Source organism: Rubrivivax benzoatilyticus JA2 = ATCC BAA-35 (assembly GCF_000190375.1).
GTDB lineage: Bacteria > Pseudomonadota > Gammaproteobacteria > Burkholderiales > Burkholderiaceae_C > Rubrivivax > Rubrivivax benzoatilyticus.
This window is the reverse complement of sequence record NZ_AEWG01000027.1, coordinates 1-88780: the sequence shown is the minus strand read 5'-3', so window position 1 is coordinate 88780 and position 88780 is coordinate 1. Positions and strand designations below refer to the sequence as shown.

Annotated in this window: 79 protein-coding genes, 2 tRNA genes, 1 pseudogene and 2 riboswitches; of the genes and pseudogenes, 40 read left to right on the top strand and 42 right to left on the bottom strand. The window is 72.4% G+C overall.

Annotated features, from left to right (window positions below):
- Positions 1–214: 214 nt before the first annotated feature.
- Positions 215–1279 (bottom strand): aminoglycoside phosphotransferase family protein, encoded by a 1065-nt coding sequence (locus tag RBXJA2T_RS02870; RefSeq protein ID WP_009855814.1) that lies wholly within the window; start codon positions 1277–1279, stop codon positions 215–217.
- 18 nt (positions 1280–1297) lie between these two features.
- Between RBXJA2T_RS02870 and RBXJA2T_RS02865 the strand changes: the two genes are divergently transcribed.
- The 3 genes from RBXJA2T_RS02865 to rsmA are packed head-to-tail and all read left to right on the top strand — an operon-like array spanning position 1298 to position 5752.
- Complete coding sequence (locus RBXJA2T_RS02865) at positions 1298–3673, top strand: LPS-assembly protein LptD (protein ID WP_009855813.1); 2376 nt, start codon at positions 1298–1300, stop codon at positions 3671–3673.
- Positions 3670–4980 (top strand): peptidylprolyl isomerase, encoded by a 1311-nt coding sequence (locus tag RBXJA2T_RS02860; protein WP_009855812.1) that lies wholly within the window; start codon positions 3670–3672, stop codon positions 4978–4980. The genes RBXJA2T_RS02865 and RBXJA2T_RS02860 overlap by 4 nt, the downstream gene beginning before the upstream one ends.
- A 7-nt stretch (positions 4981–4987) precedes the next feature.
- A complete protein-coding gene (rsmA, locus tag RBXJA2T_RS02855) occupies positions 4988–5752 on the top strand; it encodes a 16S rRNA (adenine(1518)-N(6)/adenine(1519)-N(6))-dimethyltransferase RsmA (protein WP_009855811.1) in 765 nt (254 codons plus the stop codon).
- 16 nt (positions 5753–5768) lie between these two features.
- Here rsmA and RBXJA2T_RS20020 read toward each other — a convergent pair whose 3' ends face one another.
- From RBXJA2T_RS20020 to RBXJA2T_RS02840, 4 genes are all read right to left on the bottom strand, one after another.
- Positions 5769–5966 (bottom strand): hypothetical protein, encoded by a 198-nt coding sequence (locus tag RBXJA2T_RS20020; protein ID WP_138938762.1) that lies wholly within the window; start codon positions 5964–5966, stop codon positions 5769–5771.
- The gene (locus RBXJA2T_RS02850; protein ID WP_009855810.1) at positions 5945–6340 is read right to left on the bottom strand and encodes a barstar family protein; all 396 of its coding nucleotides are present in this window, start codon (positions 6338–6340) and stop codon (positions 5945–5947) included. Before RBXJA2T_RS02850 ends, RBXJA2T_RS20020 begins: the two co-directional genes overlap by 22 nt.
- Positions 6341–6375: 35 nt before the next feature.
- Entirely contained in the window at positions 6376–6744 is a 369-nt protein-coding gene (locus tag RBXJA2T_RS02845; protein WP_009855809.1) for a guanyl-specific ribonuclease, read from the bottom strand.
- A gap of 237 nt (positions 6745–6981) precedes the next feature.
- A complete protein-coding gene (locus RBXJA2T_RS02840) occupies positions 6982–9276 on the bottom strand; it encodes an NADP-dependent malic enzyme (RefSeq protein WP_009855808.1) in 2295 nt (764 codons plus the stop codon).
- 133 nt (positions 9277–9409) lie between these two features.
- On the opposite strand from RBXJA2T_RS02840, the gene RBXJA2T_RS02835 reads away from it, so the two are divergent.
- The 6 genes from RBXJA2T_RS02835 to RBXJA2T_RS02810 are packed head-to-tail and all read left to right on the top strand — an operon-like array spanning position 9410 to position 15004.
- The gene (locus RBXJA2T_RS02835; RefSeq protein ID WP_009855807.1) at positions 9410–11470 is read left to right on the top strand and encodes a sensor histidine kinase; all 2061 of its coding nucleotides are present in this window, start codon (positions 9410–9412) and stop codon (positions 11468–11470) included.
- A 19-nt stretch (positions 11471–11489) separates the two neighbouring features.
- Positions 11490–12137, top strand: coding sequence for a response regulator transcription factor (locus tag RBXJA2T_RS02830; RefSeq protein WP_009855806.1), 648 nt, complete (start codon positions 11490–11492; stop codon positions 12135–12137).
- Between the two features lie 43 nt (positions 12138–12180).
- Complete coding sequence (gene thiL / locus RBXJA2T_RS02825; RefSeq protein WP_009855805.1) at positions 12181–13131, top strand: thiamine-phosphate kinase; 951 nt, start codon at positions 12181–12183, stop codon at positions 13129–13131.
- A gap of 9 nt (positions 13132–13140) precedes the next feature.
- Positions 13141–13662: a phosphatidylglycerophosphatase A family protein gene (locus RBXJA2T_RS02820; RefSeq protein ID WP_009855804.1), complete on the top strand. Its 522-nt coding sequence runs from the start codon at positions 13141–13143 to the stop codon at positions 13660–13662.
- Positions 13653–14141, top strand: coding sequence for a CinA family protein (locus RBXJA2T_RS02815; protein ID WP_009855803.1), 489 nt, complete (start codon positions 13653–13655; stop codon positions 14139–14141). Before RBXJA2T_RS02820 ends, RBXJA2T_RS02815 begins: the two co-directional genes overlap by 10 nt.
- Entirely contained in the window at positions 14138–15004 is an 867-nt protein-coding gene (locus RBXJA2T_RS02810; protein ID WP_009855802.1) for a 2-hydroxyacid dehydrogenase, read from the top strand. The genes RBXJA2T_RS02815 and RBXJA2T_RS02810 overlap by 4 nt, the downstream gene beginning before the upstream one ends.
- Before the next feature lies 1 nt (position 15005).
- Here the strand turns inward: RBXJA2T_RS02810 and holA are convergent, their stop codons facing one another.
- From holA to RBXJA2T_RS02775, 7 genes are read right to left on the bottom strand one after another with little or no spacing between them, the layout of a single operon-like run.
- Positions 15006–16106, bottom strand: a complete 1101-nt coding sequence (gene holA / locus RBXJA2T_RS02805; RefSeq protein WP_009855801.1) for a DNA polymerase III subunit delta — start codon at positions 16104–16106, stop codon at positions 15006–15008.
- A gap of 2 nt (positions 16107–16108) precedes the next feature.
- Positions 16109–16609, bottom strand: coding sequence for an LPS-assembly lipoprotein LptE (locus RBXJA2T_RS02800; RefSeq protein ID WP_009855800.1), 501 nt, complete (start codon positions 16607–16609; stop codon positions 16109–16111).
- A complete protein-coding gene (gene leuS / locus RBXJA2T_RS02795) occupies positions 16596–19220 on the bottom strand; it encodes a leucine--tRNA ligase (protein WP_009855799.1) in 2625 nt (874 codons plus the stop codon). The genes RBXJA2T_RS02800 and leuS overlap by 14 nt, the downstream gene beginning before the upstream one ends.
- Before the next feature lie 18 nt (positions 19221–19238).
- Entirely contained in the window at positions 19239–19661 is a 423-nt protein-coding gene (locus RBXJA2T_RS02790; RefSeq protein WP_009855798.1) for an ExbD/TolR family protein, read from the bottom strand.
- A gap of 11 nt (positions 19662–19672) precedes the next feature.
- Positions 19673–20326, bottom strand: a complete 654-nt coding sequence (locus RBXJA2T_RS02785; protein ID WP_009855797.1) for a MotA/TolQ/ExbB proton channel family protein — start codon at positions 20324–20326, stop codon at positions 19673–19675.
- A gap of 10 nt (positions 20327–20336) precedes the next feature.
- Entirely contained in the window at positions 20337–21140 is an 804-nt protein-coding gene (gene dapB / locus RBXJA2T_RS02780; RefSeq protein WP_009855796.1) for a 4-hydroxy-tetrahydrodipicolinate reductase, read from the bottom strand.
- Positions 21137–21670, bottom strand: coding sequence for an outer membrane protein assembly factor BamE (locus RBXJA2T_RS02775; RefSeq protein WP_009855795.1), 534 nt, complete (start codon positions 21668–21670; stop codon positions 21137–21139). The genes dapB and RBXJA2T_RS02775 overlap by 4 nt, the downstream gene beginning before the upstream one ends.
- 103 nt (positions 21671–21773) lie before the next feature.
- Here RBXJA2T_RS02775 and fur point away from each other — a divergent pair, with 103 nt between their 5' ends.
- Entirely contained in the window at positions 21774–22205 is a 432-nt protein-coding gene (gene fur / locus RBXJA2T_RS02770; protein ID WP_009855794.1) for a ferric iron uptake transcriptional regulator, read from the top strand.
- A gap of 31 nt (positions 22206–22236) precedes the next feature.
- Here fur and hprK read toward each other — a convergent pair whose 3' ends face one another.
- The 5 genes from hprK to RBXJA2T_RS02745 all read right to left on the bottom strand — a co-directional run bounded on the left by hprK (position 22237) and on the right by RBXJA2T_RS02745 (position 27735).
- Entirely contained in the window at positions 22237–23190 is a 954-nt protein-coding gene (hprK, locus tag RBXJA2T_RS02765) for an HPr(Ser) kinase/phosphatase (RefSeq protein WP_009855793.1), read from the bottom strand.
- A gap of 13 nt (positions 23191–23203) precedes the next feature.
- Positions 23204–23674: a PTS sugar transporter subunit IIA gene (locus tag RBXJA2T_RS02760; RefSeq protein WP_009855792.1), complete on the bottom strand. Its 471-nt coding sequence runs from the start codon at positions 23672–23674 to the stop codon at positions 23204–23206.
- Between the two features lie 248 nt (positions 23675–23922).
- The gene (gene hpf, locus RBXJA2T_RS02755; protein WP_009855791.1) at positions 23923–24264 is read right to left on the bottom strand and encodes a ribosome hibernation-promoting factor, HPF/YfiA family; all 342 of its coding nucleotides are present in this window, start codon (positions 24262–24264) and stop codon (positions 23923–23925) included.
- Positions 24265–24554: 290 nt separating this feature from the next.
- Positions 24555–26990, bottom strand: coding sequence for an ATP-binding protein (locus RBXJA2T_RS02750; RefSeq protein ID WP_009855790.1), 2436 nt, complete (start codon positions 26988–26990; stop codon positions 24555–24557).
- Positions 26991–27036: 46 nt separating this feature from the next.
- Positions 27037–27735: an HD-GYP domain-containing protein gene (locus tag RBXJA2T_RS02745; RefSeq protein ID WP_009855789.1), complete on the bottom strand. Its 699-nt coding sequence runs from the start codon at positions 27733–27735 to the stop codon at positions 27037–27039.
- Positions 27736–27919: 184 nt separating this feature from the next.
- Between RBXJA2T_RS02745 and RBXJA2T_RS02740 the strand changes: the two genes are divergently transcribed.
- On the top strand, positions 27920–28543 hold the full coding sequence (locus tag RBXJA2T_RS02740) for a response regulator (protein WP_009855788.1): 624 nt from the start codon (positions 27920–27922) through the stop codon (positions 28541–28543).
- Complete coding sequence (locus RBXJA2T_RS02735) at positions 28540–29268, top strand: response regulator (protein WP_009855787.1); 729 nt, start codon at positions 28540–28542, stop codon at positions 29266–29268. The genes RBXJA2T_RS02740 and RBXJA2T_RS02735 overlap by 4 nt, the downstream gene beginning before the upstream one ends.
- A gap of 48 nt (positions 29269–29316) precedes the next feature.
- Here RBXJA2T_RS02735 and RBXJA2T_RS02730 read toward each other — a convergent pair whose 3' ends face one another.
- A complete protein-coding gene (locus tag RBXJA2T_RS02730; RefSeq protein ID WP_009855786.1) occupies positions 29317–31485 on the bottom strand; it encodes a prolyl oligopeptidase family serine peptidase in 2169 nt (722 codons plus the stop codon).
- A gap of 163 nt (positions 31486–31648) precedes the next feature.
- Between RBXJA2T_RS02730 and RBXJA2T_RS02725 the strand changes: the two genes are divergently transcribed.
- The 5 genes from RBXJA2T_RS02725 to RBXJA2T_RS02705 all read left to right on the top strand — a co-directional run bounded on the left by RBXJA2T_RS02725 (position 31649) and on the right by RBXJA2T_RS02705 (position 37531).
- Positions 31649–32752: a sensor histidine kinase gene (locus tag RBXJA2T_RS02725; protein ID WP_009855785.1), complete on the top strand. Its 1104-nt coding sequence runs from the start codon at positions 31649–31651 to the stop codon at positions 32750–32752.
- A gap of 32 nt (positions 32753–32784) precedes the next feature.
- Positions 32785–33156, top strand: a complete 372-nt coding sequence (locus RBXJA2T_RS02720) for a response regulator transcription factor (protein WP_009855784.1) — start codon at positions 32785–32787, stop codon at positions 33154–33156.
- A gap of 54 nt (positions 33157–33210) precedes the next feature.
- A complete protein-coding gene (locus tag RBXJA2T_RS02715) occupies positions 33211–35781 on the top strand; it encodes a PAS domain S-box protein (RefSeq protein WP_009855783.1) in 2571 nt (856 codons plus the stop codon).
- A 165-nt stretch (positions 35782–35946) separates the two neighbouring features.
- Positions 35947–36924, top strand: a complete 978-nt coding sequence (gene corA, locus RBXJA2T_RS02710; protein WP_009855782.1) for a magnesium/cobalt transporter CorA — start codon at positions 35947–35949, stop codon at positions 36922–36924.
- A 124-nt stretch (positions 36925–37048) separates the two neighbouring features.
- Positions 37049–37531 (top strand): hypothetical protein, encoded by a 483-nt coding sequence (locus RBXJA2T_RS02705; protein WP_029718848.1) that lies wholly within the window; start codon positions 37049–37051, stop codon positions 37529–37531.
- Between the two features lie 181 nt (positions 37532–37712).
- Here RBXJA2T_RS02705 and RBXJA2T_RS02700 read toward each other — a convergent pair whose 3' ends face one another.
- The 8 genes from RBXJA2T_RS02700 to RBXJA2T_RS02665 are packed head-to-tail and all read right to left on the bottom strand — an operon-like array spanning position 37713 to position 44596.
- Positions 37713–38159 (bottom strand): nuclear transport factor 2 family protein, encoded by a 447-nt coding sequence (locus tag RBXJA2T_RS02700; protein ID WP_009855780.1) that lies wholly within the window; start codon positions 38157–38159, stop codon positions 37713–37715.
- Positions 38156–38941 carry an SDR family NAD(P)-dependent oxidoreductase gene (locus tag RBXJA2T_RS02695; protein WP_009855779.1) on the bottom strand — a complete coding sequence of 262 codons (786 nt, stop codon included), beginning with the start codon at positions 38939–38941 and terminating at the stop codon, positions 38156–38158. Before RBXJA2T_RS02695 ends, RBXJA2T_RS02700 begins: the two co-directional genes overlap by 4 nt.
- A gap of 5 nt (positions 38942–38946) precedes the next feature.
- On the bottom strand, positions 38947–39474 hold the full coding sequence (locus tag RBXJA2T_RS02690; protein WP_009855778.1) for a DUF3833 domain-containing protein: 528 nt from the start codon (positions 39472–39474) through the stop codon (positions 38947–38949).
- Positions 39471–40769 carry an MFS transporter gene (locus RBXJA2T_RS02685; protein WP_029718850.1) on the bottom strand — a complete coding sequence of 433 codons (1299 nt, stop codon included), beginning with the start codon at positions 40767–40769 and terminating at the stop codon, positions 39471–39473. The genes RBXJA2T_RS02690 and RBXJA2T_RS02685 overlap by 4 nt, the downstream gene beginning before the upstream one ends.
- Positions 40766–41305: a chalcone isomerase family protein gene (locus RBXJA2T_RS02680; protein WP_009855776.1), complete on the bottom strand. Its 540-nt coding sequence runs from the start codon at positions 41303–41305 to the stop codon at positions 40766–40768. Before RBXJA2T_RS02680 ends, RBXJA2T_RS02685 begins: the two co-directional genes overlap by 4 nt.
- Positions 41306–42529 carry an SAM-dependent methyltransferase gene (locus tag RBXJA2T_RS02675; protein WP_009855775.1) on the bottom strand — a complete coding sequence of 408 codons (1224 nt, stop codon included), beginning with the start codon at positions 42527–42529 and terminating at the stop codon, positions 41306–41308.
- Between the two features lie 13 nt (positions 42530–42542).
- The gene (locus RBXJA2T_RS02670; protein WP_009855774.1) at positions 42543–43304 is read right to left on the bottom strand and encodes a DUF1365 domain-containing protein; all 762 of its coding nucleotides are present in this window, start codon (positions 43302–43304) and stop codon (positions 42543–42545) included.
- A complete protein-coding gene (locus tag RBXJA2T_RS02665) occupies positions 43304–44596 on the bottom strand; it encodes an NAD(P)/FAD-dependent oxidoreductase (RefSeq protein WP_009855773.1) in 1293 nt (430 codons plus the stop codon). The genes RBXJA2T_RS02670 and RBXJA2T_RS02665 overlap by 1 nt, the downstream gene beginning before the upstream one ends.
- 480 nt (positions 44597–45076) lie before the next feature.
- Between RBXJA2T_RS02665 and RBXJA2T_RS02660 the strand changes: the two genes are divergently transcribed.
- The gene (locus RBXJA2T_RS02660; RefSeq protein ID WP_009855772.1) at positions 45077–46015 is read left to right on the top strand and encodes a MerR family transcriptional regulator; all 939 of its coding nucleotides are present in this window, start codon (positions 45077–45079) and stop codon (positions 46013–46015) included.
- A gap of 75 nt (positions 46016–46090) precedes the next feature.
- Entirely contained in the window at positions 46091–46930 is an 840-nt protein-coding gene (locus RBXJA2T_RS02655; RefSeq protein WP_009855771.1) for a ferritin family protein, read from the top strand.
- 30 nt (positions 46931–46960) lie between these two features.
- Here RBXJA2T_RS02655 and RBXJA2T_RS02650 read toward each other — a convergent pair whose 3' ends face one another.
- Together RBXJA2T_RS02650 and glnE are read right to left on the bottom strand one after the other, a co-directional pair.
- Positions 46961–47860, bottom strand: coding sequence for a DMT family transporter (locus tag RBXJA2T_RS02650; protein WP_009855770.1), 900 nt, complete (start codon positions 47858–47860; stop codon positions 46961–46963).
- An 8-nt stretch (positions 47861–47868) separates the two neighbouring features.
- Positions 47869–50598, bottom strand: coding sequence for a bifunctional [glutamate--ammonia ligase]-adenylyl-L-tyrosine phosphorylase/[glutamate--ammonia-ligase] adenylyltransferase (glnE, locus tag RBXJA2T_RS02645; protein ID WP_029718851.1), 2730 nt, complete (start codon positions 50596–50598; stop codon positions 47869–47871).
- Positions 50599–50722: 124 nt separating this feature from the next.
- On the opposite strand from glnE, the gene RBXJA2T_RS02640 reads away from it, so the two are divergent.
- Positions 50723–51523: a carbon-nitrogen hydrolase family protein gene (locus RBXJA2T_RS02640; protein ID WP_009855768.1), complete on the top strand. Its 801-nt coding sequence runs from the start codon at positions 50723–50725 to the stop codon at positions 51521–51523.
- Here the strand turns inward: RBXJA2T_RS02640 and RBXJA2T_RS02635 are convergent, their stop codons facing one another.
- Both RBXJA2T_RS02635 and RBXJA2T_RS02630 read right to left on the bottom strand, forming a co-directional pair.
- On the bottom strand, positions 51524–52675 hold the full coding sequence (locus RBXJA2T_RS02635; protein WP_009855767.1) for an FAD-dependent monooxygenase: 1152 nt from the start codon (positions 52673–52675) through the stop codon (positions 51524–51526).
- Positions 52676–52707: 32 nt separating this feature from the next.
- Positions 52708–53376, bottom strand: coding sequence for a histidine phosphatase family protein (locus RBXJA2T_RS02630; protein ID WP_009855766.1), 669 nt, complete (start codon positions 53374–53376; stop codon positions 52708–52710).
- A 96-nt stretch (positions 53377–53472) separates the two neighbouring features.
- Between RBXJA2T_RS02630 and RBXJA2T_RS02625 the strand changes: the two genes are divergently transcribed.
- Both RBXJA2T_RS02625 and RBXJA2T_RS02620 read left to right on the top strand, forming a co-directional pair.
- On the top strand, positions 53473–54453 hold the full coding sequence (locus RBXJA2T_RS02625) for a potassium channel beta subunit family protein (protein ID WP_009855765.1): 981 nt from the start codon (positions 53473–53475) through the stop codon (positions 54451–54453).
- A 90-nt stretch (positions 54454–54543) separates the two neighbouring features.
- Complete coding sequence (locus RBXJA2T_RS02620) at positions 54544–56733, top strand: PhoX family protein (RefSeq protein WP_009855764.1); 2190 nt, start codon at positions 54544–54546, stop codon at positions 56731–56733.
- Positions 56734–56756: 23 nt separating this feature from the next.
- Here the strand turns inward: RBXJA2T_RS02620 and murU are convergent, their stop codons facing one another.
- Positions 56757–57449, bottom strand: coding sequence for an N-acetylmuramate alpha-1-phosphate uridylyltransferase MurU (gene murU, locus RBXJA2T_RS02615; protein WP_009855763.1), 693 nt, complete (start codon positions 57447–57449; stop codon positions 56757–56759).
- Positions 57450–57527: 78 nt separating this feature from the next.
- On the opposite strand from murU, the gene tkt reads away from it, so the two are divergent.
- Both tkt and gap read left to right on the top strand, forming a co-directional pair.
- Positions 57528–59555 (top strand): transketolase, encoded by a 2028-nt coding sequence (tkt, locus tag RBXJA2T_RS02610; RefSeq protein ID WP_029718852.1) that lies wholly within the window; start codon positions 57528–57530, stop codon positions 59553–59555.
- 168 nt (positions 59556–59723) lie between these two features.
- Entirely contained in the window at positions 59724–60719 is a 996-nt protein-coding gene (gene gap / locus RBXJA2T_RS02605; RefSeq protein ID WP_009855761.1) for a type I glyceraldehyde-3-phosphate dehydrogenase, read from the top strand.
- A 190-nt stretch (positions 60720–60909) separates the two neighbouring features.
- On the opposite strand, the gene RBXJA2T_RS02600 is transcribed toward gap, so the two are convergent.
- From RBXJA2T_RS02600 to RBXJA2T_RS02590, 3 genes are read right to left on the bottom strand one after another with little or no spacing between them, the layout of a single operon-like run.
- Positions 60910–61557: a hypothetical protein gene (locus RBXJA2T_RS02600; RefSeq protein WP_009855760.1), complete on the bottom strand. Its 648-nt coding sequence runs from the start codon at positions 61555–61557 to the stop codon at positions 60910–60912.
- A complete protein-coding gene (locus RBXJA2T_RS02595; RefSeq protein WP_009855759.1) occupies positions 61551–62474 on the bottom strand; it encodes a biotin--[acetyl-CoA-carboxylase] ligase in 924 nt (307 codons plus the stop codon). Before RBXJA2T_RS02595 ends, RBXJA2T_RS02600 begins: the two co-directional genes overlap by 7 nt.
- A gap of 4 nt (positions 62475–62478) precedes the next feature.
- The gene (locus RBXJA2T_RS02590; protein WP_029718853.1) at positions 62479–62967 is read right to left on the bottom strand and encodes an SET domain-containing protein; all 489 of its coding nucleotides are present in this window, start codon (positions 62965–62967) and stop codon (positions 62479–62481) included.
- A 98-nt stretch (positions 62968–63065) separates the two neighbouring features.
- On the opposite strand from RBXJA2T_RS02590, the gene RBXJA2T_RS02585 reads away from it, so the two are divergent.
- Both RBXJA2T_RS02585 and RBXJA2T_RS02580 read left to right on the top strand, forming a co-directional pair.
- Positions 63066–65660 carry a DNA topoisomerase III gene (locus RBXJA2T_RS02585; protein WP_009855757.1) on the top strand — a complete coding sequence of 865 codons (2595 nt, stop codon included), beginning with the start codon at positions 63066–63068 and terminating at the stop codon, positions 65658–65660.
- The gene (locus RBXJA2T_RS02580; protein ID WP_009855756.1) at positions 65657–65968 is read left to right on the top strand and encodes a DUF167 domain-containing protein; all 312 of its coding nucleotides are present in this window, start codon (positions 65657–65659) and stop codon (positions 65966–65968) included. Before RBXJA2T_RS02585 ends, RBXJA2T_RS02580 begins: the two co-directional genes overlap by 4 nt.
- 1 nt (position 65969) lies before the next feature.
- Here the strand turns inward: RBXJA2T_RS02580 and RBXJA2T_RS02575 are convergent, their stop codons facing one another.
- Entirely contained in the window at positions 65970–66587 is a 618-nt protein-coding gene (locus tag RBXJA2T_RS02575; RefSeq protein ID WP_009855755.1) for a LysE/ArgO family amino acid transporter, read from the bottom strand.
- A 92-nt stretch (positions 66588–66679) separates the two neighbouring features.
- Here RBXJA2T_RS02575 and RBXJA2T_RS02570 point away from each other — a divergent pair, with 92 nt between their 5' ends.
- The 3 genes from RBXJA2T_RS02570 to RBXJA2T_RS02560 all read left to right on the top strand — a co-directional run bounded on the left by RBXJA2T_RS02570 (position 66680) and on the right by RBXJA2T_RS02560 (position 69159).
- Entirely contained in the window at positions 66680–67147 is a 468-nt protein-coding gene (locus RBXJA2T_RS02570) for an Lrp/AsnC family transcriptional regulator (protein WP_029718854.1), read from the top strand.
- 178 nt (positions 67148–67325) lie between these two features.
- On the top strand, positions 67326–68609 hold the full coding sequence (locus RBXJA2T_RS02565) for a glutamate-5-semialdehyde dehydrogenase (RefSeq protein WP_009855753.1): 1284 nt from the start codon (positions 67326–67328) through the stop codon (positions 68607–68609).
- Positions 68610–68613: 4 nt separating this feature from the next.
- Entirely contained in the window at positions 68614–69159 is a 546-nt protein-coding gene (locus RBXJA2T_RS02560) for a LemA family protein (RefSeq protein WP_009855752.1), read from the top strand.
- 1 nt (position 69160) lies between these two features.
- Here the strand turns inward: RBXJA2T_RS02560 and RBXJA2T_RS02555 are convergent, their stop codons facing one another.
- Positions 69161–69586, bottom strand: a complete 426-nt coding sequence (locus RBXJA2T_RS02555) for a BLUF domain-containing protein (protein ID WP_009855751.1) — start codon at positions 69584–69586, stop codon at positions 69161–69163.
- A gap of 10 nt (positions 69587–69596) precedes the next feature.
- Entirely contained in the window at positions 69597–70346 is a 750-nt protein-coding gene (gene folE / locus RBXJA2T_RS02550; RefSeq protein WP_009855750.1) for a GTP cyclohydrolase I, read from the bottom strand.
- Positions 70347–70437: 91 nt separating this feature from the next.
- Here folE and rsmB point away from each other — a divergent pair, with 91 nt between their 5' ends.
- The 6 genes from rsmB to RBXJA2T_RS02520 all read left to right on the top strand — a co-directional run bounded on the left by rsmB (position 70438) and on the right by RBXJA2T_RS02520 (position 75557).
- Positions 70438–71769, top strand: a complete 1332-nt coding sequence (rsmB, locus tag RBXJA2T_RS02545; protein ID WP_230764692.1) for a 16S rRNA (cytosine(967)-C(5))-methyltransferase RsmB — start codon at positions 70438–70440, stop codon at positions 71767–71769.
- A 19-nt stretch (positions 71770–71788) separates the two neighbouring features.
- Complete coding sequence (locus RBXJA2T_RS02540) at positions 71789–72367, top strand: DUF4390 domain-containing protein (RefSeq protein ID WP_009855748.1); 579 nt, start codon at positions 71789–71791, stop codon at positions 72365–72367.
- Positions 72364–74655, top strand: a complete 2292-nt coding sequence (locus RBXJA2T_RS02535) for a sensor histidine kinase (RefSeq protein WP_009855747.1) — start codon at positions 72364–72366, stop codon at positions 74653–74655. Before RBXJA2T_RS02540 ends, RBXJA2T_RS02535 begins: the two co-directional genes overlap by 4 nt.
- Positions 74656–74664: 9 nt before the next feature.
- Positions 74665–75378: a response regulator gene (locus RBXJA2T_RS02530; RefSeq protein WP_029718855.1), complete on the top strand. Its 714-nt coding sequence runs from the start codon at positions 74665–74667 to the stop codon at positions 75376–75378.
- Positions 75379–75404: 26 nt separating this feature from the next.
- Positions 75405–75480 (top strand) — tRNA-Phe (locus tag RBXJA2T_RS02525).
- Between the two features lies 1 nt (position 75481).
- A tRNA-Gly gene (locus tag RBXJA2T_RS02520) sits at positions 75482–75557 on the top strand.
- Positions 75558–75615: 58 nt separating this feature from the next.
- Here RBXJA2T_RS02520 and RBXJA2T_RS02515 read toward each other — a convergent pair.
- From RBXJA2T_RS02515 to RBXJA2T_RS02495, 5 genes are read right to left on the bottom strand one after another with little or no spacing between them, the layout of a single operon-like run.
- Positions 75616–76362: an ABC transporter ATP-binding protein gene (locus tag RBXJA2T_RS02515; RefSeq protein ID WP_029718856.1), complete on the bottom strand. Its 747-nt coding sequence runs from the start codon at positions 76360–76362 to the stop codon at positions 75616–75618.
- A gap of 2 nt (positions 76363–76364) precedes the next feature.
- Positions 76365–77339: a FecCD family ABC transporter permease gene (locus tag RBXJA2T_RS02510; RefSeq protein WP_029718857.1), complete on the bottom strand. Its 975-nt coding sequence runs from the start codon at positions 77337–77339 to the stop codon at positions 76365–76367.
- Positions 77336–78265, bottom strand: coding sequence for an ABC transporter substrate-binding protein (locus tag RBXJA2T_RS02505; RefSeq protein ID WP_009855743.1), 930 nt, complete (start codon positions 78263–78265; stop codon positions 77336–77338). Before RBXJA2T_RS02505 ends, RBXJA2T_RS02510 begins: the two co-directional genes overlap by 4 nt.
- Entirely contained in the window at positions 78259–80391 is a 2133-nt protein-coding gene (locus RBXJA2T_RS02500) for a TonB-dependent receptor (RefSeq protein ID WP_237704847.1), read from the bottom strand. Before RBXJA2T_RS02500 ends, RBXJA2T_RS02505 begins: the two co-directional genes overlap by 7 nt.
- 31 nt (positions 80392–80422) lie before the next feature.
- On the bottom strand, positions 80423–81205 hold the full coding sequence (locus tag RBXJA2T_RS02495) for a class I SAM-dependent methyltransferase (RefSeq protein WP_009855741.1): 783 nt from the start codon (positions 81203–81205) through the stop codon (positions 80423–80425).
- A gap of 66 nt (positions 81206–81271) precedes the next feature.
- Positions 81272–81497: riboswitch (cobalamin riboswitch) on the bottom strand.
- Between the two features lie 35 nt (positions 81498–81532).
- A riboswitch (cobalamin riboswitch) is annotated at positions 81533–81791 on the top strand.
- Positions 81792–81961: 170 nt separating this feature from the next.
- Between RBXJA2T_RS02495 and RBXJA2T_RS02490 the strand changes: the two genes are divergently transcribed.
- The 5 genes and pseudogenes from RBXJA2T_RS02490 to RBXJA2T_RS02470 form a co-directional block, all read left to right on the top strand.
- Positions 81962–82612: an energy-coupling factor ABC transporter permease gene (locus tag RBXJA2T_RS02490; RefSeq protein WP_009855740.1), complete on the top strand. Its 651-nt coding sequence runs from the start codon at positions 81962–81964 to the stop codon at positions 82610–82612.
- A gap of 11 nt (positions 82613–82623) precedes the next feature.
- On the top strand, positions 82624–83193 hold the full coding sequence (gene cobO / locus RBXJA2T_RS02485) for a cob(I)yrinic acid a,c-diamide adenosyltransferase (protein WP_009855739.1): 570 nt from the start codon (positions 82624–82626) through the stop codon (positions 83191–83193).
- Between the two features lie 25 nt (positions 83194–83218).
- A pseudogene (cobW, locus tag RBXJA2T_RS02480) lies at positions 83219–84244 on the top strand (cobalamin biosynthesis protein CobW); the annotation flags it as partial.
- Complete coding sequence (cobN, locus tag RBXJA2T_RS02475) at positions 84244–88023, top strand: cobaltochelatase subunit CobN (RefSeq protein WP_009855737.1); 3780 nt, start codon at positions 84244–84246, stop codon at positions 88021–88023. The pseudogene cobW and the gene cobN, both read left to right, overlap by 1 nt.
- Positions 88020–88780 (top strand): AAA family ATPase (locus RBXJA2T_RS02470; protein WP_009855736.1); only part of this gene is annotated, 761 nt, incomplete at its 3' end. The genes cobN and RBXJA2T_RS02470, both read left to right, overlap by 4 nt.

The following is an 88780-nucleotide window of genomic DNA, read 5'->3' as shown; positions in this document are numbered from 1 at the left end:
AACTGGACGGGGTGGGCTGACCCCGTCCTCTCTGTCACCCATGTCCTCGCACGGGTGTTACCCATCTCCCCGGTCCATACATCCCTCCGCGAGGGAGGCTCCGGTCAGTCCGACGGGTGGTTCTGCGCCTCTCCGGCCATGCCGAGCACCGTCATGCGCTGCCAGTTCGGCGCTATCGCCGGTGCGGGATCCGTTCTGCCGCGAGGATTCCGGGCTAGAACGTGAAGCCGGTCTCGACGCGCCGGCCCGACAGCGGCTGCAGCAGCGGCAGCAGCGGCTTCAGCGGCGCGTAGCGCATCGCGACCCGGGTCGCGTAGTCGAAGAAACGCGGCAGGTCCTCGGCGTAGCGAGGTTTGCCGTCGCGGTGCTTCAGGCGGCAGAAGATGCCCAGCACCTTCAGGTGGCGCTGCAGCCCCATCCATTCGAGCGCGCGCCAGAACTCGCCGAAGTCGTGGCCCATCGTGTCGCCCAGCGGCAGCCCGGCGCGGCGCGCCTGCTCCCACCAGCGCACCGCCCAGTCGATCTCCTGCGCCTCGTCCCAGGACAGGAAGGCGTCGCGCAGCATCGACGCCACGTCGTAGGTGATCGGGCCGCGCACCGCGTCCTGGAAGTCGAGGATGCCGGGGTTGGGCTCGGCGACCATCAGGTTGCGCGGCATCCAGTCGCGGTGCACGGCCACCTGCGGCTGCGCCAGCGCGCTGGCGACGAGCGCGTCGCAGACGCGGTTCCAGGCCGCGTGTTCCTTGTCGCCCCAGGTGATACCGAACTCGCGCTGCACGCACCACTCGGGGAACAGCGCGAGCTCGCGGCGCAGCAGCGCCTCGTCGTACTCGGGCAGCGTCGAGGCGTCGACGTGGCCCTGGAACTGCACCAGCGCGCGCAGCGCGTCGCGCATCAGCGTGTCGGCATGGCGGCCCTCGGTGTCGCGCAGCGCGTCCAGGTACAGGCTGCGGCCGAGGTCGGTGAGCAGCAGGAAACCCTGCTCGGCGTCGCACTCCAGCACCTTCGGCGCATTCAGCCCGGCGGCCTCGATCAGGCCGGCGACGTGCACGAAGGGGCGCACGTCCTCCTGCGGCGGCGGCGCGTCCATCACGATCAGGCTGCCGCGGCCGGCGGCCACGCGCAGGTAGCGGCGGAAGCTGGCGTCGGCGGAGGCGGGCGCGAGCGTGGCGCGGTCGATGCGGTGGCGCTCGGCGATGGTGTCGAGCCAGCGCTCGAAGGCGAGTCGGCGGCCCTCGTCGGGCCACGCGACGACGGCGGTGGGCAGGCTGTCGCTCATGGATAATCGATTCTACAAATGCGACTGACACCGCTGGCGCTGGCGGCGGGATTGGCGTTCGTCGGCGCGGGTGTCCGGGCGCAAGCCCCGGATGCCCCGGCCGAAAACGGGCCGCCGTCCCCGCCGCAGCTGATCCCCGACCGCAAGCTCCAGCCCGCGCCCGGCGGCGAGGCGGGCCGTCGCCTGCCGATCGTGCTGCGCGCGAACGAGATCCGCGCGCGCCCCAACCTCGACGCCGTCGCCGAAGGCGACGCCGAGTTCCGCCGCGGCGGCACCGTCATCCAGTCCGACCGCCTGAGCTACGACCAGGCCGAGGACCTGGCCGTCGCGCGCGGCCATGTGCGCATCGAGCGCGAAGGCTCGGTCTACTGGGGCCCCGAACTGCAACTGCGCGTGCAGCGCTTCGAGGGCTTCTTCCTCGAGCCCGAGTTCGAGCTGCTGCAGTTCGGCTCCGGCGGCCGTGCCGACCGCATCGACTTTCTCGACAGCTCGCGCGCTCAGCTGAAGAACGCGCTGTACACCAGCTGCCCGCGCGACGGCGGTGCCGAGCCCGCCTGGGTGCTCGAGGCGCGCGAGGTGCGCATGGACTTCGACGCCAACGAAGGTGTCGCCGAAGGCGCCGTGCTGCGTTTCCTCGGCACGCCCATCCTCGCCGGCCCGGAGATCAGCTTCCCGCTGACCGACGAGCGCAAGTCGGGCTGGCTGCCGCCGTCGATCGGCCTGGACAGCCGCAGCGGCCTCGAGCTGACGGTGCCCTACTACTGGAACATCGCGCCGAACCGCGACGCGACGATCGCCCCCTGGCTGTCCACCCGCCGCGGGCTGGGCGTGCAGAGCCAGTTCCGCTACCTCGAGCCTTCGCTCGGCGGCACGCTGGACCTGGACCTGCTGCCCAACGACCGTGTCGCCGGCCGTTCGCGCAGCGCCTGGCACTGGCAGCACGAGGGCCGCCTCGGCAGCTCGGCGACCTATGCCGCCGACCTGCGCCGCGTCTCCGACGACGGCTGGTGGAAGGACTTCCCCGACGCCCGCCGCAGCCTGACGCCGCGCCTGCTCAGCTCGGCCGCCGACGTCGAGCAGCCGCTGCGCCTGGGCGACGCCGAAGGCCTGGCCTACCTGCGCGTGCAGCGCTGGCAGGTGCTGCAGGACAGCGACCAGCGTGTGTTCTCGCCGTACCAGCGCAGCCCGCAGACCGGCGTGCGCCTGGGCGGCAGCGCCGCGGGCCTGGACTACAGCGCCGAGACCGAGTTCAACCGCTTCACGCTGCCTTCCGGCGAGGACGACGGCACGCGCCTGACCGGCGACCGCGTGCACCTGCTGGCGTCGGTGGCCCACCGCTTCGGCGATCCCGGCTGGTGGCTGGAGCCGCGGCTGGCGCTCAACGCCGCCGGCTACCGCACCGACCAGCGCATGGCCGACGGCGACCGCAGCGCCTCGCGCTCGGTGCCGACCTTCAGCCTGGACTTCGGCGTCGAGCTCGAGCGCGAGACCTCGGGCTTCGGCCGCGCCTTGCGCCAGACGCTGGAGCCGCGCCTGCTGTACGTGCGCACGCCCTACGAGAAGCAGTCCGACCTGCCGAACTTCGACTCCTTCGGCAAGGACTTCAACTTCCAGTCGATCTATTCGCCCAACGTCTTCTCGGGCGTCGACCGGGTGTCCGACGCCAACCAGCTGACCGCCGGCGTGACCTCGCGTGTCGTCGACGCCGGCAACGGCAAGGAGCTGTTCCGCCTGGGTGTCGTGCAGCGCTACCTGTTCACCGACCAGCGCGTGACCCTCCAGGCCGACGGCACGCCCGACGGCCAGACCTACGACCGCCGCTTCTCCGACGTGCTGCTGCTGGGCTCGACCTCGCTGCTGCCGTCCTGGACGCTGGACGGCACGGTGCAGTACAGCCCGGAGATCTCGCGCACCGTGCGCTCGGTGGTCGGGGCGCGCTACTCGCCCGGGCCGTTCCGCACGATCAGCACCACCTACCGCTTCGCGCGCGGGCTGAGCGAGCAGGTCGAGGTCGGCTGGCAGTGGCCGCTGTGGGGCCGCGTGCCGACCGCGGCCGACCGCGGCGCACGCTCCGGCGTCGCGGCGGCCGCCGGTGCCGGCAGCTGCAGCGGCACCTGGTACGGCGTCGGGCGCTTCAACTACAGCATGCGCGACAGCCGCATCACCGACTCGATCCTCGGCGTCGAGTACGACGCCGGCTGCTGGATCGGGCGCTTCGTCGCCGAGCGGCTGTCCACCGGGCGCAGCGAGGCCACGACCCGGCTGATGTTCCAGCTCGAGCTCGTCGGCCTGTCGCGCCTGGGCTCCAATCCGCTCGGGGTCTTGAAGGACAATATCCCGGGCTACACCCTGCTGCGCGAAGACCGCCGCGACCCCATCTCCTCCGCCGAATGACCGATTCCATCCACGTCTGGCGCCGCGCCGCGCTGGCGCTCGCGCTGTGCGCCGCGGCCCTCGGGGCCTCCGCCCAGCAGCGCGAGCGCAACGGCGACTACATCGTCGCCATCGTCAACCAGGAGGCCGTCACCGCCGCCGAGGTCGAGTCGCGTGTGCAGCGCGTGCTGCAGGCGGCCGCCCGCAGCGGCGCGCAGCCGTCGCTGGAGGTGGTGCGCAAGCGTGTGCTCGACGACCTGATCGAGGAGCGTGCGATCGTCACCTATGCGCGCGACAGCGGCATCCGTGTCGAGGATCCGGAGGTCGACCGCGCGATCCAGAGCGTCGCGGCGCAGAACCAGCTGACGGCCGACCAGCTGCGCGAGCGCCTGCGCGCCGACGGCCTGGACTACGCGCGTTTCCGCGCCAACCTGCGCGACCAGATCCTCATCGAGCGTGTGCGCGAGCGCGAGGTCTACCAGCGCATCCGCGTCACCGACGGCGAGGTCGACCGCTACCTGGCGCAGCAGAACATCGCCACCCAGGCCGACGTCGAGCTCAACATCGCGCAGATCCTGGTCATCGTGCCCGAGGGCGGCGACGAGCAGGTGCTGGCGGCGCGCAAGGCGCGCGCCGAGCAGGCGCTGGCGCGGGTGCGCGGCGGCGAGGACTTCGCCGCGGTCGCACGCGAGATCTCCGAGGACGCGAACCAGGAGCGTGGCGGCGTCATCGGCCTGCGCCCGTCGGCGCGGCTGCCGGACCTGTTCGTCGAGGCCGTGCGCGACGTGCCGGCCGGCGAGGTCAAGCCCGAGCTGGTGCGCTCCGGCGCCGGCTTCCACGTGCTGAAGGTCGTCGAGCGCAAGGAGACGATGGCCGTGCGCGTGACGCAGACGCACGCCCGGCACATCCTCGTGCGCACGTCCGAGCGGGTGTCGCCCGAGATGGCGGCGCAGCGCCTGGCGGAGTTCCGCCGCCAGATCGTCTCCGGCCAGCGCCGCTTCGAGGACGTCGCGCGCCAGTATTCCGAAGACGGCTCGGCGCCGTCGGGCGGCGACCTCGGCTGGTTCGCGCCCGGCACGATGGTGCCGGAGTTCGAGGAGGCGATGAACCGGCTGCCGATCGAGGGCGTGTCGCCGCCGGTGCGTTCACGCTTCGGCGTGCACCTGATCCAGGTGCTCGAGCGCCGCGACACGGCCGTCGAGGCGCGTCAGGTGCGCGAGCAGGCGCGCAACGTGCTGCGCGAGCGCAAGTTCGACGACGCCTACACCGAGTGGGCCAAGGACCTGCGCGACCGCTCGTACATCGAGTTCCGCGAGCCCCCGGTCTGAGCCCCGCGTGAAGCACCAGCCGCGCAAGCGTTTCGGCCAGCACTTCCTGGCCGACGACGCGATCATCGACGCCATCGTCGACGCCATCGACCCGCAGCCGGGCGAGGCGATGGTCGAGATCGGCCCGGGCCTGGGCGCGATGACGATGCCGCTGCTCGAGCGCATCGAGCGCCTCACCGTCGTCGAGCTCGACCGCGACCTGGCCGCGCGGCTGCGCCGCGTGAAAGGGCTGGAGGTCGTCGAGGCCGACGTGCTGAAGGTCGATTTCGCCGCGCTGGCGGCGGCCGCCGGGCGGCCGCTGCGTGTCGTCGGCAACCTGCCGTACAACATCTCGACGCCGATCCTGTTCCATCTGCTCGACGCGGTGGAGCACGTCGTCGACCAGCACTTCATGCTGCAGAAGGAGGTCGTCGACCGCATGGCCGCCGGCCCCGGCAGCAAGGACTACGGCCGGCTGTCGGTGATGCTGCAGTGGCGCTACGACATCGAGTCGGTGCTCGACGTCCCGCCCGAGGCCTTCGACCCGCCGCCGCGGGTCGATTCGGCGATCGTGCGCATGCTGCCGCTGCCGGCGCCCGAGGGCGTCGACGCGGCACTGCTCGGCGAGCTGGTGACGGTCGCGTTCTCGCAGCGGCGCAAGCTGCTGCGCCACACGCTCGGACGCTGGATGGAACAACGCGGCGCCGAGGTCGGGTTCGACCTCCAGCGCCGCGCCGAAGAAGTGCCGGTGGCGGACTACCTGGCGCTCGCGCGCGCGGTGGCCGCCGGCTGAACGATCGCCGCCGCCCTCAGGCGGCGTTGAGCCAGGCTGCGGTGTCGAACGCGCTGCACATCATCGGCATGTTCATGCCGAAGTTGGGGTTCTGACCGTTCTTCGAGACCGTCTTCGCGGCCGGCTTGGCCGCGGTGGTGTTCTGGGCCGTTTCAGCAGCCCGCTCCCATGACCCGTTATCTTGGGAGCGGGCTACTGAAAAGAATAGAAACACCGGAACGGTATCCGCCGTTCGCCCCAGAAGTCGGCGGCGTCGCGGAAGACGTCGAGCAGCTGCTCGCGCGCCTCACGGTCGAAACGCGGGTTGTCGGGGATCTGCTCGAGCACGACGACGAAGCCCGGCTGCGGGCCGGCCTTGTGCACCAGGTCGGTCATGCAGTCGTACAGCGCGTCGAGGTTCTTGCCGAAGTGGGCGGGGAACAGGAACGCCTCGGCGATCGCCTCCAGCACCTCCGGCTTGGATTGCGCCGCCGACAGGTTGGCGTAGAGGAAATGCTGGCCGGCGCTGCCGGCGGCCTGCATCAGGTCGTCGACACGGTAGGCCCGTATCGCCTGGACGATGTTGGATCGGACGGTCTGCAACTGCATGGTCGCGTGCCTCCTCGTGGGTTCAGAAATCGGTGTCACCGCGCGCCCGTTTCCGCGATGCGACTGAAGCTCGCGTAGTGGTCGGCGGTGTAGAAACAGGTGTCCGGCGCGGTCGGCTGCTGGCCGCCGCAGACGATGCGGCGGGCGCCTCGGTTGCGCGCGCCCGGGGTCGGCACGGTGTACTCGCGGTAGTAGCCGCGGGCCTTGGCCGGGAGCAAACGTTCGCGATTGAAGAAGACCGTGCCGTCCTTCTGGTACGGGAAGGGGCCGCCAGCGTGGATCAGGCGGTAGGTCTTCTGGGCCTGGGCCGGGAGCTCGTTCAGGGAGACGACGTCGGCCGCTTCGGCCGGGGGCGAACTCGGGCGTGCATGAACCGCTGCGCCGCACGCCAGGCTCGTGGCCACGGCGATCGCGAGAGCCCCTCTGCAAACCGCCTGTCGAAGCGCGCCACTCCTGTCGGCCAGACCGGACCAGAACACGGGTCAACCCTGAAAGAACAAACCGCGATGGTACCGCCCGGACGCGGAAAACTCAAGGTTTTGCCTCAAAAAAAGGCAAGCGGCGCGCGACGTGAGTAGGCGCCCACATGTTGTCCATCTCTCTGCCGGCGCGCCTTCAAGGCGCGCCGCAGTCAGGCAAAATCAGCGCAGGACGTTGGCGTCCGCGACGGCCAGCGCCGTCATGTTGACGATGCGCCGCACGGTCGCCGACGGCGTCAGCACGTGCACCGGCTTGGCCGCGCCGAGCAGCACCGGGCCGATCGCGATGCCGCCGCTGGCGGCCGTCTTCAGCAGGTTGTAGGCGATGTTGGCGGCGTCGATGTTGGGCAGCACCAGCAGGTTGGCGTCGCCCTGCAGCGTGCCGTGCGGCATCAGCGCGGCGCGCGCCTGGGCGTCCAGCGCGATGTCGCCGTGCATCTCGCCGTCGACCTCCAGCCAGGGCGCACGTTCACGCAGGATGGCCAGCGCGCGGCGCACCTTGACCGCGCTGGGCTGGTCGCTGGTGCCGAAGTTGGAGTGCGACAGCAGCGCCGCCTTCGGCTGGATGCCCAGGCGCAGCAGCTCGTCGCCGGCCATCGCCGCGATCTCGGCCAGCTCCTCGGCCGTCGGGTCGTAGTTGACGTGGGTGTCGACGAGATAGACCTGGCGTCCCGGCAGGATCAGCCCGTTCATGCAGGCGTAGACGCTGGCGCCCTCGCGCCGGCCGATCACCTGGTCGATGTAGTGCAGGTGGCTGGCCGTCGTGCCCCAGGTGCCGCAGAGCATCGCGTCGACGTCGCCCTTGGCCAGCAGCATCGAGCCGATCAGCGTCAGCCGCCGGCGCATCTCGATCTTGGCCACCTGCTGCGTCACGCCCTTGCGCTCGGCCATGCGGTGGTAGGTCTGCCAGAAGTCGCGGTAGCGGTCGTCGCGCTCGACGTTGACGACCTCGAAATCCAGGCCTTCCTTGATGCGCAGGCCCATCTTCTCGATGCGGCGTTCGATCACCGCCGGCCGGCCGATCAGCGTCGGCCGCGCCAGGCCCTCGTCGACGACGACCTGCACCGCGCGCAGCACGCGTTCGTCCTCGCCCTCGGCATAGGCGACGCGGCGCGCGGCGGCGCGTTTGGCGATGTTGAAGATCGGCCGCATCGTCTGGCCCGAGGCGTAGACGAAGGCCTGCAGCTTCTCGCGGTAGGCGTCGAAGTCCTCGATCGGGCGCAGCGCGACGCCGCTGGCCTGGGCCGCGGCGGCGACCGCCGGCGCGATCTTGATCATCAGCCGCGCGTCGAAGGGCTTGGGGATCAGGTACTCGGCGCCGAAGGACAGCGTCTGGCCGCCGTAGGCCGCAGCCACCGCGTCGTCCTGCTCGGCCTGGGCGAGCTCGGCGATCGCGTGCACCGCGGCGATCTCCATCTCGTCGGTCACCGTCGTCGCGCCGCAGTCCAGCGCGCCGCGGAAGATGTACGGGAAACACAGGACGTTGTTGACCTGGTTCGGGTAGTCGGTGCGGCCGGTGGCGATGACGGCGTCGTCGCGCACCGCCTTGACCTCTTCCGGCAGGATCTCCGGCGTCGGGTTGGCGAGCGCGAAGACGATCGGCCGCGGCGCCATCGCCCGCACCATGTCGGGCTTCAGCACGCCGCCGGCCGACAGGCCGAGGAACAGGTCGGCGCCTTCGATCACTTCGCGCAGCGTGCGCGCCGCGGTGTCCTGGGCGAACTGGGCCTTGTCCTCGTCCATCAGCTCGGTGCGGCCCTGGTAGACGACGCCGGCCAGGTCGGTGACCCAGACGTTCTCGCGGCGCACGCCGAGCTTGACCAGCAGCCCCAGGCAGGCCAGCGCCGCGGCGCCGGCGCCGCTGGCGACGACCTTGATCTCCTCGATGCGCTTGCCGACGACCTTCAGCGCGTTCAGCGCCGCGGCGCCGACGACGATCGCCGTGCCGTGCTGGTCGTCGTGGAAGACCGGGATCTTCATGCGCTCGCGCAGCTTGCGCTCGACGTAGAAGCAGTCCGGCGCCTTGATGTCCTCGAGGTTGATGCCGCCGAAGGTGGGCTCCAGCGCGGCGATGTGCTCGACCAGGCGGTCGAGGTTCTTCTCCTGGACCTCGAGGTCGAAGACGTCGATGCCGGCGAACTTCTTGAACAGCACCGCCTTGCCTTCCATCACCGGCTTGGCCGCCAGCGGGCCGATGTCGCCCAGGCCCAGCACCGCGGTGCCGTTGGTGACGACGGCCACCAGATTGCCGCGCGAGGTGTAGCGGAAGGCGGCCGCCGGGTCGGCGACGATCTCCTCGCAGGCGAAGGCGACACCGGGCGAGTAGGCCAGCGCCAGGTCGCGCTGGTTGACCATCTGCTTGGTCGGCGCGACGGCCAGTTTCCCGGGGGTCGGCAGTTCGTGGTACTCGAGCGCGGCGCGACGCAGCTCGGCGCGCTTGTCTTCTGGGCTGGACATCCCGGTCTCCTGTTGGCGTCGCGAGGGGCCAGGGATTCTAGGCAGCCGGGTCCGGCCCTGCCGCGATGCGCAAAACTGCGTAGTGTGCGCGCCCGCCCGGCGCCGATACTGCGCGCTCCGAATCCCTCCCGCGATGACCGACTCCGAAGATCCCGTCCGCGTGCCGCGGCTGCGGCGCTGGCTGCCGTGGATCGCGCTCGTGCTGCTGCTGCTGGTGGCGCAGTCGCTGCTCGTCTGGCTGACGCTGCGCCACGAGTCCAGCCGCGCGCAGGAGGAGTCCGACCAGATCGCCACCGAGGCCGCGGCCGAGGTCAAGCGCGACCTGCTCGCGGCGATGCGCTCGCTGCAGGCGCTGAGCTGGGGCGATCCACCGGCCGAGCGCTGGCGCGCCGACGCCGCGGCGCTGCTGCGCGGGCAGCGGCTGCTGCTGCGCATCGAGCGCCGCGACGTGCAGATGCGTGTCGACGACGCGGTCGACGGGCCGTTCGCGCTGCCGCTGTTCTCGGCGATGGCGCGTGCGTCGCTGGACGTCGAGGCCGGCATCGCCTGCACCGCGGCGCGCCACATGGCCGCGCCGGCCTTCTCGCGCAGCTACTTCGTGCCCGGCGAAGGCGGCATCGGCGAGGAGGTCGTCGACGTCTGCATCCCGCTGCAGCGTGCCGGCCGTGACGTCGGTTATCTCGTCGGCAGCATCGGCCTGCCGCAGCTGCTCGACGGTGCGCTCGGCCCGCGCCAGACGCGCCGCCACGAGCTCAGCTTCGTCGAGGGCGACGGCACGCGGCTGGCGCGGGCCGGCCTGGTGCGCGGCGCCGGCATCTACCAGGCCGAACGCCTGATCGACGTGCCCGGCACCGTGCTGCAGTTGCGCGCCGACAGCGCCGCCGGCCGCCCCAGCCTGATCCCCAACGTCGCCACCGCGCTGGTGCTCGGGCTGTCGCTGGCGTTGTTCGCCGTCGTGCTGCTGCTGGCGCGCGACGTGCGCCGGCGCGCGCGTGTCGAACGGGCGCTGGGCGAGGCGCTGGCCTTCCGCAAGGCGATGGAGGACTCGCTGGTCACCGGCCTGCGTGCGCGCGACCTGCAGGGCCGCATCACCTACGTCAACCCGGCGTTCTGCGCGATGGTCGGCTTCAGCGAGGAGGAGATGCGCCAGCCGCTGCCGCCGTACTGGCCGCCGGAGTTCGTCGAGGTCTACGCCGAGCGCCAGCGCGGCCGGCTGGTCGGCGCCGGGCGCCCGGCGCGCGAGGCGCGTGAAGGCTTCGAGACCGTCTTCATGCGCAAGAACGGCGAACGTTTCCCGGTGATGATCTACGAGGCCGCGCTGGTCGACGGCCAGGGCCGGCAGAGCGGCTGGATGAGCACCGTGCTCGACGTCAGCGCCCAGCGCCGCATCGAGGAGCTGTCGCGCCAGCAGCAGGACCGGCTGCAAGCCAGCGCCCGCCTGGCCACCGTCGGCGAGATGGCCTCGCTGCTGAGCCACGAGCTGAACCAGCCGCTGGCGGCGATCGCCAGCTACTCCAGCGGCTCGCTGAACCTGCTGGAGGACGCCGCGCGCGAAGGCACGCCGCCGGGCCCGGTCGACGCCATGCTGCGCCAGGCGCTGGAGCGCATCGCCGAGCAGGCCGAACGTGCCGGCCGCATCATCAAGAGCGTGCACCACTTCGTGCGCCGGCGCGTGCAGCAGCGCGAGACGCTGGGTGCCGACCAGCTGATCGACGCCGTGCTGCCGCTGGTGCGGCTGCAGGCGCGCAAGAGCGGCACCCGTGTCGAGGTCGACATCCCCAAACGCGCGCCGCGCCTGGAGTGCGACCGCACGATGCTCGAGCAGGTGCTGCTGAACCTGACGCGCAACGGCATCCAGGCGATGGAGAACGACACGCCGCTGGAGGAGCGGGTGCTCGCGCTGCGCGTGCGCCAGGCCTCGGCGCAGCGGGTGGAGATCGTCGTCGCCGACCGCGGCCCGGGCATCCCGGCCGAGGTCGCCGAGAAGCTGTTCACGCCGTTCTACACGACCCGCACCGAGGGCATGGGCCTGGGCCTGAGCCTGTGCCGCACGGTGGTCGAGCAGCACGGCGGCACGCTGGAGTTCGGCACCGGGGCCGACGGCCGCGGCTGCGAGTTCCGCTTCACGCTGCCGGCGGCCCGCACGCCGGCAGCGCCGGGCGGCCCGCCGCGCCAGGCCGTCGCCGGCGGCTGAGCGGCGATACTCACGCTTGATGCGTCCCGATCCCGCCCTCGGCATTCCCGTCGTCTACCTCGTCGACGACGAGGACGTCGTGCGCGACGCGCTGGCCTGGCTGCTGCGTTCGCGCCGCCTGCTGTCCGAAGGTTTCGCCAGCGCCGAGGCCTTCGAGGCCTTCCGCGCCGGCTGCCGCGCGCCCTGGCCCGACGCGCCGTCGTGCCTGCTGCTGGACGTGCGCATGCCCGGCCAGTCGGGCCTCGCGCTCTTCGAGCAGCTCGCCGACGGCGGCCTCACCGAGACGCTGCCGGTGATCTTCCTCACCGGCCACGGCGACGTGCCGACCGCGGTGGCGGCGGTCAAGCGCGGCGCCTTCGACTTCGTCGAGAAGCCGTTCTCGAACAACACGCTGGTCGACCGCGTCGAGCAGGCGCTGCTGGTCAGCGCCGAGGCGCTGGGCCGGCGGCGGGCCGCCGAGGCGGTGCAGCGCTCGCTGGCCGACCTGACCGAGCGCGAGCGCGAGGTCATGCGCCTGGTCGTCGAGGGCCGGCCGAACAAGGGCATCGCCGACCAGCTGGCGATCAGCGTGCGCACCGTCGAGGTCCACCGCGCGCGCGTGTTCGAGAAGATGAACGTCAAGTCGGCGATCGAGCTCGCGAACCTGCTGCGAGAATCCGGCGCCTGAGGCCCGCGGCCTGCCCGCCAAGGCCGCCCGCATCCTGTCGACCATGGGCGAATTCGAACTCATCGAGAAGTATTTCGGCCGCGCGCCGCGCCGGGCCGCCGTCGGCGTCGGCGACGACTGCGCGCTGCTCGACCTCGAGCCGGGCCAGCGCCTGGCCATCTCCAGCGACCTGCTGGTCGAGGGGCGGCACTTCCTGTCGACCGTGGACCCGGCACGCCTGGGCCACAAGGCGCTGGCGGTCAACCTGTCGGACCTCGCCGCCTGCGGCGCCGAGCCGCTGGCCTTCACGCTGGCGATCTCGATGCCGCGTGTCGACGAGAGTTTTCTCGCCGGCTTCTCGCGCGGGATGTTCGCGCTCGCCGAGCGCCACGGCATCGAGCTCGTCGGCGGCGACACGACCGCCGGCCCGCTGTCGATCTGCATCACCGTCTTCGGCCAGGTGCCGCCCGAGCAGGCGCTGCTGCGCAGCGGCGCACGCCCCGGCCACGACCTCTGGGTCAGCGGCCGGCTGGGCGACGCGCGCCTGGCGCTGGAGGTCTTCCGCGGCGCGGCGACGCTGCCCGGCAGCGCCTTCGAGGAGGTGCGGCGGTCGATGGAATGCCCCGAGCCGCGGGTGCCGCTGGGCATCGCGCTGCGCGGCGTCGCCACCAGCGCCATCGACCTCAGCGACGGCCTGGCCGGCGACCTGGGCCATGTGATGCGGCTGTCGGGCGTCGGCGCGACGGTCGACTACGACGCCATCCCGCGCAGCACCGTGCTGGCGATGCAGTCGGACGCGCTGCAGCGTGAATGCCTGCTCGCCGGCGGCGACGACTACGAGCTGCTGTTCACCGCACCGCCGTCGCGCCGCGACGCGGTGCTGGCCGCAGCCGCCGAGGCCCAGGTCGCGGTGAGCTGCATCGGCGCCATCGACGCCGAGGACGTGCTGCGTGTCGTCGACGGCCAGGGCCGGCCGCTGGACGTCGCGCTGCGCGGTTTCGACCACTTCGCCTGACGCCGCGCGATGGCCGCGTCCCGCGCCAGCACCGGCTTCATGCTGCGCCATCCGGCGCACTGCATCGCGCTCGGTTTCGGCAGCGGCCTGGCACCCAAGGCGCCGGGCACCTTCGGCACGCTGTGGGCCTGGGGCGCGTTCTGGCTGCTCGACCCCTGGCTGGGCACGCTGGGCTGGGCGCTCCTCATCGGCGCGGCGCTGCTCGTCGCGCCCTGGGTCTGCGCCGTCACCGCGCGCAACCTGGGGGTCGGCGACCCGTCGGCCGTCGTCTGGGACGAGGTCGTCGCGTTCTGGCTCGTGCTCTGGCTGGTGACGCCGGCCGGCTTCCTGATGCAGGCGGCGGCCTTCGCGCTGTTCCGCTTCTTCGACGCCGCCAAACCCGGCCCGGTGGGCTGGGCCGACCGGCGTTTCAAACCCCGGCCCGATGGCACGATCGCCTGGCGCGAAGGTTTCGGCATCGTCTTCGACGACCTGGTGGCCGCCGGCTGCACGCTGCTGGTCATCGCGATCGGGGTCGCGCTGTGGCGCTGACCCGTTTCGAGCCGGCGGTGCTGGCGCTGGCCGACGCGCTGCGGGCCCGCGGCTGGCGCCTCGCCTGCGCCGAGAGCTGCACCGGCGGCCTGCTGGCCGCGGCCTGCACCGCGGTCGCCGGCTCCAGCGACTGGTTCGAACGCGGCGTCGTCAGCTACAGCAACGACGCCAAGACCACGCTGCTCGGCGTGCCGGCGGCCACGATCGACGCGCACGGCGCGGTCAGCGAGGAGGTCGCCCGCGCGATGGCCGAAGGCCTGCTGGCGCGCGCGCCGGTCGAGCTGACGCTGGCCGTCACCGGCATCGCCGGCCCTGGCGGCGCGGTGCCCGGCAAGCCGGTCGGCACGGTCTGGATCGCCTGGGCCGTGGCCGGGCGCACCGAGGCGCGGCTGCTGCAGCTGGACGGCGACCGCGCCGCGGTGCGCGAGGCCACGGTCGACGCGGCGCTGGTCGCGCTCGTGGCGGCGGCACGCGCATGAAGGTCCGGCTGGCCGGCGAGATCGACGCACGCTGGCGGCACGAGCTCGCCGCCGCGCTGCCCGAAGCGCAGTGGTGCGACGACGGTGATGCCGAACTGGCCGTCGTCGCCAACGCGCCGCCCGGCGCGCTGGCCGGCATGCCGTCGCTGGCGCTGGTGCAGTCCTTGTGGGCCGGTGTCGACCGCTTGCTGGCCGATGCGACGCTGCCGCCCGGCGTGCCGGTGGCACGCATGGTCGACCCGGTGATGAACGCCGCGATGGCCGAGACCGCGCTGTGGGCCGTGCTGGCGCTGCACCGCGGCTTCTTCGATTACGCCGCGCGCCAGCGCGAAGGCCGCTGGCAGCCGCACGCGCAGCGCCGTGCCGACGAGGTCGCGGTGCGGGTGCTGGGCCGCGGCGAGATGGGCGGCACGGTCGGCGCGCGGCTGGCGGCGCTGGGTTACCGCGTCGAACACTGGCACCGCGGCTGCGAGCTGGCGCCGCTGCTGGCCGGCGCCGACATCGTCGTCAACCTGCTGCCGCTGACGCCGGCCACACGCGATCTGATCGACGCGCGTTTCCTGGCCGCCTTGCGCGCCGGCGCTTCGCTGGTGAACCTGGGCCGCGGCGCCCACGTCGTCGAAGCCGACCTGCTGGCGGCGCTGGACGCCGGAAGGCTGCAGCACGCGGTGCTCGACGTCTTCCGCCACGAGCCGCTGCCGCCGGGCCACGCGTTCTGGGCCCATCCGCGGGTCACCGTGCTGCCGCATTCGGCAGCGGCCACCGACCCGCGCAGCGCCAGCGCCGTCGTCGCCGCCAACCTGCGCGCCTGGCGCGACGGCCGGCCGGTCGCGCACCTCGTCGATCGCGGCCGCGGTTACTGAATCAAGCGTGGAGCGCGAGCGCGCGCGGCATGCTGGCGCGCGTGCCGCGCGTCGGCGTGCCGGCCGCGGCGGCGGCTTCGACGGTCATCAGCACCAGGCGGCGCAGCGCGTCCCAGGGCTCGGCCGGCCAGTCGGGGTGGCGCAGGCCCTTGACGATGCCGTCGACGATGCTCGCCGCCTGCACCAGGTGCTGCGTCTGGTGGCCGGCCAGCGCCGGCACCACGCGCTCGTAGAGCTTTTCCTTCGTGCCCCAGACCCGCGCCTCGCGCAGCGCCAGCGGCAGCGGCTTGCCGTCGTCGACGGCGGCACGCACGCGCGCCAGGCCGCGCAGGTCCTCGGCCAGCGTCCAGTGCACCAGCACCGGCGCCTCGCCTTCGGCGCGCAGGCCGTCGAGCATGCGCAGCGCACGCGCCACCTGGCCGGCGAGCACCGCCTCGCCGAGCTTGAAGACGTCGTAGCGTGCGACGTCCAGCACCGCCGCCTCGACCTGCTCGAAGCTCAGTTCGCCCGGCGGGTACAGCAGCGCGAGCTTCTGCAGCTCCTGGTGTGCCGCCAGCAGGTTGCCTTCGACGCGGTCGGCGAAGAAGGCCAGCGTCTGCTGCCCGGCCTCGCCGCTGGCCACACGCTGGCCCTGGCGGCCCAGGCGCTGCGCCAGCCAGGCCGGCAGCGCCTTGCGCTCGACCGGCTCGACCTTCAGCGTCACGCCGGCGCCGTCGAGCGCCGCGAACCAGGCCGACTTCTGCTGCTGGAAGTCGAGCTTGGGCAGCGTCACCAGCGTCAGCACGTCGGGCGAGAGCTGCTGGCAGTAGCGCTGCAGCGCCTCCGAGCCGTCCTTGCCGGGTTTGCCGTTGGGGATGCGGATCTCGATCAGCTGGCGGTCGGCAAACAGCGACAGCGCCTGCGCGGCGCCGAGCAGGCCGCTCCAGTCGAAGTGCTGGCCGACGGTGAAGACCTGGCGCTCGACGAAGCCGGCGGCGCGCGCAGCGGCGCGGATCGCATCGCCCGCTTCCTGGGCCAGCAGCGGCTCGTCGCCGTGGATCGTGTAGAGCGTGTCGAGCCCGCGCTGCAGGCGCTGCTCGAGCTGTTCCGGACGCAGTTGCATCGTTACAGACGGATCGCCGCCAGACGCCGCATGACCTGGATGACGATGTCGTTCTCCATGTCGCGGTACAGGTCGGCTTCCTCGAATTGCTTGGCCAGCGCGGCCTTCTCGCTGTAGCTGAGGTCTTCCTCGCGCAGCAGCTCGGTCGGTGCGATCAGCTCGCGGCCGTCGGGCGTGCGCGCGCTGAAGTGCAGGCGCACGCGGATCTCGAACTCGCGCACCTGCGCCGCCGAGGTCGACGCGACGACGCTCTTCTCGCGCCGGTCCTCGGTGACCTCCAGGATCACCTGGGCGGCCGCCGGCACGTCGACGACGTGCACGCCGGGCTCCAGCGCCCGCCGCAGCGCCGCGCCGACCGTCGACTTCGGCCTGAAGCCGACCAGCGCGATGCGCTCGAAGCTCGGCTGCTGCGGCCGGCGCAGCTGGAAGCCGCAGCCGCCGAGCGCGAGCGCGCCCAGCGCGGCGATCGCGCCCAGCGCGCGGCGGCGGTCAGACGACGACATTGACGAGCCGGCCGGGCACGACGATGACCTTCTTCGCCGGCTTGCCGTCGCTGAACTTGGCGAACTCGGGCGAGGCCAGCGCCACCGCCTCGATCGCCTTGCGGTCGGCGTCGGCGGGGATGCGCACGCTGCCGCGCGTCTTGCCGGCGATCTGCAGCACCAGCTCGATCTCCGAGCGCGCCAGCGCGGCTTCGTCGACCTCGGGCCACGGGGCGTCGATCAGGTCGCCCAGCGCGGCGGTGAAGCCGAGCTCGCCCCACAGCGCGTGCGTGACGTGCGGCGCCGCCGGGTACAGCGCACGCAGCAGGATGCCGACACCTTCGCGCAGCGTCGCGTCGTCGGCGGCCGCCGCGCCGTCTTCGAGCGCGTTCAGCAGCTTCATCGCGCCGGAGACGACGGTGTTGTATTGCAGCCGGTCGTAGTCGGCGCCGATCTGCTTGAGCAGCGTGTGCACCTCGTAGCGCAGCGGGTTGGTGCCCTGCGCCGCGGTGTCGACCGCGGTGATGCGCGGCGCGACCTTGACGCCGAAGCTCCACAGCCGGCGCAGGAAGCGGAACACGCCTTCGGCGCCCGAGTCCGACCACGCGGCGCTCTGGTCCGGCGGGCCGGCGAACATCGTGAAGGTGCGCGCGGTGTCGGCGCCGAACTTCGCGATGATGTCGCGCGGCTCGACGACGTTGTTCTTGCTCTTGGACATCTTCTCGATGCCGCCGAGCTGCACCGGCAGGCCGTCGGCCTTGGCCACGGCGCCCACCGGCTGGCCGCGCTCGTCGAACTTGACGTCGACTTCGCTCGGGTAGAACCAGCGCTTCTTGCCCGACGCGTCCTCGCGGTAGTAGGACTCGTTGAGCAGCATGCCCTGCGTGGACAGCTTCGTGAACGGCTCGCTGAAGCTCACCAGGCCGATGTCGCGCATCGCCTTGGTCCAGAAGCGCGCGTACAGCAGGTGCAGCACGGCGTGCTCGATGCCGCCGATGTACTGGTCCATCGGCATCCAGTACTCGTTGCGCGCGTCGACCATCGCGCCGTCGCTGTCCGGGCAGCAGTAGCGCATGTAGTACCAGGACGAGTCGACGAAGGTGTCCATCGTGTCCGTCTCGCGCCGCGCGGCGGCGCCGCAGGTCGGGCAGGCGACGTTCAGGAAGGACTCGCACTTGTTCAGCGGGTTGCCGCTGCCGTCCGGCCCCAGGTCCTCGGGCAGCACGACCGGCAGGTCCTTCTCGGGCACCGGCACGTCGCCGCAGTGCGGGCAGTGGATGATCGGGATCGGCGTGCCCCAGTAGCGCTGGCGGCTGATGCCCCAGTCGCGCAGGCGCCAGGTGGTCTTCTTCTCGCCCAGGCCCTTGGCCTGCAGCGCGGCGGCCACGGCGTCGACGGCCGGCTTGTACGGCAGGCCGCTGTAGTTGCCGGAGTTGATCGTCACGCCGCGCGTCTTGTCGGCGTACCAGTCCTGCCAGCGCTCGTAGTCGTAGTGCTCGCCGTCGACGTGCACGACCTGGACGATGCCCAGGCCGTACTTCTTGGCGAACGCGAAGTCGCGCTCGTCGTGTGCCGGCACGCCCATCACCGCGCCGTCGCCGTAGCTCATCAGCACGTAGTTGCCGACCCACACCGGCACCTGCTCGCCGGTCAGCGGGTGGGTGACGAAGAGGCCGGTCGGGCGGCCTTCCTTCTCCTTCAGCGCGAGTTCGGCCTCGGTCGTGCCGCCCTTCTTGCACTGCTCGATGAAGGCCGCCAGCTCGGGGTTGTCGCGCGCGGCGTGCTGCGCCAGCGGGTGCTCGGCGGCGACGGCGCAGAAGGTGACGCCCTTGATCGTGTCGGCGCGCGTCGTGAAGACGTACAAACGCCCGCCCTGGATCAGCTCGCCGTCGGCGCCGCGGATGTCATGGGTGAACGCGAAGCGCACGCCCTCGCTCTTGCCGATCCAGTGCTCCTGCATCAGGCGCACGCGCTCCGGCCAGCCGTCGAGGTAGTGGGCGCTGGTGCTGTCGTTGACGCCGGCCAGCAGCTCGTCGGCGTACTTCGTGATCGCCAGGTAGTAGCCGGGGATCTCGCGCTTCTCGACGATCGCGCCCGAGCGCCAGCCGCGGCCGTCGACGACCTGCTCGTTGGCCAGAACGGTCTGGTCGATCGGGTCCCAGTTGACGACCTGGGTCTTCTTGTAGGCGATGCCCTTCTCGAGCATCTTCAGGAAGAACCACTGGTTCCACTTGTAGTAGCCGGGGTCGCAGGTGGCGACCTCGCGGCTCCAGTCGAAGGCCAGGCCCAGCGGCTGCATCTGGCTCTTCATGTCGGCGATGTTGGCGCGTGTCCACTTGGCCGGCGCGACGCCGTTGTCGATGGCCGCGTTCTCCGCCGGCAGGCCGAAGGCGTCCCAGCCCATCGGCATCAGGACGTTCATGCCCTTCATGCGCAGGTAGCGCGCCATCATGTCGTTGATGGTGTAGTTGCGCACGTGCCCCATGTGCAGCTTGCCGCTGGGGTAGGGCAGCATCGAGCAGGCGTAAAACTTGGGCTTGCTCTGATCCTCGGCGACCTTGAAGGCGCCGGTGGCGTTCCAGTGCGCCTGGGCGGCGGCTTCGACTTCCGCGGGGACGTACTTTTCGTTCATCCCCCGGATTGTAGGGAGCTACCTGGGTGCCTCGGGCTCGGTGACGAAGCCGATGCGTGTCAGGCCCGCCTGCTGGGCGGCGTCGATCAGCTCGGCGACGCGGCCGTAGGGCACGGCGCGGTCGGCGCGCAGCCGCACCTCGGTCTGCGCGTCGGCCGCCGCGGCCTCGCGCAGCGCGCGCTCGACCTCCTCGCGACCGGCCGGCCGGTCGGCGAGGTACAGCGTGCCCTGGGCGTCGAGGCCGAGCGCGACGAAGCGGGCCGGCTCCGACGGCCCGGAGGCCTCGGCCTGCGGCAGGTCCAGCTTGAGGCTGGAGGCCAGCAGCGGCGCGGTGACGATGAAGATCACCAGCAGCACCAGCATGACGTCGATCAGCGGCGTCACGTTGATGTCGCTGATCGGCGGCGGCGGGGTCGAGCGTTCCAGGCGTCCGAAGGCCATCGCCACGCGCCTCAGTCGTGTGCCGCGTCCAGCACCATGCGGCGCAGGTCGTGGGCGAAGCCTTCGAGCTCGGCCTCGCAGGCGGCGACCCGCTTGCCGAGCGCGTTGTAGGCGAGCACCGCGGGCACGGCGACGGCGATGCCGGCGGCGGTCATCACCAGCGCCTCGCCGACCGGGCCGGCGACGCGCTCGATCGTCAGCGTGCCGGCGTCGCCGATGCCGGTGAGCGCGTGATGGATCGCCCAGACGGTGCCGAACAGGCCGACGAAGGGCGCGGTGCTGCCGATCGAGGCCAGGATCACCTGGCCGAACTGCAGGTGCGCCAGGCCGCGGTGCAGCGCGTCGCGCAGGCGGCGCGTGAGCCGCGCCTCCAGCGCCGCGGCGCCTTCGAGCGTGCCGCCGGCGGCCGGCGCGACGGCGGCGTCGACCAGCGGCAGCAGCACGCCTTCGCGGTCCATCGCCTGCACGCGGGCGCGGCCGTCGGCCACCGAGGCGGCGTCCCAGAAGGCCGGCACCGCACGCCGGATGTCGGCGCCGGCGCGGCGCAGCAGCAGGCTCTTCCAGACGATCAGCAGCCAGGCCGCGACCGACATCGTGAACAGCAGCAGCGCGACGATGCGGCCGACCGCGTCGGCCTCGGCCCAGAAGTGTTCGAGGCCCTGCATCGGCGGCCGGCTACAGGCCGAGCACGTCGGCCATGCCGTACAGCCCGGGGCCGTGCTCGACGAGGAAACGCGCCGCGCGCACGCTGCCGGCGGCGTAGTTGGCGCGGCTGTTGCTGCGGTGGCTGATCTCGATGCGCTCGCCGGTGCCGGCGAACAGCACCGTGTGGTCGCCGACGATGTCGCCGCCGCGGATCGTCGCGAAGCCGATCGTGCCGGGCTGGCGCTCGCCGGTGTGGCCTTCGCGCGCGAAGACGGCGTGTTCGGACAGGTCCTGGCCGAGCGCGCGCGCCACGGCCTCGCCCATCGCCAGCGCGGTGCCGCTCGGGGCGTCGACCTTGTGGCGGTGGTGGGCCTCGACGATCTCGATGTCGTAGCCGTCGGCCAGCGCCTTGGCGGCGGTTTCCAGCAGCTTGAGCACGACGTTGACGCCGACGCTCATGTTCGGCGCGAAGACGATGCCGACCTGCTGCGCGGCGGCGGCGATCTCGGCCTTCTGCTGCGGCGTGAAGCCGGTGGTGCCGATGACCATGCGCACGCCGAGTTCGCGGCACAGCGCCAGGTGCGCCAGCGTGCCTTCGGGGCGGGTGAAGTCGATCAGCACGTCGGCACCGGCGAGGCCCGCGCGCAGGTCGGCGGTGACGGCGACGCCGGTCGTGCGGCCGAGAAAGGCGCCGGCGTCCTGGCCCAGCGCGGGGCTGCCGGGCACGTCGAGCGCGCCGCTCAGGCGGCAGCCTTCGCTGCCCAGCACCGCCTCGACGAGCATGCGGCCCATGCGGCCGGACGCGCCGGCGACCGCGATCGCCACCGGGTTCAAGAGGCCTCCAGCGGCGGGTACTGGCGCGCCGGGCCCTCGGGCTCGGCTTCGGCGGCGCCGTCGTCGCGCTTGGGCGGCCGCGGCAGCGCCAGGCGCTCGGCCTCGGTCAGCTCGAGCTTGGGCACGGCCGGCTTCTCGTCGCGCTGGCGCGTGATCGACTCGACGAACTCGCGTTCGGTCTGCAGGTCGTCCGGGGCCTCGACGCCGCTCATCGCGCCGGAGGCGTCGAAGCGCACGACGACGCTGCGGCGCTGCGGTTCGGTGCCGGGGCGGCGGATCGTGAAGATGTAGTCCCAGCGATCGGCGTGGAACGGGTCGGTGACCAGCGGCGTGCCGAGCACGTTGCGCACCTGGTCGCGCGACATGCCGGGCTTCAGCGCCTGCAGCTGTTCGCGCGTGACGACGTTGCCCTGGACGATGTCGATGCGGTACGGCGTGATGAAGCCGAGGAAACTGTTGCCGGACGACGGCGTCGACGAGCATGCGCCCAGCAACAGAGAGCCGGACAGCAGGGCCAGGAGTCGAAGCATGAGGGGATTCCTGCGCGGCCGCAGAGAACGGCGCGTGAGGCTGGCTATGATGCTCGGCATTCTAGCCGGCGAGTCCGGGCGCCGGCCCTCGAGGATTTCCGACATGTCCAATGCCGAAGAACTGAAGAGCAGCGGCCTGAAGGCCACGCTGCCCCGCATCAAGATCCTGGAGGTCTTCCAGAGCGCCGAGCGCCGCCACATGACGGCCGAGGACGTTTTCAAGGCGCTGCTCAACGAAGGCGCCGACATCGGCCTGGCCACCGTCTACCGCGTGCTGATGCAGTTCGAGCAGGCGGGCCTGCTGTCGCGCAGCAACTTCGAGTCCGGCAAGTCGGTCTTCGAGCTCAACGAGGGCCAGCACCACGACCACCTGGTGTGCATGGACTGCGGCCGCGTCGAGGAGTTCTACGACCCGGAGATCGAGGTCCGCCAGCGCGCCATCGCGTCGCAGCGCGGTTTCGAGCTGCAGGACCACGCGCTGGCGCTGTACGCACGCTGCACGCGGCCGGACTGCAAGCACCGCCACGGCAAGTGAGCGGCGCGCGCGGCCGGCGCGCGTTACGTCGTCAGCCCTGGCCGCGTTCCATCGCGCGCTGGTGGCGCTCGATGAATTCCTGGTAGGTGTCGATGCCGCGCAGCTGCAGCACCGTGTTGCGCACCGCGGCCTCGACGAGCACCGCGAGGTTGCGCCCGGCGTCGACCGCGATCACCACCTTGCGCACCGGCAGGCCGAGGATCTCCTCGTACAGCGGCTCGTAGGGCAGGCGCTCGAACTCGCGCTCCATCGTCTCCTTGCGCACCAGGTGCACGATGAGGCGCAGGCGCATCTTCCGCCGCACCGCGGTCTCGCCGAAGATCGCCTTGATGTCCAGCAGGCCGATGCCGCGCACCTCGAGCAGGTTCATCAGCAGCTCGGGGCAGCGGCCCTCGAGCGCGGTCTGCGAGGTGCGGTACAGGTCGACGGCGTCGTCGGCGACGAGCCCGTGGCCGCGCGAGATCAGCTCCAGCCCGAGTTCGCTCTTGCCCAGGCCCGATTCGCCGGTGAGCAGCACGCCCAGGCCGAGGATGTCCATGAACACGCCGTGGCGCGTCGTGCGTTCGGCGAACAGGTGCGCGAGGTAGGCGCGCACGACGTCGATGACGTGGCCGGCCGATTCGCGCGTGATGAACAGCGGGATCTCGGCGCGGTCGCACATCGCCACCAGCCGGTCCGGCGGCACCTGCTCGTCGGCGACGATCAGCACCGGCGGCTCCAGCGTGACGATGCGCGCGATGCGCCGTTCCTGGTCTTCCGGCGCGCTGGCGACGAGATAGGCGATCTCGCGCCGGCCGACGATCTGCACCCGGTACGGGTGGATGTAGTTCAGGTAGCCGACGAGGTCGGCCGCGGAGCGTGCGTCGCGCACCGCGCTGTCGTCGAAGCGGCGCTCGGGGTGCGCGTGGCCGGCGATCCACTCCCAGCGCAGCGCGGTGCGATGCGCCTCGAACAGTGCCTCGGCGCTGATCGATGTCGGCTTCATCGCGCGTGCGCCGTCATGCGACGGACTTCAGCGGTTCCCAGTCGTGGATCAGCTTGTGCACCGCGGCCGCGTCGGCCTCGGTCTTGAGCTTCTCGCGCAGTTCGCGGTCGGACAGCATCTCGGCGATCTCGGAGAGGATCTCCAGATGCCGCTGCGTCGCCGCCTCGGGCACGAGCAGGAAGATCAGCAGCGACACCGGCTCGTCGTCCGGGGCGTCGAACGGGATCGGCTGCTGCACCCGCAGCACGGCGGCGAGCGGATTCTTCAGGCCCTTGATGCGGCCGTGCGGGATCGCGACGGCGTGGCCCAGACCGGTGGAGCCCAGGCGTTCGCGAGCGAACAGGTTGTCGGTGACGAGGCCGCGTGCGATCGAATGCTGGTTCTCGAACAGCAGCCCCGCCTGTTCGAAGACACGCTTCTTGCTCGTCGCTTCGACGTTCACCAGCACGTTGCTGGCAGGCAGGATGGCGGCGAGTCGGTTCATGGGGACTTCCCCTCGCGGGCCGCGTTTCTGCTGCGCTGCTGCCGCGTCGTGTTGCTAGACGATGGATGATAGCAATCGGGGTTCCGACCGGCTCGCGAGCGGGCCACCCGATGCAGGGGAACCGAGAATTCTTGCGGCTGCATCACAACAAGTGTTTGCGGCAGATGAAAAACCCTGTGCCCGCGCGCCGCGGCGGTCCATGAAAAACGGCCCCCTCGGGGCCGTCGCAGAGGCCGGGCGCGGCGGCGTCAGCCGGCGTTGGCCTCCAGGCGCTTGGCCGTGGCGTGGTGGTGATCCTGGACCTTGTCCTTGTGGCGCACGACCTGGCGGTCGAGCTTGTCCATCAGCTGGTCGATCGCCGCGTACAGATCCTCGTGGGCCTGCTCGACGAAGATGTCGCGGCCCTTCACGCGCAGCGTCACCTCGGCCTTCTGGCGGCGTTCCTTTTCCTTGAGCTTCTCGACGGTGAGCAGCACCGTGACGTCCACGACCTGGTCGAAGTGGCGCGTGACGCGATCCAGCTTGGTGAGCACGTACTCACGAAGGGCCGGCGTGACTTCGAGGTGGTGGCCGCTGATCGTCAGGTTCATCTAGACCTCCTTTGAGAGGGGTGGGAACGCGCCGTGCCCTGGTGGTGCGAGCGGGCCCGGCTGGGTGAAAAGGCGGGAGTTCGGTAGCGGTGCTGGGAGGGGGGCGGAAGGGGCTTTTCGAGGGCCGTCCGGGCCAGTGTGCACCCGTTGCAGAACGATGACAAGCGGGCTCCGGAGCGGTCGTGAGGGCGTTCCGAACGGCGGTTTCAAAGCCCTTGACGGCGCGCAGAAACACACGATCCACAACCCCCGCCGGCCGCTGCCGCGCGGCATGATGGGCAGTTGTCCGGTCAGACGACGGTATCCGCGAAGCCGCGCGCCGGCACCGCGATCGTGAAGCGGCTGCCGCCGCCGTCGGCGTTTTCGGCCTGGATGCTGCCGCCGTGCGCCTCGACGATCTTGCGGCAGATCGCCAGGCCCAGCCCGGTGCCGCCCGAGCCGTCCTTCGTCTTGCTCGACTGCACGAAGGCCTCGAAGATCTTCTCCAGCTCGCCCGGCGGGATGCCCGGGCCGTGGTCGCGCACCGCGACGACGATCTGGTTGCGGGCGTCGACGTCGCCGCGCACCGTGATCGTCTCGCCGTCGGGCGAAAAGCGAACCGCATTGGCGAGCACGTTGCGCACCACCTGCTGGAAGCGCATCGGGTCGACCTTGGCGACCAGCGGGCCTTCGCTGAGCGCCAGGTCCAGGTGCAGGCGTCGCCGCGCCAGCAGCGGGTCGATCTCGCGCGCGACCTCGCGCACCAGCGGCCGCAGGTCGGTGCGCTCGAGGTGGAAGGTGCCCACCGTGCTCTCGATCTTGGAGACGTCGAGCAGGTCGTTGACCAGCGCCAGCATGCGCTGCCCGGCGGCGTGGATGTCGCCGAACATCGACGCCAGGCGCTCGTGCGCGCGGCCGCGCACCATGCCCAGCTCGGAGAAGCCGATGATCGCCTGCAGCGGCGTGCGCAGCTCGTGGCTGATGTTGGCGATGAACTCGGACTTCGCGCGCGAGGCCTCCTCGGCGATGTCGCGCGCCTCGCGCATCGTGCGGTCGGCCTCGCGGAACTCGGTGATGTCGGTCAGCGCCGCGATCAGCCCGCGCGGGCGGCCGTCGGCGTCGGTCACGGCGGCCTTGGTCACGGCCATCGTGCGCCGCGTGCCGTCGGCCTGCGAGACCTCGGACTCGTAGCTCAGCGAGCCGCCACGCTCCAGCACCTCGCGGTTGTGGCGTTCGTGCACCTCGGCCTCGGCCGGCAGCAGGTAGTCGCTCGCCCGCTTGCCGACCAGGTCCTCGCGCGGGATGCCCGACTGCTGCTCCCAGGCCCGGTTGACCGTCACGTAGGCGGCCTCGCGGTCCATCAGCGCCACCGGCAGCGGCATCGTGTCGAGCATCAGCGCCGACAGCGCGAGCTGCTCCTGCAGCTCGCGCTGCGCCGCGCAGCGCTCGGTGACGTCGACCGCGCTGCCGGCGTGGCCGACGACCCGGCCGCCCTCGATCAGCGGCGACACGGCGAGGTCGAACAGGCGCTGCTCGGTGCCGGCGAAACTCACCTGGGCGGCGCGCGAGCCGCTGGCCGACGGCGCCAGCAGCGCCGCGACCGCCTCGCGCGACGACGGCGCCATCAGGTCGACGAGGGCCTGGCCGAGCAGCCGTTCGCCCGGCTGCCCGGTGGCGGCCAGCCAGCGCGCGTTGACGAAGGTGAGCCGGCCCTCGGCGTCGGTGCGGAAGATCAGCTCCTGCACGCTCTTGACGATGACGCTCAGCTCGCGTTCGCGCAGCGCCACCGCGAGCTGCGCGGCGTCGCGCTGGCGCCGGGCGGCCTCGCGTGCGCGCACGCTGCGTTCGGCGACGAAGGTCATCGCCGCGATCAGGGCGGCGGCCGCGGCGGCCCCGGCCGCCAGCCAAGCGACCATCCGCCGCCAGGTGGCCAGCGCGACGTCGAGGTCGCGCGTGACGAGCACCGTCAGCTCGGGCTGCGAGGCCAGCGTGCGCGCCGCGGTGACGTGCTGCGGCAGGTCGTCAACCGTGAAGCGGCCGTCTTCGCCGGCGGCGATGCGTTCGCCTGCGGCCACGACGGCCGCGGGCGTCGCGCTCAGCACCAGCCCGTCGCGCCGCACCAGCATCGCGCTGGTGCCCGGGTCCTCGAGTGCGTGGCGCTGCAAGCGCGCCAGCTCGGCGGGGTCCAGCAGGCCCACCAGCGTCAGCGGCCGGCCGTCGGCGGCGAGCACGCCGCGCAGCACCGGCACCGCCGCCCGAGCCGGCAGCACGGGCGACGCGTCGGCGAGGTAGCCGCCATAGTCCAGCTGCCCGGGCGCCGGCAGCCTGGAGATCCGCGCCAGCTCGATCGTGCGTCCGCGTGCGCCCGGCACGCTGGACGCGAGGACGAGGCCGCGGCTGTCCACCAGCACGGTGGCGGCGACCAGCGGCTGGCCGGCGGCGATCTGCGCGAACGCGGTGCCCAGCTCGGCATGGCGCTCCACCGGCATGCGGCTCGCCACGTCTGCGGCGGCGGCCAGCACCCGGCCGGCGTCTTCGAGCTCGTGCGTCGCGTGCTCTTCGACCATGCGGGCCAGCAGTTCGGCCCGGTCCAGCTGAACGTCCCGCGCTTCGCCGTACTCGTAGGCGGCGATGGCGCCCGTGACGGCCAGCAGCAGCGCGACCAGCGCCGCGCCGCCGCCGATGACGAGGCGTGCGGTCAGCGGCCGCGGGCGTCGGCGGCGAGGGTTGGCCGCCTGCGTGTTCACGGCGACAACCCGCGGCCGCTTCCGCCAGGCAGCGACGAGCCCCGGCTCATGGCGCGAGGGCTTCGGCCGGGGTCGGGCCGTCGACGAGTTCGGCGAAGCTGGGCTTGCGGCGGTTGATCGTGTCGCGCAGCCGGATCAGCTGCGGCGCATGGTCCAGGAATGCCGCGGCGATGCGCGGGTCGAAGGCGCGTCCGGCCTGCTCCCGAAGCATCTGCAGGGCCTGGGCGTCGGAGAAGGCCTTGCGGTAGCAGCGGTCCATCGTCAGCGCGTCGAAGAAGTCGACGACGGCGACGATACGCCCCGACAGCGGAATCGTGTCGCCTTTCAGCCCCGATGGATAACCCGTGCCGTCCCAGCGCTCGTGGTGCGACAGCGCGACCTCGGCCGCCAGCCGGAACAGCGGAATGCGCGACTGGCCGAGGATCTCCGCGCCGATGCGCGCGTGCTCGTTCATCGTCGCGCGCTCCTGCTCGTCGAGCACGCCGGGCTTCTGCAGCACCTTGTCCGGGATGCCGATCTTGCCGACGTCGTGCATCGGGGCGGCCTTGCGCAGCATCGCGGCCCAGCGGTCGCTGCGCCCGACGGCCAGCGCCAGCGCCTCGCACAGGAAACCCATGCGGATGATGTGCTCGCCGGTGTCGCTGTCGCGGTACTCGGCCGCCAGCGCGAGGCGAAACAGCGTCTCGTGGTGGGCGCGCGTGACCTCCTGGTACATCTCGCCGAAGTCACGCAGGAAACATTCCATCTGTGCATGCGCGGCCTCGTCGAAGCGGTTTGCTGACGCGCTCGAGTCCGGGGGGCTGGGGTGGCCTGTCGCGGCGGCCATGGGCGAAGAATCGTTCATCGGTCGTGATGGATTATCAGCAATGATGTTTTTATCACTTGCTGCCGGGCGTTCCGCGAGCCCGGAAATTCGGCAGAATTACTCGATGGCCGAGACCCCGATGCCCGACGACGTACGAGATACCTTCAGCACGCTGGAAGTCGCGCGCCTGCTCGGAATGGCCGTGCGTTCGGTCCAGATGATGGTCGACCGCGGCGAGCTCGAGGCCTGGAAGACACCCGGCGGACACCGCCGCATCTCGCGCGAATCGGTCGAACGCTGGCGCGAGGGTCGGCGCTCCGGTCCGGCGCGCCCGGCGCCCGTGGCGCGAGCCGTCCCGGCGGCGCGGCGCGTGCTGCTGATCGAAGACTCCGCGCATTACCAGAACCTGGTGTCGCTGCTCGTGCGGCAGCACCTGCCCGGCGTCGAGCTGCACGTCGCCGACGACGGCATCGCCGGCCTGGCGCTGGCCGGCCAGTTGCAGCCCGACGTGCTGATCGTCGACATCCTGCTGCCGGGCATCGACGGCGCGACGCTGATCACCAGCCTGCGCTCGCACTCGCAGTTCAGCCGCAGCCGGCTGGTCGTGGTGACCTCGCTGGACGAGGCCGGCCGCGCGCCCTATGCCTTCGCGCTGGAGGGCGTGCCCGTCGTGCACAAGCCGCAGCTCGTCGCGCAACTGCCCGGCCTGCTGAAGGCGGCACTCGAAGCCACCACGGCGGCCGCATGACGGCGGCGCCCGCCGACGACGTCACGGCGTCGTTGCCGCGGGTGCTGCTCGTCGAGGACGATCCTTCCATCCGCCGTTTCGTCCAGATCGCGCTGGAGGAACTGCCGCTGCATCTGGTCGAGGCGGCGACGCTGGCCGAGGCGCGCGCCGCGCTGTCCCGGGAGCCGGTCAGGCTGGTGATCTGCGACCTGATGCTGCCCGACGGCAACGGCGTGGACCTGCTGCACGAGCTGGCCGCCACCGGCCCCGCGCGGCCGCGGCTCGTCGCCTTCAGCGCCGGCATCTCGGCCGAGCGCCGCCACGAACTCGAGGCCCTGGGTGTCGACGAGGTCCTGTCCAAGCCGGTGCCGCTGGACGAGCTGGAATCCTGCGCCCGCCGGGCGCTGCACGATCCGGCCGCCCCGCCACCGGTGCCCGCCCCGGGCGCCGTGGCGCAGTTCTTCGCCGGCGACGCCGTGCTGTACGAGGCTTATCGCGCCAGCTGCCTGCCGCAGTTCCTGCGCGACGTGCGCCAGGGTGATGCAGCACTGGACGCCGGCGACCTGGCGGCGCTGCGCCGCCTGGCGCACAGCCTGAAGTCGGTGCTGCTGACGCTGGGTTACGCCGCCGACGCCGAACGCGCCGCGGCGCTCGACCGGGCGTCGGCTGCCGGCGACGCCGCAGCGGCGCGCGACGGCTGGACCCTGCTGCGCGGCGCGCTGCTGGCGATCGTCGAAGCCGGCTGAGACGGCACGGCAGCCGCGCCGGCCGTGCCGGCCCGCCCTCGCCGCGTGTCAGCGTGCGCTGCCGGTCGCCTGCCAGCGCAGGAAGGCGTAGATGTCGGCCGTCTCGGCGGCCTGCTGGGCGCGGGTCGCGCCACCGCCGTGGCCGCCGGCGTAGTCCAGCCGGAGCAGCACCGGCTTGCCGCTGGCCGTGGCCTGCCGCAGCCGGGCGGCCATCTTCAGGCTCTGCCAGACCTCGACGCGGGCATCGTTGACGCCGTGCGTCAGCAGCACCGCCGGATAGCGCACGCCGTCGCGCACCTGGTGGTAGCTGCTCATCGCCAGCAGCGCACGCAGTCCGTCCGCGGTGGCGACGCTGCCGAACTCGGGGATGTTGGGCGGGCCGTTGGGCTCGAGCTCGGCACGCACCATGTCGAGCGCGCCGACCGACAGCACCGCGGCCCCGAACAGGTCGGGCCGCTCGGTGATCGCGCGGCCGACGAGCACGCCGCCGGCGCTGGCGCCCCAGGCCCCCAGCCGCGCCGGCGTCGTGTAGCCCTCGGCGACGAGGTACTCGGCGGTGGCGATGAAGTCCTTCCAGCTGTTGGGTTTGGTCTCGCGCAGGCCGCCGCGGTACCAGTCCTGGCCGAAGGCGCCCGAGCCGCGCGGGTTGGCGACGGCAAAGACGCCGCCACGGTCCAGCCAGGCCAGCCGGGTGGCCGAGAACCAGGGTTCGTCGGTCATGCCGTAGCTGGCGTAGCCCCAGAGCAGTGCCGGCGCGCGGCCGTCGAGCTTCAGCCCGGCGCGGTGCACGATGGCCAGCGGCACGCGCACGCCGTCGTGGCCGGGCACCAGCACCTCGCGCACGACGTAGCGCCCGGCCGCGGGCATGCGTCCCGGGCGCAGCAGCCGGGTGTCGGTCACCGTCACCGCGCCGTCGGCGCCGGGGGCCACCGACCACAGGCGCTCGGGCTCGGTCCAGCCTTGCAGCGCGAGCATCACGCCGGGCAGGCCCGGGTCCGCGCCGGCGAACTCGAAGGCGCCGCGCAGCGGCAGCGCGACTTCCGTGGGTGCGGCGCCGCCGTCCAGCGGCAGGCGCAGCAGCGACGAGGCGCTGCCGTCGCGGCGGCGCAGGTACAGCGCGTCGGCGCCGCGCGCCAGCCCCGTCAGCACGCCTTCGCCCTCGGGCACGAGGACACGCGCGCCGGCCGGGTCCGGCGCCGCGACCGAGGTTTCCAGCAAGCGTGAGCGCGGCGCGCCGAGGTGGCTCAGCAGGAACAGCCGCTCGCCGGCGGTCTCCAGCGCCGTGACCCCGGCCTCGCGCCCGAACGCCGGGCGCCAGCGTGCGGTGCCGGCGACGGCGTCGGCCAGCGGCGCCACCCAGACCGCGAGCTCGCGGTCGGTGCCGTGGCTGACCAGCCCCAGCGCCCAGCGCGTTCCGGGCACCGGCAGCACCGACGGCGAGTCCTGGGCCTCGTCGATCGCCACGCCGGGCGACTCGAAGGACAAGGCCACCGGGGCGTGTTCGGGGTCGGCGCCCAGGCGCACGAAGACGGCGCGCGAACCGGCGTACTTGTCGGCCGGCGCGGCGTCGGCGGCCGGGGCGCGCAGCCGGGTGAAGAAGAAGCCGCTCTCGTCGTCGAGCCAGGCGACGTTGCCGTACTGGGCGCGCTCGACCGGGCCGAGCACGCGCCGGCCGCTGCGTGTGTCGACGACGTGCAGCCGGGCGTCCTCGGAGCCGCCTGCGGACAGGCCGAAGGCGACGTAGCGCCCCTGCGGCGAGGCCACGAAGTAGTCGATCGCATGCGGCGTGCCGCGCGGCCGGCCCAGCGCCTGCGGGTCCACCAGCAGGCGCTCGCGCCCGCCCTGGCGCAGGTAGAGGCGGAACTGGTCGTCGCGTGCGCCGCGCTTCTCGTAGAACAGCCGCCCGCCGGGGCGGCGCTGGACCTCGCCGAGCCGCGTGCCGGCGTCGGCCATCAGGCGCGCGACGTCGCTGGCCATCGCGGCGCGGCCGGGGATCTTGTCGAGCGTGCGCCGGGCCTCGCGCGAACGCGCCCGCATCCAGGCCGCGACCGCCGGGTCGCGCACGTTCTCGAGGTGGCGGAACGGGTCGGTCACCTCGATGCCGTGCAACGCCTCGACGACCGGGCGCGGGCTGCCGGCGTCGGGGGCCTTTGCGGGCGAGGCGGGCGCCGCGACGGCGACGAGCAGCGAGGCGGCGGACAGGAGCAGGCGGATCACGGCGCGGCCTTCCAGCGATGCGGGGCGCCCAGGATAACGAGCGGGCCGCGGCACGGCCTGCGGCGGGCCGCGGCGGCCGGCCCCCGGCTTGAAAGCGTGACCGATTACCGCGTGCAAAAGTGATAAAGATGCAAAATGCGATCCCAAGGGACGAACGCTGATCATGCATTCCACGCTGACCGAACTGCTTGAGAACATGAAGTCGGGGCTGCTGTGGGTTCACCGCGACGCCACGGTGCGTTATGCCAACAGTGATGCCGGCCTGCGCACCGGGCTGGCGCCGGGGCACCGGCTCTTCGACCCCGACCTCGCCGCCGCGGTGGCCGCCGCGGTGACGCAGCAGACCGCGCGCAAGCTGGTCTCGGTCGGTGTGGCGCCCGCGCCCGGGCTGCCGCCGCCGGACCTGCAGTGCCGCGTGATCCCGGGGCTGTCGCGCGAGGACGCCTTCGTGCTGATCGCGCCGGAGGCCGCCGACGACGCCGGCTCGGCCTTCGACAACCTGATGCAGGTGATCCGCGCCGACCTGCGCGACCCGCTGGCCGAGACGCGCGGCGCGATGGCCCTCGCCCGCGAGCACGGCGGCGGCCCGGAGCTCGACGCGCTGGTCGACGGCGTGCAGGAGCTGGTGCGTGTGCTCGACAAGCTGGTCGACCTGGCGCAGCTGTGGGGCAGCGGCGCGCTGTTCGCCAACGACCGCATCGAGCTGTGGGCGCTGCTGCAGTCGGTCTGGGCCGAGGTCGAGCCGGTGGCGCTGGCGCGCCAGATCAAGGTGCGTTTTCGCGCCCAGTCCGACGCCGCCAGCCTGGCGACGCTGTACGGCAGCGAGCACTGGCTGCGCCGCGTCTTCCTCGAGTGCCTGGAGTCGGCGCTGCGCAGCTCGCCGTCCGGCGCGGTGCTGGACATCGAGCACCGCCAGATGGGGCCGCGTGCGGTGATCGTGTTCCGCGACTGCGGCATGTTCGCGCCGCGCGTGGCCGATGCCGTCGACCTGCCGCGCAATCCGCCGTCCGGCCGCCGCGCGCCGGCCAAGCGCGACGCTCGCGACCAGATCGGCTTCAAGCTCTGCCAGCACATCGTCTCGCTGCACGGCGGCCAGCTGCGCGAGGAGGACGACGACGGCATGCGCAACTTCGTCATCGACCTGCCCACCGGCGCGCCGCACCGCAGCGAGCAGCCGCAGCTGGACATCATGCAGGCCCAGCAGTACGCCCGCGACCTGGCCGAGCTGATGTCGCGTGCCCGCAAGCGCGACGCCGCCGCGCGCTGAGCAGCCTCCCACCCGTTTCACCAGGAGCCGCCATGAAGCGTGTTCTCATCGTCGAAGACCAGGCCGACATCCGCAAGCTGATCCGCATGACGCTGGAGTTCGAGGCCTACGAGATCCACGAGGCCGCCGACGGCGCCTACGGGCTGCGCCTGGCGCTGGCCGTCAAGCCCGACCTCGTGCTGCTCGACGTCATGATGCCCGGCGAGCTCGACGGCCTGCAGGTCTGCCAGCGGCTGAAGAACGACCCGTCGACGCGGGGCATGAAGATCGTGCTGCTGACCGCGCGTGGCCAGGCCCGCGACCGCGAGGCCGGCCAGGCCGCCGGCGCCGACGAGTACCTCGTCAAGCCGTTCAGCCCGCTGCAGCTGATCGACACCATCGAGCGCCTGCTGGAGACCGCCTGATGGCCCCGCGGCCATGGCCCCCTGGCGGCCTGGCCGCGGCGGCTGCGGCACCAGTTGCTGGCGCTGCTCGTGCTCAGCACGGCGCTGGCGATGCTGCTGCTGCACCGCGTGTCGGCCTCGCGCCTGGACGAGGTGGCCACGCTGACCAGCCTGCGCTGGGCGGAGTCGATCGCCCAGGGCGTGTCGGCCGCGGCCACCGTGCCGCTGGAGGCCGGTGACGCCGCCGAGCTCGAGAGCGTGCTGCGCAGCTTCGCCGGCATGCCGGGTGTGGAGCGGCTGGAGGTCGTCGACTCGCGCGGCGTGCAGCTGCTGTCGCTGCGCCAGTCGGCCGAAGGGCTGGTCGCGCGCGAGACGCCGAGCGCGGCGCCGGCACGCGGCGCGCCGGCCGTGGCCGGCCGTGCCGCGCGCGTCGGTGACGACGCGGTCCAGGTCTGGGCTCCGGTCGGCCCCGGCGGCCGCCTCGGCAGCTTCGGTGTGACCTACTCGCTGCAAGCCGAGCGCGAGCGCCTCGGCGCGCTGTCGTACGAGGCGGTGCTGGCGATCGCGCTGGTCAGCCTGCTGACCATCGTCGTCAGCTACGGCTTCATCCAGCGTGCGCTGGCGCCGCTGCAGCGGCTGGTGCGCTTCTCCACCGAGCTCGGCCGCAACGCCGGCGCCCGCCTCGAGATCGACGGCGGCAGCCGCGAGTTCCGCGAGCTGGCCGAGGCCTTGAACGACACCTCGTCGCGGCTGCGCGACCAGATGGCGGCGATCGGCCGCGCCGAGTCGCGCAACGAGGCCATCCTGCAGGCCGTGCCCGACGTCATCCTCGGCCTCGACGCCGGCGGCCGCGTGTGCGTCGTCAATCCGGGCGTCAGCAGCATCTTCGGCCTGCAGCCCGAGGAGGCGCTGGGCCGGCCGGTGTCCGACCTGCTGCCCGGGCTCGACTGCGAGGAGGCCGAGCGGCGCACGCTGGCCGGCCTGTACATGCGCTCCAGCGGCACCTACGTCGCGCGCTTCGAGATCGAGGCGCTGCGCCGCGGCGGCACGCCGTTCCCGGCCGAGGTGTCGCTGTCGCGCACCGAGACCGCCGACGGCCTGCGTTATGCCGCCGTGGTGCGCGACATGACCGAGCAGCGCATGACCTTCTCGATGCTCAACCTGTACAGCCGGGCGCTGGAGTGCACGACCAACGGCGTCGTCATCTGCGACATGTCGCTGCCGGGCTATCCGGTCTTCTACGCCAACCCGGCGTTCGGCCGCATCACCGGCTACGCCGCCGACGAGACGACCGGCCGCAGCTGCGCCTTCCTGCAGGGCGACGACCGCGACCAGCCGCAGCTCGCCGAGCTGACGCGGGCCATCGGCCGCGGCGAGTCGACCCAGGTCGTGCTGCGCAACTACCGCAAGGACGGCACGCTGTTCTTCAACGAGCTGACGGTCTCGCCGGTGCCCAACGCCGAGGGCGCGCCGCAGCACTACGTCGGCGTGCTCAACGACGTCACCGAACGCGAGCGCGCGCGCATGGCGATCGCCGAGCGCAGCGAGCGGCTGAACGCGGTCTTCGACCTGTCGCCCGACGGCTTCGTCGTCTTCGACGGCGTCGACGGCGGCCGCCTCGTCTACGGCAACCCGGCCTTCTTCGCGATGACCGGCTGGGACTCCGGCGTGCTCGACGCCGGGCTCGGCGTCGACGACTTCGACCGCCGCTTCCTCAAGCAGTGCGACGCCTCGACGCCCTACTCCCCGGTGTCGCTGGCGCTGGCCGCCGGCGACCGTGCCGACGGCCCCGACCTGCTGCAGCTGGTGCGCCCCGAGCGGCGCGTGCTCGCGCGCATGGCCCGCCGCGCCGGTGCCGGCCACCACGAGACCATCCTGTTCTTCCGCGACATCACGCGCGAGACCGAGGTCGACCGCATGAAGAGCGAGTTCCTCAGCACCGCGGCGCACGAGCTGCGCACGCCGATGGTCAGCGTCTTCGGCTTCACCGAGCTGCTGCTGCGCCGTCCGGTCTCCGAGGAGCGCCGCCGCGACATGCTGCAGACCATCCACCGCCAGGCCTCGCTGCTGATCAACATGGTCAACGAGCTGCTGGACCTGGCGCGCATCGAGGCCCGCCAGGGCAAGGACCTGAAGCGCGAGCCCTGCCGGCTGGACAGCCTGGTGACGCAGGCCGTCGGGCCGATGCTGATCCAGGGTGGCGCGCACGAGCTGCAGATCGACGTCGCCCATCCCGACTGCGTGCTCGACGTCGACCCCGAGAAGACCAACCGCGCGCTGACCAACGTGCTGTCCAACGCCGTCAAGTACTCGCCCGACGGCGGCACGATCGTGGTGACGACGCAGTCCGGCGAGCTGCACGGCGAGCCGGCGGTCGGCGTGCGCGTGACCGACCACGGCATCGGCATGACGTCCGAGCAGCTGGCGCGCGTCTTCGAGCGCTTCTACCGCGCCGACCCCTCCGGCAACATTCCGGGCACCGGGCTGGGCATGAGCCTGGTCAAGGAGATCGTCGAGCTGCAGGGCGGTCGCGTCGACGTCGCCAGCACCCCCGGACGGGGCACGACGGTGACCTTGTGGCTGCCGCTGTCGCGTGCCGCCGCGGCCCTGCCGTGGAGCTCCGATACCGCGGGCGCGGTGCAATAATCTGTCCTTCCCCGTCCACCGGGACACCTCATGGAACAGCCCCCTAGTCGCTGACCGTCGGCTCCGGCGTCGAACCTGGAGCGCGGCGGTCCGTCCAGCCCCTTCAGCCCATCGACCGGCCGCTGCGGACGCAGGTTCCGCCGTGGCACGACGCCGAGACTCGCGATGCTCAACGTCTTCACGCTGGCCAACGGCCGGCTGTTCCAGGAAGAGATCGACAACCCGCAGGCGCTGGCCGGCGTGCAGCCGGTCTGGGTCGATCTCGAAGCCCCCACCGCCGAGGAGAAGGGCTGGGTCCGCGCCCGCTTCGGCCTGGCCATCCCCGAGGACGTCGTCGACGAGGATCTCGAGGAGTCGGCCCGCTTCTACGAGGAAGACAACGGCGAGCTGCACATTCGCTCGGACTTCCTGATCGACGGCGACAACGGCCCCGACGGCCAGGGCTCGCGCAACGTGCGCGTGGCCTTCATCCTCTACGAGAAGGTGCTGTTCTCGGTGCACGCCGAGGACCTGCCGGTGTTCCGCCTGCTGCGCCTGCGTGCGCGCCGCATCCCGGCGCTGATCGAGGACGCCAAGGACGTGCTGCTCAAGCTCTACGACGCCGACGCCGAGTACTCGGCCGACGCGCTCGAGGGCGTCTACGACAACCTGGAGAAGGTCAGCGCGCGCGTGCTGCGCCAGGACGTCGACGACCGCAGCGCCGGCGAGGCGCTGGCCGCGATCGCGCGCGAGGAAGACCTGAACGGCCGCATCCGCCGCAACATGATGGACACGCGGCGCGCGCTCAGCTTCCTGATGCGCAGCCGCATGCTCAACGCCGAGCAGTTCGAGGAGGCGCGCCAGATCCTGCGCGACATCGACTCGCTGGACTCGCACACCGCGTTCCTGTTCGACAAGATCAACTTCCTGATGGACGCCACCGTCGGCTTCATCAACATCAACCAGAACAAGATCATCAAGATCTTCTCGGTGGCCTCGGTCGGGCTGCTGCCGCCGACGCTGATCGCGAGCATCTACGGCATGAACTTCCGCTTCATGCCCGAGCTCGAGTGGCAGTACGGCTATCCGTTCGCGATCGCGGTGATGGTGTCCTCGGTCGCCGCGCCGTTCCTGTACTTCCGCCGAAAAGGCTGGTTGCGTTAGTTCCTGCTCGCTCATTGCGGCGCCGGCGCATCCGCGTCAGCATGCGTGCGCCACCGACCATCGTGTAGTCTCCTGTCGCGGCTGCGCCCTGCGGCCGCGCCTCCACGATTCGGACGCAGGACCCATGAATCGACTCCCGCCCCTGACCGCGAGTGCCCGCCTGCGACATGCCGCCGCGGTGGCCGCGCTGGCGGCCCTGGCGTTCGCCGGCCCGGCCCGGGCCCAGTTCGCCACCGTGCCCGCGCCCGTGCTGGACCTGCCACCGGCGGCCTCGTCCGCCGAGCACGAGAAGCAGTACCGTGTCGAGGCTGCGCGGCACGTCTACGCCGCCTATCCTGCACGCATCTACAAGGGCCGGCTGCCGCCGCTGCTGTACTCGGTGATGGTCGTCGAGACCGAGATCGACGCGACGGGCCAGGTCGCCGGCGTGCACGTCGTGCGCAAGCCCGCGGCCGACGAGGTCGCGCCCTGGGTCGTGGCGATGATCAAACGCGCCGCACCCTACCCGGCGCCGGCGCGCCTGGGCGGCGCACGCTTCACCGAGATCTGGCTCGTCGACAAGAGCGGGCGCTTCCAGGTCGACGCCTTGACCGAAGGGCAGCGTTAGCAGTCCGGGCGGCCACGCTGCCCGGACTGCTGATGCTGCCGCTGAACCTTGGGCTCCCCGCGGCCCCCTCCGGGAGGGGGCTCCAGTTCGATAGACGGCACCCTCCAGCCTCCCTCCGCGAGGGAGGCTCCAGACGGTTTGACGATGGGCGGCGTGCGTGCGCGCGAGGCACGCCCCGCGATCAGCTCGACGCGCGGCGCTTGAGCCAGCGCATCGCGGCACCGACGGCGGGCAGCTTTTCGTACAGCTCCTCGGCGGCGTCCCAGTAGTCGCGGTGCAGCACGACGCGCCCGTCGGCGGCAAAACGGACGTGGGTCGCGCCGCGGATCGTCTGCTCGCCTTGCACGAAGCGTTTCATGCGGTAGTGCATGTCCCAGGTCAGGAAACACTGGTCGCCTGAAGCCACCGCCTCGTGCACGACGAAACGCGGCGCCTCCAGCGAGCGGAACATGTGCTCGAAGATCGCGGCGATCGCCGGCACGCCGCGCACCTCGTTGAACGGGTCCTTGAACACGGCGTCGGGCGCGTAGACCTCGCCCAGCCGCGCCAGCGCGGCCGGCGACAGCGTCTCGAAGGCTTCCACCAGGCGCTGCACACGCGGGTCGGGATGCGGGCTCTTCATCGTCACAGGCCGGTGGAGCGCCGCACCGCGGCGAAATAGGGGCCGTAGCCGACGTGGCGCAGCGCCTTCAGCCACAGCGTGAAGCGGCGCGGGAAGTGGATCTCGAAGTCGCCGCGCGCCCAGCCGCGCAGGATGGCCTCGGCGGCTTCTTCGGGCGTCAGCAGGGCCGGCATGCGAAACCCGTTGTTCGCCGTCAGCGGCGTCTCGACGAAGCCCGGGTTGACGATGGACACGCCGACGCCGGCCGGGTGCAGGTCCAGGTACAGCGTCTCGGCGAGGTTGATCAGCGCCGCCTTCGTCGGCCCGTAGGCCAGCGACTGCGGCAGGCCGCGGTAGCCGGCGACGCTGCCGACCAGGCTCAGGTGCGCGCTCTGGCCGGCGGCGGCGCGCGCGCGCATCGCCGGCAGCAGCGCGTCGAGCCAGTGCAGCGCGCCGGCGTAGTTCACCTGCACGTGGCGCAGCGCGACGTCCAGGTCGAAGGCGGTGGCGCGCATCGGCGTGTAGGTGCCGGCGCAGTACAGGGCCAGGTCGGGAGTGCCCGAGCCGGCGATCACCTCCCGGGCTGCGGCCTGCACCGCGGCGCGGTCGGTCACGTCCAGTGGCAGCGCGACGCTGCCCGGATGCGCGGCGACGAAACGCGCCAGCGCGTCGGCGTCGCGCGCCGAGACGGTGACACGCGCACCCAGCGCGTGCAGCCGCGAGGCCGTCGCGCGGCCGATGCCGGTGGAGGCGCCGACCAGCCAGGCGCTGCGGCCCTGCCAGTCGCGCAGCGGAGGGTTCAGGGGCATGGTGTTCAGCGCTTGTGGAAGGCGAGCGTGACCTCGCCCAGGCGGACGCCGAACTTGCTCATCTCGGCCTTGTTCAGCATCACCTTGTCGTCCATCTGGAACATCCAGTCGTCGAACTGGACCTCGTAGACGCTGCCGTCGACCGGCAGCCGCAGCGTGTAGCGCCAGTTCAGCGCGTTGCCGGCGGCCGTGCCCTGGGCGACACCGACGACGTCGTCGGCGCGGCCTTCGTAGCGGCCGTTGCCCAGCGACTTCAGCTTCCAGACGCGGCGCTCGGTCTTGCCGTCGCTGTAGGTGAAGTGCTCGTCGAGCACGCCGTCGTCGCCGGTCCAGGTGCCGGTCATCTGCACCGTGAAGCGGCGCACGACCTTGCCCGAGCGGTCGCTGAAGATGCCGTGGGCCGTCATCTCGCCGTCGAAGAAGGTCTTCAGGTCGAGCTTCGGGGTCTCGGCGGCGTAGTCGGCCGGTGTCGGGCCGGCGCAGCCGGCCAGTACCGCGGCGGTGGCCAGGCCGAGCAGCAGGCGTCGCTTCATCGTGGGTTCTCCTCGTCGAGTCGGTGCCGCCAACGCCACAGCAGTGCGGCGGCGGCGGTCTTCAGCACACAGGGCAGCAGGCAGTAGGCGGCGGTGAGCGCCGCCAGCGCCTCGGGTTCGCGTGCGCCGGGCGCGTAGCCCAGCAGCCCGAGCAGCGGCAGCGCCAGCCCGGCGGCCAGCGCCAGGTTGAGCTTGGTGGCCAGGTTCCACCAGCCGAAGTACGCGCCTTCGCCGCCACCGTGGCCGGCGCGGCGCACGATGCCGGCCAGCAGCGCGCCGGGCAGCGCCAGGTCGGCGCCGAGCGCGACGCCGCTGGCGACGCAGACCGCGACGAATCCGGCGGTGTCGCCTGGACCCAGCGTCGCCGCCCAGACGAAGGCGGCGACGGCCAGCGCCATGCCGGCCAGCCAGGCGCCGGCCAGCCCGAGGCGCGCCACGAGCCGCACCCACAGCGGCATCGCCAGCGCGCCGGCGGCGAAGTAGGCGGCCAGGAACACCGGCTCCCAGGCCGGGGCCTGCAGCCGGTCGCGCACGAAGAACAGCACCAGCGTCGCCGGCACCGCGCTGGCGATGCCGTTGACCAGGAAGACGGCGAGCAGGCGGCGGAAGGCCGGCGTCGCCAGCGGCGCTCGCCAGTCGACCCGGGCCGCGGCCGGCGTCGCCTCGGCGCGCGGCGCGCCGGCCAGCAGCACGAGGCCGATCACCAGCGTGACGGCGAACGCGGCGCTGGTCGCCGCCAGGCCGGCGGTCGACGGCAGCACGCTGGCCACCAGCACGCCGGCCAGCGCCAGGCCTTCGCGCCAGGACACGATGCGTGCGCGCACCGCGGCGTCGCCGCCCAGGCGCGCGCCCCAGGCCTGGTGCAGCACGGCGAGCAGGCTGTAGGCCAGGTAGGCGGCGACGAGCAGCGCCGCGCACCAAGCCAGCAGTGCCGTGCCGGCCGTCACCGGCGGGAAGAACAGGCCGTGGAAGGCCGCGGCCAGCAGCAGCGCCGCCGCCGCGGCGACGGCCAGCAGCCGAGCCGGCGAGCCGGTGAACAAACGGTCGACGAGGCGGCCGAGCGCCGGGTCGATGACGGCGTCGAGCAGCCGCACCGCCAGCAGCAGCGCGCCCAGCGTCGCCAGCGGCACGCCGTATTCGGCGGCGTAGTGCGGCGGCAGCAGCACGTACAGCGGCAGCGCGACGAAGGCCAGCGGCAGGCCCAGCGCGCCGTAGCGCAGGCCGTCGGCCAAGCCGCCGCGCCAGCGGGCCGCCGGGGTTGCGGGCCCGCCTGCGTCCAGGCCCGCCGTGTTCATGCCGTCTGCCCGAACAGGCGCGCGCGCAGCGTCGGCTGCGAGGTCTGCGGCGCCAGCCAGATGCCGAAGAAGCGGCGGCCGAACTCGGTGTCGTCGACCTCGCCCAGGCGCCGGCCGTTGGCGTAGAAGCGTGTGCCGCCGTCGGCGCGGCGCACGCCGACCAGGCGGTCACCCGGCTTCACGTCGGGGAACAGTGCCGCCATCGTCTGGCGCCAGCGTTGCGCCTGTGCCTCGGGCAGTTCGCCCTGGCGACGCATTTCGTCCAGCGAGCGGGAGGCGATGTCCGCGCCGTCGAAGGCGCGGGTGTAGCGGATCTCCAGCGCCAGCGGCGCGTCGGCCCAGCGCTCGGGCGTGAAGCCCTCTCCGACCCACAGCCGGGCGTCGTAGACGGCGAAGCCCAGCACGCGCAGCCGGCCTTCGCCCTGCAGTGCCAGCGGCGCGTAGGCGGCGAGCTCGGGTGGCGGCGGCGTCCGGGCCGCGGCCGCGTACGCCGGGACCAGCGCGGCGGCGAGCAGGGCGCGGCGGGTGCGGTCCATTCAGGCACGGCGCAGCGTGAACTGCACGACGTTGGTGTTGCCGGTGGCGAAGGCCGCCTCGCAGTACGCGAGGTAGAACTCCCAGATGCGCACGAAACGCGTGTCGAAGCCCTGGGCGCGCACCGTGTTCTCGTTCGCGAGGAAGGCGACGCGCCAGCGGCGCAGCGTCTCGGCGTAGTCGGCACCGAAAGCCAGCTCGCCGACGACCTCCAGCCCGGCCTTGCGGGCTTCGGCGCGGAACGCCGAGGCGCTGGGCAGCAGGCCGCCGGGGAAGACGTACTGCTGGATGAAGTCGGTCGATCGCACGTAGCGCGCGAACAGGTCGTCGCGGATCGTGATCGACTGGATGCAGGCGCGGCCGCCGGGCTTGAGCCGGTCGCGCACGGTGCGGAAGTAGCTGCCCCAGTACTCGCGGCCGACGGCTTCGAACATCTCGATCGAGACGACGGCGTCGAAGGGGCCGTCCTGGATGTCGCGGTAGTCCTGCAGCCGCAGGTCGGCCTGCGTGCCCAGGCCCAGGCGCGCCAGGCGTTCGCGGGCGTAGGCCAGCTGCTCGGTCGACAGCGTGACGCCGGTGACGCGGGCGCCGAACTCGTTGGTCGCGGCCTCGGCCACCGCGCCCCAGCCGCAGCCGATCTCGAGCACGCGGTCGCCGGCGCGCACGCCGCACTCGCGCAGCGCGCGCCGCACCTTGGCGCGCTGGGCCTCGGGCATCGGCTTGTCCGTGTCGCCGTCGAACCAGGCGCTGGAGTAGTTCATCGTCTCGTCGAGCCAGAGACGGTAGAACGGATTGCCCAGGTCGTAGTGGGCGTGGATGTTCTTGCGGCTGCCGCGGCGCGAGTTGCGGTTCAGCAGGTGCTTGAAGCGGTGCAGCAGCGAACCCCACCAGCGGCCGTAGATCGCCTCCTCGACCGCGTCGCGGTTGGCGATGAACAGCTGCAGCAGCGCGACCACGTCGGGCGAGGTCCACTGGCCGTCGATGTAGGCCTCGGCGAAGCCGATGTCGCCGCTCTTCAGCGTCGCCGAGCAGACGCCCCAGTCGATCATGCGCATCGACGCGCGGGGCTCGCCGTCGCGGCCGGTGCCGAAGTGGGCCAGGCTGCCGTCGGGCAGCTGCACGTCCAGCGTGCCGACGGCCAGCCGGCGCAGCAGGCGGAAGACGGTGCGTGCGGCCGCGGGAGCGGACTCGGGCAGGGCGAAGGCGTCGGCGGTCGTCGTCGTCATGGCGGTTCCTGGGTCAGCGGGTGGTGAAGGCCCGGGGCGGTTCGGGCTTGCTGAAGAACGGCACGCGCTTGAGCCACAGCTGCAGCGCCTGCCAGTGGATGCGCACGATGACGCCCAGGGACATCATCGGCATGCCGAAGAAGGCCGCGCGCGCGGCGGCCGTGGTCAGCGGGGCCAGGCGGCCGCTGACGCTGGTCAGCAGCAGCGGGCCTTCGTCGTCGTCGTGGTCCACGCGCGCCACCGTGCGCTCGGCGGTGCGCAGGAAGCGGAAACGGTAGCGGCCTTCGACGCGGCAGAACGGCGACACGTGAAAGACCTTGCGCGCGACGAGCTCTCGGCCCCAGCGCAGGTCCTCGCCGGCGAGCAGGTAGCAGTGGCGCTCGCCGAAGGTGTTGTTGACCTCGGCGACGATCGCCGCCAGCGAGCCGTCGCGGCGCTCGCAGTACCAGAAGCTGACCGGCTTGAAGACGTAGCCCAGCACACGCGGGTAGGTGTGCAGCCAGATCTCGCCGTCGGCGTCGGCGATGCCTTCGGCGGCCAGCAGCTCCTCCAGCCAGGCCAGCGAGTCGGCGCGGCCGTCGCCGTGGTCGGCGTCGTGGAAGGCGACGAGGCCGAAGCGGTTGCGCCGCACCGCGGCCTCGGGCTGCGCCCGCAGCCGCCGCATCGGCAGCAGCATGAAGTAGGTCGGGTACTCGAACGTGTGCCCGGCCGGCTTCAGCCGCCGGTGGCGCACGACGCCGGTGCCCAGCAAGGCCTGCGGGGTGGTGCCGTCCATCACGCCGCCTCGTGCAGCGCCGGGCGGCCGGCCTGCCAGTGCGAACGCAGCGAGCGCACCGCGTCCAGCGCCGAGGCCAGCCCGTCCTCGTGGAAGCCGTAGCGGGTCCAGGCGCCGCAGAACCAGGTGCGGGCGCGGCCCTGCAGCGCCGGCACGCGGCGCTGGGCCTCGATCGCGCCGAGGTCGAACACCGGGTGCGTGTACTCGATCTCGCGGAACACGGTGCCCGGTGCGGGCTCGGTGACGGGATTCAGCGAGACGACGACCGGCGTCGTCCACGGCAGCGGCTGCAGCCGGTTGAGCAGGTAGTGCAGGCAGACGGCCGCCTGCTCGCGGCCGCGGTCGGGCGAGCGCACGTAGTTCCACGACGCCCAGGCCAGCTTGCGCTTGGGCAGCACCGAAGCGTCGCTGTGCACGACGGCGCGGTTGGGCTGGTAGCGGATCGCACCGAGCACAGCGCGCTCGTCGTCGCTGGCGTCGGCCAGCAGCGCCAGCGCCTGGTCGCTGTGGCAGGCGAGCACGAGCTCGTCGAACCGTTCGGTGCCGGCCGGCGAGGTGACGCTCACGCCGTCGGCGTCGCGGCGGATCTCGAACACCGGGCAGGAGACACGCGCGTCGGCGATGCGCGGCAGCATCTTCCGGACGTAGTTGCGGGCGCCGCCCTTGACCGTGTGCCACTGCGGCCGGTCGTTCACCTGGATGAGCCCGTGGTTGTGGCAGAAGCGGATCATCGTCGCCACCGGGAAGCGCAGCATCTGATCGGTCGGGCAGGACCAGATGCAGCCGATCATCGGCAGGAAGTACCAGTCGCGGAAATCGTTGCCGAAGGCGTGGCGGTCCAGGAACTCGCCGATCGGCTCGGCCAGCGCGTCCTCGGCGGCGGCTTCGGCGATCGCCGTCGCCAGGCGGTTGAAGCGCACGATCTCGGCCAGCATCTTCAGGAAGCGCGGGCGCAGCAGGTTGCGGCGCTGCGCGAAGACCGTGTTCAGGTCCGAGCCGCTCCACTCCAGGTCGTGCTCGCGCGCCTGCACCGAGAACGACATGTCCGACGGCGCCGTCTCGACGCCGAGTTCGGCGAACAGGCGCAGCAGGTTCGGGTAGGTGCGGTGGTTGAACACCAGGAAGCCGGTGTCCACGCCGTGCGTGACGCCGTCGATCGTCAGGTCGATCGTGTTGGTGTGGCCCCCGAAGTAGTCGCCCGCCTCGAACAGCGTGACGCGGGCATCGGCGGACAGCTCGTAGGCAGCGGCGAGGCCGGAGATTCCGGAGCCGACGACGGCGACGCGGCGCATCAGCGGCTCCCCGCCGCGCCATGCGCGTTCAGCGGGCCGTGGCCCCGCAGGGCCGGCGCACCGCGCGAGGCGGTGCGCCGGGAAAGAAAAGCCGTCGTGCGGCGGCGCTGAGCGAACGAGGGAGGGAGGGAGGAGGAGGAGAAACGCTCAGGCTTGGCAGACAGGGAACCCGTGAGTCCGCACGACGTGAGAACCGTGGCCGCGGTGGCGACCTGCTTGCCCGCTGTGACCGGGACCGTCGCGCAAAGTTCCGCGGCCAATGGCCACGCGGGGGAGGCGAACCTGGGGATCGGCTGCGGCTTCGGTGTCATGTGAACCTCTCGGTATGAGGATGACTATACAGTCATCTTTCAGGTCTTGCAGTTCATGCCACGTCGTTGACGAGGCCGTGTCCTGTTCAAAACCTGGGCTTGGGCCTATATTAGGCCAACTTTTGAAATCAAGCATGGTTTTGTCCAGGACAACCACAAGGCGGAACGGATGAGCGATCGCACCACGGCTGAAGCGCTGACGCTGTCGATCGCCGCTGTCGAGCGCGACACCGGGCTCAGCAAAGACACCTTGCGGGTCTGGGAGCGGCGCTACGGCTTCCCGTCGCCGTCGCGTGACGCGCAGGGCGAGCGGGCCTACCCGCTCGAGCAGGTCGAGAAGCTCCGCCTCATCAAGCGCCTGCTCGACGCCGGGCACCGGCCGGGCCGCATCGTGCCGATGCCGGCCGCCGAGCTCAACGAGCTCACCGCGTCGACCGTCGACCAGCCCCAGCGCCGCGCCGAGAACCCGGTGGCGGCGGCCGATCTCGACCGCGCGCTCGAACTGCTGCGCCGCCACGACCCCGCCGCGCTGCGTCGCGAGCTCGGCCGCATGCTGGTGCGCCACGGCATCTCGCGCTTCGTCGTCGACGTCGTCGCGCCGCTGAACACCGCCGTCGGCGACGCCTGGCTGCGCGGGCAGGTCGAGGTCTACGAGGAGCACCTGTACACCGAGACCGTGCAGAGCCTGCTGCGCCAGGCCATCGCCTCGGTGCCCGAGCCGCTGGACGGCGGTGCGCCGTCGGTGCTGCTGACCACCTTCCCCGGCGAGCCGCACGGCCTGGGCCTGCTGATGTGCGAGACGCTGATGGCGATGGACGGCTGCCGCTGCGTCGCGCTGGGCACGCAGACGCCGCTGTGGGACATCGTGCTGGCCGCGCGCAGCTACCGCGCCGACGTCGTCGCGCTGAGCTTCTCCGGCTGCATGAGCCCCAACCAGGTCGTCGACGGCCTGGCCGAGCTGCGCGAGAAGCTGCCGGCCGGCACCGGGCTGTGGGTCGGCGGCAGCGCGCCGGTGCTGTTCCGCCGCCGCATCGACGGCGTCACCGCCCTCGACTCGCTGGAGCGCATCGGCGTCGAGCTGCAGCGCTGGCGCGAAGCGCGGGGCTGAAGCCGGAACAACCCGCCGCGCACGCGGGAGGCCGCCGCTGCCTAGACTGCAGCGTCGCGACACCTTTGCCCCGTCATGCTGTATCCCGAACTCTTCAAGCAGCTCGAAGCCGTGCGCTGGAACCTCGACACGGACATCCCGTGGGAGCGTTTCGACGCCGCCCTGCTCAGCGACGAGCAGGCGCAGACGATCAAGATGAACGCCATCACCGAGTGGGCGGCGCTGCCGGCCACCGAGATGTTCCTGCGCGACAACCGCGGCGACAGCGACTTCTCGGCCTTCATCAGCGTCTGGTTCTTCGAGGAGCAGAAGCACTCGCTGGTGCTGATGGAGTACCTGCGGCGCTTCCGCCCCGAGCTCGTTCCGACCGAGGACGAGCTGCACGCGGTGCGTTTCGAGTTCGACCCGGCGCCGGCGCTGGAGACGCTGATGCTGCACTTCTGCGGCGAGATCCGTCTCAACCACTGGTATCGCCGCGCCGCCGAGTGGCACACCGAGCCGGTGATCCGGGCGATCTACGAGACCCTGGCACGCGACGAGGCGCGCCACGGCGGCGCCTACCTGCGCTACATGAAGCGCGCCCTCGTGCGCTTCGGCGACGAGGCGCGCACCGCCTTCGCCAAGGTCGGCGTGCTGATGGCCAGCGCGCGCCGCACCGCGCAGGCCCTGCACCCGACCAACCTGCACGTCAACGCCAGCCTGTTCCCGAACGACACCGTGCAGAGCCGCCTGCCCGACCCGGCGTGGCTCGAGGCCTGGCTGGACCGCCAGATCCGCTTCGACGCCGAGTGGGAGGGCCGCGTCGTCGAACGCATCCTGCACAACCTCGGCCTGCTGTTCGGGCGCAGCTTCGCCAACGTCCAGGACCTGAACCGCTACCGCAAGGAACTGGGCCGCGGCGCCCAGCCGGCCTGAACCCCGGCGCAGCGCCGCCGCCGCGCGCGATCAGCCGCGGTTGACCAGCGCGATGCCGGCGCAGACGGCGGCCAGCGCCACCAGCAGCTGCGCCGTCGCCGGCTCGCCGAGCAGCAGCACGCCGGCGAGCAGCCCGAACACCGGCGTCAGCAGCGTGAACGCCGACAGCCGCGTCGCCGGGTAGTGGCGCAGCAGCCAGAACCAGACGAGGTAGCTGGCGAAGGTCACGACGACGATCTGGAAGGCCAGCGGCGCCAGCGAGGCCGGCCCCGGCATCGCCGCCAGCGTCTCGCCGCCGGCCCACGACGCCGCGGCCAGCGCGACGGCCGACACCGCCAGCTGCCACAGCAGCGTCTTCTCCGGCGCCGCGCTCGCCAGCCGGCTGCCGCGCAGCGTCAGCGTCGTCAGCCCCCAGATCACCGCCGCGGCGACACCGAGCGCATCGCCCAGCCACTGGCGCTCGCCGGCGGTCGGCGCCTGCAGCCCTTCGGCGAAGGCCCAGACGACGCCGGCGAAGGCCGCCGCCAGCCCGGCCAGCTGCGCCGGCCGCAGGCGCTCGTCGCGCGCGACGAATGGCATGCCCAGCGCGACGACGAAGGGCGCGAGGTAGATGAAGACCACCATGCGCGACGCCGCGGTGTGCTGCAGGCCGATGAAGATGCAGCCGAACTCGAGCGCGAACAGCAGCCCCATCGCCAGCCCGGCGCGGGCCGTGCCGTCGGCCTCGAACAGCCGGATGCCGCGCAAGCGCGCCCAGGCCGCGACCAGCAGCGCGGCGCCGGCCGAACGCAGCGCGGCCTGCATCAGCGGCGGGATCTCGGCCAGCGCGAGCTTGGTCGCCACCTGGTTCAGGCCCCAGAGCGCGCAGCAGACGACGACGAGCACGATGGCGCGCGCGTCCAGCCGCGCGCGGCGGTCGGTCGGGGACATCGGGCGCGTCAGCCTTCGCCGAAGACCGCGCGCCACAGCGCCAGCACGGCGTCGCGCTGCGGCGCCAGGCGCTCGGGCTCGAACTGCGTCGGCTGCTCGTCCAGGCGCGCGGTGTGCTGCGCGCGGCGCAGCTCGCGGTAGGCGTCGGCGGCGGCGCGGCCGACGCCGGCCGGCAGCAGGCCGCCGTCCTCGGCCATCACCAGCAGCGCGATGTTGCCGAGGTTGCCGATCAACTCCGGGTGCGTGCGCGAGTGCGCCAGCACCAGGTACTGGACGGCGAACTCGACGTCCATCATGCCGCCCGGCGAGTGCTTGACGTCGTAGCGCCCGGCACGCACCGGATGGGCGTCGCGCACCTTGCGGCGCATCGCGCCGATCTCCTCGCGCAGCGCCAGCGGGTCGCGTTCGGCGACCAGCACCGCACGCCGCGTGGCGTCGAAGGCCATCGCCAGCGCCGGGCCGCCGGCGGCGCAGCGCGCCCGTGTGATCGCCTGGTGCTCCCAGGTCCACGCAGTGTTGCTGCCGCGGCCGACCTGGTAGCGGTCGAACGAGGCGATCGAGGTCACCAGCAGCCCCGAGTTGCCGTTGGGGCGCAGCGCGGTGTCGATGTCGAACAGCTCGCCGGCCGCGGTGCGCAGCGTCAGCCAGGTGATCAGCTTGCGCACGAAGGCGCCGTAGATCTCCTGCGCGCGCGCCGGGTCGGCCTCGTCGGCGTCGTCGAAGAGGAAGACGACGTCCAGGTCGCTGCCGTAACCCAGCTCCTTGCCGCCGAGCTTGCCGTAGGCGATGACGGCCAGCGCCGGCTGTTCGCGGTGGGCCTGGCGGAAGCGGCTCCAGGCCCAGCGCACGGTGATCGCGAGCATCGTGTCGGCGAGTGCCGACAGGTCGTCGGCGACCTGCTCGACCGTCAGCTCGCCTTCGACGTCACGCACCAGCGTGCGGAAGACCTCGGCGTGGTGCGCCTGGCGCAGCATGTCCAGCAGCCGCTCCTCGTCGCATTCGCCGGCGCGGTCCCAGGCCAGGCGCCGCTCCTCCAGCTCGGCGGCGAAGCTCTCGCGGTCGAAACGCTGGTGCTGCAGGCGGGCGTCGGCCAGTTCGTCGATGACACCCGGGTGGCGCATCAGGTACTGCATCGGCCAGCGCGCCAGCCCCAGCAGGCGCAGCAGCCGGCGCTGGACCTCGGGGCGCTCGGCGAGCAGCGCGAGATAACTCTCGCGGCGCAGCAGCGGCTCGACCCAGTCGACGAAACGCAGCGCCGCCTGCTCGGTGCAGCCGCCGTCGGCGATGCCGCGCGCCGCGGCCTGCATCAGCCGGCCCAGGCGCAGCCGGCTCTCGTCGCGCAGCGCCTGCACGCGCGGCTGCGTCGCCCAGTGGCGCAGGCGCTCGGCCAGCGCCGGCGGCATCTTCTCGAGCAGTTGTTCGCTGTCGATCGGCAGCGGCCCGGTGCCGCACTGGCGGCAGCCGTTGCGGCCCTGGCCGTTGCCGCCCGCAGCACCTTCCATCAGCAAGGCGTCGAACTCGGCGGCGACCGTCTCGCGCGCCTCGCAGAGGCGGTCGAGCATCGTGCCGGTGTCGCCGCCGTCCAGGCTGGCGGCGATCCAGGCCAGGTCCTCGTCGCCGGTGGGCAGCAGATGCGTCTGCTGGTCGTCGAGGTACTGGATGCGGTGCTCGATGCGCCGCAGCAGCGCATAGGCGTCGGCCAGGCGCTGCGCGGTCTCGGCCGACATCAGCCCGCGTGCCGCCAGCTTGCCCAGCGCACGCAAGGTGCTGCGCGTGCGGATCTCGGGGAACTGGCCGCCGCGCACGACCTGCATCAGCTGGACGATGAACTCGATCTCGCGGATGCCGCCGCGCGACAGCTTGACGTCGTTGGCGCGCTCGGGGCGGCCGGCGGCGCGGCGCTGGGCCTCGTCGCGGATCTTGCGGTGCAGCTGGCGCAGGCCCTCGAAGACGCCGTAGTCCAGGTAGCGGCGGTAGACGAAAGGCGTGACCAGCGAACGCAGCGCCAGCGCACGCTGCGTGCCGACCGCCGCACGCGGCGCGACGATGCGGCTCTTCAGCCACGCGAAACGCTCCCACTCGCGGCCCTGGACCTGGAAGTACTCCTCCAGCATGCCCAGGCTGACGACCGGCGGCCCCGAGTTGCCGTTGGGCCGCAGCGCCAGGTCGACGCGGAAGACGAAGCCGTCCTCGGTGGTCTCGCCAACCAGCGTGTACAGGCGCTTGGCCACGAAGGCGAAGTACTCGTGGAACGAGACCGGGCGCGGCCCCGTGGTCTGGCCTTCGTCCTCGTAGACGTAGATCAGGTCGATGTCCGACGAGACGTTGAGCTCGCGTGCGCCGAGCTTGCCCATGCCGATGACCCACAGGTCCACCGGGCGGCCGTCGGCGTCGATTGCCGCGCCGTAGCGTTCGTCGGCGTCGAGCCGGGCCTGGGCCAGCGCCAGCTCCAGCGCGGCCTCGGCCAGCCAGGTCATCGTCGCGGTGACGGTCTCCAGCGGCGCGCCATCCTCGACGTCGAGCACCGCCAGGCGTTCGAGCACCAGCTGGCGCGCGACGCGCAGCGCGGCCGGCAGCTCGCGGCCGCGTTCGCGCAGCGTGGCGACGAGCGTGACGATGGTCTCGAAACCGGGCGCTCCCGGCGGCAGCAACGCACGCTCGGCTTCGTAGCGGCGCCGGATGCGCTGCACGAATCGGCTGTGCGCCGCTGACACTGCGGCGCTCTGGACGGCTGACATGGACGACCCTCCGAAGGTCTTTGCTCTTGTCGAGGGCGCCGATTCTGCGCTGAAGCCCCGTGGCGTGCAGGCGGCAGGGCTGAGTCCGGGCCCTGTGGGGCCGCCCTGACGCAGAATGGCCTGCATGAAGGTCGCCGCCGTCCAGATGGTCAGCACGCCCGATCTCGGGCGCAATCTCGAAGCCGCCGCCCGCCTCGTCGGCGAAGCCGCGGCCGCCGGCGCGGGGCTCGTCGCGCTGCCCGAGTACTTCTGCCTGATCGGCCTGCGCGACACCGACAAGCTGCCGTTTGCCGAACCCGAGGGCGACGGCGCGATCCAGCGTTTCCTCGCCGACATCGCACGCCGCCACGGCGTCTGGCTGGTCGGCGGCACGCTGCCGCTGCGTGCGCCCGACGGCCAGCGCGTCTACAACCGCTGCTGCGTCTACGGCCCCGACGGCGTCGAAGCCGCGCACTACGACAAGATCCACCTCTTCGCCTTCGACAACGGCCGCGAGCGTTATGCCGAGGCGACGACGCTGGCCGCCGGCGACACGCCGATCGCGCTGCAGTGCGGGCCGCTGCGTGTCGGCCTGTCGGTCTGCTACGACCTGCGGTTCCCCGAGCTGTACCGCGCGCTGATGGCGCCGCCCTGCGACCTGCTGTGCGTGCCGGCGGCCTTCACCTACACGACGGGCCGCGCGCACTGGGAGCTGCTGCTGCGCGCCCGCGCCGTCGAGAACCAGTGTTACGTGCTCGCGCCGGCGCAAGGCGGCCAGCACGAGAGCGGTCGCCGCACCTGGGGCCACAGCCTCGTCGCCGACCCCTGGGGCGAGGTGCTGGCGGTGCGGCCGGAAGGTGAAGGCGTGGTGCTCGCCGAGGTCTCGCCGCAGCGCCTGGCCGAGGTGCGCACGCAGTTGCCGGCGCTGGCGCACCGGCGGCTGTAGTCAGCGCGATCCGAACATCATCCTGCGTGCCAGCCAATGGCGCGCCGGCGTGATCTGCTGCAGCGCTGCCAGCCCGAGGCCACGCGCCAGGCCCAGCCCGGGCAGCTGCCAGGTGAAGCTGCGTGCCAGGAAGTCGGTCGTCGCGATCGTCGCCCAGCGGTCGGGCGACCGTGCCCATTCGACACGCGCCAAGGCGCTGTCGACATCGGCCGCGTGCCGCAGCGCGGCGACGAGTTCGTGCGCGTCGCGCAGGCCGAGGTTCAGTCCCTGGCCGGCGACCGGGTGCAGCGTCTGCGCGGCGTTGCCGATGCGCACCGAGCGGCCGTCGACCAGCGTGCGTTCGGCGTTCAGGCCGAGCGCGAAGTCTTTCAGCGGCGTGATCTCGCGCGGCCGGCCGGCGGCCGCCGGCAGGCGCTCGGCCAGCAGCGCCAGGCGCTGGCGCGCGGCCAGCGGGCGCACCGGGTCGTCGTCGCTGGGCACGCACCAGACCAGCGAGGCGCGGCCGTCGGCGCGCGGCAGCAGCGCCAGCGGCCCTTCGCGCGTGAAACGTTCGAAGGCCACGCCCTGCGGCAGCCCGTCCAGCGCCAGCGTGCCGACCCAGGCCGTCTGGCGATAGTCGTGCACGACGGCCTTGCGCACCTGGCCGGCGAAGACGCCGCCTTCGGCGACGACGGCGAGGTCGAAACACTCGGCGATGTCGGCGTCGAGCTCGACGCCGCCGGCCATCGGCTTGACCGCCTGCACCGCGGTGCCCAGGCGCAGCCGCAGCCTGCGCGGCTCGGCGGCCACCGCCGCTTCCCAGCCGCGCTGCAGCGGCGCGACGACCTCGCCGTACGTCGCCACCGCACCGAGCAGCGGCACGCCGAGCTCGGCGGCGCGGATGTGCACTTCGGCGTCGCCGAAGGACGGCGGCTGCTGCGACACCTGCACCTCGGCGATGGCCTGCGGCGGCGTCCAGTCGACGAGGCGCTGCAGGAACTGCACGCTGCCCAGCGACAGCGCCAGCGTGCGCGGGTCGGCGGCGACGTCGTGTGTCGCCGCGCGGGCGTCGAAGACGGTGATGCGGGCGGCGGGCAGCACGCGCGCGGCGTGCAGCGCCAGCGCCAGCCCGACCGGGCCGGCGCCGACGACGGCGATGTGGACCTCGTGCATGGGCCGATTCTCGCCGGCCGGCTTGGGCCCGCTCAGGTCGAGGTCACCCAGCCCCGGCGCTCCGGATGGTCCAGGTGCGGCAGGTGGTTGAAGGCGACCAGCATCAGCCGCTTCGGTGTGATCGCGACCTCGGTCAGCGCGCTGTTGCGGAGGCGCAGGTTGAGGTCGATCGTCACCTCGTGCGGCGTGCGCAACAGGTGGCCGAGCGCGGTGCAGATCGGCCCGCCGCTGGCGACCAGCAGCACGTTGCCGTCCTGGACGCGCTGCACCTCGTCGAGCACGGCGACGATGCCGGCGCGCCAGTCGACGTAGCTCGGCATGCCGGCCGGTGCGATCTCGCCGGCCATCCAGCGCGCCAGCGCTGCGCGCAGCAGCTGGAAGTAGCGGCGGTAGGACTCGGGCGTGTCGGCCGCCGGCAGCGGCTCGGGGTGCGCGGCCTTCAGCAGCGCCAGGCTGTCGTACTCGTCGAGCTGCGGCCGCAGCGCCGCCGGCGGCACCGCACCGTGGCCCTCGGCGATCGCCTCGTACGAGGCGCGCTGGCGCTTCAGCGAACCGTGGAAGGCGGCGTCGAAGCGGATGCCGCGCTCGCGGAACCAGATGCCGAGCTGGCGGCACTGGCGCTGGCCCAGCTCGCTGAGCACGTCGTAGTCGTCGGCGCCGAACGAGGCCTGGCCATGGCGCACGAGGTAGAGCGTTCCCATCGCGCCGATTGTGGACGCCCGCCGCCGGGCCGGCTGTCGCCGCAGCGACCCACTAGCATCGGCCTCCTGTCTCTCATCGTGCCTTCCGCCACCACCATGCAATACCGCCGTCTGGGCCGCTCCGGCCTGCGCGTCAGCGCGCTCTCGCTGGGCTCCTGGGTCACGTACCACAACCAGGTCGACGTCGACGCCGCCGTCGAGATGATGGCCGCCGCCTACGACGCCGGCGTCAACTTCTTCGACAACGCCGAGGCCTATGCCGGCGGCCAGAGCGAGCTCGTGATGGGCCAGGCGCTGCGCCGCCTGGGCTGGCCGCGGCTGAACTACGTCGTCACCAGCAAGTACTTCTGGGGCCTGGACCGCAGCGGCGAGGCCGTCAACCGCAAGGACACGCTGAACCGCAAGTACCTGATGCAGGCCGTCGACGGCTCGCTGCAGCGCTTCGGCCTGGACTTCATCGACGTCATCTACTGCCACCGCCCGGACCCGAACACGCCGATCGAGGAGACCGCGCGCGCGATGAACGACCTCATCGTGCAGGGCAAGGCGCTGTACTGGGGCACCAGCGAATGGAGCGCCGCCGACATCCGCGCCGCCTGGGAGCTGGCCGATCGCCACGGCTGGCACAAGCCGGTGGTCGAGCAGCCGCAGTACCACCTGTTCCACCGCCGCCGCGTCGAGCAGGAGTACGCCCGCCTCTACGAAGACCTGGGCCTGGGCCTGACGACCTGGAGCCCGCTGGCCTCGGGCCTGCTGACCGGCAAGTACCGCGGCGGCGTGCCTGCCGGCAGCCGCGGCGCGATGGAGAACATGGCCTTCCTGCGCGACGGCCTGACCGACGCGGCCAAGAACGAGGCCGTCGCGAAGCTCGAGCCGATCGCCGCCGAGCTCGGCGGCACGCTGGCCCAGCTGGCGATCGCCTGGGTGGCACACAACCCGCGGGTCAGCAGCGTGATCACCGGCGCCTCGCGTGTCGAGCAGCTGAAGGCCAACCTCGGCGCGATGGCGCTGGTCGAGCGCCTGACGCCGGAAGTCCTGTCCCGCATCAACGGGGTTACCCAGGGTCTAGCGGACTGACGTTTGTCATGCATCTGTCGCGGGCGCCCGGGAGCATCCGGGGTTTCGCGGCAGGCCCCCGCCTGCCCAGCACCCCAGCAGGAGCCAGGCATGAAGGGCAAGCAGCATCCGCGCAACGACGTCTCCCTCAATCCGTCGACCTCGCGTGACATCCACGCCGTCGTCGACGCCGTCGACCCGGCGCGCCGGCGTTTCGTCGGCGGTGGCCTGGGCGCCGCGGCGCTGGCCTCGGCCGGCGGGCTGACGCTCGGCGGCCTGGTCGACAGCGTCGAGGCGCGTCCGCTGGGCCGCGCCGCCGCAGCGGACGGCGGCCCGCCGGGCATCAGCTTCACCAGCGTGCCGCCGAGCCTGGCGCCGGTGGCCGACCGCGTCACCGTGCCGGCGGGTTACACCGCGCGCGCCTTCGTCGCCTGGGGCGACCCGATCATGCCGGGCGGCCCGGCCTTCGCCGGCGATGCGCGCGAGAGCGCCGCCGAGCAGGCGCTGCAGTTCGGCATGCACAACGACGGCATGCACTTCTTCCCGTTCCCGCGCCGCGACGGCCGCGAGAACCCCGAGCACGGCCTGCTGTGCGTGAACAACGAATACACGCACGAGGAGGTGCTGCACCCCGACGGGCTGGTCGGCGCCGGCTACACGCTGGCCAAGACGCGCAAGTCGCAGGCCGCACACGGCGTGTCCATCGTCGAGGCGGCGCGTGTGCGCGGCCAGTGGCGTGTCGTCAGGCGCTCTCCGTTCGGCCGCCGCATCACCGCCAACACCTTCATGCGCATCTCCGGCCCGGCGGCCGGCCACGCGCTGCTGAAGACGCGCGAGTTCACGATCACCGACGCCGCGACCACGCCCACCGGCGGCACGACCGACGGCACGGTGGCCTACGGCACGATCAACAACTGCGCCCACGGCTGGACGCCCTGGGGCACCTACCTGACCTGCGAGGAGAACTGGAACGGCAACTTCGGCGCCACCGGCGCCCTGGACACCACGACCGCCACCGAGGTCGGCAAGCTCAACCGCCGCTACGGCCTGAGCACCTCGGGCAACGGCTACCGCTGGCACACCACCGATCCGCGTTTCGACCTCAGCACCAACCCGAACGAGCCGCACCTGTTCGGCTGGGTCGTCGAGATCGACCCCTTCCGCCCCGACAGCACGCCGGTCAAGCGCACGATGCTCGGCCGCTTCAAGCACGAGAGCGTGCAGCACGTCGTCGACGACGATCACCGCATCGCCTTCTACATGGGCGACGACGAGCGCAACGAGTACATCTACAAGTTCGTCGCCAAGCGCCGCTACAACCCGGCGCTGCGCGCGGCCAACCGCAACCTGCTCGACGAGGGCACGCTGTACGTCGCGCGTTTCGACAGCGACCTGACCGGCGTCTGGATCGCGCTGGCGCCCGACACCGTCGGCATCGACGGCGTCAAGCTGCGCGACAACCCGAACTTCGCCGGCGCCGACGACGCCGAGGTCCAGGCCAAGATCCTGATCAAGACGCGCATGGCCGCCGACGCCGTCGGCGCGACGATGATGGACCGCCCGGAGTGGACCGGCGCACGCCCGCGCATCGGCGGCTTCGAGGAGATCGAGGTCTACTGCACGCTGACCAACAACAACCGCCGCGGCACGAGCAGCGCCTCGGCCAACGCCGCCGACGGCAGCACCGCCGCCGGCTCGGCGCGCCCGCCGGTGGACGCGGCCAACCCGCGCGAGGACAACGTCTACGGCCACATCATCCGCTGGCGCGAAGCCGGCAGGAGCGTCGCCGCGACGCGTTTCGCCTGGGACCTGTTCGTGCAGGCCGGCGACAGCGCGACGACGAAGACCGCCAAGCCGAGCAACGACTACCGCGGCAACATCGCCGACGACCCGAACGGCAGCGCCGACTACGGCGCGCCCGACGGCCTGTGGTTCGACCCCTTCGGCCGCCTCTGGGTGCAGACCGACCAGGCCGGCAACGCCCAGGGCGACTGGGTGCACATCGGCGCCAACTGCATGGTCTGCGCCGACCCGGCCACCGGGGCCACGCGCCGCTTCCTGACCGCGCCGCCGAACGCCGAGGTCACCGGCGTGACGATGACGCCCGACGGCCGCACGATGTTCGTCGGCGTCCAGCACCCGGGCGAGGACTCGAGCGCGGCCAACCCGACGCAGTACTCGAACTGGCCGCAGTCGCAGTGGTCGGTCGAGTCCGACGGCGTGACGCCGCTGCCGGGCGGGCGCCCGCGTTCGACGGTCGTCGTGATCACCAAGGACGACGGCGGGATCATCGGGACCTGAGCCCGCTGCCCGCGCGGCGCCGCTCAGTCCAGCGCCGCGAGCTGCTGGGGCGTGCCGACGTTGTGCCACTCGCCGCGCCAGGGCTCGCCCGACAGGCGGCCCGCCGCGGCGGCGGCGAACAGGTGCGGGCCCAGCGGCGCGCGTGTGCCGGCTTCGAGCCCGGCAAGGATGGCCGGGCGCAGCAGCGCCAGGTTGGCGTAGGTCCAGGCGCGTTCGCCATCGCGCGACAGGCGGCCGCCGGGGCCGAGCGCGAAGTCGCCGCGGGTGTTGAAGTCCGGGTTGGGCACCAGCCACAGGTGGCCCAGGTCGCCGCTGTCCTCGAAGCGGCGGCGCTCGGCGTCGTCGAAGCCGAAGTCTGGCGCGACGATGTCGCCCGAGACGACCCAGAAGGCCTCGTCGCCGTTCGGCGCCAGCCAGGGCAGCGCGGTGGCGATGCCGCCGGCCGTTTCCAGCGCACCGCCCCAGGCCGCCCCCTCGGCCGACCAGCGGATCACGAGGCCCCAGCGCGAGCCGTCGCCCAGCGCGGCCGGGAACTGCTCCTCCAGCCAGGCGGTGTTGATGACGACCTCGCGCACGCCGGCCTTGGCCAGCGCGAGCAGATGCCACTCGATCATCGGCCGCCCGCGCACCGGCAGCAGCGGCTTCGGTGTGGTGTCGGTCAGCGGTCGCATGCGCTCGCCGCGGCCGGCGGCGAGGATCAGGGCTCGGGCGCTCATCGGCCGGCAGTGTAGGGGCGCCCTAGAATCGAAGGCTTTCTTCACCCACGGCGGCGCCCTCGCGGTTGCCGGCGCAGCATGGCCAAGACCTCCTCCCCTGACACCGCGCTGATGGCCAACGCGGTGCGAGCGCTCGCGATGGACGCGGTGCAGCAAGCCAACTCCGGCCACCCCGGCGCCCCGATGGGCATGGCCGAGATGGCCGTCGCGCTCTGGGGCCGCCACCTCAAGCACAACCCGGCCGACCCGAAGTGGGCCGAGCGCGACCGCTTCGTGCTGAGCAACGGCCACGGCTCGATGCTGATCTACGCGCTGCTGCACCTCACGGGCTACGACCTGCCGGTCGAGGAGCTGCGCAACTTCCGCCAGCTGCACAGCAAGACGCCGGGCCACCCCGAGGTCGACGTCACGCCGGGTGTCGAGACGACCACCGGCCCGCTGGGCCAGGGCATCACCAACGCCGTCGGCATGGCGCTGGCCGAGAAGCTGCTGGCCCAGCAGTTCAACCGCCCGGGCCACGAGATCGTCGACCACCGCACCTACGTCTTCCTCGGCGACGGCTGCCTGATGGAAGGCATCAGCCACGAGGCCTGCGCGCTGGCCGGTGCCTGGAAGCTGAACAAGCTGGTCGCGCTGTACGACGACAACGGCATCTCGATCGACGGCCAGGTCACGCCCTGGTACGTCGACGACGTCGCCAAGCGTTTCGACGCCTACGGCTGGAACGTCGTCGGCCCGGTCGACGGTCATGACGTCGCCGCCGTCGACGCGGCGCTGGCCCAGGCCCGCGCCTCGGCCACCAAGCCGACGCTGGTGATCTGCAAGACGACGATCGGCAAGGGCTCGCCCAACCGCGCCGGCACCTCCAAGGCGCACGGCGAGCCGCTGGGCGCCGCCGAGATCGCGCTGGTGCGCGAAGGCCTGGGCTGGGCCCACGAGCCCTTCGTCGTGCCCAAGACCGCCTACGCCGCCTGGGACGCGCGCAAGACCGGCGCCGCCGCGCAGGCCGCCTGGAACAAGGCCTTCGCCGCCTACCGCGCCGCCTTCCCCGAGCTGGCCGCCGAGTACGAGCGCCGCATGAAGGGCGAGCTGCCCGCCGGCTTCGCGCGCATCGCCGCCGACGCCGCGATCGCCGCGCACGACAAGGCCGAGACGGTGGCCACGCGCAAGGCCAGCCAGCTGGCCCTGGAAGCCTTCACCAAGGCCCTGCCCGAGCTGCTCGGCGGCTCGGCCGACCTGACCGGCTCCAACCTGACCAACACCAGCTCGACGCCGGCGCTGCGCTTCGGCGACGACGGCGCGGCCAACGGCGGCCGCCACATCAACTACGGCGTGCGCGAGTTCGGCATGGCGGCGGTGATGAACGGCGTCGCGCTGCACGGCGGCTTCATCCCCTACGGCGGCACCTTCCTCACGTTCAGCGACTACAGCCGCAACGCGATCCGAATGGCCGCGCTGATGAAGCAGCGTGTCGTGCACGTCTTCACCCACGACTCGATCGGTCTCGGCGAAGACGGCCCGACGCACCAGAGCGTCGAACACGCCGCGTCGCTGCGCCTGATCCCGAACCTGGACGTCTGGCGTCCGGCCGACACCGCCGAGACGACGGTGGCCTGGACGGTGGCGATCGGCAACACCGACCGCCCGACGGCGCTGCTGCTGTCGCGCCAGAACCTGCCCTACGCGCCGAAGGCGACGCTGGAAGACATCGGCAAGGGCGCCTACGTGCTCGCCGAGCCGGCCGAGGTGGGCCTGAAGAAGGCGCCGCAGGCGGTGATCATCGCCACCGGCAGCGAGGTGCAGCTGGCGCTGCACGCCCAGGCCCAGCTGGCCGCCGCCGGCATCGCCGTGCGTGTCGTCAGCATGCCCAGCACGACGACCTTCGACCGCCAGAGCGTCGAGTACAAGCTCTCGGTGCTGCCGGCCAAGCTGCCGCGCATCGCCGTCGAGGCCGGCGTCACCGACGGCTGGTGGAAGTACGGCTGCGCCGCCGTCGTCGGCCTCGACCGCTACGGCGAGAGCGCGCCGGCCGGCGTGCTGTTCAAGCTCTTCGGCTTCACGCCGGAGAACGTCGCCGCGGTCGTGCGCAAGGTGCTCGACCGCTGACCGCCGTGGGCTGCGCCACTCGCGTTTGCCCTCCACCGCCCGCGGGCCGGCGCGTGACCCCTCGCGCCGCCTGCGGCAAGATCGCTCCCTAATGGCGCCGGCCGGGCCGCGAGGCCCGGTCGCCCAGGCGCCGAAGCCCGTTCACCTTCACCGTTCAGGAGAGACGACATGACCATCAAGATCGGCATCAACGGCTTCGGCCGCATCGGTCGCATGGTGTTCCGCGCCGCGATCAAGCACTTCGACGACATCGAGGTCGTCGCGATCAACGACCTGCTGGAACCCGACTACCTGGCCTACATGCTGCAGTACGACAGCGTGCACGGCCGCTTCAAGGGCGACATCGCCGTCGACGGCAACACGCTGATCGTCAACGGCAAGAAGATCCGCCTCACCGCGATCAAGGACCCGGCCGAGCTGAAGTGGGGCGAGGTCGGCGCCGACATCGTCGTCGAGTCGACCGGCCTGTTCCTGACCAAGGAAACCGCCGAGAAGCACCTGGCCGCCGGCGCCAAGAAGGTCATCATGAGCGCGCCGTCCAAGGACGACACGCCGATGTTCGTCTACGGCGTCAACCACGAGACCTACGCCGGCCAGGCCATCGTCTCCAACGCCAGCTGCACGACCAACTGCCTGGCGCCGGTCGCCAAGGTGCTCAACGACACCTTCGGCATCAAGCGCGGCCTGATGACCACGGTGCACGCCGCCACCGCGACGCAGAAGACCGTCGACGGCCCGAGCAACAAGGACTGGCGCGGCGGCCGCGGCATCCTCGAGAACATCATCCCCAGCTCCACCGGCGCCGCCAAGGCCGTCGGCAAGGTCATCCCCGAGCTGAACAAGAAGCTCACCGGCATGTCCTTCCGCGTGCCGACCTCCGACGTCTCGGTCGTCGACCTGACCGTCGAGCTGAACAAGGACGCCTCGTACGAGGAGATCTGCGCGGCGATGAAGGCCGCCAGCGAGGGCCCGATGAAGGGCGTGCTCGGCTACACCACCGACAAGGTCGTCGCCACCGACTTCCGCGGCGAGAGCTGCACCTCGGTGTTCGACGCCGACGCCGGCATCGCGCTGGACAAGACCTTCGTGAAGGTCGTGGCCTGGTACGACAACGAGTGGGGCTACTCCTGCAAGGTGCTGGAGATGGTGCGCGTGATCGCCTGAGCCCCCGGCCGCCTGGCGGCCGCCCCCCGAGGGGGCTCCGAACCCGACCGGGAGACCCGGATCGGGTTCGGCCCGCGCCGGGTGACGCCGCTCCCCCTGACCGCCTGCGGCGGTCTGTCCCCGAGGGGAGTTCGGCGGCTTGGCGATGACGACGGCCCCCTCGCGGGGCCGTTTTTCATGGGCGGCGCGTTCAGCGCGGGCAGCGGTGGAAGCGGGTGCCGCCGGGCAGCGCGGTCTCGCCCAGGCGGGCCTGCAGCGTGGCGTCGGCGCGCGGCACACGCAGCCAGTGCTGCGGCGGCGGGGGCGGCAGCGCGACGGCGCGCGCGGTCTTCACGCCCTTGGCCGAGGCGGCGGCCAGCGCCCGTTCGGCGTCTTCGCGCGAACCGTGGCGCGACAGCACGAGACCGGGGGCGAGTTCGGCTGGCGCGTCCAGCGCTTCGTGGGCCACACGCAGCTTCTGCAGCGCGTCGCTGCGGGCGCGCCGCTGCGCGGCGTCGTTGAAGCGGCCCATGTAGACCAGCCAGACCGGCGGCGGCTGCAGCTCGCGGCGTTTCCAGAGGTCGCCGGGCAGGCCGGCGGCGATCAGCGCCTGCTCGGCGCTGCCGACGTCGGCGTCGTTGAACGGGCCGGCCTCGACGCAGGCGACGCTGGCTGCCGCCGCGCTGGCGGCCTGCGGGCTGACGATGCGCAGCGTGTCGGCGTTGAGCTGGGCGGCCAGCCGCGCCGGCTCGCGCTGGCCGTGCTGCGGCGGCGGCACCGCCGGGTCGAGCCAGCCCCGGGCCCAGGCGAAGAACAGCAGGTTGGCGCCGATCAGCAGGGCGGCCAGGGCTCTCAGCATGCGTCGTCCCGCAGGCGCACGCTGACCTCGCCGCTGACCAGCGTGTGCAGCGTGCCGGCGCGCACGCGCAGCGCGCCGCGTTCGTCGACGCCTTCGGCCACGCCGTGCAGAGGTTCGGCCCCGGTGGTCGTCACCGGCAGGCCGGCCAGCAGGTCGCGGCGCTCGAAACCGGCCTGGAAGGCGGCGAAGCCTTCGGCCTCGAAACGCTGCAGCGCACGCACCAGCGGCGCGGCCACCGCGGCCAGCGCACGCGGCGCGCTGGTGTCGCCGTCGAGCTCCTGCAGGCAGGCGTAGCCGTGTGTCAGGCCCTCGGCCGGCTGCGGCAGCACGTTCAGGCCGACGCCGACGATGCACATGCGGCGCTGGTTGACCGGCACGGTCTCGATGAGGATGCCGCCGAGCTTGCGGCCGCGGCCCGGGCCGTCGAGGATCCACAGGTCGTTGGGCCACTTCAGCCCGATGCGCGGCGGCGCGATGTCCAGTGCCTCGGCGAGCGCGACGCCCACCGCGAGCGACAGCCCCGACCAGTCGCGCGGCGCCAGCGGCAGTGCCAGCGAGAAGGTCAGCGACGCGCCCGCAGAGCCCAGCCAGTCGCGACCGAGGCGGCCGCGGCCGCCGGTCTGGTGTTCGGCCACCAGCAGGCAGGGTTCGGTGTCGCCGGCGCGGCGGCCGTAGGGGGCACGCGGCACGTCGCCGACGTCGCGCAGCTCGCCCGGCCGCGAGACCGGCGCGTCACGCTGGCCGGCCTGGGCGCGGGCGCGTTCGATCAGGCGTGTGTTCGTCGAGTCGGTGCGCGCGACGACCTCGACGCTGACCCCGGGCAGCAGCGGCTGCAGCTGCTGCCAGATGTCCTCGGCGCCCCAGCGCAGCGGCGCGCCGCTGCTGGTGTGGAAAGGCGAGGGAACCGGGGCGTCCATCGGGTCAGCGGCGTTTGGGTGCGAGCATCGTGCCGCGGCAGTTCGGGCTGCCGCAATGGCAGGCGTATTCCTTCTTCAGCCTGGCGGTGTAACGCTCGTCGATCACCAGGCCGTAGTCGTAGAACAGCTCCTCGCCGGGCTGGATGTCGCGCAGCGCGTCGATGAAGACGCGGCCATCGTCGAGCTGCTGGGCCTCGCAGTTCGGGTCGCAGGCGTGGTTGATCCAGCGCGAGGCGTTGCCGCCGACGTTGGCGTCGATGACGTGCTCGTCATCGACGTGGAAGTAGAAGGTGTGGTTGGGCTGCGCCGGGTCGTGCGGGTGGCGGCGCAGCGCCTCGGGCCAGTCGATCAGCTCGCCCTTGTATTCGATCAGCCGGGTGCCCGCGGCGATGGCCTGCAGCGCGAAGACACCCTTGCCGTGCACCCCGCTGCGCCGCACCTGGATGCGCCGCGAATCGCTCTTTGGCGCCGCCGGTTGCACGGTCTTATTCATTGGGTACATTGAAATTACAGGGGCGCGCGCGTGTGTGCGTGCGCGCGAAAGACGGCGGATTGTAGGCACGGCTTGCGTCGCCGTGAGCCAAGGCAGACATGACCAAGACTCTCATCATTGCGGAGAAGCCCAGCGTCGCGCAGGACATCGCGCGAGCGCTGACGCCGGTGGCCGGCAAGTTCGAAAAACACGCCGACCATTTCGAGAACGACCAGTACGTCGTGACCTCGGCGGTCGGCCACCTCGTGGAGATCAAGGCCCCCGAGGCCTACGACGTCAAACGCGGCAAGTGGAGCTTTGCCCACCTGCCGGTGGTGCCGCCGCATTTCGAGCTGGCGCCGATCGACAAGTCCAAGTCGCGGCTGTCGGCGGTGGTCAAGCTGGTCAAGCGCAAGGACGTCACCGACCTCGTCAACGCCTGTGACGCGGGGCGCGAGGGCGAGCTGATCTTCCGCCTGATCGTCCAGTACGCCGCGGCCGGCAAGCCGTTCAGCAAGCCGATCCGCCGCCTGTGGCTGCAGAGCATGACGCCGCAGGCCATCCGCGACGGCTTCGACAAGCTGCGCAGCGACGAGCAGATGCAGGGCCTGGCCGACGCCGCGCGCAGCCGCTCCGAAGCGGACTGGCTGGTCGGCATCAACGGCACGCGCGCGATGACGGCCTTCAACTCGCGCGACGGCGGTTTCTTCCTCACCACGGTGGGCCGGGTGCAGACGCCGACGCTGTCGATCGTCGTCGAGCGCGAGGAGAAGATCCGCAAGCACGTCGCACGCGACTACTGGGAGGTGCGCGCCGCCTTCGACGCCCAGGCCGGGCAGTACGAGGGCAAGTGGTTCGACCCGAAGTGGAAGAAGAACCCCGACGATGCCGAAGCGCGTGCCGACCGGCTGTGGAACGAAGCGGATGCCCAGGCCATCGCCGCCGCGGTGCGCGGCCAGCCGGCCACCGTCACCGAGGAGGCCAAGCCCAGCTCGCAGAGCAGCCCGCTGCTGTACGACCTGACGACGCTGCAGCGCGAGGCCAACTCGCGCTTCGGCTTCTCGGCCAAGACCACGCTGTCGATCGCCCAGGCGCTGTACGAGAAGCACAAGGTGCTGACCTACCCGCGGACCGACTCGCGCGCGCTGCCCGAGGACTACGTCGGCGTCGTCAAGCAGACCTTCGCGATGCTTGCCGATGAAGAGCTGCCGGGGCCGCTGGCGGCGCTGTCGCAGCATGCGCGCAAGGGCCTGGACGCCGGCTACGTGAAGCCGACCAAGCGGGTCTTCGACAACACCAAGGTCTCGGACCACTTCGCCATCATCCCGACGCTGCAGGCCCCGAAGAGCCTGACCGAGATCGAGGCCAAGCTCTACGACCTGGTCGTCAAGCGTTTCATCGCCGTGTTCTATCCGGCGGCCGAGTACATGGTCACGACGCGCATCAGCAAGGTCGCGGTGGCCGAGGCGACGCACCACTTCCAGACCAACGGCAAGGTGCTGGTCAATCCGGGCTGGCTGGCCGTCTACGGCAAGGAAGCCCAGGACGAGGACGCCAACCTCGTGCCGGTGACGCAGGGCGAGACCGTGCGCACCGAGGGCGTGGACGTCAAGCAGCTGAAGACCAAGCCGCCGGCGCGCTACACCGAGGCGACGCTGCTGTCGGCGATGGAAGGCGCGGGCAAGCTGATCGACGACGACGAGCTGCGCCAGGCGATGGCCGAGAAGGGCCTGGGCACGCCGGCCACGCGCGCCGCGATCATCGAAGGCCTGATCCTCGAGAAGTACATGCTGCGCGAGGGCCGCGAGCTGCAGCCCACCGCCAAGGCCTTCCAGCTGATGACGCTGCTGCGCGGCCTGGCGATCGAGGACCTGACCAAGCCCGAGCTGACCGGCAACTGGGAGTACCAGCTGTCGCAGATGGAGCACGGCAAGCTGAGCCGAGAGCGTTTCATGGCCGAGATCGCCAAGATGGCCGAGCGCATCGTCAAGAAGGCCAAGGAGTACGACCGCGACACGATCCCCGGCGACTACGCGACCTTGTCGACGCCGTGCCCGAACTGCGGCGGCGTGGTCAAGGAGAACTACCGCCGCTTCGCCTGCACCGGCGCCGCCGGTTCGCCCGAGGGCAGCGGCTGCGGCTTCAGCATCACCAAGCTGCCGGCCGGCCGCACCTTCGAGGTCGCCGAGGCCGATGCGCTGCTGCGCGACAAGCGCCTGGGCCCGCTGGACGGCTTCCGCTCCAAGGCCGGCTGGCCGTTCAGCGCCGAGCTGCGCATCGTGCACGACGACGAGATCGGCAACTGGAAGCTGGAGTTCGACTTCGGCGACGACGACAAGCCTGCCGAAGGCGAGGGCGAGCCGGTGGACTTCAGCGGCCAGCAGAGCCTGGGCCCGTGCCCGAAGTGCCGCAGCCACGTCTACGAGCACGGCAGCAGCTACGTCTGCGAACACGCCGTCGGCGCGCACACGACCTGCGACTTCAAGAGCGGTGCCGTGATCCTGCAGCAGCCCGTCACCCACGAGGAGATGACGCGCCTGCTGACCACCGGCCGCACCAAGCTGCTCGAGGACTTCGTCTCGAACAAGACCAAGCGCAAGTTCAAGGCCTTCCTCGTCTACGACGCCAAGGAAGGCAAGGTCGGCTTCGAGTTCGAGCCGCGTGCCGCGCGGCCGCCGGCGAAGAAGGCGCCGGCACGCAAGACCGCGGCGTGAACGGCGCGCCGCCGTGCCTGAGTGCGGCCGGCGCGGCGGCCAGCCGGCTGCGTGTGGCGGTCGTGCCCAACGCGCGCCGCACCGGCGCCGACGGGCTGCACGACGGCGCGCTGCGCGTGCGACTGAACGCACCGCCGGTCGACGGCAAGGCCAACGAGACGCTGCTCGCCTGGCTGGCCGACGAGCTGGACCTGCCCAAGCGCGCGGTGCGGCTGACGCACGGCCAGACCGGCCGGCGCAAGACGATCGAGCTCGACGCCGCGCCCGAGGCCGTGGCGGCCTGGCTGGCGCGCGTGCTCGGCGCCTGAATCAGCGCGCCAGCGCCGCCAGCTGCCAGAGCGCGAAGCCGGCGAGCAGCGCCGCCGACGCCAGGTTCACCCGGTGCTGCCAGCGCGCGTCGAAACGTGTGCGCAGCCGGCCCACCGCGCCGGCCAGGATGAACCACCACAGCGCCGAACCCGCCGCGACGCCGGCCACCATCACCCACGGCGAGGCGACCGCGCTGCGCCCGGCCAGCGCGCCGAAGACGGCGATGAAGGACAGGATCGTCGTCGGGTTGGCCAGCGTCAGCACGAAGGTGCCGGCGAACAGCCGCGCCAGCGGCGCGCGTTCGCCGGGGCCGCCGTCGCGCCGCGCCGGCGGCTGGCGCGCGATGCGCCAGGCCATCCACAGCAGCAGCGCCGAGCCGCCGCCGGCCAGCAGCGTGCGCTGCTCGACGAGGAAGGTGATCAGCGCCGTGACGCCGAAGGCGCCGACGGCGCCGTAGATCGCGTCGGCGACCGCCGCGCCCAGCCCGGTGGCGATGCCGGCGGCCGAGCCGTACTGCAGCGTGCGCTGGATCGCCAGCAGGCCGATCTGGCCCACCGGCGCGGCGATCGACAGGCCGATCGCGGCGGATTGCAGAAAGAGGGTGAGTTGCGGGTCCACGGCTTCATTGTGAGAAGCTGCTGGCGCTCGATCCAGATGATTCTTCAGGTGGTCTGGTTGCTTGTAGTTGAAATTTCAGGCCAAACTGCTGCATGACTGAAAACGTGCTCGACGACAAGGCCTGGAAGCTGCTGCTCGCGCTGCAGCGTGACGGCCGCGCGCCGCTGAAGGTGCTGGCCGAAGCCGCCGGGCTGTCGATCCCGGCCACCGCCGAGCGGCTGAAGCGCCTGCAGGACGCCGGCGTCGTGCGCGGCGTCGTCGCCGACGTCGACGCGGCGCGCGCCGGCTACACGGTGCGTGCGATCGTCGGCCTCACCGTCGCCGGCCAGCCGGCGAAGAAGGCCTTCCTCGAGCAGATCGGCCGTGCCGCCGAGGTGCTGGAGTGCCACCACGTCGCCGGCGCCGATTCCTACCTGCTGACCGTCGTCGCCGCCGACCTGCCGGCGCTGGAGGCCTTCCTCGGCTCGATCAACGCCTGGGGCGAGACACGCACCCAGATCGTGTTCTCGACGCCGATCCCGCGCCGCGGCCTCGTGCCGCCGGGCACGCTGCGCGGCTGATTTCGATCTGGGGTCAGATCTGGGGTCAGGTCTCTGCGGCCAGGGGGTCAGGTCTCACGAGACCTGACCCCGCCTGCTCCTCGAGACCTGACCCCTGCGAGACCTGACCCCGCCTGCTCGCGCGAGACCTGACCCCGCCCCGAGGTGCCGCCGGCGCATTGCGGGACAATCCCGCGCCATGAACCCGACCGACGACATCGCCGCCTACATGGACCGCGTCGGCGCCGCCGCGCGTGTGGCCGCCACCGCGATGGCGCGTGCCGGCTCCGCCGCCAAGGACGACGCGCTGCGCCGCCTGGCTGCCGCGCTGCGCGCCAACCTCGGCCCGCTGCAGCAGGCCAACGAACTCGACCTCGCCGCCGCGCGCGCCGCCGGGCTGGCCGAGCCGATGGTCGACCGGCTCAAGCTCACGGCCAAGGTCGTCGAGACGGTCGCCGAAGGCTGCGAGCAGATCGCCGCGATGCCCGACCCGATCGGCGAGATCAGCGAGCTGCGTCGCCGCCCGACCGGCATCTCGGTGGGCCGCATGCGCGTGCCGCTGGGTGTCTTCGGCATGATCTACGAGAGCCGCCCGAACGTGACGATCGAGGCCGCGTCGCTGGCGATCAAGAGCGGCAACGCCTGCATCCTGCGCGGCGGCTCGGAGGCGCTGCACTCCAACCTCGCGCTGTGGAAGCTGGTCCAGGGCGCGCTGGTCGACGCCGGCCTGCCGGCCGACGCGGTGCAACTCGTCGAGACCACCGACCGCGCCGCGGTCGGCCGGCTGATCACGATGCCGCAGCACGTCGACGTCGTCATCCCGCGCGGCGGCAAGGGCCTGATCGAACGCATCGCCGCCGAGGCGCGTGTGCCGGTCATCAAGCACCTGGACGGCAACTGCCACGTCTACGTCGACGCCGAGGTCGACCTGGAGCAGGCGGTCACCGTCACCGACAACGCCAAGACGCAGAAGGTCAGCCCCTGCAACGCGACCGAGTCGCTGCTGGTGCATGCGGCGCAGGCCGCGGCCTTCCTGCCGCGCATCGGCGCCGTCTTCGCCGCCAAGGGCGTCGAGATGCGCTGCTGCCCGGCGGCCAAGGCGATGCTCGCCGCCGTGCCCGGCGCGCGCGTCGTCGACGCCACCGAGGCCGACTGGGACACCGAGTACCTGGCGCTGGTCATCAGCATCAAGGTCGTCGCCAGCCTCGACGAGGCCATCGCCCACGTCAACCGCCACGGCTCGCACCACACCGACACGATCCTGACGACGAACCACCCGAACGCGATGCGTTTCCTGCGCGAGGTCGACTCGGCCAGCGTGATGGTCAACGCCAGCACGCGTTTCGCCGACGGTTTCGAGTACGGGCTGGGTGCCGAGATCGGCATCTCGACCGACAAGTTCCACGCCCGCGGCCCGGTCGGCCTGGAGGGCCTGACCTCGCTGAAGTGGATCGTGCTCGGCCAGGGCGAGATCCGGCGCTGACGCCGTGTCCTCCGGGCAGATCCTCGTGCTGGCCCTGGCGGCCGTGCTCGTGTTCTGGATGGTCGGTGCCTACAACCGGCTGATGGCGCTGCGCACGGCGATCGCCGCGGCCTGGCAGCAAGTCGCCGAGGCGCTGGCGCGCCGCGGCGAGGCGGCGCAGGCCCTGGCCCAGGCGCTGCGCGAGCCGATGGCCGGCGAAGCCAAGGCGCTGGACGCGCTGCTCGCCGCCGAGGCCCAGGTGCGCGAGGCCGCCGACGCGCTGGGCGCACGCCCGGTGCGGCTGGAAGCGGCGCTGGTGCTGGTCAAGGGCGAGGCGGCGATGGGCGCCGCGGCCAGTCGCGTGCTGGCGCTGCTGGAGCAGCACCCGCTGCTGAAGGTCGAGCCGGCGATCGCCGAGCAGGCCGCGGTGCTGGCCGACGGCGGCTCGCGGCTGGCCTTCGCGCGCCAGCGTTTCAACGAAGCCGGCGCCGCCTACGACGAGGCGATCGCCGAGTTCCCGACGCGGCTCTTGATCCGGCTGTACCGCTTCGGCCCCGCCGGGCGGCTCTGACTCAGGACTGGCCGACGATGGCCGCGGTGGCCACCAGTTCGTCGAACAGCGCCTTGCTGACCTGGCCCGAGACGGCGTAGGGGTCCAGCGTCGCGGTCTCCGAGTACTTCAGCAGCAGCGCCGGGTTCAGCCGCGCCACGCTGACCTGGCCCATCGACCAGCCGGCGAAACGGCGTTCGGCGATCTCCTCGTAGACCAGGATCTCGACCTCGGTGTGGCGCGGGTCGCCGACGATGCGTGCGTACAGGCGGTTGACGGCGCTGCGGCCGCCTTCGAGCACCTGCACGAAGATGCCGTCGGAGTAGCACAGCACCCCGGTGATGCCGAGCGCCGGGTTCTGCGCGCGCGAGGCGCGCAGGATGGCCTGCAGCTCCTCGGGGTCCAGCGCCGGCACGGCGCGGCTGACGTACATGAGGCGGACGAGCATCGCGGGCCTTTCAGTCTTGCTTGCGCGGCAGCAGCGAGAGGAATTCGCGCCGCAGGTTCGGGTCCTTCAGGAACGCGCCGCGCATCACGCTGTTGACCATCGCGCTGTCGGTGTCCTTGACGCCGCGCCAGTGCATGCAGAAATGGTCGGCTTCCATGACGATGGCCAGGCCGTCGGGGCGCACACGCTCCTGCAGCTCGTTGGCGAGCATCGTCACCGCCTCTTCCTGGATCTGCGGGCGGCTCATGATCCAGTCGGTGATGCGGGCGTACTTGGACAGCCCGATCAGGTTGCTGTGCTCGTTGGGCAGCAGGCCGATCCAGACCTTGCCGAAGATCGGGCACAGGTGGTGGCTGCAGGCGCTGCGCACGGTGATCGGGCCGACGATCATCAGCTCGTTCAGGCGCTCGGCGTTCGGGAACTCGGTCACCGACGGCATCGGGTGGAAGCGGCCGCGGAAGACCTCGTCGATGTACATCTTGGCCACCCGCTTGGCCGTCTCCTGCGTGTTGTGGTCGCTCTCGGTGTCGATGACCAGCGCGCGCAGCAGCTCCTCCAGCTTGGCCTGGACTTCCTTCTTCAGCTCGGGCAGCTCGCCCTCGCGCACGAAGTCGGCGATGTTGTCGTTGGCGTGGAAGCGCTTGTCGGCGCAGACCAGGCGGTAGCGGATGCGCTCGGACACCGGCATCGAGGCCAGTTCCTCCTCGCTGCGCAGCAGGCGCGGCGGCGTGGACTCCGGGAGCGGGACGGTCTTGGCCATGGGGATGGGCGGGCCGGTCGGCCGGGGGCGAAGGGAGCCGGTATTGTGCGGCGCGCTTCGTCGGCGTGCAGGCTCCGCTTAGACTGCCCTGGTGACCACTCCGACTTCGTCCGTGCCGCTGTCGCGGCTGCTCGATCTGACCGCCGACGCCGTGCACGCGGTGCGCCAGGGCCGCTCGCTGACCGACGTGCTGGCGCGTGTGCCGCCCGACGCCCGCCCAGGCGTGCAGGCGCTCAGCTTCCACGTCATGCGCTGGCTCGGCAGTGCCGGCGAGGCGCGCGCGCTGATGGCACCGAAGTCGCCGCCGCCGCACGTCGAGTCGCTGCTGCTGACGGCGCTGGCGCTGCTCTGGCCGACCGGCGAGCCCTCGCCCTATGCCGACCACACGCTGGTCGACCAGGCGGTGCACGCCGCCCACCAGCGCACGCCGGTGGCCGCCGGCTTCATCAATGCCGTGCTGCGCCGCTTCGTGCGCGAGCGCGACAAGCTCGCTGCGGCGGCGCGCCACCAGCCGCTGGGCGCGTTCAACCACCCGCTGTGGTGGATCGAGCGCGTGCGCCACGACTGGCCGACGCAGTGGCAGGCGCTGCTGCAGGCCTCGAACGTGCATCCGCCGTTCACGCTGCGTGTCAACCGCCGCCGCGGCAGCGGCGAGGCCTACGTGCAGCGCCTGGCGGCCCAGGGTCGAGCCGCGACGCTGGTCGACGACGCGGCGCTGGGCGGCCAGGCCGTCGTGCTGGCCGAGCCCTGTCCGGTGACGCAGCTGCCCGGTTTTGCCGAAGGCGAGGTCTCGGTGCAGGACGCGGCGGCGCAGCGTGCGGCGCCGCTGCTCGTCGGCGACGGGCTGCCGGCCGGCGCGCGTGTGCTCGACGCCTGCGCCGCTCCGGGCGGCAAGACCGGGCACCTGCTCGAGCTGGCCGATCTCGACGTGCTGGCGCTGGACAGCGACCCGGTGCGCCTGGCGCGTGTGCAGGAGAACCTGAACCGGCTGCAGCTGCAGGCCACGCTGCGCGCCGGCGACGCCCGCGACACCGCACGCTGGTGGGACGGCCGGCCCTTCGACGCCATCCTGCTCGACGCGCCGTGCAGCGCCGCAGGCATCGTGCGCCGCCACCCCGACGTGCGCTGGCTGCGCCGCCCCGACGACATCACCGCGCTGGCGCGGCTGCAGGGCGAGATCCTCGACGCGCTGTGGCCGCTGCTCGCGCCCGGCGGCCGCCTGGTCTACGCCACCTGCTCGCTGTTCCGCAGCGAGGGGGCCGAACAGATCGACGCGTTTTTGCAACGCCACGCCGACAGCGGCGCGAGCCTGGATCCGCTGTCGCCCGGGCACCTGCTGCCGCTGGCCGACAATCCCTCGCAGCCGTCGGCGCGCCAGGCGCTGCACGACGGCTTCTACTACGCCCTCGTCCACAAGGCCTGACGCCCGAGCACCACCCGTCATGCGATCGCCGCCGGTCCGCCGAAGACTGCTGCTGGGCCTGGGGCTGTGGGCCGTGCTCGGCTGGCTCGGCCTGGGGGCCGCGCCGGCACGGGCCCAGGGCGTCGAGCTGATCCAGCTGCAGTCCGGCCGCAGCGACGGCGCGCTGACGCTGGAGTTCGCCGCCCGCGTGACGCTGCCCAAGGCCGTCGAGGACGCGATGGCACGCGGTGTGCCGGTCTACTTCGTCGCCCAGGCGACGCTGCGGCGTGACCGCTGGTACTGGCGCGACGAGCGTGTGGCGCGGGTCTCGCGCAGCTGGCGCGTCGTCTACCAGCCGCTCACCTCCAGCTGGCGTGTCGGCCTGGGCGGCCTGAACCAGACCTACGCGACGCTGGCCGAGGCGATGGCCGCGGTCACGCGCAGCGCCGGCTGGCGCATCGCCGAGCTGTCGCAGCTCGAGCCGGGCAAGGACTACTACATCGAGTTCAGCTGGCGGCTCGACACCAGCCAGCTGCCCAGCCCGATGCAGATCGGACTGGGCGGCCAGGCCGACTGGGCGATCGGCGCGGAGCGCGAGTTGCCGGTCGAGCTGCCATGAACCGTCCGGCGCGCTGGATCTGGATCGTCGCGCTGGTCGCGGGCATCGGCGCGGCGCTGGTGCTGGCCTTCGTGCTGTCGCTGTCGACGGCCGGCGGCGGCTTCTACGAGCGCCACTTCGTCTGGCTGTTCTGGGTCAACGCGGCGGTCGCGGCGCTGCTGGTGCTGGTCATCGGCGTGGCGGCGGTGCGCCTTGTGCTGCGGCTCAAGCGCGGCAAGTTCGGCAGCCGGCTGCTGATCAAGCTGGCCGGCATCTTCGCCCTCGTCGGCGTGCTGCCGGGCCTGGTGATCTATGCCGTGTCCTACCAGTTCGTCTCGCGCAGCATCGACGCCTGGTTCGACGTCAAGGTCGCCGGCGCACTGGACGCCGGGCTGGCGCTGGGCAAGACGACGCTGGACGCGCTGCAGGCCGACGTCGCCGGCAAGGCGCGCCTGGCCGCCGAGCGGCTGGGCGACTCGCGCCAGCCGTCGCCGCTGGTGCTCGAACGCCTGCGCGAGCAGACCGGGGTGCGCGAGATCGCGCTGCTCAACCACAGCGGCCAGATCCTTGCCACGGCCGGTGTCGCGCCGGGCTCGTCGCCGCCGGAGCGGCCGCCGACGACGCTGCTGCGCCAGGCGCGCTCGCTGGGCGTGGCCAGCCAGATCGAGGGCCTGGATGACGAGGCGCTGAGCGCCAGCGACGGCGCCGGCGGGGCGCCGCGCCTGCGTGCGCTGGCGCTGCTGCCCGACGCCAGCATCCGCCTGTCGCCCGGCGACGACCGCTTCCTGATGGTGGTGCAGCCGCTGCCACGCAAGCTGGCGGTCGACGCGCTGGCCGTGCAGGCCGCACACGGCGAGTACCAGCAGCGCGCGCTGGCGCGCGACAGCCTGTCGCGCATGTACATCGGCACGCTGACGCTGGCGCTGATCCTCGCCGTCTTCGGCGCCGTGCTGCTGGCCATCCTGCTGGGCAACCAGCTCGCGCGGCCGCTGCTGCTTCTGGCCGACGGCATGCGCCAGGTGGCCGCCGGCGACTTGAAGCCCAAGCCGGTGTTCGCCTCGGGCGACGAGCTCGGCGGGCTGACGCGCTCGTTCGCCGACATGACGGCGCAGCTGGCCGACGCGCGCGAGCAGGTGCAGCGCGGCGTCGACCAGCTCGAAGGCGCGCGCACCCGGCTGCAGACCATCCTGGACACGCTGACCGCCGGCGTCATCGTCTTCGACCGCGAAGGCTGCATCGACACCGTCAACCCGGGCGCGACGCGCATCCTCGGCCTGTCGGTGGCCGCCTGGCGCGGCCGCCACCTGGGCGAGCTGCCCGAACTCGAGGGTTTCGCACGCAGCGTCGAGCAGCGTTACGAGCAGCTCGCCGACCGCAGCGAACTCGGCGGCGACCACTGGCAGGACGCGTTCGAGCTCGCGCGCCCCGAAGGCGTGACCCTGACGCTGCTGGTGCGCGGCGCACCGCTGCCCGGCGAGCAGCGGCTGATGGTCTTCGACGACATCACCGAGGTCGTCTCGGCGCAGCGTTCGCAGGCCTGGGCCGAGGTCGCGCGGCGGCTGGCGCACGAGATCAAGAACCCGCTGACGCCGATCCAGCTGTCGGCCGAGCGGCTGCAGCACCGGCTGGAGAGCAAGCTCGAGGGCAGCGACCAGGCGCTGCTGCTGCGCTCGGTGGCGACCATCGTCGCCCAGGTCGACGCGATGCAGCGCCTGGTCAACGAGTTCCGCGACTACGCCCGGCTGCCGGCCGCGCAGATGAAGCCGCTGGACCTGAACGCCCTGGCCAACGAGGTGCTGGCGCTGTACGGCCAGGCGCACGATCGCGGCCAGCTCGTCGTGCGTCTGACCGAGCCGCTGCCGCGCATCCTGGGCGACGCGACGCAGATCCGCCAGGTCATCCACAACCTGGTGCAGAACGCGCTGGACGCGGTGTCCGAGCGTGCCGACGGCCGCGTCGAGATCGGCACCGCGCGCTCGTTGGGCGACAACGGCGAGCTGCGTGCGGTGCGGCTGTTCGTGCAGGACAACGGCCCCGGGTTCCCGGACAAGGTGCTCAAGCGCGCCTTCGAGCCCTACGTCACGACCAAGGCCAAGGGCACCGGTCTCGGGCTGGCGGTCGTCAAGAAGATCGCCGACGAACATCACGCGCGGCTGCGGGCCGTCAACATGCACTTGGACGACGCCCCGGAATCCCCGGTGACCGGGGCCCGAGTTTCGCTATCATTTTCCTTACTCGCACCTGCGCCGAACCCCGAGACCGACGGCGGTCCGGCCACCGCTTCCGGTGACGCAACACAGGTGCTTTGACCTCAGCGCATGGCAACGATTCTGGTAGTGGACGACGAGCTGGGCATTCGCGCCCTGCTCTCGGAGATCCTCAGCGACGAAGGCCACACGGTCGAGCTGGCGGAAAACGCGGCTCAGGCACGCCAGGTGCGCGAGGCCTTGCGCCCCGACCTCGTGCTGCTGGACATCTGGATGCCCGACGTCGACGGCATCTCGCTGCTCAAGGAGTGGGGCACGAGTGGGCTGCTGACGATGCCGGTCATCATGATGAGCGGCCACGGCACGATCGACACCGCGGTCGAGGCCACCAAACACGGGGCCGTCGCCTTCCTCGAGAAGCCGATCACGCTGCAGAAGCTGCTGCGCGCCGTCGAGCAGGCGCTGGTGCGCCCGGGCCAGCGCCTGGCCGCGGCCGGCGTCGCGCCGGGCGGTGCCCGCGAGCCGCTGCCGGCGTCGAGGCCGTTCCTCAACGGCAGCCCGGCCCTGGTGTCCACCGGTGTCGCGGCTGCGCCGGTGCCGGCGGTGCCCCCGGGGCCGCGCCCCGAGCAGAGCTTCGATCTCGACCGCCCGCTGCGCGAGGCGCGCGACGCGTTCGAGAAGAGCTACTTCGAGTTCCACCTCGCCAAGGAAGGCGGCTCGATGACGCGCGTGGCCGAGAAGACCGGCCTCGAGCGCACCCACCTGTATCGCAAGCTCAAGCAGCTGGGTGTCGATCTCACGCGCAACAAGCGTGGCGTTTCCTGAAACCTGTGCTATAGTCGCGGGCTCTTGGCCTGGTAGCTCAGTTGGTAGAGCAGCGGATTGAAAATCCGCGTGTCGGTGGTTCGATTCCGCCCCAGGCCACCAAGCGGGATTAGCTCAGTTGGTAGAGCGATACCTTGCCAAGGTATAGGTCGAGAGTTCGAGCCTCTTATCCCGCTCCAAGATTCGAGGGCCCGGTTTCGTAAGAAGCCGGGCCCTTTGTCTTTTCCGCGACCCGCTTCAGCTCTCGGCCGTGAAGAAGCTCTGGCGGCCCAGGTCGCAGCGCGCCACGGCGCTGCCGTAGGCCTGGCTCAGCGAAGCGCTGCTCAGCACCTCGTCCGGATGGCCGGCGGCCAGCACGCGGCCGCCTGCCAGCAGCGTCACGTGGTCGCAGTAGCGTGCCGCCAGGTGCAGGTCGTGCAGCACCACCAGGACGGCGGCGTCGGCGGCGTCGGCGGCGCAGGCGCGCAGCAGGCGCATCAGCTGGTGCTGGTGCGGCAGGTCCAGGTGCGCGGCCGGCTCGTCGGCCAGCAGCAGCGGCGGGCGGTGCGCGATCGCGCGCGCCAGCGCGGCGCGCGCCGCCTCGCCGCCGGACAGCGTGTGCAGCCGGCGCCGCATCAGCGGCCCGAGTTCGCAGGCCTCGATCAGCGCCGCGTCCGGCGGCGCCAGCGCCAGCTGCAGCAACTCCTCGACCGTCAGGTCCCAGTGGCTGTGCGTCTGCTGCGGCAGGTAGCCGATGGCCTGGGCCAGCGCGCGCGGCTTCCAGGCGGCCAGCGGGCGGCCGAGCAGGCGCACCTCGCCGGCGTGTGCCGGGCGCAGGCCGATCAAGGCCTGCAGCAGCGTGCTCTTGCCGGCGCCGTTGGCGCCGACCAGCGCGAACAGGCCGCGCGCCGGCCACGACGCGGTGATGCCGAGCAGCAGCGTGCGCGCGCCGGCTCGCACTTCCAGCCCGTGCGTCGCCAGGGCCGGCGATGTCGTCGTGTCCATCGTCACTCCCGCCGTCTCAGCAGCAGGCCCAGGAAGAATGGCCCGCCGACCAGCGCCGTCAGCAGCCCGGCCGGGATTTCGCTGGGCGCCAGCGCCGCGCGGGCGATCAGGTCCACCAGCACCATCGCCGTGCCGCCGGCGAGCACGCAGGCCGGCACCAGCCGGCCGTGCAGCGGCCCCAGCCACCAGCGCAGCAGATGCGGCACCACGAGGCCGACGAAGCCGATCAGCCCGCCCCAGCAGACCGCCAGCGCGGTGGCCAGCGCCGCCAGCAGCACCGCCTGCGCGACCAGCCGCGGCACGCGCACGCCCATGCCGTGCGCCGCCTGTTCGCCCAGGCCGAGCGCGTCCAGCCCGAAAGCCAGCCGCCGGGCGCCGGCGGCCAGCAGCACCAGCAGCGGCACGAAAGCCGCGCACTGCGCTGCGGTCGGTGTCTGCACGCCGCCCAGTTGCCAGGAGATCAGCGCGCGCAGATTGGTCGACTCGTCGCCGAAGAGCATCAGCAGCAGCCCGCGCAGCGCCGATAGGATGGCCGCCAGCGCGACGCCGGCCAGCAGCAGCCGTGCCGGCTGCCAGCCGCCGCCGGCGCGGCCGACGGCCAGCACCAGCCAGCTTGCGCCCCAGGCACCGGCGAACGCCAGCAGCGGCAGCGACCAGCCTGGCGGCAGCCACTGCGGCAGCAGCAGCGCGATGGCCGCGCCCACCGCGGCGCCCGAGGCGCTGCCCAGCAGATAGGGTTCGGCCAGCGGGTTGCGGAACACGCCCTGGAACAGCAGCCCGGCCAGCGCGAGGCAGGCGCCGACGAAAAACGCCGCGGCGACACGCGGCGCGCGCCACACCCAGACCAGGTCGTGCATCAGCCCGTCGCCGCCCAGCCACTGCGCCGGCGCCACCCAGGCCGCGCCGCCGCTGAGCGCCAGCACCAGCGCCACCAGCAGCGCCGCGGCCAGCAGCGGCATCGCCTGCCGCGCCCTCATGCCGCCGCTCCGAAGGCCTGCGGATGCAGCGCGCGGGCGTAGGCCAGCACGGCCTCGGTCTGGCGCGGCCCGGGGATCAGGAAATGGCTGCGCGGCAGCACGACGACGCGCCCTTCGCGCACCGCGCGCAGCCGCGACCAGCCCGGCCGGGCCGCGATCTCCTCGGCCGGCCGTGGCACGGCCTGCAGCGACACGATGACCTCCGGGTCACGCAGCAGCACCGCCTCGGCGCTGACCTGCTGCGCGCCGGCCAGGTCGGTAAAGACGTTGCGCCCGCCGGCGCAGGCCAGCGCGTCGTCGGCGTAGTGCCCGCGGCCGACGGTCTGGTAGGCGCCGCGTGCGGCGGCCGCGGTCTCCAGGTACACGCTCGGCTGTGGCCGGCCCTGCCAGGCCTGGCGGATGGCCGCCAGCGCGCCGTCGAAACGCGCCAGCAGCGCCGCCGCGGCGGCTTCGCAGCCGGTGGCGCGGCCGACGAGGTCGATGTTGCGCCGCACCGCCGCCAGGTCCGGATGCGCCAGCACCAGCACCGCGACGCCGGCGCGCTCGAATGGCTCGACGAGGCCCAGCGCGCTGCCGTGCGACGGCGTCAGCACGATCAGGTCGGGCTTCAGCGCCGCCAGCGCCTCGGGCGAATAACCCAGCGCGCCGCCGACCGACGGTTTGGCCAGCGCCGCCTCGGGATATCGCACGCGGCCGCCGATCGCCGCGACACGCGCCTCCAGCCCGAGCGCAAAGACGATCTCGATGTTGCTCGGAAAGATCGCGACGATGCGCTGCGGCGGCGCGGCCAGCCGCAGCCTGCGCCCCAGCGCGTCGACGACGCTGCGCGGCCAGGTGTCCGCGGCCTGTGCCTCGCGCCCGGCACAGCACAGCGCGGCACCCGCCAGCAGCGCCCGCCGCGCCGGCGACGAAGGCCCGCTTACCACTGCGCCTTCAGCCGCAGGAACAGGCTGCGCGGCGTGCCGAAGCAGCCTGCTTCCTGCGACGAGAAGTCGTCGGCGATGTACTCGACGTCGGCGAGGTTGTCGACGCCGGCCTGCACCGACAGCCGCGGCGTCGCCTGCCAGGTGACGGCCGTCGCCAGCAGCGTGTACGACGGCAGGATCTGCGAGTGCTCGACGTTGTCGCGCAGCGGACGGCGGCCGACGTGGTTGGCGCTGCCCGTCCACTGCCAGTCGCCTTGCGACCAGGCGAGGCCGGCGCCGGCGATGTGGCGCGCCGACATGCGCATGCGGTTGCCGGCGTAGTTCGGCCCCGGGTTGCCGGCGCTGTCATAGGTCGGGAAGTCGCGCAGCCGCGCGTCCTGCCAGGTGTAGTGGGCGTAACCCGACCAGGCCGCCGACAGCCGCGCGCGCAGCAGCGTCTCCAGCCCGCGCACGCGCGAGCTGGCATTGGTGAAGATGAAGCTGTCGGGCCCGGTGCGAAACGATCGCTGGCCGTCGGTCTTGTCGGCCTGGAACAGCGCCACCTGGTAGCTCCAGCGGTCGTCGAGCGCGCGGCCCTTGGCGCCGATCTCGAGGCTGCGCGTGACTTCCGGGCGCAGCAGCGCCGGCACGACGACACCCGAGCGCGTGTTCAGCGCCACGGCCTGCGGCCGGAAGCCTTCGGCCCAGTTGGCGAACAGCGCGTTCTCGCTCGCCGCCGAGGCCGCGTAGCGCCAGTCGGCGCCCAGCCGCGGGCTGGTGCGGCTGGCCTCCTGGTGCGCCTGCACGGTGGTGCCGCTGCGCCGCAGCGTCTGCTCGAAGCGGTCGTGGCGCAGGCCGGCGCTGAGGCTCAGCGCGCCGATGTCGATGCGGTCCTGCAGGTACAGGCTGCGCACGCGCTGGTCGAAGCGCGAGTCGGTCACCGGGCCGCGGATGCCGCGCGGATCGCTGCCGACGTTGCTGACCGGCGTGTCGTAGTCGGGGCCGCGATAGGTCGGTGCGCCGCTGAACGACGGCGAGGCCTGGTCCTGCCAGCCGGACTCGAGGTTCAGCCCGAGCTGCAGCGCGTGCCGTGTCACACCGAGTTCGGCCTTGGCGTTCAGCGTGAACTCGTGGAACAGCCCGCGGTCCTGGGTGTCGGTCTCCGACCAGCCCTTGGTGACGGCGGCCGGCGGCGGCACGATGGTGATGCCGCCCTGGAACAGGCGGTCGTAGCGCGCCATGCTGCTCAGGTGCTCGAAGCTGATCGCCGGCGTCAGCCGCACGCGGTTGCGCCAGGCCAGGCTCAGGTACTCGCCGTCGACGTGCGCGCCGGGGATGCCGTAGTTGTCCTCCGGGGCTATGCCGAACATCGGATGGCCGTCCTTCAGCGGCACGATCGAGCCGCGTTTGGCGTTCACCTGGCTGGAAAAGAGCTGCACGCTGCTGGCCCAGTCGCGGGTCATCGCCAGCTCGCCGCCGACGCTGGCCGTGGCCTGGTCGCGCGGCGTGCCGTCCTGGAAGCCGTCGACGCGGCTGTAGGCGGCGCCCACCGACAGATGGCCGCGTTCGCCGTCCCAGCGCTGGCGCAGGCCGAGGTCGCGGCGGCCGAAGCTGCCCAGCGTCGCGCGCGCGCTGCCGCCTTCGGCCTCGGGTTCGATGAACATCTGCACGACGCCGCCGATCGCGTTGCGGCCGTACAGCGCCGAAGCCGGGCCCTTGATGAACTCGATGCGCTCCAGCAGGTCGGGCGCGACCAGCGTCAGGTCGGCGTTGCCTTGCAGCAGGCGCAGCGGCACGCCGTCGATCAGCACCAGCACGTCCTGGGTGTCGCGCAGGCCGCGGGTCTCGAAACGCGTGAAGTAGTTGCCCTGGGTGCCGTGCTGCAGCCCGGGCACGGCGCGCAGCGCGTCCTCGAGCGTGCGCGCGCCGACGGCGTCCATCTCGTCGCGGCCGACGGCGTAGGTGCAGAACGGCAGATCCAGCGGGTCTTCGGCGACGCGTGTCGCGGTGACGACGCGGCGCTCGGCGGTGATCTGCACCGTCTCGACGGCCTCGCTCTGGGCCTGGGCGGCGGCCGGCAGCAGCAGCGCCAGCACGGCAGGGCGCCAGTGGCGCGACGGTGATCTTTCCTGTGGCTTCATCTTCATCGTCTCTTCTTCTGGAGGGAGGGAAACAGGGTCAGTCGCGGTGCCAGAGCAGCACCGCGCTGCGTTTGGCGCAGCCCAGGCGCAGGCCGCGGCGGCCGGGCCGCGCCGAGGCGGCGACCTGGGCCAGCACCTGCGGCCGGCGTTCGTCGCCGGGCAGCAGACGCAGGCGCTCGATGACGTGCGCCTGGGCCGCGGCCAGCGACTCGAAACACACCTCGTAGCGCCAGTCGGCGAAGTGCAGCGCCTGCGGCGCGCGTGTGGGGCCCAGTGCGGCGAGCACACGTTCGACGACCGGGCGCGTGTCGGCGCCGTGCAGTTCGGGCGTCAGCACGCCGGCCAGGCAGAAAGTCGCCGGCCCGGCCTGCGCCGGCACGACCCAGGCCATGCAGCGGCGCCAGCGTGTGGCCATCGCGTCGTGGAAGGCGGCGGGTTCACGCTGCGCCGGCGGCAGGTGCGCGGCCAGCAGCGTGTCGGCGGCGACGGCGGGCTCGAGCTGCGTCCAGTCGACGGGCGACAGCTCCAGACGGATGCCGCGCACGGCCAGCGCCGGTCGCCGCGCGAGCAGCCGGCGCTGCATCTCGGGCTGTGGTTCGACGGCGTGCCAGCGCGCGCCGGGCGCGAGCATGCGGCGGCTGAGCACGCCGCTGCCGGCCCCGATGTCGAGCAGATCGGGCAGCAAGCGCGGCAGCAGCGGCAGCACGGCGCGGGCGTAACCCGAGCGCACGATGGTGTGCGCGTAGAACGCGGCTTCGGCCTCGCCCCAGGCGCTGGGCGTGGCGGCGTCGGGCCGGAGTTCCGGCGCGTTGGAAGACATGGGAATACCGGCGTACGCGCCCTGGCCGCTTCCCCGCAGCCTGGCGCCTTACGGCCTGCCGCTCGCGCGGCACGCCACCTCGTTGGCCGGTATCCGGGCTGGCGAAGACGACCCGTGTGTCCTTCCCAGGAGACGACTCCCAGTGGCTTCGACACGAGCTGGGGCCGGTGAGGCCCCGTCCGCTTACCGTTGCGGGGGCAGCTCAGGTTGGGGGCACGAGGCCCCTCCCTGATTCCCGTTGAACTGCATCCACCGGAGGGTGGGCGCGAGCACCAACGGCCGGCATCATAACCAGCGCCGCCGGCGGCCCCGCCGCGAGACCTGACCTGTATCATGCGCCGCGTTGGTGCTCGCCGAGGCTTTCCGCCGAGGCAGTTCAACGGGAATCAGGAAGGGCGAGGCCGTCACGGCGCGAGCCCCAACCTGAGCTGCCCCCGCAACGGTAAGCGGACGGAAAGACGGCTTCGTGCCGGCTCTTCCGGCCCGTGACACGGCCACTGGGACGGCGGCGCGCCAGCGTCGCCACCGGGAAGGCGTCACGGACAGGTCCGCCAGCCCGGATACCGGCCAACGAGGTGGCGTGCCCGCGCGAGCGGCGCGCCGTGTAGCGCCAGCCGCGGGGAAGCGGCCGGGCGCGCCGAACCCGTCTCACGTTTTCCGAGCCGTCCCTTCCCAGCGCGTGCCGTGTCGCCGCGCCCGAGCCGTCGTGCGGCGGCGGGCCGCCGTCGTCGCGCCGTCTCGACCCAGGAGCACCCGATGCACATCGAACCCGGCGTCCTCGCCCAGACCAAGATCCTCGCCGCCAACGTCGCCGCCAGCGGCGTGCTGCTGGCGCACCTGCCGGCGCTCGCCAGGCGCCCGGCGCTGTGGCTGCGCACGCTGCTCGCGGCGGTGTTCTTCTCGCTGTTCATGCAGTCCTTCCACATGGCCGTCGGCCCGTCGGAGCTGCACTTCATCGGCGCGATGCCGATCTACCTGCTGCTGGGTTACCTGCCGACGCTGTTCGGCTTCGCGCTCGGCCTCGCGCTGCAAGGCCTGCTGTTCGAGCCGCAGGACCTGCTGCACTTGGCGGTGAACACGCTGTCGCTGGTCGTGCCGCTGACCGCGGTTCACTTCGGCATCGGCCGCCGTCTGTCGGCCGCGCAGGTCAGCGAGGCGCGAGTCGCCACGGTGCTGCGCCTGGACGCCGCCTACTACGCCGGCGTCACGGCGATGGTCGGCTTCTGGCTGGCCATCGGCCAGGAAGCGACGCCGCTGGCCGACTGGGCGCGTTTCGCTTCGTCCTACCTCGTGCTGGTGGCGCTGGAGCCGGTGTTCACGCTGCTGATCGTGCGCGCCGTGCGCCGCTGGCGCGAAGCCGGCTGGGCGCGCGCCTGCCTGGACGAGCGGCTCACCGCCGCCGCCTGACGGACGGCACCATGCAGATCGAAACGCCCCCGTTCGATCGCGACAAACCGCGCCCTCAGGGCGAACGCCGGGGGCTGGTGATCGTGCACACCGGGCCGGGCAAGGGCAAGAGCACCGCCGCCTTCGGCCTGGCGCTGCGCGCCCACGGCCGCGGCAAGGCGGTGAAGATCTTCCAGTTCATGAAAGTGCCCTCGGCACGGTTCGGCGAGCACCGGCTGTTCGAGCAGCTGGGCATCCCGATCGAAGGCCTGGGCGACGGTTTCAGCTGGAAGAGCCGCGACCTGGGCCACTCCGCCGAGCTGGCGCGTGCCGGCTGGCACCGCGTGCGCGACACGGTGCTGTCGGGTGCGCACTTCCTCGTCGTGCTCGACGAGGTGATGGCGCCGCTGCGCTACGGCTGGATCCCGCTGGACGAGCTGCTCGCCTGCCTGCGCGCGCGCCCGCCGCAGGTCAACGTGCTGCTGACCGGGCGCGGCGCGCCGCCGGAGCTCATCGAAGCCGCCGACACCGTCACCGAGATGACCAAACTGAAACACCACTACGACGCCGGCGTGCCTGCACAGCGCGGCATCGAGGACTGAACCCATGCACAAGATCCCCGCGACCATCGTCACCGGCTTCCTCGGCGCCGGCAAGACGACGCTGCTGCGCCACCTGCTGACGAACGCCGGCGGCCGCCGCATCGCCGTCATCGTCAACGAGTTCGGCGAACTCGGCATCGACGGCGAACTGCTGCGCGGCTGCGGCATCGGCTGCGACGAAGAAGGCCGCGACGACGGCAACCTCGTCGAACTGGCCAACGGCTGCCTGTGCTGCACGGTGCAGGAGGAGTTCGCGCCGGTGATGGAGCGCCTGGCCGAGCGCCGCGAGCGCATCGATCACCTCGTCATCGAGACCTCGGGCCTGGCCTTGCCCAAGCCGCTGGTGCAGGCCTTCCAGTGGCCGACGCTGCGCCACGCGTTCACGGTCGACGCCGTCGTCACCGTCGTCGACGCGCCGGCGGTGGCCGAAGGCCGTTTCGCCGACGACCCGCAGGCCGTCGACCTCCAGCGCCGCGCCGACGACAACCTCGACCACGAGTCGCCGCTGGCCGAACTGTTCGAGGACCAGCTCGCCACCGCCGACCTCGTCGTGCTGAACAAGACCGACGTGCTCGACGCCGCGGCGCTGGCCGCCGTCGAGGCCCAGGTGCGCGCCGGTGCGCCGGCGGCCGTCAAGCTGCTCGCCGCGCAGCACGGCCGCCTGGCGCCTGACGTGCTGCTGGGCCTGGGCCGCGCCGTCGAGGACGCGATCGACGGCCGCCACACGCACCACGACGAAGAAGAGGACCACGACCACGACGAGTTCGACTCGGTCGCGCTGACGGTCGAGGTGACGGACCGCGAGCGCCTGCTGCAGGCGTTGGCCGCGCTCGTCGCGCGCCACGAGATCTACCGCGCCAAGGGCTTCGTCGCGCTGCCCGGCGCGGCGATGCGCCTCGTCGTGCAAGGCGTCGGCGCGCGCCTGGACAGCCACTTCGACCGGGCCTGGCGCGCGGGCGAGGCACGTGTCTCGCGTCTGGTGCTGATCGGCGCCGGGCTCGACGCCGCCGTGCTGCAGGCCGAGCTGCAGCAGGCGCTGGCCGCCGGCTGATGCACCTGCTGTCGACACGCGCCGCCGGCCTCGTCGACGACGACGGCCGCGGCGTCGTGCGCCTGGCGCAGACGCCGGGCGAGATCGTCGTGCTCAGCGCCGCCGACAGCACGCTGGCGCTGCTGGCCGACACCGCCGCGGCGCTGCCGGCCGGCTTCCCCAGCGTCCGCCTGGCCAACCTGATGGCGCTGCGCCAGCCGGCCTCGGTCGACCTCTACGTCGACGAGGTGCTGCAGCACGCACGCGCCGTCGTCGTCGATCACCTCGGCAATGCCGCCGACTGGGCCTATCTCGTCGAACAGGCCGGGCGCACGGCGCGCCGGCGCGGCCAGTGGCTGGCGCTGTTCTCGGGCGACTTCGGCGAAGACCCGCAGCTGCTCGCGCGCTCCACCGCCGCCGCCGACGACTGCCGCCTGCTCTGGCGCTGTCTGCGCGACGGCGGGCCGGCGCAGGCCGAGGCCTTCTTCGCGCTGATCGCGCACGCCGCCTTCGGCCGCGGCGAGCGCCCTTCGCTGCCCGAGCCGCTGCCTTGTGCGCTGCCTTATGTGCCGCGCGACGCCGCCGCCTGGCCTGCGCGCCCGGCCGGCGCGCCGGTGGCGCTGCTGGTCTTCTACCGGGCCCATCTGCAGTCGGGCAACACGGCGGTCTTCGACGCCCAGCTCGCGGCGCTGGCCGCCGCCGGGCTGGAGCCGCTGGCGCTGGCCGTCGACACGCTGAAGAACGCCGAGAGCCTGGCGCTGCTGCGCACGCTGGCGGCGCGCCACGCGGTCGATGTCGTGCTCAACGCGACGGCGTTTGCGCTCGGCGGCGCCGGTGCCGGTTTCGAGCCGCTGGCCGGCGACGCGCCGGTGCTGCAGCTGCTGCTGGCCGGCAGCACACGCGAACGCTGGGCCGAAGACCCGCACGGCCTGGCGCCACGCGACCTGGCGATGCAGGTCGTGCTGCCCGAGGTCGACGGCCGCATCGCGACGCGCGCGATCAGCTTCAAGGGCGTGGCCTGGCGCTGCGAGCGCACCGAGATCGACGTCGTGCGCTACCAGCCCGAACCCGAGCGCATGGCGTTCGTCGCCGAGCTGGCGCGGCGCTGGTGCCGGCTGCGCCACGTGCCGCCGGCCGATCAGCGCCTGGCGCTGGTGCTGGCCAACTACCCGAACGACGACGCGCGCCTGGCCAACGGCGTCGGCCTGGACACGCCGGCCTCGACGCTGCTGATCCTGCAGGCGCTGCACGAATCGGGTTACGCCGTCGGCGCGCTGCCGCCCGACAGCGAGGCGCTGATGCAGACGCTGGCCGCCGGCGTCACCAACGACATCGAGGCTAACGACGTGCGCCCGGCGGCGCAGAGCCTGGCGCTGGCCGACTACCGTGCCGAGTTCGAGCGCCTGCCGGCCGTCTGCCGCGACGCCGTGCTCGCGCTCTGGGGCGCGCCCGAGGCCGACCCGATGATGCGTGCCGGGCGCTTCATGATCCCGGGGCTGCGCCTGGGGCGCGTCTTCGTCGGCATCCAGCCGGCGCGTTCGCGCGGGCCCGACCTGCTGGCGCGTTATCACGACGCCGACCTCGTGCCGCCGCACGCCTACCTGGCGTTCTATTTCTGGCTGCGCCGCCACTGGGCGGCCGACGCCGTCGTGCACGTCGGCAAACACGGCAACCTGGAGTGGCTGCCGGGCAAGAGCGTCGCGCTCGGCGAAGCCTGCTGGCCCGACCTGCTGCTCGGGCCGATGCCGCACCTGTACCCGTTCATCGTCAACGACCCCGGCGAAGGCTGCCAGGCCAAGCGCCGCACGCAGGCGGTCATCGTCGACCACCTGATGCCGCCGCTGACACGTGCCGAGTCCTACGGCGCGCTGCTCGACATCGAACGCACGATGGACGAGTACTACGAGGCGCTGGCGCTGGACCCGCCGCGCGCGCGCCGGTTGCGCCAGGTGCTGCTCGGCCAGGTGATCGGCGCCGGGCTGCACCGCGAACTGGGCTTCGACGCGCCCGAAGACGACGGCCAGCGCGAGGCGCTGCTGCGCCGCCTCGACGCCTTCCTCTGCGAGCTGAAGGAAGCGCAGATCCGCGACGGCCTGCACGTCTTCGGTCGCTCGCCCGAAGGCCGGGCGCGGCGCGACACGCTGCGGGCGCTGGCGCGTTTCGAGCGCGGCGCCGCGCCGGGCGACGCCAGCCTGCTGCGCACGCTGGCCGCCGACCTGGCGCTGGGCTTCGACCCGCTCGCGCCCGACTGGGCCCGGCCCTGGGACGGCCCGCGCCCGGCGCTGCTGCTGTCGCTGGCCGACACGCCCTGGCGCCACGCCGGCCACACACGCGAGCGCCTGGAACTGCTGGCCGAACGCCTGCTCGAAGCGCACGCGCTGCAGCCTGGCGCGCCGGCCGCCGACGCCGACGCCTGGCCGCAGACCGCGCCGGTGCTGGCCGCGCTGCGCGACGTGCTGGCGCCGCGGCTGGACGCCTGCGGCGCCGAGGAGATGCGCCAGCTGCTGCGTGGCCTGGGCGGCCGCGTCGTGCCGCCCGGGCCCAGCGGCGCGCCGTCGCGCGGCCGTGCCGACACCTTGCCGACCGGGCGCAACTTCTACGCCGTCGACACACGCGCCGTGCCCACCGTCGCCGCCTGGACCACCGGGCGCGCCGCCGCCGAGCGCCTGGTCGAACGCCATCTGCAGGACCACGGCGCGCTGCCGGCCACGGTCGGCCTGTCGGTCTGGGGCACGAGCACGATGCGCTCCGGCGGCGAGGACCTGGCCCAGGCGCTGGCGCTGCTCGGCGCGCGGCCCAAGTGGGCCGCCGGCAGCGGCCGGGTGCTCGACGTCGAGCTGCTGCCGGTGGCGGTCCTCGGCCGGCCGCGCATCGACGTCACGCTGCGCGTCTCGGGTTTTTTCCGCGACGCCTTCCCGAACCTGATCGAACTCTTCGACGCCGCGGTGCGCGCCGTCGCCGCGGTGCCGGCCGAAGACGAGAGCGACGACGAAAACCCGGTGCGCGCGCGCGTGCAGCGCGAGGCGCTGGCGGCGCGCCAGGGCGGTCTCGACGACGAGGCCGCGCTGCGCCAGGCCAGCGGGCGTGTCTTCGGCCCGCGCCCCGGCGGCTACGGCGCCGGGCTGCAGGAGCTGATCGCCGGCCGGCGCTGGCAGGGCCGTGGCGACCTGGCCGAGGCCTATCTGCGCGCCGGCGCCTACGCCTACGGCGGCGGCCGCGACGGCGAGGCGGCGCGTGCCGCGCTCGAGACCCGGCTGCGCGGCCTGGACCTGGTGGCGCACAACCAGGACAACCACGAGCACGACCTGCTCGACTCCGACGACTACTACCAGTTCCAGGGCGGCATGGCGGCCGCCGTCGAGGCGCTGCGCGGCCACGCGCCGGCGCTTTACCACGGCGACCTGAGCGTGCCCGGCGCGCCGCGTGTGCGGCCGCTGCGCGAGGAGATCGCGCGTGTGCTGCGCGCCCGCGCCGTGAACCCGAAGTGGCTCGAAGGCATCCGCCGCCACGGCTACAAGGGCGCGTTCGAGATCGCGGCGACGGTGGACTTCCTGTTCGCCTTCTCGGCCACCACCGGGCTGGTCGAGGACCACCAGTACGCCTTGGTCGCCGACGCCTATCTGCACGACGAGACGACACGCGAGTTCCTGCTGCGCCACAACCCCGAGGCGCTGCGCGCCGTCGGCGAGCGCCTGCTGGAAGCGATGCAGCGTGGCCTGTGGCGCGAGCCCGGGGCCGAACGCGAGCGCATCGCCGCGCACCTGCTGGCGCTGGAGCAGCGCCTGGAAGACAACGCATGACCGCCCCATCCGAACTCCCCGCCTACCCGTTCAGCGCCCTCGTCGGCCAGCCGCGGCTGCAGCAGGCGCTGCTGCTGGCCGCCGTCGACGAAAGCCTGGGCGGCGTGCTGATCAGCGGCCCGCGCGGCACCGCCAAGTCGACCGCGGCACGCGCGCTGGCGGCGCTGCTGCCCGGCGCGCCCTTCGTCACGCTGCCGCTGGCGGCCAGCCTGGAGCAGCTGGTCGGCACGCTGGACGTCGAGGATGCGCTGCGCGACGGCCGGCTGCGTTTCAAGCCCGGCCTGCTGGCGCGTGCCCACGGCGGCGTGCTCTACGTCGACGAGGTCAACCTGCTGCCCGACGCGCTGGTCGACGCGCTGCTCGACGCCGCCGCCAGCGGCGTGCACACGGTCGAGCGCGACGGCATCTCCGAGCGCCACGCCTCGCGTTTCGTGCTCGTCGGCACGATGAACCCCGAGGAAGGCGAGCTGCGGCCGCAGCTGCTCGACCGCTTCGGCCTGTCGGTGACGATCTCCAACCCGGCCGACGTCGGCGCGCGCCAGGCGATCCTGCGCGCCCGTCTGGCCTTCGACCGCGACCCGCAGCGTGTGCAGGCCGAACACGCCGCGCACGACGCCGCGCTGGCGCGGGCGATCGCCGCCGCGCGCGCACGGCTGGATGCGGTCGAACTCGGCGACGCCGCGCTGGCGCGCGCCGCCGACCTGGCGCATGCCGCCGGTGTCGACGGCCTGCGCGCCGACCTCGTGATGCTGCGCGC

Coding starts and splice junctions, on each gene's coding strand:
- thiL (WP_009855805.1), top strand. CDS start 12,181: ATGGGCGAATTCGAACTCATCGAGAAGTATTTCGGCCGCGCGCCGCGC.
- cobN (WP_009855737.1), top strand. CDS start 84,244: ATGCACCTGCTGTCGACACGCGCCGCCGGCCTCGTCGACGACGACGGC.
- RBXJA2T_RS02790 (WP_009855798.1), bottom strand. CDS start 19,661: ATGGCCTTCGGACGCCTGGAACGCTCGACCCCGCCGCCGCCGATCAGC.
- RBXJA2T_RS02655 (WP_009855771.1), top strand. CDS start 46,091: ATGCTGTATCCCGAACTCTTCAAGCAGCTCGAAGCCGTGCGCTGGAAC.
- RBXJA2T_RS02705 (WP_029718848.1), top strand. CDS start 37,049: ATGAATCGACTCCCGCCCCTGACCGCGAGTGCCCGCCTGCGACATGCC.
- RBXJA2T_RS02840 (WP_009855808.1), bottom strand. CDS start 9,276: ATGTCCAGCCCAGAAGACAAGCGCGCCGAGCTGCGTCGCGCCGCGCTC.
- RBXJA2T_RS02635 (WP_009855767.1), bottom strand. CDS start 52,675: ATGCACGAGGTCCACATCGCCGTCGTCGGCGCCGGCCCGGTCGGGCTG.
- RBXJA2T_RS02600 (WP_009855760.1), bottom strand. CDS start 61,557: ATGCTGAGAGCCCTGGCCGCCCTGCTGATCGGCGCCAACCTGCTGTTC.
- RBXJA2T_RS02865 (WP_009855813.1), top strand. CDS start 1,298: ATGCGACTGACACCGCTGGCGCTGGCGGCGGGATTGGCGTTCGTCGGC.
- RBXJA2T_RS02620 (WP_009855764.1), top strand. CDS start 54,544: ATGAAGGGCAAGCAGCATCCGCGCAACGACGTCTCCCTCAATCCGTCG.
- RBXJA2T_RS02820 (WP_009855804.1), top strand. CDS start 13,141: ATGGCCGCGTCCCGCGCCAGCACCGGCTTCATGCTGCGCCATCCGGCG.
- RBXJA2T_RS02590 (WP_029718853.1), bottom strand. CDS start 62,967: ATGAATAAGACCGTGCAACCGGCGGCGCCAAAGAGCGATTCGCGGCGC.
- RBXJA2T_RS02745 (WP_009855789.1), bottom strand. CDS start 27,735: ATGGAATGTTTCCTGCGTGACTTCGGCGAGATGTACCAGGAGGTCACG.
- RBXJA2T_RS02870 (WP_009855814.1), bottom strand. CDS start 1,279: ATGAGCGACAGCCTGCCCACCGCCGTCGTCGCGTGGCCCGACGAGGGC.
- murU (WP_009855763.1), bottom strand. CDS start 57,449: ATGAGCGCCCGAGCCCTGATCCTCGCCGCCGGCCGCGGCGAGCGCATG.
- RBXJA2T_RS02675 (WP_009855775.1), bottom strand. CDS start 42,529: ATGACGACGACGACCGCCGACGCCTTCGCCCTGCCCGAGTCCGCTCCC.
- RBXJA2T_RS02760 (WP_009855792.1), bottom strand. CDS start 23,674: ATGAACCGACTCGCCGCCATCCTGCCTGCCAGCAACGTGCTGGTGAAC.
- RBXJA2T_RS02585 (WP_009855757.1), top strand. CDS start 63,066: ATGACCAAGACTCTCATCATTGCGGAGAAGCCCAGCGTCGCGCAGGAC.
- RBXJA2T_RS02660 (WP_009855772.1), top strand. CDS start 45,077: ATGAGCGATCGCACCACGGCTGAAGCGCTGACGCTGTCGATCGCCGCT.
- RBXJA2T_RS02530 (WP_029718855.1), top strand. CDS start 74,665: ATGGCAACGATTCTGGTAGTGGACGACGAGCTGGGCATTCGCGCCCTG.
- corA (WP_009855782.1), top strand. CDS start 35,947: ATGCTCAACGTCTTCACGCTGGCCAACGGCCGGCTGTTCCAGGAAGAG.
- tkt (WP_029718852.1), top strand. CDS start 57,528: ATGGCCAAGACCTCCTCCCCTGACACCGCGCTGATGGCCAACGCGGTG.
- RBXJA2T_RS02720 (WP_009855784.1), top strand. CDS start 32,785: ATGAAGCGTGTTCTCATCGTCGAAGACCAGGCCGACATCCGCAAGCTG.
- RBXJA2T_RS02850 (WP_009855810.1), bottom strand. CDS start 6,340: ATGCAGTTGCAGACCGTCCGATCCAACATCGTCCAGGCGATACGGGCC.
- gap (WP_009855761.1), top strand. CDS start 59,724: ATGACCATCAAGATCGGCATCAACGGCTTCGGCCGCATCGGTCGCATG.
- RBXJA2T_RS02570 (WP_029718854.1), top strand. CDS start 66,680: ATGACTGAAAACGTGCTCGACGACAAGGCCTGGAAGCTGCTGCTCGCG.
- RBXJA2T_RS02640 (WP_009855768.1), top strand. CDS start 50,723: ATGAAGGTCGCCGCCGTCCAGATGGTCAGCACGCCCGATCTCGGGCGC.
- RBXJA2T_RS02630 (WP_009855766.1), bottom strand. CDS start 53,376: ATGGGAACGCTCTACCTCGTGCGCCATGGCCAGGCCTCGTTCGGCGCC.
- RBXJA2T_RS02650 (WP_009855770.1), bottom strand. CDS start 47,860: ATGTCCCCGACCGACCGCCGCGCGCGGCTGGACGCGCGCGCCATCGTG.
- RBXJA2T_RS02495 (WP_009855741.1), bottom strand. CDS start 81,205: ATGTCTTCCAACGCGCCGGAACTCCGGCCCGACGCCGCCACGCCCAGC.
- RBXJA2T_RS02665 (WP_009855773.1), bottom strand. CDS start 44,596: ATGCGCCGCGTCGCCGTCGTCGGCTCCGGAATCTCCGGCCTCGCCGCT.
- RBXJA2T_RS02540 (WP_009855748.1), top strand. CDS start 71,789: ATGCGATCGCCGCCGGTCCGCCGAAGACTGCTGCTGGGCCTGGGGCTG.
- RBXJA2T_RS02685 (WP_029718850.1), bottom strand. CDS start 40,769: ATGAACACGGCGGGCCTGGACGCAGGCGGGCCCGCAACCCCGGCGGCC.
- RBXJA2T_RS02510 (WP_029718857.1), bottom strand. CDS start 77,339: ATGAGGGCGCGGCAGGCGATGCCGCTGCTGGCCGCGGCGCTGCTGGTG.
- folE (WP_009855750.1), bottom strand. CDS start 70,346: ATGGCCAAGACCGTCCCGCTCCCGGAGTCCACGCCGCCGCGCCTGCTG.
- RBXJA2T_RS02800 (WP_009855800.1), bottom strand. CDS start 16,609: ATGTCGTCGTCTGACCGCCGCCGCGCGCTGGGCGCGATCGCCGCGCTG.
- RBXJA2T_RS02535 (WP_009855747.1), top strand. CDS start 72,364: ATGAACCGTCCGGCGCGCTGGATCTGGATCGTCGCGCTGGTCGCGGGC.
- RBXJA2T_RS02695 (WP_009855779.1), bottom strand. CDS start 38,941: ATGCCCCTGAACCCTCCGCTGCGCGACTGGCAGGGCCGCAGCGCCTGG.
- RBXJA2T_RS02690 (WP_009855778.1), bottom strand. CDS start 39,474: ATGAAGCGACGCCTGCTGCTCGGCCTGGCCACCGCCGCGGTACTGGCC.
- RBXJA2T_RS02595 (WP_009855759.1), bottom strand. CDS start 62,474: ATGGACGCCCCGGTTCCCTCGCCTTTCCACACCAGCAGCGGCGCGCCG.
- RBXJA2T_RS02830 (WP_009855806.1), top strand. CDS start 11,490: ATGCGTCCCGATCCCGCCCTCGGCATTCCCGTCGTCTACCTCGTCGAC.
- RBXJA2T_RS02625 (WP_009855765.1), top strand. CDS start 53,473: ATGCAATACCGCCGTCTGGGCCGCTCCGGCCTGCGCGTCAGCGCGCTC.
- holA (WP_009855801.1), bottom strand. CDS start 16,106: ATGCAACTGCGTCCGGAACAGCTCGAGCAGCGCCTGCAGCGCGGGCTC.
- RBXJA2T_RS02735 (WP_009855787.1), top strand. CDS start 28,540: ATGACGGCGGCGCCCGCCGACGACGTCACGGCGTCGTTGCCGCGGGTG.
- RBXJA2T_RS02515 (WP_029718856.1), bottom strand. CDS start 76,362: ATGGACACGACGACATCGCCGGCCCTGGCGACGCACGGGCTGGAAGTG.
- RBXJA2T_RS02835 (WP_009855807.1), top strand. CDS start 9,410: ATGACCGACTCCGAAGATCCCGTCCGCGTGCCGCGGCTGCGGCGCTGG.
- RBXJA2T_RS02740 (WP_009855788.1), top strand. CDS start 27,920: ATGGCCGAGACCCCGATGCCCGACGACGTACGAGATACCTTCAGCACG.
- RBXJA2T_RS02555 (WP_009855751.1), bottom strand. CDS start 69,586: ATGCTCGTCCGCCTCATGTACGTCAGCCGCGCCGTGCCGGCGCTGGAC.
- hprK (WP_009855793.1), bottom strand. CDS start 23,190: ATGAAGCCGACATCGATCAGCGCCGAGGCACTGTTCGAGGCGCATCGC.
- glnE (WP_029718851.1), bottom strand. CDS start 50,598: ATGTCAGCCGTCCAGAGCGCCGCAGTGTCAGCGGCGCACAGCCGATTC.
- RBXJA2T_RS02725 (WP_009855785.1), top strand. CDS start 31,649: ATGCATTCCACGCTGACCGAACTGCTTGAGAACATGAAGTCGGGGCTG.
- cobO (WP_009855739.1), top strand. CDS start 82,624: ATGCAGATCGAAACGCCCCCGTTCGATCGCGACAAACCGCGCCCTCAG.
- RBXJA2T_RS02680 (WP_009855776.1), bottom strand. CDS start 41,305: ATGGACCGCACCCGCCGCGCCCTGCTCGCCGCCGCGCTGGTCCCGGCG.
- RBXJA2T_RS02565 (WP_009855753.1), top strand. CDS start 67,326: ATGAACCCGACCGACGACATCGCCGCCTACATGGACCGCGTCGGCGCC.
- RBXJA2T_RS02500 (WP_237704847.1), bottom strand. CDS start 80,391: ATGAAGATGAAGCCACAGGAAAGATCACCGTCGCGCCACTGGCGCCCT.
- hpf (WP_009855791.1), bottom strand. CDS start 24,264: ATGAACCTGACGATCAGCGGCCACCACCTCGAAGTCACGCCGGCCCTT.
- RBXJA2T_RS02810 (WP_009855802.1), top strand. CDS start 14,138: ATGAAGGTCCGGCTGGCCGGCGAGATCGACGCACGCTGGCGGCACGAG.
- leuS (WP_009855799.1), bottom strand. CDS start 19,220: ATGAACGAAAAGTACGTCCCCGCGGAAGTCGAAGCCGCCGCCCAGGCG.
- RBXJA2T_RS02775 (WP_009855795.1), bottom strand. CDS start 21,670: ATGCTTCGACTCCTGGCCCTGCTGTCCGGCTCTCTGTTGCTGGGCGCA.
- fur (WP_009855794.1), top strand. CDS start 21,774: ATGTCCAATGCCGAAGAACTGAAGAGCAGCGGCCTGAAGGCCACGCTG.
- RBXJA2T_RS02670 (WP_009855774.1), bottom strand. CDS start 43,304: ATGGACGGCACCACCCCGCAGGCCTTGCTGGGCACCGGCGTCGTGCGC.
- RBXJA2T_RS02785 (WP_009855797.1), bottom strand. CDS start 20,326: ATGCAGGGCCTCGAACACTTCTGGGCCGAGGCCGACGCGGTCGGCCGC.
- RBXJA2T_RS02860 (WP_009855812.1), top strand. CDS start 3,670: ATGACCGATTCCATCCACGTCTGGCGCCGCGCCGCGCTGGCGCTCGCG.
- RBXJA2T_RS02490 (WP_009855740.1), top strand. CDS start 81,962: ATGCACATCGAACCCGGCGTCCTCGCCCAGACCAAGATCCTCGCCGCC.